Annotated in this window: 84 protein-coding genes, 1 tRNA gene and 1 other RNA gene; 50 read left to right on the top strand and 36 right to left on the bottom strand. The window is 73.8% G+C overall.

Going from position 1 to position 98,306, the window contains the following annotated elements; translation table 11 throughout:
- A partial coding sequence (locus tag B5D80_RS17100; protein ID WP_088644883.1) for a glycoside hydrolase family 3 protein occupies nucleotides 1–1,423 on the top strand: 1,423 nt, incomplete at its 5' end.
- 69 nt (nucleotides 1,424–1,492) lie between these two features.
- On the opposite strand, the gene B5D80_RS17095 is transcribed toward B5D80_RS17100, so the two are convergent.
- Entirely contained in the window at nucleotides 1,493–4,186 is a 2,694-nt protein-coding gene (locus tag B5D80_RS17095; RefSeq protein ID WP_088644866.1) for a sugar-binding protein, read from the bottom strand.
- Between the two features lie 416 nt (nucleotides 4,187–4,602).
- On the opposite strand from B5D80_RS17095, the gene B5D80_RS17090 reads away from it, so the two are divergent.
- The 8 genes from B5D80_RS17090 to B5D80_RS17055 all read left to right on the top strand — a co-directional run bounded on the left by B5D80_RS17090 (nucleotide 4,603) and on the right by B5D80_RS17055 (nucleotide 14,252).
- Nucleotides 4,603–5,766 carry an ROK family protein gene (locus tag B5D80_RS17090; RefSeq protein ID WP_088644865.1) on the top strand — a complete coding sequence of 388 codons (1,164 nt, stop codon included), beginning with the start codon at nucleotides 4,603–4,605 and terminating at the stop codon, nucleotides 5,764–5,766.
- 48 nt (nucleotides 5,767–5,814) lie between these two features.
- Nucleotides 5,815–6,858, top strand: coding sequence for an extracellular solute-binding protein (locus B5D80_RS17085; RefSeq protein WP_088644864.1), 1,044 nt, complete (start codon nucleotides 5,815–5,817; stop codon nucleotides 6,856–6,858).
- A gap of 94 nt (nucleotides 6,859–6,952) precedes the next feature.
- Nucleotides 6,953–8,026: an ABC transporter ATP-binding protein gene (locus B5D80_RS17080; RefSeq protein WP_088644863.1), complete on the top strand. Its 1,074-nt coding sequence runs from the start codon at nucleotides 6,953–6,955 to the stop codon at nucleotides 8,024–8,026.
- Complete coding sequence (locus B5D80_RS17075) at nucleotides 8,023–9,804, top strand: ABC transporter permease (RefSeq protein ID WP_088644862.1); 1,782 nt, start codon at nucleotides 8,023–8,025, stop codon at nucleotides 9,802–9,804. Before B5D80_RS17080 ends, B5D80_RS17075 begins: the two co-directional genes overlap by 4 nt.
- Complete coding sequence (locus B5D80_RS17070; RefSeq protein ID WP_245854665.1) at nucleotides 9,801–10,763, top strand: creatininase family protein; 963 nt, start codon at nucleotides 9,801–9,803, stop codon at nucleotides 10,761–10,763. Before B5D80_RS17075 ends, B5D80_RS17070 begins: the two co-directional genes overlap by 4 nt.
- Nucleotides 10,760–11,770, top strand: a complete 1,011-nt coding sequence (locus B5D80_RS17065; RefSeq protein ID WP_211291539.1) for an amidohydrolase family protein — start codon at nucleotides 10,760–10,762, stop codon at nucleotides 11,768–11,770. Before B5D80_RS17070 ends, B5D80_RS17065 begins: the two co-directional genes overlap by 4 nt.
- A 9-nt stretch (nucleotides 11,771–11,779) precedes the next feature.
- Nucleotides 11,780–13,231, top strand: coding sequence for a lyase family protein (locus B5D80_RS17060; RefSeq protein WP_088644860.1), 1,452 nt, complete (start codon nucleotides 11,780–11,782; stop codon nucleotides 13,229–13,231).
- A 106-nt stretch (nucleotides 13,232–13,337) separates the two neighbouring features.
- Complete coding sequence (locus tag B5D80_RS17055; protein WP_088644881.1) at nucleotides 13,338–14,252, top strand: ROK family protein; 915 nt, start codon at nucleotides 13,338–13,340, stop codon at nucleotides 14,250–14,252.
- A gap of 97 nt (nucleotides 14,253–14,349) precedes the next feature.
- Here B5D80_RS17055 and B5D80_RS17050 read toward each other — a convergent pair whose 3' ends face one another.
- The 10 genes from B5D80_RS17050 to B5D80_RS34810 form a co-directional block, all read right to left on the bottom strand.
- Nucleotides 14,350–15,918, bottom strand: coding sequence for an amidohydrolase family protein (locus B5D80_RS17050; protein WP_211291538.1), 1,569 nt, complete (start codon nucleotides 15,916–15,918; stop codon nucleotides 14,350–14,352).
- Nucleotides 15,919–16,171: 253 nt separating this feature from the next.
- Nucleotides 16,172–16,798: a lipoprotein gene (locus B5D80_RS17045; protein WP_088644859.1), complete on the bottom strand. Its 627-nt coding sequence runs from the start codon at nucleotides 16,796–16,798 to the stop codon at nucleotides 16,172–16,174.
- Nucleotides 16,799–16,933: 135 nt separating this feature from the next.
- Nucleotides 16,934–18,160, bottom strand: a complete 1,227-nt coding sequence (gene fabF / locus B5D80_RS17040; RefSeq protein ID WP_088644858.1) for a beta-ketoacyl-ACP synthase II — start codon at nucleotides 18,158–18,160, stop codon at nucleotides 16,934–16,936.
- 1 nt (nucleotide 18,161) lies between these two features.
- The gene (locus tag B5D80_RS17035) at nucleotides 18,162–18,401 is read right to left on the bottom strand and encodes an acyl carrier protein (protein ID WP_067313076.1); all 240 of its coding nucleotides are present in this window, start codon (nucleotides 18,399–18,401) and stop codon (nucleotides 18,162–18,164) included.
- A 75-nt stretch (nucleotides 18,402–18,476) separates the two neighbouring features.
- Complete coding sequence (locus B5D80_RS17030) at nucleotides 18,477–19,421, bottom strand: beta-ketoacyl-ACP synthase III (protein ID WP_088644857.1); 945 nt, start codon at nucleotides 19,419–19,421, stop codon at nucleotides 18,477–18,479.
- Nucleotides 19,418–20,587, bottom strand: coding sequence for an acyltransferase domain-containing protein (locus tag B5D80_RS17025; RefSeq protein WP_088644856.1), 1,170 nt, complete (start codon nucleotides 20,585–20,587; stop codon nucleotides 19,418–19,420). The genes B5D80_RS17030 and B5D80_RS17025 overlap by 4 nt, the downstream gene beginning before the upstream one ends.
- A 135-nt stretch (nucleotides 20,588–20,722) precedes the next feature.
- Nucleotides 20,723–21,913: a PucR family transcriptional regulator gene (locus tag B5D80_RS17020; protein WP_169733071.1), complete on the bottom strand. Its 1,191-nt coding sequence runs from the start codon at nucleotides 21,911–21,913 to the stop codon at nucleotides 20,723–20,725.
- Nucleotides 21,914–22,036: 123 nt separating this feature from the next.
- A complete protein-coding gene (locus tag B5D80_RS17015; RefSeq protein ID WP_088644854.1) occupies nucleotides 22,037–23,116 on the bottom strand; it encodes a cellulose binding domain-containing protein in 1,080 nt (359 codons plus the stop codon).
- Between the two features lie 134 nt (nucleotides 23,117–23,250).
- The gene (locus tag B5D80_RS17010; protein WP_088644853.1) at nucleotides 23,251–23,916 is read right to left on the bottom strand and encodes a response regulator; all 666 of its coding nucleotides are present in this window, start codon (nucleotides 23,914–23,916) and stop codon (nucleotides 23,251–23,253) included.
- Complete coding sequence (locus tag B5D80_RS34810; RefSeq protein WP_211291537.1) at nucleotides 23,913–25,097, bottom strand: sensor histidine kinase; 1,185 nt, start codon at nucleotides 25,095–25,097, stop codon at nucleotides 23,913–23,915. The genes B5D80_RS17010 and B5D80_RS34810 overlap by 4 nt, the downstream gene beginning before the upstream one ends.
- Nucleotides 25,098–25,285: 188 nt before the next feature.
- Here B5D80_RS34810 and B5D80_RS17000 point away from each other — a divergent pair, with 188 nt between their 5' ends.
- The 3 genes from B5D80_RS17000 to B5D80_RS16990 all read left to right on the top strand — a co-directional run bounded on the left by B5D80_RS17000 (nucleotide 25,286) and on the right by B5D80_RS16990 (nucleotide 27,279).
- Nucleotides 25,286–25,825: a hypothetical protein gene (locus tag B5D80_RS17000; RefSeq protein WP_088644878.1), complete on the top strand. Its 540-nt coding sequence runs from the start codon at nucleotides 25,286–25,288 to the stop codon at nucleotides 25,823–25,825.
- 104 nt (nucleotides 25,826–25,929) lie between these two features.
- A complete protein-coding gene (locus B5D80_RS16995) occupies nucleotides 25,930–26,280 on the top strand; it encodes a hypothetical protein (RefSeq protein WP_088644852.1) in 351 nt (116 codons plus the stop codon).
- Between the two features lie 36 nt (nucleotides 26,281–26,316).
- The gene (locus B5D80_RS16990; RefSeq protein WP_088644877.1) at nucleotides 26,317–27,279 is read left to right on the top strand and encodes an NADP-dependent oxidoreductase; all 963 of its coding nucleotides are present in this window, start codon (nucleotides 26,317–26,319) and stop codon (nucleotides 27,277–27,279) included.
- Nucleotides 27,280–27,360: 81 nt separating this feature from the next.
- Here the strand turns inward: B5D80_RS16990 and B5D80_RS16985 are convergent, their stop codons facing one another.
- Complete coding sequence (locus B5D80_RS16985; protein ID WP_088644851.1) at nucleotides 27,361–28,026, bottom strand: hypothetical protein; 666 nt, start codon at nucleotides 28,024–28,026, stop codon at nucleotides 27,361–27,363.
- A gap of 223 nt (nucleotides 28,027–28,249) precedes the next feature.
- Here B5D80_RS16985 and B5D80_RS16980 point away from each other — a divergent pair, with 223 nt between their 5' ends.
- On the top strand, nucleotides 28,250–28,852 hold the full coding sequence (locus B5D80_RS16980) for a copper resistance CopC family protein (protein WP_088644850.1): 603 nt from the start codon (nucleotides 28,250–28,252) through the stop codon (nucleotides 28,850–28,852).
- A 57-nt stretch (nucleotides 28,853–28,909) separates the two neighbouring features.
- Here the strand turns inward: B5D80_RS16980 and gltX are convergent, their stop codons facing one another.
- The 3 genes from gltX to B5D80_RS16965 form a co-directional block, all read right to left on the bottom strand.
- Nucleotides 28,910–30,319, bottom strand: coding sequence for a glutamate--tRNA ligase (gene gltX, locus B5D80_RS16975; protein ID WP_088644849.1), 1,410 nt, complete (start codon nucleotides 30,317–30,319; stop codon nucleotides 28,910–28,912).
- A gap of 63 nt (nucleotides 30,320–30,382) precedes the next feature.
- Nucleotides 30,383–31,660 carry an MFS transporter gene (locus B5D80_RS16970; protein ID WP_088644848.1) on the bottom strand — a complete coding sequence of 426 codons (1,278 nt, stop codon included), beginning with the start codon at nucleotides 31,658–31,660 and terminating at the stop codon, nucleotides 30,383–30,385.
- Nucleotides 31,657–32,982, bottom strand: a complete 1,326-nt coding sequence (locus tag B5D80_RS16965; RefSeq protein WP_088644847.1) for a GH1 family beta-glucosidase — start codon at nucleotides 32,980–32,982, stop codon at nucleotides 31,657–31,659. The genes B5D80_RS16970 and B5D80_RS16965 overlap by 4 nt, the downstream gene beginning before the upstream one ends.
- A 182-nt stretch (nucleotides 32,983–33,164) precedes the next feature.
- Here B5D80_RS16965 and B5D80_RS16960 point away from each other — a divergent pair, with 182 nt between their 5' ends.
- On the top strand, nucleotides 33,165–33,611 hold the full coding sequence (locus B5D80_RS16960; protein ID WP_088644846.1) for an SRPBCC family protein: 447 nt from the start codon (nucleotides 33,165–33,167) through the stop codon (nucleotides 33,609–33,611).
- 63 nt (nucleotides 33,612–33,674) lie between these two features.
- Here B5D80_RS16960 and aceE read toward each other — a convergent pair whose 3' ends face one another.
- Nucleotides 33,675–36,413, bottom strand: a complete 2,739-nt coding sequence (aceE, locus tag B5D80_RS16955) for a pyruvate dehydrogenase (acetyl-transferring), homodimeric type (protein ID WP_088644845.1) — start codon at nucleotides 36,411–36,413, stop codon at nucleotides 33,675–33,677.
- A gap of 265 nt (nucleotides 36,414–36,678) precedes the next feature.
- Between aceE and B5D80_RS16950 the strand changes: the two genes are divergently transcribed.
- Entirely contained in the window at nucleotides 36,679–37,083 is a 405-nt protein-coding gene (locus B5D80_RS16950) for a YjbQ family protein (protein WP_168222548.1), read from the top strand.
- 70 nt (nucleotides 37,084–37,153) lie between these two features.
- On the opposite strand, the gene B5D80_RS16945 is transcribed toward B5D80_RS16950, so the two are convergent.
- The gene (locus B5D80_RS16945) at nucleotides 37,154–38,812 is read right to left on the bottom strand and encodes an alkaline phosphatase D family protein (protein WP_088644843.1); all 1,659 of its coding nucleotides are present in this window, start codon (nucleotides 38,810–38,812) and stop codon (nucleotides 37,154–37,156) included.
- A 266-nt stretch (nucleotides 38,813–39,078) separates the two neighbouring features.
- Between B5D80_RS16945 and B5D80_RS16940 the strand changes: the two genes are divergently transcribed.
- The 5 genes from B5D80_RS16940 to B5D80_RS16920 all read left to right on the top strand — a co-directional run bounded on the left by B5D80_RS16940 (nucleotide 39,079) and on the right by B5D80_RS16920 (nucleotide 44,340).
- The gene (locus tag B5D80_RS16940; RefSeq protein WP_088644842.1) at nucleotides 39,079–42,144 is read left to right on the top strand and encodes a thiamine pyrophosphate-dependent enzyme; all 3,066 of its coding nucleotides are present in this window, start codon (nucleotides 39,079–39,081) and stop codon (nucleotides 42,142–42,144) included.
- Nucleotides 42,145–42,257: 113 nt separating this feature from the next.
- A complete protein-coding gene (locus B5D80_RS16935; protein WP_067315614.1) occupies nucleotides 42,258–42,695 on the top strand; it encodes a DUF3052 domain-containing protein in 438 nt (145 codons plus the stop codon).
- Nucleotides 42,696–42,785: 90 nt separating this feature from the next.
- Nucleotides 42,786–43,253, top strand: a complete 468-nt coding sequence (locus B5D80_RS16930) for a peroxiredoxin (protein WP_088644841.1) — start codon at nucleotides 42,786–42,788, stop codon at nucleotides 43,251–43,253.
- An 83-nt stretch (nucleotides 43,254–43,336) separates the two neighbouring features.
- Nucleotides 43,337–43,408 (top strand) — tRNA-Val (locus B5D80_RS16925).
- A 143-nt stretch (nucleotides 43,409–43,551) separates the two neighbouring features.
- On the top strand, nucleotides 43,552–44,340 hold the full coding sequence (locus B5D80_RS16920) for an alpha/beta fold hydrolase (RefSeq protein WP_088644840.1): 789 nt from the start codon (nucleotides 43,552–43,554) through the stop codon (nucleotides 44,338–44,340).
- 87 nt (nucleotides 44,341–44,427) lie between these two features.
- On the opposite strand, the gene B5D80_RS16915 is transcribed toward B5D80_RS16920, so the two are convergent.
- On the bottom strand, nucleotides 44,428–45,387 hold the full coding sequence (locus B5D80_RS16915) for a phosphotransferase family protein (protein WP_088644839.1): 960 nt from the start codon (nucleotides 45,385–45,387) through the stop codon (nucleotides 44,428–44,430).
- Between the two features lie 474 nt (nucleotides 45,388–45,861).
- On the opposite strand from B5D80_RS16915, the gene B5D80_RS16910 reads away from it, so the two are divergent.
- Nucleotides 45,862–47,010 (top strand): polysaccharide pyruvyl transferase family protein, encoded by a 1,149-nt coding sequence (locus B5D80_RS16910; protein ID WP_088644838.1) that lies wholly within the window; start codon nucleotides 45,862–45,864, stop codon nucleotides 47,008–47,010.
- A 14-nt stretch (nucleotides 47,011–47,024) separates the two neighbouring features.
- Here B5D80_RS16910 and B5D80_RS16905 read toward each other — a convergent pair whose 3' ends face one another.
- Entirely contained in the window at nucleotides 47,025–47,222 is a 198-nt protein-coding gene (locus B5D80_RS16905; RefSeq protein WP_088644837.1) for a hypothetical protein, read from the bottom strand.
- A 102-nt stretch (nucleotides 47,223–47,324) separates the two neighbouring features.
- Here B5D80_RS16905 and B5D80_RS16900 point away from each other — a divergent pair, with 102 nt between their 5' ends.
- From B5D80_RS16900 to B5D80_RS16890, 3 genes are read left to right on the top strand one after another with little or no spacing between them, the layout of a single operon-like run.
- The gene (locus tag B5D80_RS16900) at nucleotides 47,325–47,846 is read left to right on the top strand and encodes a DinB family protein (RefSeq protein WP_088644836.1); all 522 of its coding nucleotides are present in this window, start codon (nucleotides 47,325–47,327) and stop codon (nucleotides 47,844–47,846) included.
- A gap of 59 nt (nucleotides 47,847–47,905) precedes the next feature.
- Nucleotides 47,906–51,175: a DEAD/DEAH box helicase gene (locus B5D80_RS16895; RefSeq protein WP_088644835.1), complete on the top strand. Its 3,270-nt coding sequence runs from the start codon at nucleotides 47,906–47,908 to the stop codon at nucleotides 51,173–51,175.
- A complete protein-coding gene (locus B5D80_RS16890; RefSeq protein ID WP_088644834.1) occupies nucleotides 51,172–52,179 on the top strand; it encodes an SWIM zinc finger family protein in 1,008 nt (335 codons plus the stop codon). Before B5D80_RS16895 ends, B5D80_RS16890 begins: the two co-directional genes overlap by 4 nt.
- A 105-nt stretch (nucleotides 52,180–52,284) precedes the next feature.
- Here B5D80_RS16890 and B5D80_RS16885 read toward each other — a convergent pair whose 3' ends face one another.
- The gene (locus B5D80_RS16885) at nucleotides 52,285–52,542 is read right to left on the bottom strand and encodes a DUF3040 domain-containing protein (RefSeq protein ID WP_088644833.1); all 258 of its coding nucleotides are present in this window, start codon (nucleotides 52,540–52,542) and stop codon (nucleotides 52,285–52,287) included.
- Nucleotides 52,543–53,040: 498 nt separating this feature from the next.
- On the opposite strand from B5D80_RS16885, the gene B5D80_RS16880 reads away from it, so the two are divergent.
- Genes B5D80_RS16880 through B5D80_RS16860 form a run of 5 tightly spaced genes read left to right on the top strand, consistent with a single transcriptional unit; the run spans nucleotide 53,041 to nucleotide 59,222 of the window.
- Complete coding sequence (locus B5D80_RS16880) at nucleotides 53,041–55,017, top strand: DUF1800 domain-containing protein (RefSeq protein WP_088644832.1); 1,977 nt, start codon at nucleotides 53,041–53,043, stop codon at nucleotides 55,015–55,017.
- 20 nt (nucleotides 55,018–55,037) lie between these two features.
- On the top strand, nucleotides 55,038–56,429 hold the full coding sequence (locus tag B5D80_RS16875; RefSeq protein ID WP_245854663.1) for a DUF1501 domain-containing protein: 1,392 nt from the start codon (nucleotides 55,038–55,040) through the stop codon (nucleotides 56,427–56,429).
- Nucleotides 56,426–57,847: a ferredoxin reductase family protein gene (locus B5D80_RS16870; protein ID WP_088644831.1), complete on the top strand. Its 1,422-nt coding sequence runs from the start codon at nucleotides 56,426–56,428 to the stop codon at nucleotides 57,845–57,847. Before B5D80_RS16875 ends, B5D80_RS16870 begins: the two co-directional genes overlap by 4 nt.
- A 13-nt stretch (nucleotides 57,848–57,860) precedes the next feature.
- Nucleotides 57,861–58,451 carry an FMN-binding protein gene (locus B5D80_RS16865; RefSeq protein WP_088644830.1) on the top strand — a complete coding sequence of 197 codons (591 nt, stop codon included), beginning with the start codon at nucleotides 57,861–57,863 and terminating at the stop codon, nucleotides 58,449–58,451.
- A 48-nt stretch (nucleotides 58,452–58,499) separates the two neighbouring features.
- Nucleotides 58,500–59,222 (top strand): FAD:protein FMN transferase, encoded by a 723-nt coding sequence (locus B5D80_RS16860; protein ID WP_088644875.1) that lies wholly within the window; start codon nucleotides 58,500–58,502, stop codon nucleotides 59,220–59,222.
- A 346-nt stretch (nucleotides 59,223–59,568) separates the two neighbouring features.
- Here the strand turns inward: B5D80_RS16860 and B5D80_RS16855 are convergent, their stop codons facing one another.
- Nucleotides 59,569–60,240: a bifunctional DNA primase/polymerase gene (locus tag B5D80_RS16855; RefSeq protein ID WP_088644829.1), complete on the bottom strand. Its 672-nt coding sequence runs from the start codon at nucleotides 60,238–60,240 to the stop codon at nucleotides 59,569–59,571.
- Between the two features lie 251 nt (nucleotides 60,241–60,491).
- Here B5D80_RS16855 and B5D80_RS16850 point away from each other — a divergent pair, with 251 nt between their 5' ends.
- The 7 genes from B5D80_RS16850 (at nucleotide 60,492) to mctP (ending at nucleotide 67,284) form a co-directional block, all read left to right on the top strand.
- A complete protein-coding gene (locus B5D80_RS16850; RefSeq protein WP_088644874.1) occupies nucleotides 60,492–61,718 on the top strand; it encodes a helix-turn-helix domain-containing protein in 1,227 nt (408 codons plus the stop codon).
- 16 nt (nucleotides 61,719–61,734) lie between these two features.
- Nucleotides 61,735–62,316: a flavoprotein gene (locus B5D80_RS16845; RefSeq protein ID WP_088644828.1), complete on the top strand. Its 582-nt coding sequence runs from the start codon at nucleotides 61,735–61,737 to the stop codon at nucleotides 62,314–62,316.
- A 90-nt stretch (nucleotides 62,317–62,406) separates the two neighbouring features.
- Nucleotides 62,407–63,237: a Nif3-like dinuclear metal center hexameric protein gene (locus tag B5D80_RS16840; RefSeq protein ID WP_211291541.1), complete on the top strand. Its 831-nt coding sequence runs from the start codon at nucleotides 62,407–62,409 to the stop codon at nucleotides 63,235–63,237.
- Nucleotides 63,234–63,971: a zinc ribbon domain-containing protein gene (locus tag B5D80_RS16835; protein ID WP_088644826.1), complete on the top strand. Its 738-nt coding sequence runs from the start codon at nucleotides 63,234–63,236 to the stop codon at nucleotides 63,969–63,971. The genes B5D80_RS16840 and B5D80_RS16835 overlap by 4 nt, the downstream gene beginning before the upstream one ends.
- 4 nt (nucleotides 63,972–63,975) lie before the next feature.
- On the top strand, nucleotides 63,976–65,187 hold the full coding sequence (locus B5D80_RS16830; RefSeq protein ID WP_088644825.1) for a bifunctional RNase H/acid phosphatase: 1,212 nt from the start codon (nucleotides 63,976–63,978) through the stop codon (nucleotides 65,185–65,187).
- A gap of 199 nt (nucleotides 65,188–65,386) precedes the next feature.
- On the top strand, nucleotides 65,387–65,629 hold the full coding sequence (locus B5D80_RS16825) for a DUF3311 domain-containing protein (RefSeq protein WP_088644873.1): 243 nt from the start codon (nucleotides 65,387–65,389) through the stop codon (nucleotides 65,627–65,629).
- A complete protein-coding gene (gene mctP / locus B5D80_RS16820) occupies nucleotides 65,629–67,284 on the top strand; it encodes a monocarboxylate uptake permease MctP (RefSeq protein ID WP_088644824.1) in 1,656 nt (551 codons plus the stop codon). The genes B5D80_RS16825 and mctP overlap by 1 nt, the downstream gene beginning before the upstream one ends.
- A 326-nt stretch (nucleotides 67,285–67,610) precedes the next feature.
- Here mctP and B5D80_RS16815 read toward each other — a convergent pair whose 3' ends face one another.
- On the bottom strand, nucleotides 67,611–68,090 hold the full coding sequence (locus B5D80_RS16815) for a MarR family winged helix-turn-helix transcriptional regulator (protein WP_088644823.1): 480 nt from the start codon (nucleotides 68,088–68,090) through the stop codon (nucleotides 67,611–67,613).
- Between the two features lie 69 nt (nucleotides 68,091–68,159).
- Between B5D80_RS16815 and B5D80_RS16810 the strand changes: the two genes are divergently transcribed.
- A complete protein-coding gene (locus tag B5D80_RS16810; RefSeq protein ID WP_088644822.1) occupies nucleotides 68,160–69,392 on the top strand; it encodes an MFS transporter in 1,233 nt (410 codons plus the stop codon).
- A gap of 16 nt (nucleotides 69,393–69,408) precedes the next feature.
- On the opposite strand, the gene B5D80_RS16805 is transcribed toward B5D80_RS16810, so the two are convergent.
- Nucleotides 69,409–70,170, bottom strand: coding sequence for a sulfite exporter TauE/SafE family protein (locus tag B5D80_RS16805; protein WP_088644821.1), 762 nt, complete (start codon nucleotides 70,168–70,170; stop codon nucleotides 69,409–69,411).
- A gap of 136 nt (nucleotides 70,171–70,306) precedes the next feature.
- Between B5D80_RS16805 and rnpB the strand changes: the two genes are divergently transcribed.
- Both rnpB and B5D80_RS16795 read left to right on the top strand, forming a co-directional pair.
- An RNA gene (gene rnpB / locus B5D80_RS16800) (RNase P RNA component class A) lies at nucleotides 70,307–70,725 on the top strand.
- 239 nt (nucleotides 70,726–70,964) lie between these two features.
- Nucleotides 70,965–71,750, top strand: a complete 786-nt coding sequence (locus tag B5D80_RS16795) for a maleylpyruvate isomerase family mycothiol-dependent enzyme (protein ID WP_088644820.1) — start codon at nucleotides 70,965–70,967, stop codon at nucleotides 71,748–71,750.
- Between the two features lie 100 nt (nucleotides 71,751–71,850).
- Here the strand turns inward: B5D80_RS16795 and B5D80_RS16790 are convergent, their stop codons facing one another.
- The 5 genes from B5D80_RS16790 to B5D80_RS16765 form a co-directional block, all read right to left on the bottom strand.
- Nucleotides 71,851–72,306 carry a hypothetical protein gene (locus B5D80_RS16790; RefSeq protein ID WP_211291536.1) on the bottom strand — a complete coding sequence of 152 codons (456 nt, stop codon included), beginning with the start codon at nucleotides 72,304–72,306 and terminating at the stop codon, nucleotides 71,851–71,853.
- A gap of 377 nt (nucleotides 72,307–72,683) precedes the next feature.
- A complete protein-coding gene (locus B5D80_RS34805) occupies nucleotides 72,684–74,228 on the bottom strand; it encodes a hypothetical protein (RefSeq protein ID WP_281253468.1) in 1,545 nt (514 codons plus the stop codon).
- 330 nt (nucleotides 74,229–74,558) lie between these two features.
- Nucleotides 74,559–75,056 (bottom strand): roadblock/LC7 domain-containing protein, encoded by a 498-nt coding sequence (locus B5D80_RS16775; protein WP_211291535.1) that lies wholly within the window; start codon nucleotides 75,054–75,056, stop codon nucleotides 74,559–74,561.
- Complete coding sequence (locus tag B5D80_RS16770) at nucleotides 75,053–75,424, bottom strand: hypothetical protein (protein ID WP_088644871.1); 372 nt, start codon at nucleotides 75,422–75,424, stop codon at nucleotides 75,053–75,055. Before B5D80_RS16770 ends, B5D80_RS16775 begins: the two co-directional genes overlap by 4 nt.
- A gap of 330 nt (nucleotides 75,425–75,754) precedes the next feature.
- On the bottom strand, nucleotides 75,755–77,011 hold the full coding sequence (locus tag B5D80_RS16765) for a M48 family metallopeptidase (RefSeq protein WP_088644870.1): 1,257 nt from the start codon (nucleotides 77,009–77,011) through the stop codon (nucleotides 75,755–75,757).
- Between B5D80_RS16765 and B5D80_RS34370 the strand changes: the two genes are divergently transcribed.
- The 4 genes from B5D80_RS34370 (at nucleotide 77,010) to npdG (ending at nucleotide 80,857) form a co-directional block, all read left to right on the top strand.
- Entirely contained in the window at nucleotides 77,010–77,474 is a 465-nt protein-coding gene (locus B5D80_RS34370) for a hypothetical protein (protein WP_245854661.1), read from the top strand. The genes B5D80_RS16765 and B5D80_RS34370 overlap by 2 nt on opposite strands.
- Before the next feature lie 82 nt (nucleotides 77,475–77,556).
- Complete coding sequence (locus B5D80_RS33920) at nucleotides 77,557–78,549, top strand: histone (protein ID WP_211291534.1); 993 nt, start codon at nucleotides 77,557–77,559, stop codon at nucleotides 78,547–78,549.
- Between the two features lie 65 nt (nucleotides 78,550–78,614).
- Nucleotides 78,615–80,045, top strand: a complete 1,431-nt coding sequence (locus B5D80_RS16750; RefSeq protein WP_088644818.1) for an RNB domain-containing ribonuclease — start codon at nucleotides 78,615–78,617, stop codon at nucleotides 80,043–80,045.
- A 113-nt stretch (nucleotides 80,046–80,158) separates the two neighbouring features.
- Nucleotides 80,159–80,857, top strand: a complete 699-nt coding sequence (npdG, locus tag B5D80_RS16745) for an NADPH-dependent F420 reductase (protein WP_088644817.1) — start codon at nucleotides 80,159–80,161, stop codon at nucleotides 80,855–80,857.
- Between the two features lie 82 nt (nucleotides 80,858–80,939).
- Here the strand turns inward: npdG and B5D80_RS16740 are convergent, their stop codons facing one another.
- The 3 genes from B5D80_RS16740 to B5D80_RS16730 all read right to left on the bottom strand — a co-directional run bounded on the left by B5D80_RS16740 (nucleotide 80,940) and on the right by B5D80_RS16730 (nucleotide 84,372).
- On the bottom strand, nucleotides 80,940–81,440 hold the full coding sequence (locus B5D80_RS16740) for a hypothetical protein (RefSeq protein ID WP_144081694.1): 501 nt from the start codon (nucleotides 81,438–81,440) through the stop codon (nucleotides 80,940–80,942).
- Nucleotides 81,441–81,552: 112 nt separating this feature from the next.
- Nucleotides 81,553–82,398 carry a 3-methyl-2-oxobutanoate hydroxymethyltransferase gene (panB, locus tag B5D80_RS16735; protein ID WP_088644815.1) on the bottom strand — a complete coding sequence of 282 codons (846 nt, stop codon included), beginning with the start codon at nucleotides 82,396–82,398 and terminating at the stop codon, nucleotides 81,553–81,555.
- Between the two features lie 213 nt (nucleotides 82,399–82,611).
- Nucleotides 82,612–84,372, bottom strand: coding sequence for an NAD+ synthase (locus B5D80_RS16730; protein ID WP_088644814.1), 1,761 nt, complete (start codon nucleotides 84,370–84,372; stop codon nucleotides 82,612–82,614).
- 245 nt (nucleotides 84,373–84,617) lie between these two features.
- Here B5D80_RS16730 and glnA point away from each other — a divergent pair, with 245 nt between their 5' ends.
- From glnA to B5D80_RS16710, 4 genes are all read left to right on the top strand, one after another.
- Nucleotides 84,618–85,967 (top strand): type I glutamate--ammonia ligase, encoded by a 1,350-nt coding sequence (glnA, locus tag B5D80_RS16725; protein ID WP_088644813.1) that lies wholly within the window; start codon nucleotides 84,618–84,620, stop codon nucleotides 85,965–85,967.
- Nucleotides 85,968–86,135: 168 nt separating this feature from the next.
- A complete protein-coding gene (locus B5D80_RS16720) occupies nucleotides 86,136–86,561 on the top strand; it encodes a DUF350 domain-containing protein (protein ID WP_088644812.1) in 426 nt (141 codons plus the stop codon).
- A gap of 40 nt (nucleotides 86,562–86,601) precedes the next feature.
- Nucleotides 86,602–87,294 carry a helix-turn-helix transcriptional regulator gene (locus tag B5D80_RS16715; RefSeq protein ID WP_088644811.1) on the top strand — a complete coding sequence of 231 codons (693 nt, stop codon included), beginning with the start codon at nucleotides 86,602–86,604 and terminating at the stop codon, nucleotides 87,292–87,294.
- 165 nt (nucleotides 87,295–87,459) lie between these two features.
- Nucleotides 87,460–87,834: a VOC family protein gene (locus tag B5D80_RS16710; RefSeq protein ID WP_088644810.1), complete on the top strand. Its 375-nt coding sequence runs from the start codon at nucleotides 87,460–87,462 to the stop codon at nucleotides 87,832–87,834.
- A 103-nt stretch (nucleotides 87,835–87,937) separates the two neighbouring features.
- On the opposite strand, the gene B5D80_RS16705 is transcribed toward B5D80_RS16710, so the two are convergent.
- Together B5D80_RS16705 and B5D80_RS16700 are read right to left on the bottom strand one after the other, a co-directional pair.
- Complete coding sequence (locus tag B5D80_RS16705) at nucleotides 87,938–88,408, bottom strand: hypothetical protein (protein WP_088644809.1); 471 nt, start codon at nucleotides 88,406–88,408, stop codon at nucleotides 87,938–87,940.
- A gap of 210 nt (nucleotides 88,409–88,618) precedes the next feature.
- Nucleotides 88,619–89,554, bottom strand: coding sequence for a S66 peptidase family protein (locus B5D80_RS16700; RefSeq protein WP_088644808.1), 936 nt, complete (start codon nucleotides 89,552–89,554; stop codon nucleotides 88,619–88,621).
- Nucleotides 89,555–89,633: 79 nt separating this feature from the next.
- On the opposite strand from B5D80_RS16700, the gene B5D80_RS16695 reads away from it, so the two are divergent.
- Both B5D80_RS16695 and B5D80_RS16690 read left to right on the top strand, forming a co-directional pair.
- Nucleotides 89,634–90,398 (top strand): type 1 glutamine amidotransferase, encoded by a 765-nt coding sequence (locus B5D80_RS16695; RefSeq protein ID WP_088644807.1) that lies wholly within the window; start codon nucleotides 89,634–89,636, stop codon nucleotides 90,396–90,398.
- Nucleotide 90,399: 1 nt separating this feature from the next.
- Nucleotides 90,400–93,423 (top strand): bifunctional [glutamine synthetase] adenylyltransferase/[glutamine synthetase]-adenylyl-L-tyrosine phosphorylase, encoded by a 3,024-nt coding sequence (locus B5D80_RS16690; protein WP_088644806.1) that lies wholly within the window; start codon nucleotides 90,400–90,402, stop codon nucleotides 93,421–93,423.
- A gap of 137 nt (nucleotides 93,424–93,560) precedes the next feature.
- On the opposite strand, the gene B5D80_RS16685 is transcribed toward B5D80_RS16690, so the two are convergent.
- Nucleotides 93,561–93,950, bottom strand: a complete 390-nt coding sequence (locus B5D80_RS16685) for a peptidase inhibitor family I36 protein (RefSeq protein WP_088644805.1) — start codon at nucleotides 93,948–93,950, stop codon at nucleotides 93,561–93,563.
- 315 nt (nucleotides 93,951–94,265) lie between these two features.
- Nucleotides 94,266–96,056: an SAM-dependent methyltransferase gene (locus B5D80_RS16680; RefSeq protein ID WP_088644868.1), complete on the bottom strand. Its 1,791-nt coding sequence runs from the start codon at nucleotides 96,054–96,056 to the stop codon at nucleotides 94,266–94,268.
- 104 nt (nucleotides 96,057–96,160) lie between these two features.
- On the opposite strand from B5D80_RS16680, the gene B5D80_RS16675 reads away from it, so the two are divergent.
- Nucleotides 96,161–96,781, top strand: a complete 621-nt coding sequence (locus B5D80_RS16675; protein WP_245854659.1) for a helix-turn-helix domain-containing protein — start codon at nucleotides 96,161–96,163, stop codon at nucleotides 96,779–96,781.
- A gap of 272 nt (nucleotides 96,782–97,053) precedes the next feature.
- Here the strand turns inward: B5D80_RS16675 and B5D80_RS33915 are convergent.
- Nucleotides 97,054–98,306 (bottom strand): hypothetical protein (locus B5D80_RS33915; RefSeq protein ID WP_088644804.1); only part of this gene is annotated, 1,253 nt, incomplete at its 5' end.

Raw genomic sequence — 98,306 nt, 5'->3', positions numbered from 1 at the left:
CGACACCCCGGCCGAGATGATCGCGAAGTACCGGCTCGGCGGGCTGATCCTGGTCGGGTTCAGCGCCGACGACCCCACCTCGGGCAACCAGTCGACCACCAACGTCGACAACCCGGCCCAGGTGAAGAAGCTGACCGCCGGGCTGCGCGAGGCCGCCGGGAAGTTGGCGGCCGGCCCGGCGCCGTTCCTGGTCGGCACCGACCAGGAGTACGGCGTGGTCACCCGGATCACCGACGGGGTGACCACGTTGCCCAGCGCGCTGGCCGCCGGGGCGGCCGACGACCCGGCCCGGACCGAGGCCGCCTGGAAGGCCGCCGGCACCGAACTGGCCGCGATGGGGGTGAACCTGGACTTCGCTCCGGTCGCCGACGTCCTGGCCACCCGCAGCACGGTCATCGGCTCGCGGTCCTTCGGCGCGGACCCGAAGCGGGCCGCCGCGCAGGTCGCGGGCGCGGTCCAGGGGTTGCAGAGCGCCGGGGTGGCGGCCAGCGTCAAGCACTTCCCCGGGCACGGGCTCAGCGCCGCCGACTCGCACCAGGAGGTCCCGGTGGTCGGCCAGCCCCGGGCCGAGCTGGACGCCACCGCCTTCCCGCCGTTCCGGGCCGGTATCGACGCCGGGGCGATGGCGGTGATGTCGGCGCACCTCGACGTCACCGCCGTGGACCCGGGCACCCCGGCCACCTTCTCCCACAGGCTGCTCACCGACGTGCTGCGGGGTGAGCTGGGCTTCCAGGGGGTGGTGATCACCGACGGGATGAACATGCCGCCGGCCAAGCGCTACCCGCCGGGCGAGGCGGCGGTGAAGGCCCTGCTCGCCGGCAACGACCTGATCCTGATGACCCCGAACGTCGGCCAGGCGTACGACGGGTTGCTGGCCGCGCTGCGCGACGGCACGCTGCCCCGGGACCGGCTGGTGGCGGCGGTCACCCGGGTGTTGACCATGAAGTTCCGGCTCGCCGACCGGCCGACGCCGGCGATGTCCACGCTCGACAGCGCCCCGCACCGGGCGGCCGCCACCGCGCTGGCCGCGGCGGCGGTCACCCAACTGCGCGGCAAGTGCGGCGTGGCGGTGTCCGGCCCGGTCACCGTCACCACCTCCGAGGGACGGGACCGGACCCGGGCGGCGCTCACCGAGGCGTTGACCGACGCGGGCGTGCGGGTGGTGGCCAAGGGCGGCACCCGGGTGCACCTGGTCGGTTACGGCGACGGCCCGAAGGATCTCGCCGCCGACGCGGCGGTCACCGTGGCGATGGACACCCCGTACGTGTTGGAGAAGGCGACCTCGCCGACCCTGCTGGCGACGTACTCGTCCAGCCGGGCCTCGATGACGGCGCTCGCCGGGGTGCTGGCCGGCAAGGCCCGCCCGACCGGGCGTTCCCCGGTGCCGCTGACCGGGCTGCCCGCCACGAGCTGCCCGGGCTGACCCCCTGACACGGGTGTGGCCGGCCGCCGACGACAGTCGACGACCGGCCACTGGTGCCGCGGTGGTGGATCAGTTCAGCGGGACCTGCTGGGCCACTGCCGCGCCACCGGACTCGAAGGCGGCCAGCAGCGACGTCGGGGTGCCCCCGCTGACCGGGACCGTCACGGTGACCCGGTCACCGGCGGCCAGCCGGACGGTGTGCTCGCCCCGGGCCGTGTCACCGTCCCAGGCGTACAGGTAGGCGGTTCCGGCCCGGTCGGCACGCAGGGTGACCTGCACGCCGTCGGTGACCCGCTGGGCCGAGGTCAGCCGCAGCGCCGAGTTCTTCAGCCTCGGCACGGCGGCCGGGGCCACCCCGTCCACTGCCGACTGGGCGATGGTCTGCGGGCTGTGCACGCTGCGCGCCGAGGTGTCCGGGAACACCGGCGTGCTGGGCTGCCGGGCCGCCGGCTGGTAGCCGGGCAGGGTGGCCAGACCGTAGCGGTACGGGTCGGCCCGGACACCGGTGAAGGTGGACCAGCCCAGCCGGGACTGCGAGCTGAGGTCCTGGGTGTCCGAGTCGTAGACCAGCACGTTGAAGCCCATCCGGGCCGGGTCCACCGCGTCGGGCAGCACCGCGAACGGGATCATCGTCTCGATGGTGTACCCGGTGTACGGGGAGCTGACCTTGCTGACCACGGTCATCCCGGGCGCGGTGGTCGCCCCCGGGCCCTGCCGGTTGTCGGCGTCGCGCTGCCAGCAGGGCGGGTTGCCGTTGGCCGGGTCGTCGGTGATCGGGAAGATGCCGGCCTTGAACACGGTGGAGGTGTCCGTCGAGTTCCCCTTCGGGTCGACGATGATCTCCACGCTGTCGGTGCGGCGCTGCCGCTTGCAGTCCTGCGGGACCACCTTCTTGCCCAGCACGTCGTCGGTGACCTGGACGATCACCTTCAGCCCCTCGGTGGTCCAGGCGATCCGGCCGGTCGCCGAGGCGTCCTGCGGGGTCGTGGCCTGCCCCTCCCAGATGCGGGAGAAGTCCAGCTCCGGGCCGGGGTACTCGCCGGGCGAGGCCACCCCGTCGACGGTGCCGTCACCGGCGCGCGGAACCTCGGTGGTGGGCACGATCTCCAGCGCGCCGGTCTCCACGGTGCTGCCGGCGGCGCTGGTGGTGGTGATGGTGATGCCGTAGTCCCCGTCCGTGCCGCCCTCGTTGGCGGTCGGCAGGGTGGCGTCGGTGTTGGTGACGGTGAAGGTGACCGCACCGGTCGCGCCGGGCGCCAGCGCGGGGTAGTTCTTGGTGGCCGCGTCGGCGGTGAAGCCGGCCGGCAGGCCGAGGGTGACGGTGCCGCTGCGGCTGACCCGGCCGTGGTTGCGCAGGTCGATCCGGACCGACCGCTGCTTGCCGGAGCCGATGGTGAGCACCGGCTTGATCAGGGTGTCCAGCTGCGGGTATCCGCCCTCACCGGCCCAGGTGCGGAACGTGCCGACCTCGGGCAGCGGCTCCAGGGTGCCGCGTACGTCGGCGACCACCCGGACGGCCCGGTCGGTGCGCCCGACACCCTGGCGGGTGGTCAGGGTGGCTCCGATGAGCTGCTGCTGGTTGGTGTCGGCGTCAGCCGGGACGGTGACGGTGAACTTGCGGGTCCGCTCCTTGCCCGACGGCACGTCGTTGTTGAGCACGCCGGAGCCCTTGGCCTTCCAGCCCGCCGGCAGTCGCAGGTCGATCCGCGGCTTGACCAGGGCACGGTTGTGCGGGGCGCGCAGGTGCGCGGTGACCTCGACGGTCGCGCCGGGGGCCAGGTCGAACCGGTCGGTGGTGAGGTACAGCTCGGTGCCCTTGGGCAGGCCACCGGTCACCGGCGGCAGCACCGAGCCGCGCAGGATCGCCTCCGGGGAGGAGTCCGCCGGGTCGTACGGGACGCGGCTGTCGATCAGGGTGTAGAAGTCGCACCGGATCTTCGTCGGGTCGGTGGGGGCGGCGGCGGTGCCGGCCCAGCCCTGGGTGACGTACTCCCGACGGGCGTCGACCTCGATCTCGGCCCAGGTCTTCCCGCTGGCGCTCGGCGTGCCCTCCCAGACGCCGAAGACCTGGTCGGTCGGGACGGTCGGGGTGAAGCTGGTCGCGCACTGGGGGCCGGCGGCGGAGCTGCCGGTGCCGCCGCTGCGCAGGAACTTCGCGGCCCGGAACGGGGTGAGGCCCTCGGCGCTGAGCTGCTCGGGGAAGGCGTTCGGGTCGGCGGCGGCGGCGAACGCCTCGGCGGCGAACCGGGCGGCCTGCTGGTGGTTGCCGTGGTTGCCCGGGGTCGGCGACGGGTTCATCGTCATGATGATCTCGGGCCGGGTGGTCCGGATGACCCGGACGATCTGGCCCAGGGTGTCGTCGTGGCCCCAGATCTGCTCGGACAGGGGGGCGGACGCGGTGTACCAGAAGTCGACCCGGTCGAGGTTGTAGAGGTTCTCCACGCCGGCCTTGCCGATCGCGGTGCGTTCCTCGCGCTCGCGGATGATGCCCAGCGGCGGCCCCTCCTCCAGGCCGACGGCGTTGCCGCCGCCCTCACCGCGGGTGATGGTGACGACGCCGGCCTTGGCGCCGTACTTCTCCTTCCACTGGCCCAGGGTGGCGAGGCTGCCGGCCTCGTCGTCGGGGTGGGCGCTGACGAAGAGCACGTCGAGGTCGACGGCCTTGGCGGGGCGCACGTCGGCCGGGGCGGCGACGGCGGTGGCGGGCGCCCCGGCCACGGCCAGGGCGAGTGCGGTGGGTAGCAGGAAACCCTTGATGCGCATGCGGATCCTTCCGGGACCACGGTGTCCGGGCAGCGACCGTCCGCGTCGGACGCGGGGCGTCCGACGCGGGGTCGACGGTGGACGGTGAGGCGGCGGGAACGGGAACGGTGGGCGTCGTCGGACGCGGTGCACCGGGTACGGCAGCGGTACGGGTTCCGTACACACTGGAAGGCCTTCGCCCGGTGACGCTAGGGACCAGCGCAGCGGCACGTCAATGCTTTGCAAGGTATTTCTTCCTTTGCAGAAGAAATAAAGAGGGTGGTGTCCGGGATGTCCTGCGGTGCGCCGAAACGGTGACCCGAACCCGCCCAACGCTGCCAATTGCGGACGTTCTTGCTGCTCCGGTGGCCTGAGGCGGCCCGGCCGAGACGGACTTGTTACTTGACTCTTTAATTCGTTCGCCGTAGGAAGGAAGTGTGACAGACGTGGTGACGCCACCAACGAGCCCGGTGAGCCGGGAGCGGTCGAAGGAGATCAAGCGGCTTTCCGTGATCTCCACCGCCCGCCAGGTCCGGGTGCTCTCCCGGGCCGAGCTGACCGAGCTCACCGGCCTGAGCCCTGCCACGCTCACCCCGCTGGTGCGGGACCTGATCGCCGAGGGATACCTGATCGAACGCGGGCCGGGCACCTCCCGCGCCGGTCGTCCCCGGGCGATGCTGGAGTTCAACCCCCGTGCCGAACTGGTCGCCGCCGTCTCGCTGGAGCCGTCCCGGATCAGCTGCGAGATCGCCGACAGCGACGGCGCGGTGGTCGCCCACCGCACGGTCCGGCTGACCGGCGACATCGTCGACACCATCTGCCGGTCGGTGCCCGAACTGGCCGGCGACGGGCTGCCGGCGCTGCGCGGGGTGGCCATCGCCGCGCCCGGTGTCATCTCCGGCGGCGCGGTCCGGCTCGCCCCCTCGGTCGGCCAGATCGAGGGCCGCCCGATAGGGGAGTCGGTCCAGCGGACGCTCGGCGTACCCGTGGTGGTGGACAACGACGTCAACCTGATGGCCGCCGGTGAACACGCCGCCGGCGCCGGCACCGACGTCGCCGACCTGCTGCTGCTGCACGTCGCCGACGGCATCGGCGCGGGCCTGGTGCTCGACGGCCAGGTCCGCCGGGGGGCCCGGGGCGCGGCCGGCGAGGTCGGTTTCCTGCCGCTGGACCCGGCCGACCGGGGACACGACGGGATCGGCCCGTTCGAGGCGCGCTGGTCGGAGAACGCGATCGCCGAACGGGTGGTCGCGCTGGCCCCCGGCCGCCGCCCCGACTCGCCGGTACGCGCGCTGGTCGAGCTGGCCGCCGACGACCCGCGCGCCGCCGGCTACCTCGACGAACTGCTGCACGCCTGGTCCCGGCTGATCGTCTCCTGCGTCTGCGTGATCGATCCGGGGCGGGTGCTGCTCAGCGGTGCCGCCGCCGAACTCGACGACGCCGCCGTCGGCCGGCTCCAGGACCTGGTCACCGCCGCCGCACCCAGCACCACCGAGGTACGCCGGGCGGTGCTCGGCGACCGGGCGGTGCTGCACGGCGCGGTCAGCTACGCCCTCTCGGCCGCCGCCGCCGGGATGCCCACCCTGTTACCGGCCCCTTGACCTGCTCGAACCGCTGATTCTCCCGCCCACACCCCTCGGAGGTACCCCATGAGACGTCGACTTCTGCTCGCCGGAGCGCTCGCCACCGTCCTCGCCGCCGGCACCGCCTGCGGCGGCGGCTCGGACGACACCGCGGCCGGTGAGACGGAGAAGCTGACGATCTACACCGCCCGCGACAAGAAGGTCTCCACCTTCGTCGTGGACAAGTTCACCGCCAAGTACCCCGAGTACAAGGGGAAGGTGGAGATCCTCAACCTGGGCGCCCAGGAGATCCTGGAGCGGGTCCGGGCCGAGAAGGCCAACCCGCAGGCCGACGTCTGGTGGGGCGGCACCCAGCAGGGGCTGGCCGCCGGCGCCGGTGAGGACCTGCTCGCCGCCTGGCAGCCCGCGTTCGCCGGCAAGATGGACGCCAAGTACAAGGACGCCGAGGGCCGCTGGTTCGGGGAGATCCTGCTGCCCGAGGTCATCATGTACAACAACAAGGCGCTCACCCCGGAGCAGGCCCCGAAGGACTGGGACGACCTGCTGAAGCCGGAGTGGAAAGACAAGATCGTCATCCGTGACGTGGCCGCCTCGGGCACCATGCGGTCGATCTACGCCGCGATGATCATGCGGCAGTCGCCGGACGGCAGCAACCCGCAGCCCGGCTACGACTGGCTCAAGAAGCTCGACGCCAACACCGGCGCGTACGCGGCCAACCCGGCCGACCTCTACCTCAAGCTCTCCCGCCAGCAGGGCACGCTGAGCGCCTGGAACCTGCAGGACATCCTGCTGCAGGCCAACCAGTCCAACATGCCGTTCGGCTACGTGATGCCGGCCTCCGGCGCCCCGGTGCTGGTCGACGGGCTGGCCGCGGTCAAGGGCGGCAACAGCGCCGGCGCGCAGAAGTTCATCGAGTTCCTCTTCGACGACACGCTCCGCGCCGACCTGGCCAAGGACTACTACCAGATCCCGGCCGTGGAGATCGCCCAGCAGCCGGAGTGGCTGGCCCAGCTCAACCTCAAGCCGCTCGACGTCAACTGGGACATCATCGGCAAGAACGAGACCGAGTGGATCAACCACTGGAACAGCCAGATCAAGAACAAGGGCTGACCCGTACGGGTGCCGGGGGCCGTCCCGCCCCCGGCACCGCCCGTCCCGCCACACCGCCCGGCCAGGTCCGGTACCGCATGAAGGAGAAGACATCATGATCGATGTCACGCTGGAGTCGGTGAGCAAGCGCTTCGCGCGTGCCGGCGACACCGCTGCCGTCGACGACGTCGACATCAGCATCGCCGCCGGGGAGTTCTTCACCCTGCTCGGCCCGAGCGGCTGCGGCAAGACCACCACCCTGCGGATGGTGGCCGGGTTCTACTTCCCCACCTCGGGGCGGATCAGGTTCGGCACGGAGGACGTCACCCACCGGCCGCCGAACAAACGCGACACCGGCATGGTGTTCCAGAACTACGCCCTCTTCCCGCACATGTCCGTCGCGCAGAACGTCGCGTACGGGCTGAAGATCCGCAAGGTGGGGCGGGCCGAGTCCGCCCGGCGGATCGAGGAGGCACTCGGCCAGGTGCACCTCGCCGGCTACGGCGACCGCCGGATCGACCAGCTCTCCGGCGGCCAGCAGCAGCGGGTGGCGCTGGCCCGCGCCCTGGTCATCCGGCCGCGTACCCTGCTGCTCGACGAGCCGCTGTCCAACCTCGACGCCAAGCTGCGCGAGGAGACCCGGGTGGAGATCCGGCGCATCCAGCAGGAGGCCGGCACCACCGCCATCTACGTCACCCACGACCAGTCCGAGGCGATGGCGATGTCCGACCGGATCGCCGTGATGGAGTCGGGCCGGGTCCGCCAGATCGGCGCCCCGCAGGAGATCTACCACCGGCCGGCGACCGCCTTCGTGGCCCGGTTCATCGGCCGCAGCAACGTGCTCAGCCTGCCGGTGGTCACCGCCGCCGCCGAGACGGTCACCGTGGGCCTGCCCGACGGCAGCGAGACCGCCGTCGCCGCCCCCGCCGACCACGGCCTGCGCGCCGGGGACACCGCCCTGGTCTCGGTACGCCCCGAGCACCTCGGGCTCACCTCGACCACCGAGGCCGGCGCGCTGCCCGGCCGGGTGACCGAGGTGGAGTTCACCGGCATGGCCACCAACCTCGTGGTCGAGGTGGCCGGCGAGCCGGTGCAGGTCGCCGCGATCGACGTCCCGGACGGCATCACCGTCGGCGACCAGGTCGGCCTGCGGCTCAACCGGGACCGCATGTGGGTGGTGCGCCCATGAGCACCATTCCCGCCACGCCGAGCGCGGCCACCGTGCCGCCGGTGACCCAGGACCCCGCCCCGCCGCCGGCCGCCCGTCCCCGGCGCGGCCTCAACGCCAACTCGCCGTGGTTCCCGTACCTGCTGGTCTTCCCGCTGGCGCTGATCCTCTTCGGCTACGTGGTGCAGCCGATGTTCGCCACCTTCGCCGAGAGCGTCGGGGTGGACGGGGTGGCCAACTACACCGAGTTCGTCACCGGCAGCGGGGTCGCCCGGTCGGCGTTGCTCACCTCGCTGGGGATCTCGGCGGCCAGCGTGCTGCTCTGCGGGATCGTCGGGGTGGCGATGGCCTTCCTGCTCAAGCGGTTCTCGTTCCCCGGCCGGCGGCTGATCGAGGCGATCATCCTGGTGCCGGCGGCGCTGCCGCCGCTGATCGGGGCGATCTCGTTCCAGCTGCTCTACAGCGAGACCGGCATCCTGCCGCGCGGTCTGCAACAGCTCCTCGGCACCGAGAACCCGGTGCTGCCGTTCACCGGCATCGCCGGGGTGCTGGTGGTGCACACCTTCACCATGTACCCGTTCTTCTACCTCGCCGCCTCCGCCGCCCTGGTGGGGATGGACCCGTCGGTGGAGGAGGCGGCCTACAACCTGGGCGCGAGCCGGGTCCGGGTGTGGCGCACCGTGCTGCTGCCGATGCTCACCCCGGCGCTGGTCTCGGCGTCGCTGCTGGTCTTCATGACGTCGCTGGCGTCGTACACCGCGCCGTTGCTGTTCGGGGTGGACCGGACGATGACCATGCAGATCTACATCAACCGCACCAACGGCGACCTGCCGATGGCGTCGACCTACGCGTCGGTGCTGGCCGTGGCGTCGGTGCTGTTCCTGCTCGGGATGCGCTGGTACGAGGGACGGCGCAGCTACCGTTCCCAGTCCAAGGGCGTCGCCTCGCACCGCCGGGAGATCACCAACCCGTTCGGCAAGTGGCTGGCGCTGCTGGCCTCGGTGCTGGCCACCATGGTGCTGCTCGCCCCGGTGGCGACGATCGCCCTGGTCGCCTTCTCCCGGGACGGCTCGTGGACCACCGAGGTGATCCCGTCGGAGTACACCACCGCGAACTTCGTGACGATCTTCTCGGACCCGGGGGCGTACCGGCCGATCCTCAACTCGTTGCAGATGAGCCTGCTCGCGACGGTCGGCTGCGTGGTGGTCGGTGTGCTGATCGCGTACGCGGTGCGCCGGCTCGACTTCCGGGGCCGGGGGCTGCTCGACGTGGCGGTCATGCTGGCCTGGGCGCTGCCCGGCACGGTGGTGGCGATCAACCTGATCTCGGCGTTCAGCACGGGCAACGCGTTCAGCTTCGGCCAGGTGCTGATCGGCACGTTCTGGATCATGCCGTTGGCGTACTTCGTGCGGTTCCTGCCGCTGGTGTTCCGGTCGAGTTCGGCGACGCTGGCGCAGATCGACCCGTCGCTGGAGGAGGCGGCCCGTAACCTCGGCGCGCCCTGGTGGCGGGCGTTCGGCACGGTCACCCTGCGGCTGATGCTGCCCGGTGTGCTGGCCGGCGCGCTGCTCGCGTTCGTCAACGGGGTGGGCGAGTTCGTCGCCTCGGTGCTGATCTACACCTCGGAGACGGCACCCATCTCGGTCGAGATCAACAACCGGATGTACTCGTTCGAGGTCGGCACCGCCGCCGCGTACGGCATGCTCCAGGTGGTGTTGATCTTCGTGGTGATGGTGTTCTCCGGCCGCCTGCAGAACGGCGGCCGGGCCACCCGGGAGGCGGCGAAGTGGACGGCGTGACCTGGCCGGCCGGTGGCGGGCTGCTGCCCGCCACCCGGATTCCCGGCGGTGAGCTGGCCGCCGTCGCGGCGGCGGCCGACTACGCGGTGCTGCCCGTCGGCGCCGTCGAGTGGCACGGCCCGCACCTGCCGCTCGGCACCGACCTGATCCTCGCCGAGGGCTTCGCCGCCGAGGCCGGCGGCATTGCCGGCCGGGTCGCCGAGGCCGGCGGCGCTGCCGGCCCGGTCGCCGAGGCCGGCGGCGCGTCAGACCGGGTCGCCGGGGCCGGCGGCGCTGCCGGGCCGCGCGGGGTGCTCTTCCCGGCGGTGCCGTACGCGGCCTGCCCGGGGCAGACCCGGCCCTGGCCGGGGACGGTGTCGATCCGGCCGGAGATCGCCGTCGGCTACCTCGCCGACGTGATCGAGGGGATCGTCGCCGCCGGTTTCCCCCGGCTGCTGATCGTCAACGGCCACGACGCCAACATGTCCACCGTCCGGGCCGCGATGGAGTGGGTCTCCGGCCGGCGTACCGCCAGCCTGCTGCTGGTCAACTGGTTCCAGCTGGTCACCCCGGCAGAGACCACCGAGCTGTACGGGCCGCTGACCGCCCGGGGGCACGGCGGCGCGTACGAGACCTCCGGGGTGCTCGGGTTCGATCCCGGCGCGGTCCGGCTCGACGCGGTGACCGACCTGCCGCCGAAGCCGAAACTGCCGGTGGGCCACCCGTACGTGCTTGTCGAGTCCCGGCCCGACCCGTGGCAGGGCTGGTCGGGGCACATCTCGCTGGCCTCCGAGGCGGCCGGCCGGCAGGTGCGGGCCACGGCCGGTGCGCGGCTGCGGGAGATCGTCGCGGCCTGGGTGGCCGCCCCGCCGCCCGCCCCGCCCACCGCCGACCCGCTGCCCGACCCGGCGGCCGACAGCCCGACCACGACGGCCGGTGACCCGACGGCGGCGGCCGGGGCGACCGGGGGAGACCGGTGAGCGTGGACCGGGGACTCGACATCGTCGACTTCCACCTGCACTTCCGCATCGGCACCGACGAGACGATCCACGCCTGCGAGGACGCCGCCGGAATGCACCCGGGCGGGGAACACGAGCGGGCCGTCCGGGCCGCCGGCTCCGCCCCGTACGCGAAGGCGTGGCGGCAGGCGTGGAGCTTCCCCGACCCCGAGCCGCCCGCGCCGCGCTGGCAGGACGAGGCCGACCGGTGGGCCGACGAACTGCGTGCGGTACGGGTACGCCGGGCCGTCTTCGTCACCGGCGGCGGCAACGACACCGTCGCCGACGTGGTCGACAGGCACCCGGACCTGCTGCTCGGCTTCGCCCACCACGACCCGTACTCGCCGGGGGCCGCCGCCGAACTGGAGCGCGCGGTGACCGGACGGGGCCTGCGCGGGCTGAAGCTGTTCGCCCCGCTGCTGCGCGGCCCGCTGGACCACGCCGACCTGGACCCGCTGTGGTCCACCGCCCAGCGCCTCGGGGTGCCGGTGCTGATCCACATCGGCCACTACGGCAGCGCCGGTGGCCTGTCCTTCGGCAGGTACGGCGGCCCCGACGAGCTGGCCCGGATGGCCCGCCGGTTCCCCGAGCTGGCCGTGGTGGTGCCGCACTTCGGCGTCCAGCACGTGCAGGACCTGCTCTTCGCCGCCTGGGGCTGCCCCAACATCCACGTCGACACGTCCGGCTCCAACCAGTGGGTGCGCTGGATGCCGTACAAGCTGACGTTGGAGGACCTGTTCCGCCGCTGCTACGAGACGATCGGCCCGCAGCGCATCGTGTACGGCAGCGACTCGTCGTGGTTCCCGCGCGGCTACGTCACCCGCTACCTCGACGACCAGCTGCGGGTCTGCCGCGAGCTGGGGATGCCCGACGACCACCTCCGCGCGATCTTCGCCGGTAACGCCGAACGGCTGCTGGGCCTGACCGACCGACCAGCCGAGAACCCGGGACCCGGCCCCCACACCGCGTCCCGGCCCGGAAGGAAGTAAGGAACCGCCATGAGCGAGCTGACCACCTACCAGCGGCACCACCTGGCCCCGACCTACGAGCACCACGTCGGCCACCTGTACCCGGCGATGGTGCGCGCCAGCCAGGCGCACGTGGTGATGCTGACCGAGCAGGGCCTCATCCCGGCCGAGCGGGGGGCCCGGCTGCTGCGTGGGCTGGCCACGCTGCGCGCCGACGGCAGCCCCGCCCCGGCGTTCGACGGCAGCTTCGAGGACACCTACTACCTGCTGGAGAAGACCCTCGCGCAGGCGTGCGGCCTGCCCGCGTCCGAACTGGACGTGCAGATGGCGCGCAGCCGCAACGACCTGGACGCCGGGGTGTTCCGGATGCTGCTGCGCGACCAGTTGCTCGGGGTGCTGGACCGGGTGCTGGCCACCGGAACGACCGCGTTGGACGTGGCCGACCGGTACGCCGACGTGGTGATCACCGGTTACACCCACCGCCGGCCCGCCCAGCCCACCACCATCGGGCACGCGCTGGCCGGTTACGCCGAGGCGCTGGCCGGTGAGGCCGCCGCGTACGCCGACGTGATCGACCAGCTCAACGTCTCGCCGCTGGGTTCCTGCGCGTTCGCCGGCACCGACCTGGACATCGCCCCGGCCCGGGTGGCCGAGCTGCTCGGCTTCGACGGCCTGGTGACCAACTCGTACGAGGCGGTCGCCGGGGCCGACCACCTGGTCCGGGTGGGCACCCTCAACGCGCAGGCCCTGGCCACCGGCGCCCGGCTCGCCCGCACCCTGATGGACTGGCTGACCTGGCAGTGGGTGGCCACCCCCGGCGACTTCACCCAGGGCAGCAGCATCATGCCGCAGAAGCGCAACCCGGTGGTGCTGGAGCACCTGGTGTCGATGGCCGGCGCGAGCGCCGCCGACGCCGCGTCCGTGCTCAACAACGTCGGGGCGGCCTGGTGGGAGGACTCCAACAACGCCACCACCGACGTGCAGGTCCGGCTCTGGGACAGCAACGACCGGGCGGAACGGTTCTTCGCCCTGGTCGGCGGCTTCCTCGCCGAGCTGGAGCCGCTGCACCCGCCGACCCGGGAGGAGATCGTGGCGTCCGGTGCGACCACCACCGCGGCGGCCGACGCGTTGACCCGGCACGGGGTGCCGTTCCGGGCCGCCCACTCGGTCGTCGGTCGGCTGGTCCGTGCCGGCGCACCGGACACCTGGACCGCCGAGGGGGTCCGGACCGCTGCCGCCGGGTTGGCCGACGGGCTCACCGACGACGCCGTGGCCGACCTGATCGCCGCCGCCGTCGACCCCGAACTGGTGCTCGCCCGGGCGCAGGTGGACGGGCCGGGTGCCGCCGCCGTCCGCGCCCAGGTCGGCACCCTGCGGGTCGCGTTCGACGGGGTCGCCGACCGGCTCGCCGCGACCCGGGACCGGCTGGCCCGCGCCGACGAGGCGCTGGACACGGTCGCCGCCGAGGTGGCCGGCCGGTGAGCGCGCCGATCGGACGACCCGGTGCCGGTCCGGCCCCCCGGCTGTCCGGCGGGGCGTCGCCGCGACCGTGCTCGACGGTGGTGACCGGGCGGTGGACCAGGTGAGCATGCGACTGGCCGGCCGGGCCGTCGCCGGCACCCGCACCGACGGACTGCTGCTCGGCATCGACTTCGGCGGCACGAAGATGGCCGTCGGGGTGGCCGACGGCACGGGCCGGCTGCTGGCCCACCGGCGGATCGCCACGCACGCCGAGCGGGGTGCCCCGCAGGCGTTGGACCGGGCCCTGGAGTTGGCCGCCGCGCTGGTCGCCGAGGTCGGCGGGCCGCTCGTGGCGGCCGGGGTGGCCTCGCCCGGGGTGGTCCGCCCCGACGGCATCGACCTCGCCCCGAACGTGCCCGGCTGGGAACGGTTGCGCCTGGCCGACGCCGTCTCCGACGCCCTCGGGGTGACCCGGGTGGCGGTGGACAACGACCTGAACGCCGCCGCCCTGGCCGAGCTGCGGCTCGGTGCGCTGCGCGACGCCGACCCCGGCCTGGTGGTGGGGATCGGCACCGGCGTGGCGGCGGCGGTCACCGTCGGCGGTCGGGTCCTCGCCGGGCACCGGGGCGCGGCCGGCGAGATCGGGTACGCGGTGGCCGGTGGCCCGTGGCCCGGCACCATGCTGGAGCTGGACTTCTCCGGCCGGGCGCTGGACCGGTTGGCCGACGAGCTGGGGGTGGCCGGGGACGCGGCCGGGCTGGCCGCCGCGGCCGAACTGCCCGGCGCGGCCCGCGACGCCCTCACCGCCCGGGTCGACGAGCTGGCCCGGCACCTGGTCACCTGCTGCCTGCTGCTCGATCCGCAGCGGGTGGTGCTGGTGGGCGGGGTGGCCGGCAGCGCGCTGATCCGGGGGCTGCTGGTCGACCGGCTGGCCGAGGTGCTCCCGCACCGTCCCGACGTGGTGCTGTCCCGGTTCGCCGACGACGCGGCGTTGCTGGGCGCGGTCACCCTCGCCCGGGAAGCGGTGCCGGCCCCCCGCTGACCTGGCGATCCGTGCGTCCGGGCCGTGAGGGGCGGACCGGTCGGACCGCGTGTCCGGCCCGCGAAGGGGGCGGGCCGGACACCCGGTGCGGGGCGGGTCAGAACGTGGGCGGGGTGGGGCTGGTCGGAGTGAGCACGCCACCGGCCCGGGTGCGGACGGCGTGGGCCGCCCCCGCCGCGTTGCGGACCACCTTGGCGGTGTCGTGGCTGACCATGGCCCGGTTCTGCTTCACGATCCGGCCGTCGATGAGCACGGTGTCGATGTTGGCGGGGGTGGCCGAGCGGACCAGGGTCGACTCCAGGTCACCGATGGGGGCGATGTTCAGGTCGTCCGCCCGGATCAGGACGATGTCGGCCCGCTTGCCGGGGGTGATCGACCCGGTCACGTCGGCGAGGCCCAGCGCCTTCGCGCCGTTGATGGTGGCCATCTCGATCGCCTGCCGGAACACCACCGCAGGCAGCGTCGCGGTGTCCGTGCCCACCCACGGGATGCCCAGGTTCCAGGCGACGTTCATCGACTCGAACATGTTGATCGGGGCGAGCGAGCTGGCGTCGAAGGACAGCGAGACGGTGATCCCGGCGGCCAGCATCCGCAGGAGTTGCCCGTGGAAGCCGCCGGCCGTGCCGAGGCGCAGCTCGGAGTGGACCGAGAAGCTGACCGGGGCGTCGGTGCGGACCATCGCCTGCCGGTCCGCCTCGTCGAACGGCAGGGCGTGGCAGAGCAGGAAGTCGGGCCCGAGGAAACCCATCCGTTCCAGGTCGGCGGCGTGCACGGCCGTCGTCGGGCCCTGCCCGGAGTGCACCGAGACCGGCAGCCTGCGCTGTCTGACCTCGGCCATCTCGGTCAGGAAGGTGGGTAGTTGGCCGGGCCCGCGCAGGTTCACCCCGAGGTGTACCAACCCGTCGAACGGCGACTTCTTGCCGAACCAGGTGGCCCTGACCCGGTCGATGTCGGCGAAGTCGATCGGCTGGGTGGCCGGCTGGCCGTCCCGGTGGCCGTACGAGTAGCGGGCCCGCACCAGGCCGTCGGCGTGCGCGTGCAGCTCCGCGTCGGCGTACTCGGGCCCGCGTACGTTGTGCGCCCAGTTGTTGACGGTGGTGATGCCGGCGCTCGCGCACTCGACCAGACCGAGCAGCACGCTGTGGTAGAAGTCGTCAGGTTGGTAGGCGGCGACAGTTGCCGACTTCGCCGCGAAGTACTCGAATCCGGTCGAGACGAAGTTGCGGCCCAGGGCGCTCCACATGTGGTAGTGCGTCTCCACGAAGCCGGGCATCGCGATCATCTTCGAGGCGTTGATGACCTGGGCGCCCCGGGCCCGCAGGTTCGGGCCGACCTGGACGATCCGTCCGTCGAGCACCTCGATGTCGGCCCGGGCCCGGTTGCCGATCACGGGGTCGACGGAGACCAGCGCCGCGTTCCTGATCAGGTAGTGTCCCCGCGCCGGCCGCCAGCCCGGGGCGCGACCCGGCCGGTGCGGCCCGGGGGAGGCGGCGCGGGCCGGCCCGGGGAGCGCGAGCGGTGACACGGCGGCGGCTCCGGCGGCGGCCAGCAGCGCGCGTCGGCCGAGCAGTGGTGCGGGAGCGGGCCTGCCGCACTCGTCGAAGAGGGTCGTTGTGTGGTCGTCGCCGGGCTCCGGCGTCGCGGCTGTGTCCGGGGTGTGAGGCATGCGGGCAAGCTAGGAAGATCCGATTTCCGGGTAATTTCCGACCGGCTAGTATCCGGTGAACGCGCTGGTCCCGGCCGGATGCTGGGAAGATCGTCGACTGCCTGCCACCCGCCGACAGGAGCCGCTCGCCCACCGTGACCCCGACGGTGCCGGCCCGGCGGCGGAACTCCCCGCGATCGGATTGCGGCGGCGGGCCGGTGGTGCCGTGCGAGACGGGTGAAGAGCAGGGCGGGGCGGGCCGGAGACCCGGTGCTCACGCCGGCAGGTTGGCGCTCGCCTTCACCAGCTGGTACGCCGGCAGCATCGCCTCGAACTCCTCGGTGTCCAGCCCGCCGAGGGTGATCATCAGCTTGCCGTACAGGGTGGACACCAGCATCGCCCGCTTGCGCTCGCCGTCCTCGGTCCAGGTGGCCTCGAAGGCGTCCAGCGGGCCGGCCTTGGTCCGCCGGTACTGCTGCTCCTTCGGACCGTCGAACTCGGCGAGGTACCCGTCCACCGTGTCCTGCGGGTTCAGCGGGGTGGCCCCGGTGATCCGCCAGACCCGCAGGAAACCGATGTTCCCGGCCGGCTTCGCGTCGATCTCGCAGACCGCAACGGCCGGGCCGAGGGTGAAGTCGGCCCCACCCTTCACCGCCTTGGCCTTCCACTTCGCCGGCACCGAGAAGGTCATCGACAGGGTGCAGGCGCTGCCCTTCGGGCCGACCGTGGTGGCGGCGGTAGCCGGGGCGACGTCGTCGTACCACGGTGGGCCGGCGACGACAGGCGAGGCGGTGGGGCTCGCCGACGGCGCGGGCGTCGTCGCCGGCTCCGGGGTGGCCCGGTCGCAGCCGGCGGCGAGGGCGAGGGTGAGCGCGGCCAGTGCGGTCGTACGTCGGATCATCGTCGTTTCCCCGTGAGAGTTCCCGCCGTCGATCACGGCGGCCGACGGATGCTAGCCGACAGTCGCGGGGCCGTGCTGCCCGCACCTGACGCACACCGGCCCGGCACCGTGGCGGTGCCGGGCCGGGTGGTGCCGTCAGGGACGGGTGAAGACCAGGGCGACGTTGTGACCGCCGAAGCCGAACGAGTTGTTCAGCGCGGCGGGCACGTCCAGGTGGCGGACCTTGTTCGCGGCCACGTCCATGTCCAGACCGTCGTCCGGGTCGTCCAGGTTGATCGTCGGCGGGATGACCCCGTCGCGGATGGTCAGGATGGTGGCGATCGACTCCAACGCGCCGGCCGCGCCGAGCAGGTGCCCGGTCATCGACTTGGTGGCGGTCAGCACCGGGTGGTCGCCGAGCGCCCGGTGCAGCGCCTTGATCTCGGCGAGGTCACCCACCGGGGTCGAGGTGGCGTGCGCGTTGACGTGCACGATGTCCGCCTTGGCCACGTCGGCGTCCGCGATCGCCTTGGCGATGGCCCGGATCGCGCCGGCCCCCTCGGGGTGCGGCTGCACGATGTCGTACCCGTCGGAGGTGATGCCGGCACCGGCGAGCCGGGCGTAGACGTGCGCACCCCGCGCGGCGGCGTGGTCGGCCCGCTCCAGCACCAGGATGCCCGCGCCCTCGCCGAGGACGAAGCCGTCACGGCCCTTGTCCCACGGGCGGGACGCCTGCTCCGGCTCGTCGTTGCGGGTCGACATGGCCCGCATGGAGCTGAACCCGGCGATCGGCAGCGGGTGGATGACCGCCTCGGTGCCGCCGGCCACCACCACGTCGGCCCGCCCGGACCGGATCATGTCCAGGCCCAGCGCGATCGCCTCCGCGCCGGTGGCACAGGCGCTCGCCACCGAGTGCACCCCGGCCTGCGCGCCCAGCTCCAGCCCCACCCAGGCGGCGGGACCGTTGGGCATCAGCATCGGGATGGTGTGCGGGGAGACCCGGCGCGGGCCGGACGCCTCCAGGATGTCGTCCTGCGCGAGCAGGGTCAGGGCACCGCCGATGCCGGAGCCGACGCTGGCGCCCAACCGCTCCGGGTCCAGCCCGGAGTCGGCGAGCCCCGAGTCCGCCCAGGCCTGCTGGGCGGCGATCAGCGCGATCGCCTCGGAACGGTCCAGCCGGCGTAGCTTGACCCGGTCCAGCACCTCGCTCGGTTCGACCGCGAGCTGGGCGGCGATCCGGACCGGGAGCTGGCCGGCCCACTCCTGGGTGAGCGGACCCACCCCGGAGCGGCCGGCGAGCATGGCGTCCCAGGTCGACGCGACGTCCCCGCCCAGCGGGGTGGTCGCGCCGAGCCCGGTGACGACGACGTCGACGTGACTCATCTCAGGACTGCGCCTCGATGAAGCTGACGGCGTCCCCGACGGTCTTCAGGTTCTGCACCTCGTTGTCCGGGATCTTGACGCCGAACTTCTCCTCGGCGGCGACCACGACCTCCACCATGGAGAGCGAGTCGACGTCGAGGTCGTCGGTGAAGGACTTCCCCTCGGCCACGTCGTCCGGGTTCACCCCGGCAACCTCTTCGAGGATCTCGGCGAGGCCGGAGGTGATCTCGTCACGGGTCATTACGGTGGGTTCCTCTCATCGGGGTTGGTTCTCCGCCGGATGGCGGCGCGCCGCGGTCGCCGACCGCGTCGGGTCTCAGGGGCAGCGGACGACCTGACCGGCGTAGGTCAGCCCACCGCCGAAGCCGAACAGCAGCACCGGCGCGCCCGAGGGCACCTCCCGCCGCTCGACCAGCTTGGACAGGGCCAGCGGAATGCTCGCCGCCGAGGTGTTGCCGGACTCGACGATGTCCTTGGCGATGATCGCCTGCGGGATGTTCAGCCGCTTGGCGATGCCGTCGATGATCCGCGAGTTGGCCTGGTGCGGCACGAACGCGGCCAGCTCGGACGGGTCGACGCCGGCCTTCTCGCACGCCTGCAGCGCCAGCGGGGCCAGCGCGGTGGTGGCCCAGCGGAACACCGACTGCCCCTCCTGCGCGATGTACGGCCGCCAGCCCTCGATGCGTACCGCGTCGCTCTTGTCCGGCGCGGAGCCCCACACCACCGGACCGATCCCGGTCGGCTCGTCGCCGGTGGTGGCGGTGACCACCGCCGCGCCCGCGCCGTCGGCGAAGATGATGCAGGTCGAGCGGTCGGTCCAGTCGGTGACGTCGGAGAGCTTCTCGGCGCCGATGACCAGCGCGTTGCGCGACGCGCCGGCCCGGATGGCGTGGTCGACGGTGCCCAGCGCGTACGCGAAGCCGGAGCAGGCGGTGTTCAGGTCGAACGCGCCCGGTGCGGTGATGCCCAGCTTGGCGGCGACCCGGCAGGCCACGTTCGGGCTGCGGTCGATCGAGGTGCAGGTGGCCACGACCACCAGGTCGATGTCGGCGGCGGTGAGGCCCGAGTTGGCCAGCGCCTTGTCGGCGGCGGCGGTGGCCATGTCGGCGACCGTCTCGCCGTCGGCGATGCGCCGGCTGACGATGCCGACCCGGTCCCTGATCCACTCGTCGTTGGTGTCGACGAACTGGGCGATGTCGTTGTTGGTCACCACCCGGGAGGGTTGGTAGTGCCCGAGGGCGACGATCCGACTGCCGCTCATGCCTGGCCTCCGATGCGGGCGATGGGTCGGCCCGGCGCGACCGGGTCGGCGGGGTGGACGAACCACTCGGTGAGCGGGCCGCTGTCGTGGGCGGTGACCTCGACCGGCCCCTGCCGGGTGGCCACCTGGCCGAGCACCTGGCCGGCGCTCAGCTCGGTGCCCTCGGCGAGGCCCTCGGCGGGCGTGAAGGTGCCGACGGCGGGGGCGACGACCACCCGGGCGCGGGGGGTCGGGCGGTGACCGGGCGGGCCGCCGTGCCGGGCGATGAGGTCCCGGGCTGCGGGCAGGTCGGCGGGGGTGTTCAGGGTGACGATCTCCGGCACGCCGGTGGCCTTGAGTTCCCGCTTGACCAGCCCGGCGAGGGTGCCGGCCGGGGGGAGTTCGAGCACGCCGGTGACCCCCAGCTCGACCAGCGTCCGCATGCACAGGTCCCAGCGCACCGGGGCGGTGACCTGCCGGACCAGCCGGTGCACCAGTTCCCGGCCGTGTGCCACCGCAGCGCCGTCGAGGTCGGAGAGCAGGAGCCGGGCCGGGTGCGACGGGGTGATCCCGGCGGCGACGGCGGCCAGTGCCTGCTCGGCGGGGCCCATGTACGGGGTGTGGAACGCCCCGGCGACCTGGAGCCGGACGATCCGGGCCTTGGCCGGCGGCTCGGCGGCGAGCTTGTCCAGGGCGTCGAGCGTGCCGGCGGCGACCACCTGACCGCCGCCGTTGCGGTTGGCCGGGTGCAGTCCGTGCGTCTCCAGCGCGGCGAGCACCTCGTCGGGGTCGCCGCCGAGCACGGCGGCCATCCCGGTGGGGGTGAGGGCGCAGGCGGCGGCCATCTCCCGGCCGCGTACGCCGGCGAGGGTGACCGCCGTCTCGGCGGAGAACACCCCGGCGAGCGCGGCGGCGGCCAGCTCGCCGACGCTGTGCCCGGCGACCAGGTTCACGTCGTGCAGGGGGAGCTGCTCGGCCGCGAGCAGGGCCGAGGCCACCAGCAGCGGCTGGGTGCGGGCGGTGTCCCTGATCTCGTCGGCGTCCGCCTCGGTGCCGAGCCGGACCAGGTCGACCCCGGCCGGCACCGACCACCAGCGCAGCCGTGACTCGACGCCGCGCAGGGCGAGCCACGGTGTCAGGAAGCCGGGCTTCTGGGAACCCTGGCCGGGAGAGAGGACGGCGAGCACGTCTATGACTCTTCCCGATACCCCGGGGTAAGCGCTGTGCGGGCTGACACCAAACCGCACTAGAACTCTTGGAGGGTTCCTACAAACATCGGCCGTGATCGTCGCCTAGCGGCCCTGCTCACCGGTCACCCGGTGTCATTTCTGGCTCGGGCCGGGCACGCCCGCCGGGACGATCGGGTCCAGCCGGCCCACCGTCAGCGCCACCTGGAGCGCGAACGCGTCCCGGGGGGTCAGCGGGGAGAACCCGGTCACCTCGGCGATCCGACGCAGTCGGTAACGCACCGTGTTGGGATGGACGAACAGGGCGCGGGCCGCGCTCTCCAGCGTCCCACCGGCGGCGAAGAAGGCGTCCAACGTCTCCAGCAGCTCCCCGCCCGCGCGGACCAGGGCGGCGTACACGTCGTGGCGCAGCCGGCGGCGGGCCTCGGCGTCACCGGCGAGGGCCCGCTCGGGCAGCAGGTCGGCCGCCGGCACCGGCCGGGGCGCGGTCGGCCAGGCCGGCGCCGCCCGGTAGCCGGCAAGCGCCGCCCGCGCCGAGTCCGTCGCCTCGTCCAGACTGGGTACGGCGGGACCGACCACCACCGGACCGTCGCCGAACCCGGGGAGCAGCTTCTCGGTGGCGGCCATCGGGTCGGCCGCGCCGCCGAGCACGATGACCAGCCGGTCGCCGTGCACGCCCCCGATCACCTCCACCCCGATCCGGCGGGCGTACCGGTAGACGGTGTGCAGCACGGCGGACACCTCCCCGCCCGGGGAGCGCCCCACCGCCACCGCCACCGGTGGGGCGTCCGCCCAGCCCAGCGCGGCGGCCCGGCTGGCCAGCACGTCGGGGGAGTCCCCGCGCAGCAGGGCGTCGACCAGCAGCGCCTGCAACCGGGCGTCCCAGGAGCCCCGGGACTCGGCGGCACGGGCGTACACCCGGGCGGCGGCGAAGGCGATCTCCCGGGAGAACCGCAGCACCGCCTCGCGGAGCTGCTGCTCCTCGCCGGGCGCGGCCAGGTGCGACACCTGCTCCTCGACCACGTCGATCGTCACCTTGATCAGCGCCACCGTCTGCTGGAGGCTGATCGACCGGGCCAGGGCCAGCGGCGCGGTGGCGAAGACCTCGTCGGACACCTCCTGGGTGCTGTCGGTGGTGCCGCCGCCGGAACCCAGCCACTCGACCAGCGACCGGGCCCCGGCCTGCGCCACCAGCATCACCCAGGAGCGCTGCTCGGCCGGCAGCTCACGGAACCAGGGCAGGCTCTCGTCCATCCGGACCACGCTGGCCGTGGCCAGCGCCCCCGCCGCCCGTTCGATCCGGCGCAGGGTGGCCGTCAGTTCCATCCCGTCCGGCTCGCTCACCGCTCCAGCGTGACATGCCCTGAGCAGGGGCTCGACGTCGGCTCCGGGGCGACCCGCCGGGGGCGGGCCGCCGGGCGTCGGGGCGCAGGTCGGCGGCGTGCCGGGTCAGTTGGTGACGGTGACGTGCACCACCCAGCGCACCTGGGGGGACGGGCAGGGGGTCGGCTGGTGCCGGCAGAGGTTGTCGGTGATGGTGGAGACGTCGACCCGGCCGGGTGCGGTCGCCACGTAGCGGGCGACGAGCGGCTGGCCGCTCGGGTAGCCACCGGTCACCTCGCCCGCCACGACGACCCCGGCGGGGGACAGCGTCGGGGGCAGGTAGTTGCTGGCCAGGCTCACCACGAGCGTGTCACCGACGCGCAGCGTGAGGTCGCGCTGGTTGTCGGGCGCGGAGACGACGACGGTCTGCCCGCCGTCGGTCGGCGGCAGCTCGATGACCGCGACGTGCACCGCCCACAGCACGGTCGGCAGGGCGCACGGCGGGGTGGTGTGCCGGCAGGCGTGGTCGGTGCTGGTGGTCAGCTCGGCGGTGCCCGGGGCCACGGCCCGAAGCGTCGCCACGAGGGGCTGCCCGGTCGGGTAGCCGCCGCTGGTCGACACGGGGGTCAGCGCGCTCCCGGTGGTGGTGACCGGCAGGTAGTCGGCCGCCAGGGTCACGCCCAGCGTCTGCCCGACGAACAGGGTGACGGTGCGCTGGTTGTCGGCCTCGCGGACGGTGACGTCGGCGCCGGTCGGCGGGCTGGCGGTGGTCGGCGGGGCGGCGTCGTTGGTGCAGCTCGGCGTCGGTGCGGTGGTGGGGCCGGCGAGCTGCACGCCGAAGGTGGTCGACGCGCCGGGCGTGAGCACCCCGTTGTACGACGCGTTGGTCGCGGTCGCGGTGCCAGCCGTCGCGCTGATCGAGGTGTTCCAGGACGACACGATCCGCTGGCCGTCGGCGAGCGGCCAGGTGACCGTCCACCGGCTGGCGGTCGCCGACGCGGTGTTGGCGACGGTGAAGGTGACGATCTGGCCGCCGCTCGCGCCGCTGCCCCAGTGGGAGTCGACCCGGACCGTGGCGGTGCAGCCGCCGGCCGGGGTGGCCGTGGCGGGTGCGCCACCGGCGACCGTGGTCATGCCGAGGGCGACGATGGTGGTGGCGGCGAGGATGCCGCCGGCAGTCAGGACGGACCGCCTGGACGCGATCATGACGATTCCTCCGATCCCCGTCGGAGCTCCGGTCGGGGGGCGGCGTCGGACCGGCCGCCGGCCGGGAAGCCCATGGTTCCGCTCGCACCCTACGACCAGCGATGGGTCGCGGTCAATATAGATAGACGCCTATATCATGGTGGCGGCGCGGGCAGCGCCAACTCCTGCGCCAGGATCGCCGCCTGCACCCGGCTGCGCAGCCCCAACTTCGCCAACACCCGGCTCACGTGGGTCTTCGCGGTGCTCTCCGCCACCGCCAGCCGGTCGGCGATCTCCCGGTTGGACAGGCCGACGCCCAGGCAGGCCAGCACGTCACGCTCCCGGGGGGTCAACCCGGCCACGGCGGCGCGGTCCGCCCCGTCGACGCCGGGCGCGGTCGCCGCGAACGCCGCGATCAGCCGCCGGGTCAGGGTCGGGGCGATCACCCCCTCGCCCCGGGCCACCGTCCGCACCGCCGCCACCAGACCGGCCGCGTCGGTGTCCTTGAGCAGGAAACCGGCCGCCCCGGCGCGCAGCGCGCCGAAGACGTACTCGTCGAGGTCGAAGGTGGTCAGCACCAGCACGTCGGCGGTGCCGGCGGCGACGATCTCCCGGGTCGCCGACACCCCGTCCAGCCGGGGCATCCGGATGTCCAGCACCGCCACGTCGGGACGCAACTCCCGGCAGAGCCGCACCGCGGCCTCCCCGTCGGCCGCCTCGCCCACCACCTCGATCTCCGGCGCGCCGGCCAGGATCAGCACCAGACCGGCCCGGACCGCCGCCTGGTCGTCGGCCAGCACGACCCGGACCGGGGCGGTCACGGCCGCTCCCCGGCCGGCAGCGTCGCCCGCACCCGCCAGCAGCCGTCCCGGGGACCGGCGGTGAACCCGCCGTCGAGCAGCGCGGCCCGCTCCCGCATCCCGATCAGGCCCGCACCCCCGGCCGGCAGTCCCGCACCGGCACCGGGCCCGCCGGAGCGGACCGGATTCTCCACCGTCACCACCACCTCCGTCGGCAGGTACGCCACGGTCAGCTCCGCCGTGCCCGTACCGTGGCGCAGCGCGTTGGTCAACGACTCCTGCACGATCCGGTACGCCGCCAGGTCGACCCCGACCGGCAGCTCCCGGGGCGGCCCCTGCACCGTCGCCCGGACCCGCAGGCCGGCGCCGGCCATCCGGGCCAGCAGCCGGTCCAACTCGTCCAGCCGGACCCGGGTCGCCTCCTCCACCGGGTCCACGGACGGCTCCCGCAGCAGCCCGACGAGCTGCCGCATCTCGGCCATGCCCTGCACACTGCTCTCCCGGATCACCCGCAGCGCCGCGTCGATACGGGGCCGGTCCAGCCCGGGGGCGGCGAGGACGGCGGTGGCGTGCAGGGCCACGGCGCTGAGCTGGTTGGCCACCACGTCGTGCAGCTCCCGGGCCATCCGGGCCCGTTCGGCCAGCACCGCCTGCCGCCGGTCCAGCTCGACCAGCCGGGCGGTCTGCTCGGCGCGGGCCCGTTCGGTCGCCGCCTGGTCCCGGTACTGCCGCACGCTGATCCCGGTGACCACCGGCAGCACCCCGAGCAGCGCGAACGGCATTCCGACGGCGGCACCCCGCCAACCCCAGCAGAGCAGGCCCAGCACCGTGCCGCCGACGCTGAGCCCGACGGTGACCCGCAGCAGCCAGCGCCACCACCGGGGCGGGCCGTACACGCACGTGTCGTACAACACCTGGGTGTAGATCACCGTGCAGCCCACCGACACGCCGAGCGCGGCGTCGGCGAGCACCGCCACCGTGCCCACCGCCAGGCCGGTCCGGGTGGCCACCCGCCGCAGCCCGACCGCCACGCTCACCGCCAGCAGCGGCAGCAGGAAGGACACCCGTGGCACGTCCGGCGCCCAGCCGAACTGGGGTTGCAGGCCGACGCCGTAGGCCGCCAGGCCGCCGACCAGGGACACCCCGGCCAGGGCCAGGTCGCGTCCCGGCCGGCCGGAGCCGACCCAGCCCGGCATCCGCATGGTCCCGATCCCACCACATCCCGGGTCGGCACCCCTCCCACCTGCGGAGGAGGCCGCCCGGTCGGCCGTCCGCCGAAGGTGGTACGCCGGGCCGCCGCTCCGCCGAAGGATGGACCCGCAACTCGTCCCCGCCGGTGAGGTGACCACCTCCCCGCCCCGGCACGCTGGACCGGGACGGGGAGGTGGACATGCTGCTGGCGGTCATCGTCGGGTGTGAGATCGGGTTCTGGGTGCTGCTCGTGGCCGGGCTGGTCGCCCGGTACCCGCTGCGCCGGCCCCGGCTGGGGGCGGCGCTGCTGGTCTGCGTACCGCTTGTCGACCTGGTGCTGCTGGGCGCGGCGGCGGTGGACCTGCGCCGGGGGGCCACCGCGGACGCCACCCACGGGCTGGCCGCCGTCTACCTCGGGTTCTCGGTGGCGTTCGGGCACTCCCTGGTCCGGTGGGCCGACCAGCGCTTCGCCCACCGTTTCGCGGGCGGTCCGCCACCGGTGAAACCACCCAGGTACGGCTGGGCGCGGGCCCGCCACGAGTGGCGGGAGTGGGGTAAGGCACTGCTCGGCTGGGCGGTCGCCTGCGCCCTGCTGGCCGCCGCGATCGTCGTCGTCGGTGACGCCGAGCGCACCCGGGAACTGGCGAACTGGATCCGCAGCCTCACCGTCGCGCTGCTGATCTGGCTGGTCGCGTTCCCGGTCTGGGAGACGATCTTCCCGCGTCGCCCGAAGTCCTGACACCGGGGGTACGCGCTGCACGGCGCGTCGGTGCCGGCCAGTACGGTGGCACTGCCGCGCCGGGGTGTCGTCCCGGCGGGCGACGCGAGTGTGAGGAGACCGGGATGGCGCACGGGGAGGCCGACCACGGCTGCGCCCAGGGCGAACCCTGCCGGCCGGGCCACCACGACCAGCCCGGGGCGGCCCGACCGCACCGCCGGCTGGCGACGGATTGCCGGTCGGTCGACCGGGCCGACGACGAGCTGGCGCTGCCCCGCCAACGGGGCGTCGAGACGGTCGACGGCGCGACATCCCGACCGGCGGCGGTGGAACCCGGTCCGACCGGCCAGCCTGACCCGCCGGCCCGCGCCTGCCGCAGCGACCTGGCCGGGTGGGCCGGCGCGCACCGGCACGGCCCGGTCCGCCCCGGCCGGCGTCGGCAGCGCGTCCAACGCCCGCCACACCGTTGGTGCTGATCACCTGACGGCCCGTCGGCCGTTAGCGTGGGTGACGTGCAGGCGATCGCGATCGACGGGTGGGGCACGGCCGACCGGCTGGCCCTGCGGGAACTGCCCGACCCACCGGTGGGGCCGGACACGGTGCTGGTGCGGGTACGCGCCGCCGGGGTGAACCCGGTCGACGCGAAGATCCGCGAGGGGCACCTGGCCGGCGCGATCCCCGCGCACTTCCCCCTGGTGCCCGGCTGGGACGCGGCCGGCGTGGTGGTGGCGGCCGGCCCGGCGGTGACCGGGTTCGCCGTCGGCGACGAGGTGATCGGGTACGTCCGCCGCGACCACCTCCAGTACGGCAGCTACGCCGAACTGGTCCCCGCCCCGCAACGCTGCCTGGCGATCCGGCCGTCGCAGGCGTCCTGGGTGGAGGCGGCCGGCCTGCCGTTGGCCGGGTTGACCGCCTACCAGGCGTTGCGGCGGGCCGGCACCGGCGCGGGGGACACCGTGCTGGTGCACGGCGCGTCGGGCGGGGTGGGGCACCTGGCGGTGCAGGTGGCGCGGGCGCTGGGGGCGACCCGGGTGATCGGCACGGCGGGTCCGGCCAACCACGACTTCGTCAGGTCGTTGGGTGCCGAACCGGTCGCCCACGGCGACGGCCTGGCCGACCGGCTCCGCACGCTCGCGCCCGACGGGGTGGACGTGGCGCTCGACCTGTTCGGCGGCGCGGCGCTGGACGTCTCGGCGGTGCTGCTGTCCCGCCCGGCCCGGCTGGTCTCCGTCGCCGACCCGGAGCACGTCACCCGGCTCGGCGGCAGCTACCTGTTCGTGGAGCCGTCCACGGCGGACCTGGGGCTGCTGGCCGCGCTGGTCGACGCGGGCCGGCTCACCGTCCACATCGAGCGGGTGCTCCCGCTGGCCCAGGCCGCGGACGCGCACCGGCTGGTCGAGGCCGGGCACGTGCGGGGCAAGGTGGTGCTGGCGGTGTGGTCGGCGGCGGGTACGGCGGCCGACCGGCCGGCCTGACCGGCACCGGGGCGGACCGGCAGCGGTGCGGACCGGCAGCGGTGCGGACCGGCGGGGCCGGTACCGGCGGCCGGCCGGTGGTCAGCGGGTGCGGCGGCGGACCAGCAGGGCGATGCCCGCCAGGCCGAGCGTGATCACCAGCATCACGCCCACGTTGAGCAGCAGCAACCGCTGGAGTTCGGCGATCGCGTCGTCGATGTCCCGGCCCGGGTTGAGGACGTCGTCCGAGAGGGTCCGCTCGCCGCCACCCACGCCGCCGGTGACCGTGTCGAGTTGCCGCTCCAGCGGCACCCCGGCGGCGCGCAGCGTCTCGGACATGGTGAGCCGGCCGAGGAACCAGCCGGCGGTGGTCTTGTGCTGGTCGGGCTGCTTGGCCGGCCGGAAGGCCCGGGGGCCGCCCTTGGCCAGCGGGTAGAGGTCGAACGTCTGCTTGGCGACGTCGCCGGCGAGCACCACGATGGTGTACTTCGGACCGAGGTCGGCGGCCTTGGGGCCCTTGGCCTCACCGGTGCGGCCGAACCAGCTGACCTGGTCGATGACCGCGACCACGTGGGTCGGTGCGGTGTCGGCGCGCAGCCGCAGCGGCTCGGTCAGCCCGACCCCGGTGATGTCCACCCCGGCGGGTGGCGTCTTCGGTGCCGCCCGGTGCGCCCCGGCCGCCTGCGCCGCCGGACCGGTGGTGACCACCAGCGCCGCCGTCACGACCATGGCGACCGCTGCCAGCAGCCGCCTCACCCTGTCGACCATCGCCGCCTCCTCGCCCCGTTCGATGGATGGCTGTGCTGCGGGTCACGCGCGGGTCGGTCGGCATCGGTGCGTGACCGGGCAGCGCCGGCCCCACCGCACAGACTTCCTGGAACATCGCTCGGATGCAGCTCTGGGAACAATATGTGGAACTATCTGCGATCCTGGAACGACCAATTCTCAGCCGCGTGATCAGCGGGCGGATCGTACCTTTGCGGAGGGCTTCATGGGGGGCAGGGTCCCACGGCTGGTGCGGGCGGTGCCAGTGCTCGTCGGCGTGGCGCTCGGCGTGGCGTTGCTGCCGGCGTCGCCGGCGCTGGCACACAACTCGCTGACCGGGAGCAATCCGGCCAACGGGGCCAAGGTCGCCACCGCGCCGGCCGCGGTCGAGCTGCGTTTCCTGGCCAAACTCGATCCGGGCAGGACGAAGATCACAGTGACCGGGCCGGACAACATCCCGGCCGCCGGTGGCGAGCCGACCTTCTCCGGCAGCCGGGTCAGGGTGCCGTTCGCCCCGGGCGCGGCCGGTCTCTACATCGTGGACTATCAATTGCCCTCCAGCGACGGGCACCCGGTCAAGGGGGAGGTGCGGTTCACCCTCACCACCGGCACCGCCGCCGCGCCCCCGTCGGTCAGCCCGTCGGCCAGCCCCACCCCGTCGCCCACGCCGACCAGCGCGGCCCCCGAGTCCCCGTCGGCCACCCCGGTCGCCGCCGGCACCGACGACGCCGGCCGGGGCTGGCTCTGGGCGGCGGCCGGCGGCCTGGTGCTGCTCGCCGCGCTCGCCGCCGGCCTGTTCCTGCGCCGACGCCGCTCCACCCGCCCCTGACCGGACACGACGCGGGGCCCGCCGGTCACCGGCGGGCCCCGCGTCGTGTCGTGGTGGTCAGACCAGGCGGAGCCGGGCGGCGCGCAGCCGGGTCAGGGTGCGCTCCCGACCGAGCACCTCCAGCGACTCGAACAGCGGCAGACCGACGGTACGGCCGGTGACCGCCACCCGGACCGGGGCCTGCGCCTTGCCCAGCTTGAGGCCGCGCTCCGCGCCGACCGCCTCCAGCGTCGACTTCAGCGACTCCGCGTCCCAGGACTCCAGCGCCGTGTAGCCGGCGACGGCCGCGTCGAGCAGGTCGGCCGCCCCCTCCTTCATCGCCTTGGCCCAGGCCGCCTCGTCGATTGACGGTTCGGCGAGGAAGAGGAAGTCGACATTGGGCACGATCTCGCTGAGCACCGCGATCCGGGTCTGTGCCAGCGGCGCCACCGCGGCGAACGCGTCGGCGTCGAACTCCTCCGGCAGCCACGGCGGCGGCGCGATGGTGCCGGTGCCGGTCAGCCACGGCTGGCAGGCGGCCACGAACTCGTCGACCGGCAGGGCCCGGATGTACTCGCCGTTGAACGCGCGCAGCTTCTTCTCGTCGAAGAAGGCGGGGGAGGGGTTGACCTCGGTCAACCGGAACTCCTCCTCGATCACCGACCAGGGCACGATCTCCCGGTCGCCCGAGGGCGCCCAGCCGAGCAGCATCAGGTAGTTTCGCATCGCGGCGGCGAGGTAGCCTTCGTCCCGGTACGCCTCCAGGGCCACCTTGTCGCGGCGCTTGGAGAGCTTCTGCCGCTTCTCGTTGACCACCACCGGCACGTGCGCCCAGACCGGCGGCTTGACCCCCAGGGCGTCCCAGAGGAGCTGCTGCTTCGGGGTGTTCGGCAGGTGCTCCTCGGCCCGGATCACGTGGGTGATGCCCATCGTCATGTCGTCCACGACGTTGGCGAGCAGGAACACCGGGGAGCCGTCGCCCCGGGCGATGACGAAGTCCTCGATCAGCTTGTTCTCGAACGTCGGCTCGCCCCGGATCAGGTCGACCACCACGGTCGCGCCCTCGTCGGGGGTACGGAAGCGCAGCGCCCGCCCCTCGCCCGGCGGCAGGCCCCGGTCCCGGCAGAAGCCGTCGTAGCCCTGGTACTGCGAGCCGGTACGGGCCTGCACCGCCTCCCGGGTGCAGTCGCAGTAGTAGGCCCGGCCGGCGTCGTACAGCCGCCCGGCGGCGGCCCGGTGCTCACCGGCGTACGCCGACTGGAAGTAGGGGCCCTCGTAGGTGTCGCGGGCGATGCCGATCCAGTCCAGCGCGGACAGGATGCCCTCGGTCCACTCGGGCTTGTTACGGGCGGCGTCGGTGTCCTCGACGCGCAGCACGAACACCCCGCCCTGCTGCTTGGCGAAGATCCAGTTCTGCAGCGCCGAGCGGGCGCCGCCGACGTGGAACATACCGGTCGGGGAAGGGGCGAAGCGCACACGTACCGTCACGCCGTCCAGCCTACGGCCGGGTGCGACCCGGTTTCCCCAGGGGGCCGGGTCGCCGCCGCACCGTCAACGCACGCCCCGGATCTTGAGGACCAGGGCGCTGCCGAGCAGGGTCACCACGGCGGTCACCGCGTAGAGCGTCGGGTAGCCGCCCAGGTGGACCACGATCGGGGCGGACAGCGCCGGACCGAGCACCTGGGGTGCCGAGTTCGCGATGTTGATCACGCCGAGGTCCTTGGCCCGGTCGGTGGCGCGCGGCAGCACCTCGGTGATCAGCGCCGCGTCGACCGACAGGTACACGCCGTAGCCGGCACCGAGCAGCACGGCCGCGACCAGCGCCGTCGGCCAGGTCGGCGCGACCGCCAGCAGCAGCGCGGCCACCGCCATCACCACCCCGGAGACGATCACGTAGACCTTGCGCCGGCCGGACCGGTCGGACAGCATCCCGGCGACCACGGCGGTGAGCATCATGCCCAGGGTGTAGAGCAGGATCAGCACCAGCAGCCCGCCCTCGGGGTCGGGGTAGCGCACCCCGTCGGTGAGGAAGTACAGCAGGTAGAGGGTGCCCAGGGCGTTGCCGATCTGCACCAGGAACCGGGTGATCCAGGCCCAGGCGAAGTCCGGGTGCCGGCGCGGGTCGATCCACATCGAGGCGACCAGCGCGCGCAGCCGCAGCGGTGGGCGGTGCTGCCGGGGCAGCGGGTCGTCGGGGGTGAGGAACGCGAACGGCAGCGACAGCAGCAGCACCGCCAGCGCCATCGCCGTGTAGCCGGGCACGGTGCCGCTGACCAGGGCGGTGACCAGCACCGCGCCGAGCACCAGGCCGAGCGCCTGCGGGATGCCCACCCAGCCGGAGACCCCGCCGCGCTGCACGACCGGCACCCGGTCCGGGATGCCGGCGGTGAGGCTGGCCAGCATCGCGTTGAAGCAGACCTGGGCGGCGACCCAGCCCAGCGCGACCCCGGCGATGGTCTGCTGCCGGGCCAGCAGCACCAGCGCCAGCGCGCCGAGCACCGCGCCGCCGGCCGTCCAGACGTGCCGGCGGCCGAACTCCCGCCCGCCGACGCGCAGGCAGGTGCGGTCCGACAGCGCCCCGGCGAGCGGGTTGGCCAGCACCGCCGCGAGCGCGCCCAGCCCGGTGACGACGGCCAGCATCGCCTCCTTGTGGTCCGGCGAGATCCGTTCCACCTGCTGCGGCAGCAGCACCTGGATCGGGGTGAAGAAGGCCATCCACACGCCGAGGTTGGCCGCGAAGATCAAGGCGATCCAGCTCCGCCGGACCGGGACGACCGGGTCGGCGAGCGCCGCCGGCAGCGAGGCCGGCGTCGGGTCGACGGTGGTCACCCCCGGCCGACCTGGGCCCGGTACCAGGCGTACGAGGACTTGGGCGTGCGGGTTCCGGTGGCGAAGTCGACGTGCACCAGGCCGAACCGCTTGGTGAAGCCCTCCGCCCACTCCCAGTTGTCCAGCAGCGACCAGACGAAGTACCCGGTCACGTCGACGCCCTCGTCGATGGCGGCCCGCACGGCGCGCAGGTGCCCGTCGAGGTAGGCGATCCGGTCCGGGTCGGGCACCAGGCCGTCGGCGTCCGGGACGTCGTCGTAGGCGCAGCCGCCCTCGGTGACCTGGATCGGCGGCAGCGCGTCGCCGTACCTGTCGCGCAGGCCGACGAGCAGGGTACGCAGTCCGTCCGGGACCACCGGCCAGTCGAACGCGGTACGCGGGTAGCCCTCCAGCGGGACCAGCTCGAACGGCAGCGGGGAGCCCTCCCCGGGGGCGCGTACCCCGGTCGGGTTGTAGTAGTTGACGCCGAGCACGTCCAGCGGCGCGGCGATCACCGCCAGGTCGCCGTCGCGGACCACGCCCGGGTCGAAACCGTCGGGGTAGCCCCGGCCCAGCAGCGGGTCGGTGAACAGGTGGTTGTGCAGGGCATCGTACGCCGCCGCGGCAGCCTGGTCGGCGTCGGTGTCGCCGTGGCGGACGACAGGCGAGTAGTTGTTGGCGATGGCCACCGGGGAGCTGCTGCGGGCGCGCAGCGCGGTCACCGCCAGCCCGTGCCCGAGCAGTTGGTGGTGGGCGGCCGGGAAGGAGTCGAAGAGCAGCGTCTGGCCGGGGGCGTGCTCCCCGGTGCCGTGGCCGAGGCTCAGGTGGATGAACGGCTCGTTGAGGGTGATCCACAGCTTCACCCGGTCGCCGAGGCGGGCGGCGGTCACGTCGGCGTACTCGGCGAAGTGGGCGGCGGTGTCCCGGTTCAGCCAGCCGCCGGCGTCCTGGAGCGGCTGCGGCAGGTCCCAGTGGAACAGGGTGGCGACCGGGTCGATGCCGGCGGCCAGCAGGTCGTCGACGAGCCGGTCGTAGAAGTCCAGGCCGGCGGCGTTGACCGGGCCGGTGCCGCCGGGTCGCACCCGGGGCCAGGCGATCGAGAACCGGTACGCCGACACCCCGAGGCCGGCCAGCAGCGCGACGTCCTCCCGGTGCCGATGGTAGTGGTCGCAGGCCACGTCGCCGGTGCTGCCGTCGACGATCCGGCCGGGGGTGTGCGCGAAGGTGTCCCAGATGGACGGTCCCCGGCCGTCGGCGGTGGCGCCCCCCTCGATCTGGTACGCCGAGGTGGACACCCCCCAACGGAAGCCGGCGGGGAAACCGGGGATCGGTGCGGTCGTCATCCACCCTCCCAGAACGCGAAACGTGTTCGCACTCTAGGGCGCGAAGTCCCCGAGCGCCATAGGCGCGAAGCAATGCGGGCGCAAGGGTTTTCGGCGTGTCTTCACCAAACACGTCCCGGTAAGTCCGATTTAGCGCATAGAGTGCGGAATATCGCGGATGTCCTCAGTGGGGGAAGAACAGAATGATCCTCGTCGAACGCAGTGCGCACGTGACGGCGCCGGTGGAAGCGGTCTGGGAAGTCGTACAGCGGGCCGAGCAGTTGCCCGCCTGGCTGGCCGGGGTCCGGGCCGCCGAGGTCCTCTCGGGGGAGGGCTTCGGTCGTCGACAACTCGTCCAGGCCGGGCGCGGCTCGGCGCACGAGGCCGAGGTGATCGCCTACCAGGAGCCCACCCTGATCGGCTGGCGGGAACGCGCCCGGGGCGCCGGGGCCCGCGCCGAGGCGCGCACCGAGATCTACGTGCAGCTCACCGCCGACGAGGAGGAGGGCGGCACCATCGTCCGGCTGATCGTGGTGCGCTGGCCGGCCGGCCCGGTCAAGGGCGCCCTGCTGCGCCTCGGACTGCGCCGGGTCGGTGCCGACCTGGAGGAGTCGCTGGCCCGGCTCACCGATCTGGCCGCCGTCGGCTGACCCGACCCGGCGACGCGAAAGGGCCCGGCGCACCGCGCCGGGCCCTGCGTCGTACCCCGGGGACTAGCTGTCCCCGCCCGTCTCGCCGACCGGGGCGGCGTTGACGTCGTCGATCGCGTACTTCTTGGCGGCCTCGGCCGGGACGCCGGCCGGCACCGTGCCGCGCAGGGCGAGCTGCCGCAGCGTCGCCACCGCCACCGACTCGGCGTCGACGTGGAAGTGCCGCCGCAGCGCGTGCCGGGTGTCCGACATGCCGAAACCGTCGGTGCCGAGCGAGGTGTAGTCGCCGGGTACCCAGCGGGCGATCAGGTCCGGTACCGCGCGCATCCAGTCGCTGACCGCGACCTTCGGCCCGTCGGCGTCGGCCAGCTTCTGCTGGATGTACGGCACCCGCTGCTCCGCGCCCGGGTTGAGCAGGTTGTGCTCCTCGCAGAGCACCGCGTCGCGGCGCAGCTCCGTCCAGGACGTCACCGACCAGACGTCGGCGGCCACCCCCCAGTCCTGGGCGAGGAGCTGCTGCGCCTTGAGCGCCCACTGCATGCCGGTGCCGGAGGCCAGGATGTTCGCCTTCGGGCCGTCGACCTTGGGGGCCGGCGCGTAGCGGTAGATGCCCTTGAGTAGCCCGTCGACGTCCACGTCGGCCGGCTCCACCGGCTGGTGGATCGGCTCGTTGTAGATGGTGAGGTAGTAGAAGACGTTCTCCTGCTCCTCGCCGTACATCCGGTGCAGGCCGTTCTCCACGATGTGCGCCAGCTCGAAGGCGAACGCCGCGTCGTAGGCGACCACCGCCGGGTTGGTGGCGGCCAGCAGCAGCGAGTGGCCGTCCTCGTGCTGGAGGCCCTCACCGTTGAGCGTGGTCCGCCCGGCGGTCGCGCCGAGGACGAAGCCCCGCGCCATCTGGTCGGCCGCCGCCCAGAAGCCGTCACCGGTGCGCTGGAACCCGAACATCGAGTAGAAGATGTACATCGGGATCATCGGCTCGTCGTGGGTGGCGTACGAGGTGCCGGCGGCGGTGAACGAGGCGACCGAACCGGCCTCGTTGATCCCCTCGTGCAGGATCTGCCCGGTGGTCGACTCCTTGTAGGACAGGAACAGGTCCCGGTCGACCGAGGTGTACCGCTGGCCGTGCGGCGAGTAGATCTTCGCGGTCGGGAAGATCGAGTCGAGGCCGAAGGTGCGCGCCTCGTCCGGGATGATCGGCACCCAGCGCTTGCCGAACTCCTTGTCCTTCATGATGTCCTTGAGCAGGCGGACGAAGGCCATCGTGGTGGCCACCTTCTGCTTGCCCGAGCCGCGCTTGACGTCGGCGAACCGCTCCGACCCCGGGATCGCCAGCTTCTTGTGGCTGGTCCGCCGGGACGGCAGGTAACCGCCGAGCTGCTCGCGCCGCTCCCGCAGGTACGCCAGCTCGTCCGAGGACTCACCCGGGGTGTAGTACGGCGGCAGGTAGGGGTTGTCCTCCAGCGCCTTATCCGGGATGTCCAGGTAGAGCCGGTCGCGGAACAGCTTGAGGTCGTCAAGCGTCAGCTTCTTCATCTGGTGCGTGGCGTTGCGGCCCTCGAAGTGCGAGCCCAGCGTCCAGCCCTTGATGGTCTTGGCCAGGATGACTGTCGGCTGCCCGGTGTGCTCGGTGGCCGCCTTGTAGGCCGCGTAGAGCTTGCGGTAGTCGTGCCCGCCCCGCTTGAGGTTCCAGATCTCGTCGTCCGACAGGTGCTCGACCATCTTGCGGGTCCGCTGGTCGCGGCCGAAGAAGTGCTCCCGCACGTACGCCCCGGACTCCGCCTTGTAGGTCTGGTAGTCGCCGTCGGGGGTGGTGTTCATCAGGTTGACCAGCGCGCCGTCGGTGTCCGCGGCGAGCAGCGGGTCCCACTCCCGGCCCCAGACCACCTTGATCACGTTCCAGCCGGCGCCCCGGAAGAACGCCTCCAGCTCCTGCATCACCTTGCCGTTGCCCCGGACCGGGCCGTCCAGCCGCTGGAGGTTGCAGTTGATCACGAAGGTGAGGTTGTCCAGCTCCTCGCGGGCGGCCACGCCGATCGCGCCGAGCGACTCGACCTCGTCCATCTCGCCGTCGCCGAGGAACGCCCAGACGTGCTGCTGGGAGGTGTCCTTGATGCCGCGGTGGTGCAGGTAGCGATTGAACCGGGCCTGGTAGATCGCGTTCAGCGGACCCAGACCCATCGAGACCGTGGGGAACTCCCAGAAGTCCGGCATCAGCCGCGGGTGCGGGTACGACGGCAGCCCGCCGCCCGGGTGCGACAGCTCCTGCCGGAACCCGTCGAGCTGGTCCTCCGAGAGCCGACCCTCCAGGAACGCCCGCCCGTACATGCCCGGGGAGGCGTGGCCCTGGTAGAAGATGTGGTCGCCACCGCCCGGGTGGTTCTTGCCCCGGAAGAAGTGGTTGAAGCCCACCTCGTAGAGGGACGCGGAGCTGGCGAAGGTGGAGATGTGCCCGCCGACGCCGATCTCCGGCCGCTGCGCCCGGTGCACCAGCATCGCCGCGTTCCACCTGACGTACGCCCGGATCCGCCGCTCGATGTGCTCGTCACCCGGGAACCAGGGTTCCTGCTCCGGGGCGATGGTGTTGATGTAGTCGGTGGTGGTCAGGGACGGAACCCCGACCTGCCGCTCGCGGGCCCGCTCCAGCAGGCTCAGCATGACGTACCGGGCGCGCTTGGTTCCGCGCTCGTCGATGACACCGTCGAGCGACTCGACCCATTCGCCGGTCTCTTCGGGGTCGATGTCCGGAAGCTGGCTCGGCAGACCAGCGGTGATCACCGGGCGCTTGCGTTCCGTAGCCACAGGCGTTCCCTCGGTTGTGTGTGGGATAGGTCTCTAGCGCCATCCTGCCCTCTGGTGGCACCCGTCGTCACGTCTTGCTCCCCCAGACGCGACGCTGAACACAGGTACCCGCCGGTAACTTTGCGTGGGCCGACCGGCCGGCCGCGCCCTCGGGCCGCCCGGACGCCGACACCGCCCGACTGCCCCGACCGTGCCCGGCACCCCGGCCGGCCGTCCCGCCCCGGGCCGGCGGCGGTCGCGCGACGGATGCGGCAGAATGCGCCGTATGCGCAGTGAGGTGATCACCGTCCGGACCGGTTCCCGTCCCACCGTCGCCGACATCACGGCCGAGGCGGAACGGTTCGTCGCCGGGCAGGGCGACGGCCTGCTGCACGTCTTCGTGCCGCACGCCACCGCCGGGGTGGCGATCATCGAGACCGGCGCCGGCTCCGACGACGACCTGCTGCGGGCCCTCGACGACCTGCTGCCCACCGACGACCGCTGGCGGCACCGGCACGGCTCGCCCGGCCACGGCCGCGACCACGTGCTGCCCGCCTTCGTCCCGCCGTACGCGACGCTGCCGGTGCTCGGCGGCCGGCTCCAGCTCGGCACCTGGCAGTCGGTCTGCCTGGTCGACCCCAACGGCGACAACCCGTCGCGTCAGGTCCGCTTCTCCTTCCTCCCCGGCTGACCCGCACCTCCCGGCTGACCCGCACCCGGCTGAACCCCCCCGGCCCCCGGCCGACCCGGACGCGGGCCGCTCAGCGCAGTCCGGTCTCCGTCTCGACCGTGTACCGGTCCCGGTCCACCGGCCGGGCGCGGCTGGTGGACGGCGGCCGGTCGTACGTCTGGTGCAGGCCGGGCACCCGGTCCTCGACCACGAACGACGCCCGGGGATACGCCGGCGCGCCCGCCCGGGTCACGTACGGCAGCACCATGAAGTCGGCGCTGAGCTGCGCCGGGGTGATCGTGGTCCGGACGAAACCGCGCAGGTCGTTCTGGAACCGCAGGTGCGGGTTGGTACGCAGCCAGGGGTGCGAGCCGCTGGCCGAGTCGAAACCGTCCCCGCCCGAGGTGACCGAGGAACAGACCAGCTCGGTACCGACCGTCCGCGCCGCCGGGTCGAGGTAGTCCAGCTTCAGGTCGGCCGCCCAGTGCGCGTGCACGTCGCCGGTGAGCACCACCGGGTTGCGGACCCCGGCGGCCACCCAGCCCCGGGTGATCCGGTCCCGGGAGGCCAGGTAGCCGTCCCAGGCGTCCATGCTGGTCAGCCGGGTCGGCCCCGGGTCACGGTCGCGGGCGGCGAAGAACACCTGCTGGGCGAGCAGGTCCCAGCGGGTGTCGGAGCGGCGGAACCCGTCCAGCAGCCACTGCTCCTGCGCCGTCCCGGTGATGGTGCGCCCCGGGTCGGCCGCCGCCGGGCAGTCCCGGTAGCCGTCCCCGCACGCCTGGTCGTCGCGGAACTGCCTGGTGTCGAGCAGGTGGAAGGTGGCCAGCCGACCCCAGCGCAACCGCCGGTACAGCGCGATGTCCGGACCGCGCGGCACCGACGCCCGCCGCAACGGCATGTTCTCGTGGTACGCCTGGAAGGCGGCGGCCCGCCGGGCCAGGAAGTCCGGGTCTGGCTCCTCCGGCACCGCGCCGGCCCAGTTGTTCTCCACCTCGTGGTCGTCGAAGACCACCGCCCAGGGGGCCACCGCGTGCGCCGCCTGCAGATCCGGGTCGGTCTTGTATTGGGCGTGCCGTTGCCGGTAGTTGGCAAGCGTCCGGGTCTCCGGCCCCTCGTGCCCGCGCGGCCGGTCCGGGCCGTACTCCCGGGCGTACTCGTACTGGTAGTCGCCGAGGTGCAGGATCAGCTCCGGCGCGCTCTCGGCCAGCCGCCGGTAGGCGGTGAAGTACCCCTGCTCGTAGTGGGAGCAGGAGACGAAACCCATCGCCAGCGCGGCGGGCAGGGACGCCGGGTCGGGCGCGGTCCGGGTGCGCGCGGTGGGGGAGAGGTGTCCCTCGGCCCGGAACCGGTAGAAGTACTCCCGTCCCGGCAGCAGCCCGGTCAGCTCGACGTGCACGCTGTGCGCCGACTCGGGTCGGGCGGTCTGCGTACCCCGCTGGACGACGTGCCGGAACAGTTCGTCGGCGGCCACCTCCCACTGCACCTCGACCGTCCGTCCGGGCATCCCGCCCAGACCGTCCCCGGCCAACGGCTGCGGCGCCAGCCGGGTCCACAGCACCACCCCCTGGTGGTCGGGGTCGCCGGAGGCCACCCCCAGGGTGAACGGCCAGACCAGCGGCCGGTTCCGGGCGGGGGCCACCGGCCGGGCGGGACGCCCGTCGGCGTCGGCGGGCGTGGACCGGCCGGCGGTCGCGCCGGCCGCACCGAGCGCCGCGCCGGAGATCAGGACGGTACGTCGGGACAGTGCCATGGGAGCCTCCCCGGGGTCCGGTGCGTTCCTGACCCCGGCAGCGTCGCGACCCACGGTGGCCGTCAGGTGACGACCGGAGACCGTCGCCGCCTCCGGCAGCCGAACAGCGCCCGGCGAACGGGTGCCCGGCAGCCGTCGTCGTCGCGGGAACGGGTCGGGTCGGTGTCCTGCGGGGACGGTCCACAGCGGGGTGCGGCGGACCGCCGTACCCCGGTCGGGTCGTGTCTGAGTGGGCGAGCGTGGCCTCCGTCGGTAATGCTGATCGCGTGACCACCCCGCAAGATCTCGACGACCGGTTCCGGGAGACCCTGGGCGCGTTGCCCGAGCCCGAGCGGCGGCGTGACCCCGGGCGACCCGTCCGGCCCGGTGCCGCGCTGACCGGGCACCAGCTACTCGCCCTGTTCGACGCGCAGGTGACCAGCCGCCAGCTCGACCTGGCCGCGCGGTGGCTGCGCAGCTTCGACGAGGGCTTCTACACGATCGGCTCGGCCGGGCACGAGGCCAACGCGGCGGTGGCCGCCGCGCTGCGCCCCACCGACCCGGCCCTGCTGCACTACCGCTCCGGCGCGTTCTACTGCCTGCGCGCCGCCCAGGCGGCCGACGCCTTCCCCGGCGGCGACGCCGGGGAAGGCGGGGACCTCGCGGCGGTGACCGGAGACCCGGACCCCGACGGGGACGACCACCCGCCGGCCGGCGGCCCCGACGGCATCCGCCCGCCGGAGGACGCCCCGGACGACGGGCACCCGGCGGTCGACGACGTCCCCGCGCCTGCCGGAGCGCAGCACACCGGCCCACCCGCCGCGGGTCCGGACACCGATGCCCCCGACGCCGCCGGCCCGCCGGACGCCGTGACCGCGCCGCCGGGAACCCCGGGAACCGGCGGCCCGCCGACCGGGCTGCCGGACGCCCCGGCTGCGCCGCCCGGAACGCCGGACGCCGTCGACCTGTCACCCGGGACTCCGGCTGCCACCGGCTTGCCGGACGGGACCGTCCAGGCCGGTCCGCCGGCCGGGTCGGACGCCGGTGCCGGGTGGGGCGGGGAGACCGGCCCCGGCTCCCCGGTCCACGACCCGCACCCCGCGGCGGTGCGCCCGGCGGACGCGGTCGACGGCGTCGCCGTGCCACCGCCCCCGGCCGGACCGGTCGCCTACCGGGTGGGTTCCGACGGCACCGCCGAGCCGGTGCCCCGTCACCAGCCCGCCACCGCGCCGGCCGCCGCCACCGACACCGCCGCCGGTCAGGCCGTCGCGTCCGCCGCCGGTGGGCCCGGCCCGGCGGGAGGCCCGGCCGACACCGGACCCGTCGTACCCGCCGGCCCCCGCCCGGAGCCGGCGGTGGCCGATCCGGCGGGCGGCCCGGACCCGGACGGGTGGCAGCAGGCGTACGCCGAGGCGGCCCGGGACGTGCTGCGGGGCATGGTCGCCTCGACCCTCGACCCGATCGCCGGGGGCCGGCACAAGGTCTTCGGCCGCGCCGACCTGGCCGTGGTGCCGACCACCTCCACCATCGCCTCGCACCTGCCCCGGGCGGTCGGGCTGGGGCTGGCCGTGGAGCGGCTGCGCCGGATGGACACCGCCGCCCGGCGCGACGACCCGGACGGCCCGCCGCGCTCGCCGTGGCCCCGGGACGCCATCGTGGTCTGCTCGTTCGGCGACGCCTCGGTCAACCACGCCAGCGCCACCGCCGCGTTCAACACCGCCGGCTGGTACGACCACACCGGTCTGCGGATCCCGGTGCTGTTCGTCTGCGAGGACAACGGCCTGGGGATCAGCGTCCGGTCGCCGGAGGGCTGGGTGGAGCGGACCCTGCGGGCCCGGCCGGGGGTGCGGTACTTCACCGCCGACGGCACCGATCCGGTGGCCGTGCACGCGGTGACCGCCGAGGCCGCCGGCTGGGTGCGCCGGCACCGCCGCCCGGCGGTGCTGCACCTGCGTACCGTGCGGCTGCTGGGGCACGCCGGTGCCGACGCCGAGCAGGCGTACCGCAGCACCGCCGAGATCGCCGCCGACGAAGCACGCGACCCGGTGCTGGCCACCGCCCGACTGCTCGTCGAGGCCGGGGTGGCCACCGGGGAGGAGTTGCTGGCCCGCTACGACGAGCGGGGCTGGCAGGTGCGGCGGACCGCCGAGGAGGTGCTCGACGAGCCGAAGCTGTCGGCCGTGGCCGAGGTGGTGGCCCCGCTGTCGCCCCGCCGGCCCTCGCGGGTCGCCGCCGCCGTGGCGCAGGCCGCCCAGCGGGCCGCCGGCCCGGACGCGGCCGGCCGGGCGGAGGCGTTCGGCGGCAAGCCGCCGGAGCTGGCCGGCCCGCTGACCCTCGCGCAGAGCATCAACGCGGCCCTCGCCGACGGGATGCTCAGCCACCCGCAGTTGGCGGTGTTCGGCGAGGACGTCGCCGCCAAGGGCGGGGTGTACGGGGTGACCAAGGGGCTGCGGGAGCGGTTCGGGGCGGCCCGGGTCTTCGACACCCTGCTGGACGAGACGTCGGTGCTGGGGTTGGGGCTGGGCGCGGGGCTGGCCGGGATGCTGCCGGTGCCGGAGATCCAGTACCTGGCGTACCTGCACAACGCCGAGGACCAGTTGCGCGGCGAGGCGGCCACCCTGCAGTTCTTCTCCCAGGGGGCGTTCCGCAACCCGATGGTGGTGCGGGTGCCGGGGCTGGCGTACCAGGAGGGGTTCGGGGGGCACTTCCACAACGACAACTCGGTGGCCGTACTGCGGGACGTGCCCGGTCTGGTGGTCGCGGTGCCGGCGCGGCCGGACGACGCCGGCCCGCTGCTGCGGACCTGCCTGGCCGCCGCGGTCGTGGACGGCACGGTCTCGGTCTTCCTGGAGCCGATCGCGCTCTACCACACCCGGGACCTGTACGAGCCTGGTGACGGTGAGTGGCTGGGGGCCTACGCCGAGCCGTCCGCCTGGGCCGCCGGCCACGCGCCGATCGGCCGGGCCCGGGTGTACGGCGTCGGCTCCGCCGAGGACGTCACGATCGTCACGTTCGGTAACGGGGTGCGGATGTCGCTGCGGGCGGCGTCGACCCTGGCCGACGAGGGGATCGGCTGCCGGGTGGTGGACCTGCGGTGGCTGGCCCCGCTGCCGGTGGCGGACCTGATCCGGGAGGCGTCGGCGACCGGGCGGGTGCTGGTGGTCGACGAGACGCGGCGCTCCGGCGGGGTGGGCGAGGGGATTCTCGCGGCGCTGGTCGACGCCGGATACGTGGGGGCGGCGCGGCGGGTGGCGGCAGTTGACTCGTTTGTACCATTAGGTCCGGCTGCCCGTCAGGTGCTGGTCTCCGAGGATGCCATTACCCAGGGTGCCCGTACGCTGCTGGCACGGTAAATTCCGTTCCACCCGGTGCGCCACTTGCGCGACGGACCACAACTGTGTGGACTCTGCCTGACGGCGTCACCGCGACGCCGCCGGGCAGGGACGAGATGAGGAGGCACGCGACAGTGAGCGCGACCGCTGGTCAGGCCGCCGACGGGGTACGTCTCCTGGCGGACCGGTTCGGGATCGAACCGGGCATGGTCGTCATGGAGATGGGGTACGACGAGGACGTCGACCAGGATCTCCGGGACGCCCTGACCGACCGCTGTGGAGAACTGGTCGACGAGGACACCGACGAGGTGGTCGACGCGGTGCTCGTCTGGTACCGCGACGGTGACGGTGACCTCTTCGAGCTCCTCGTCGACGCCCTCGGTCCGCTGGCCGACGCCGGAGTCGTGTGGCTGTTGACCCCGAAGGCCGGCCGCGACGGCCACGTCGAGCCGAGCGAGGTCGCCGAGTCGGCGCAGACCGCCGGGCTCCAGCAGACCTCGACCCTCAACGCCGGCAAGGACTGGAGCGGCGCCCGGCTGGTGCTGCGCCGCGGGTCCAAGGGCCGCAAGTAGGCCGTACGCGACTGAGCAGTCCCGCACCCGGAGCGTCGTCCCCGGGTGTGGCAGGCTGAACCCACCTCAGACTCGACCCAAGGAGTTCGCATGCCGATCGAGGTTGGTGCCGAGGCACCCGACTTCCTGCTGAAGGACCAGAACAACCAGGAGGTACGGCTCTCGGACTACCGGGGCAACCGCACCGTGCTGCTGGTGTTCTACCCGCTCGCCTTCACCGGCATCTGCCAGGGTGAGCTGTGCGAGGTGCGGGACAACCTCAACGACTACGTCAACGACGACGTGCAGGTGCTCACCGTCAGCGTCGACTCGGTCTACGCCCACAAGATCTGGGCCGAGAAGGAGGGCTACCAGTTCCCGCTGCTGTCCGACTTTTGGCCGCACGGGGCGGTCGCCCAGGCGTACGGCGTCTTCAACGACCTCGCCGGCATCGCCAACCGGGGCACCTTCGTCATCGACAAGGCCGGCGTCGTCCGGTTCGCCGAGATGAACATGCCGGGTGAGGCGCGCGACCAGCAGGGCTGGCGCAAGGCCCTCGCCGACACGGTCGCCGCCTGACCGGTCACCTGGCACACCGTTGCGACGGGCCGGCGGCCGGCAGGTAAGCTTGCCAGCCACCGGCCCGCTCGTACGGGCGTTCCGGGCGCGTAGCTCAGTGGGAGAGCACTCGCCTTACAAGCGAGGGGTCGCAGGTTCGAAACCTGCCGCGCCCACCCTCCGACCAGCAACGACAACGGCCGTCGACCATCGGCGGCCGGATCGTTGAGCCGATGGGACGCCGCCGGCAGGTCCGCCGGAGGCGTCGCCGTGGCGGCTCCCGGCGGCCCGCGTCCCGACGTCGGCCGGAGGTGACATCGTGAGCTACGCGGACGTCAACGGGCTGCGGCTCTGGTACGAGGAACACGGCGACGGCCCACCGCTGGTGCTGCTGCACGGCGGCTACGGCGCGGCGGAGATGTTCGCCCCGATCGTGCCGGCGCTGGCCCACCGCCGTCGGGTGATCGCGGTCGACCTCCAGGGCCACGGCCGCACCGCCGACGTGGCTCGTCCACTGCGCTACGAGTCGATGGCCGACGACGTCGCCGCGCTGCTGCGGTACCTCGACCTGCCCGGGGCGCAGCTGTTGGGGTACTCCCTCGGCGGCGGGGTGGCGCTGCGGACCGCCATCCAGCATCCGGACCTGGTACGCCGGCTGGTGCTGGTCTCCACCCCGTTCCGGCGGCAGGGTTGGTATCCCGAGGTGCTGGCCGCCATGTCCGGTCAGGACGAGCGGGCCGGCGAGCGGATGCGCGGCACGCCCCCGCACCAGCTCTACACGCGGATCGCCCCCCGTCCGCAGGACTGGCCGGTGCTCTGGGCCAAGACCGGTGACCTGCTGCGCCGCGAGTACGACTGGACGCCGCAGGTGGCCGCGCTCGCCGTACCGACCCTGCTGGTCTTCGCCGACGCGGACGCGATCCCGGTGGCCCACATGGCCGAGTTCTACGGGCTGCTCGGCGGCGGCCACCACGACCCGGGCGGCGACGGCACCGCCCGCCCGGCCTCCCGCCTGGCGGTCCTCCCCGGCCTCACCCACCAGGACATCCCCACCACCCCCCTGCTACCCCACGTAGCCCTGCCCTTCCTCACCCACCAACTCCACTGACCCGTACCCCCCGCCGGCCCCCGCCCGTCCGCGTTGATCAAGAGGTTCGCGTCACGGAATCGGCTGCCGGTGACGCGAACCTCTTGGTCAACCAGCGGTCCGCGGGTGGTCGAGGCGGTGGCGCAGCCAGGGCAGCAGGGCGTCGGCCTGGGCCTGCTGGAAGGCGCGCACGGTGGGAATGTTGGGCGGCGGCGGGCGACGCGCGCTGTCGGTGAAGAAACCGGCCAGCCCGGCGTAGAAGCCGGTCAGCGCGGCCGGGTCGGCCCCGGCGGTGAGCGGCAGCCGGCGCAGCAACGCCTCGGTGTCGTGCCCGCCGTGCAACCGTACGTTGACCAGCAGCAGCGCCGTGTCCAACCAGGCGGGGCCCCGGCAGGCCCACGGCCAGTCCACCACGGTGACCGTGCCGTCCCGGCCGATCAGCAGGTTGTCGGCCCGCACGTCCAGATGGCACAGGGTGTCCCCGGCCAGCCCGGTCAACCCCCGGTCGGCCGCCGCGCACAGCTCGTCCAGGTGCCCGGCGACCCACGGGTCGAGCCGGGACGGCGGGTCGGCGGCGATCCGCCGCCAGCCGCCGAAATCGTGGGCCAACCGTTCGGCGGCGGTCGGCGTGCCCGGCACCGGGTTCGGCGTGAGCGTCCCGGCCAGGGCTTCCAGCGTACGCAGCGTCGCGTCGAGTTCGGCGTCCCGCCAGGGGGTGTACGGGTGCCGTCCGTCGACATCGGTCAGCACGAGCGCCACCCAGTCGCCGTCGTCGTGGCAACCGAGCAGCCGGGGCGTCGGCGCGGACGGGGGCAGCGCGGCGGTGTGCCGGGCCTCGGCGCGGTGCATCCGGGGACTGTCCGGGTTCTGCGCCGGGCTGACCGCCTTGACGAACGCCCGTCGACCACCGGCGGTCCGCACCCGGTCGGCGGTGCCCGGGGAGTACCCGCCGGGCTGGGACACCGCTTCGACCACCCGGTCACCGATGATCCGCTCCACCGCCTGCCGCACATGCCCGGGCAGCTCGTCCCACCCGATCCTGCCCCCGCCCGCACGCACACCCACCATCCCCCCACCCTGGCGAGCCCCCTCACCCCGGGCAACCCGATTACCCCACCCACCCCACGCCCGCGCCCCCGTCCCCTCCTGCCCCGCGCGTCCCGCCCCGGTGATCAAGAGGTTTACGTCAACGGTCCGCCCCGCCCCGACGTAAACCTCTTGATCAACCCCTCACCCCCGTCGATGTCCCCGTTGACCAAGAGGTTTGGGTCAGCCAGACGGGGTGGTCTGACCCAAACCTCTTGATCAACCCCTCGCCCCCGTCGATGTCTCGGTGACCAAGAGGTTTGAGTCAGGAGGGGCGGGTGGGTTGACGCGAACCTCTTGATCACCGGGGACGGCGGTGAGGGCCGGGGCGGGTGGGGAGCGGCGGCGGGTCGGGGTGGAAGCGGAGGTAGCGGGAGGGGACGGGCGAGCGGGGCAGGGCATGGGTGGGGTGGGAGGGGGAATGCGGGCCGGGACGGTCCTGGGGAGGAGTGACGGATGAGGGGTCCCACCGGATTGACCATCGGTGTCCTCGGCTCGTACGGCGGTCGGAACCTGGGGGACGAGGCGATCCTCACCGGTCTGCTGGCCGACCTGCGGGAGCAGGAGCCGAACGCGCGGATCATCGTGTTCTCCCGCAACCCGGCGCACACCGCGCTGGCCCATCCCGACGTCGAGGCGGTGCCCTGGGAGGGCGTCAGCCGGGTCGACTCGGCCGAGGTGCTCGGCCAGCTCGACCTGCTCATCCTCGGCGGCGGCGGCATCCTGTACGACAAGGAGGCCCGCCGTTACCTGCGGGTCGTCCGGGTCGCCCAGGAACGTGGCCTGCCCCTGCTGACGTACGCGGTGGGTGTCGGCCCACTCAGCGACGGGGTGGACACCGGCATGGTCCGGGAGACGTTGGCCGGGGCGACCGAGGTGACCGTCCGCGACCAGGAGTCCCGGATGGTGCTGGAGGAGGCCGGGCTGCTCAATCCGATCACCGTCACCGCCGATCCGGCGTTCCTGCTGGAACCGGAGGACTTCCCCGCCCGGCTGCTGCGCGAGGAGGGGGTGCCCGCCGGCAAGCGACTGGTCGGGCTGAGCGTCCGGGAGCCGGGGCGGGCGGCCGAACGGCTCGACGTCGACGGGTACCACCGGTTGCTCGCCCAGATCGGTGACTTCCTGGTGCAGCGGATCGACGCGCACGTGCTGTTCGTGCCGATGGAACGCGACGACATCCGGCACTCACACGGGGTGTTGTCCCACATGATCGCCGCCGACCGGGGGCGCATCCTGCACGGCGACTACTCGCCCCGGCAGGTGCTCGGCCTGATGAAGCACTTCGACCTGGCGGTCGGCATGCGGCTGCACTTCCTGATCTTCGCGGCGATGGTCGGCACCCCGTTCCTGCCCCTGCCGTACGCCGGGAAGGTCTTCGACCTGGCCCAGCGGCTCGGGGTGCCGGCGCTGCGCGGCGTGGAACGCGAGGTGGAGGGCCCGCTGCTGGCGGAGGTCGACCGGCTCTGGGACGAACGGGAGTCCCGCCGCGAGGCCACCGCCCGCCGGGTCGCCGAGGTGTGCGACCAGGCCCGGGGCACCTCCCAGGTCACCCGTGCCGTGCTGGACGGCCTGCGTTCGCGCACCCTGGCCCGGATGGCCGCCTGACCGGGCCGGCCGGGTCAGACGGCCGGGCCGCGCCAGCGGTAGCGCCACTGGTCGCCGGCGGACTCCAGCTCGTAGATCTGGGCGTCGACCAGGCCCTGCGGGCCCAGGTGGTGGTGGGTCAGCGGAGGACGCTCGTTGCTGTCCAGCTCGACGTCGACCGCCTCGCCGTCAGCCGGGCCGTCCGCCAGGGGAATCCGTACCGTCGCAGCCATGCGCCCATCCTGCCAAGCCGGCCGCCGGACCGCAGGGTTTGCCGGGGACGGCGGGTTCGCCGGGGGACAGCGGGACGGCACGGCCACCGCTATCGTCCGCTGATGGCGGAAATCCGGATCGATCCGACGCTCGCCCCGGTGCTGGCCCGCACCGGCGACGAGCGGGCGGTGCTCGACGCGTTCCTCGACTTCCACCGGGCCACCGTGCTGCGCAAGGCGCGGGGCCTGAGCGACGCCGAGGCGGCCCGCCGGCTGGTGCCGTCGGCCACCACCCTGGCCGGCATCCTGCGGCATCTCGCCCTGGTCGAGCGGAACTGGTTCCCCTTCCTGCTCGATCCGACCCCCGGTGACGTCTTCCCGACCTCCGAGGAGGACGCGGCGGCCAGTTTCGCCCTGACCGAGGGGGAGACCCTCGACCAGCTCGCCGACGCCTACGAGCGGGCCTGTGCCCGTTCCCGTGCGGTGGCGGCCCGCTTCCCGCTGGACCATGTCGTGGCGCAGCCGCAGCTCGGCGAGGTGTCGCTGCGCTGGATCATGGTGCACATGATCGAGGAGACCGCCCGCCACGCCGGACACGCCGACATCCTCCGTGAGCTGACCGACGGCAGCACCGGCGCGGTCTGAGCGGCAGGGCCCGGCCCTCGCCGCCTATCCTGACCCCGGGCGTCGACGAGGGGGAACGAGTGCTGGTCGTCCACGGGGTGTGGCTGGTCGGGGCCGGTCTGGCGGTGTGGGCGGAGGATTCGACCCGGCCGACGCAGGTGCCGCGCCGCCCCGGCCGCGCCCCGCGCGAACGCCCCCACCCCTTCGCCGCCGACCCGGGCGCCCTGGCCGCGCTGCTCGGTGACCGCCCGGCCGGCACCGTGCCGCTCACCCTCCCCACCCGGGCGGGCGCGCCGCTGCACTCGCCGGAGCTGGTCCCGGCCACCGTCGCGGAACCGGCCCGTGGCCCGGTCACCCTCGCCACCTGGCGGGCCCCCGTCCTCCGGTACGCCCCGGACGACGCGTTCGACCTGCTGCGTACCCTCGACGGGCTCGACGCCGTGGTGGGGGCCGGCCTGCGGCACCTCGCCGAGCTGGCGGGTTTCGCGGTCGACCTGGTGGCCCGGGGCCGGCTGCTGCCCGGCGTGGCCGACCACCCGCCCGGGGACGGGCCGGGGGAGCGGAGGCAGCCCGGGGACGGGCCGCCGGACCGGCGCTTAAACGCCCGGTCTCCGGGGAAGGCGGTCGGGTGGGCGGTGTGGCGGCCCCTGCTCACCGGCGCGGACGCCGCCTGGGCCCGGTCGCTGGCCCTCGCCCTGCCCCCGGCGGTCCGGGCCGCCGTCGACCCCGCGTCGCCCCCCGCCCGCCCGCGTCCCGGGGCCAGCCGGACGGCCGGGGAGCGGCCCGGTCCCGAGGAGGCGACCGCCCCGGCGCAGCGCGAAGGAGACGCACCACCCGCCGGTTCCGGCCCGGACGGTCCGCGCGACGGGGTCGGCGGGCTGGTCGCGGACGTGCTGGACCTGCTCACCGATGCCGCCGCCCGCCGGGCGCTGGCCGACGTCGACCTGCTCCGGGGCGGTCGGCGCGACGGGGTGACCGCCGGGTGGCTGGCGGCGCTGACCGGCCCGCAGCGGCGGTTCACCGCCGAACCCGAGGGCCTGGCCACCCTCCGCGCCGAACTGGCCGACTGGCAGCGCGACGCCGTCGGCGGGCCGGTCCGGGCGAGTTTCCGGCTGGTGGAGCCGGCCGACGACGAGATCGTCGACACCCTGACCGTGGTGCCGGCCGACCCGTCGACCGTCGTCGGGCAGGGTGGACGGTGGCGCGTCGAGTTCGGTCTCCAGGCCGCCGACGAGCCGGGCCTGCACGTCGCCGCCGGTGACGTCTGGCGGCACCCGGAGCTGCTGCCCGCGCTCGCCGGCCGCTGCGGCGACCCGCAGGAGACCCTGCTGGCCGAGCTGGGCCGGGCCGGGCGGCTCTGGCCGGAGCTGGACGGGGCGCTGCGCACGCCCGCCCCGGAGCAGTTGGAGCTGGACGTCGAGGGGGCGCACCGGTTCCTGCGCGAGGGTGCGCCGGTGCTGCACGCCGCCGGGTTCGGGGTGCTGCTGCCGTCCTGGTGGCGGCGGCCGGCGGCGCGGCTCGGCGCCCGGTTGCAGGCCCGCAGCCGGACCGCCCCGGGCACGGTCGCCGCGACCGGGGCGCTCGGGCTGGACGCGCTCGTCGACTACCGCTGGGAGGTGGCGCTCGGCGACGAGACGGTCGACGCCGACGAGTTGGCCGCCCTGGCCGCGTTGAAGACCCCGCTGGTGCGGTTGCGCGGCCGGTGGGTGGAGTTGGACCCGAAACGGCTGGCCGCCGGCCTGCGGCTGCTGCGCTCCTCCGGCGAGCTGACCGTCGCCGACCTGCTGCGGATGGGGCTGGCCGGGGCGGAGACCCCGGCCGCCCTGCCGGTGCTCGCGGTGACCGCCGACGGCCCGCTCGGTGACCTGCTGGCCGGGCAGGCCGAACGGCGGCTCGTCCCGCTGGACCCGCCGCCGGCCTTCAAGGGCACCCTGCGGCCCTACCAGCGGCGCGGCCTGGCCTGGCTGGTGTTCCTCCAGTCGCTCGGGCTCGGCGGGGTGCTCGCCGACGACATGGGGCTGGGCAAGACCGTGCAGTTGCTGGCCCTGTTCGCCGGGGACCCGCCGGACGCCGGGCCGACCCTGCTGGTCTGTCCGATGTCGCTGGTCGGCAACTGGCAGCGGGAGGCGGCCCGGTTCACCCCCGGCCTGCGGGTGCACGTGCACCACGGCGCGGACCGGGCCCGGGACGACACGTTCGAACAGGCCGTGCACGCCGCCGACCTGGTGCTCACCACGTACGCGGTGGCCGCGCGGGACGCGGTCGCGCTGGCGTCGGTCGGCTGGCACCGGGTGGTGGTCGACGAGGCCCAGGCGATCAAGAACGCGGCCACCCGGCAGGCCGAGGCGGTCCGGGCGCTGCCCGCCCGGCACCGGATCGCGGTCACCGGCACGCCTGTGGAGAACCGGCTGGCCGACCTGTGGTCGATCATGCAGTTCGCCAATCCCGGCCTGCTCGGCCCGGCCAGCAGTTTCCGGCAGTCGTACGCGGTGCCGATCGAGCGGCACGGCGACGCCGAGGCGGCGGCCCGGTTGCGCCGGGTCACCGGCCCGTTCGTGCTGCGGCGGCTCAAGACCGACTCCTCGATCATCAGCGACCTGCCGGAGAAGCTGGAGATGGAGGTGGTCTGCAACCTCACCGCCGAGCAGGCGTCGCTCTACCGGGCGATCGTGGACGAGATGCTGGCGAGGATCGAGGCGAGCGACGGGATGGAACGCCGGGGCCTGGTGCTGGCCACGATGACCCGGCTCAAGCAGGTCTGCAACCATCCCGCCCAACTGCTGCACGACGGTTCCCCGCTGGCCGGCCGTTCCGGCAAGCTGCAACGGCTGGAGGAGATCGTCGACGAGGTGCTCGCGGCCGGCGAGAAGGCCCTGCTGTTCACCCAGTACGCCGAGTTCGGCGCGCTGCTGCGCGGCCACCTGTCGGCGCGCTTCGGCCGGGAGGTGCTCTACCTGCACGGCGGGGTCGGCAAGTCCGACCGGGACGACCTGGTCACCCGGTTCCAGTCCCCGGACGGCCCGGCCCTGTTCGTGCTCTCCCTCAAGGCGGGCGGCACCGGGCTGACCCTGACCGCCGCCAACCACGTGGTGCACGTCGACAGGTGGTGGAACCCGGCGGTGGAGGACCAGGCCACCGACCGGGCGTTCCGGATCGGCCAGCGGCGGCGGGTGCAGGTCCGCAAGTTCGTCTGCGCCGGCACCGTCGAGGAGAAGGTGGCCGCGATGATCGCCGACAAGCGGGGGTTGGCCGCGTCCGTGGTGGGCAGCGGCGAGCAGTGGGTGACCGAGCTGTCCACCGGACAGCTACGGGAGCTGTTCTCCCTGGACGCCGGGGCGGTGGTCGAGTGAGCCCCCGGGGTGCCGGGGCGGAGGGCCCGTTCGCCGGGTTCGGGCCGCCGCGCCGGGTCGACGGCGGGTTGAAGGCGCGCAGTACCCGGGGCGCGATCGGGGTCTCCTGGTGGTCCCGGCGGTTCCTGGAGGTGCTGGAGTCGTTCGCGCTGGGCACCCGGCTCACCCGGGGCCGGGCGTACGCGCGCCGGGGTCAGGTGCTCCGGCTCGACGTGTCACCCGGGCGGGTCGAGGCGAGCGTGCAGGGTTCCCGGCCCCGGCCCTACCCGGTGACCATCGCCCTGCCGCCGTTTCCGGACGTGCTCTGGGACCGTGTCGAACGGGAGCTGGCCGGGCAGGCGTTCTTCAGCGCCCGACTGCTCGCCGGTGACCTGCCGGCCGAGTTGGAGGAGCTGTTCGCCGCCGCGGGCGCGCCCCTGTTCCCCCGGTCGGTGGGGGAGCTGACCCAGCGCTGCGGCTGCCCCGACGTCGCGGTGCCGTGCAAGCACCTCGCGGCGACGTTCTACCTGCTCGCCGAGGCGTTCGACGCCGACCCGTTCCAGTTGCTGCACTGGCGGGGCCGCAGCCGTGACGCGTTGCTCGGCCGGTTGCGCGCGCTCCGCGCCGACGCGGTCGGGTCGCCCCACGGCACCGACGGCACGCCGGTCGGCGGGTCCGCCGACGCCGGGCGGGCCACCGGACCGTCCGACCGGACGCCCTCCGACGTCGGGCAGGTTGCCGGCACGTCCGACCGGACGCCGGCCCGCGTGCCGTCGGTCGTGGACGGTGCGCGGGCCGCCGCGGCGGGGTCGGCCCGGGTGCTCGCCGACCTGCCCGACGTGCCGCTCACCGGGACGGTGGACCGGTTCTGGGTGTCGCCGGTGCCGCTGCCGGACCGGCCGCCCGTCCTGGCCACCGGCCCGGAGCTGCTGCTGCGGCAGCTCGGCTCACCCGCGGCGGCGATCGGCGGCCCCGGCCTGCTGGAACGCCTGCGCCGGGCCTACCGGGCGTTCGACCCGGGCTGACCCGGCGCGCGGGTCATGATCGACACCAGCGGGGCGATGCCGGGGTGCCCCGTCGCTGCGGTGCCGCAGCATCGCGACCCCTGGTGCCGGTCATGGCCACGCGGGTCAGCGCCAGCGGTGCCGGAAGTGCCACATCAGGCCGGTGTTGGCCGCGAGGACGACGACGCACGCCGCGCCCGCCGTCCGTCCGGCCAGGACGGTCATCGCGGGCAGCGACGCCCACAGGATGACCGTCAGCAGCATCAACCAGCGCCCGCGTCGGGCCCGGATCCGATGGTCGAGTCGTGCGAAGAACTTCGGATCGCTCTCCCGGAGCTGCCGGGTGATCTGTTCGAACCTGCGCTGATCCTCTTTGCTGAGCATGGCGGTGCCTTCCCCTCAGGCTTCAGCGGTTCGGCGGCTTACCCGCTGCGGCGGCCGGTCACGCCCTGCTCCTGCTGCTACTTTCGGCCCCGGGCGGCGTCGGCGGGCAGGGCCGGGAACAGCCGGGGACGGGCCGCCCGAAACCGGGCCGGGTGGGCGCGGACCACCTCAGCGCCGGCTTACCGGGGGCTTAAGTTTCGCTGTGCCGGTGAACGCCACGCCCCGTGACACGTACCGCCAAAACGTTACGGCGGGGGCGCGGCCGGACACGTCGTCCCTGCTGGGGACGGTGCGGCCCGGCCGGGGCGCAACCACCCGGCCGGCACCGTCGCACAGCGGCACCTTAAGTGCCCCCGCCGACGGCCGTGACCAGCCTTGTCGGCAGCTCAGCCCTTGGCTACCTTCCCGTGGCAACTCCTCCGGCAGCCGCCGCCGCACCCTCCGCCCCGCCCCCCGGTCGCAGCGGTACGGCGCATCGAAAGAAAACGGGACCGGTACATGGCCGACCAGAATGTGCCACCGCATCGACCGCACACCCCCGGCGGGCACACCCCGGGGTACGAGGTCCCGGCCGCGCCGTACGGGCCGCCGCCGGTGTCCCGGGGCCCGCAGTGGGTGGGGCCCGAGGGGCTGGGTCGGCAGGCGTTCCACCAGCCGGCCGGCACCGGACTGCCCCACCTGGACGACGACGGCGACGGCCGGGACCGGGTCGGCCGGCGGCGCGCCCTGGTCGCGCTGGGCGGCACCGCCGCCGTGGTGGCCGGCGGCGCGGCGCTGGCGATGAGCCCCCAGGTGCGCGGCCTGTTCGGCGACGCCGCCGCCGGGGACGCCACCGGCGCGACCGTCACCGACGGCACGCCGGCCCGCCCCAGCGGCCAGCAGCCCAGCACGGTACGCACCTACACCGAGCAGAACGAGAGCTACATGGGCTCCCGGGCCGGTGCGGCGCTGAAGAAGAACTCGCCCAGTGGTGGGCGTACCTTCTCCGGCCCGGCCGACGCGGCCGCGCGCACCCCGGTGACGGTGAAGACCGTGCTGGCCAAGGACCCCGTCCGGCACCTGGCCAGCCGGGCCACCTTCGGGGCCACCCCGAAGGTGCTCGCCGACATCAGGCGGATGGGCATCGACGCCTGGGTGCGCCGGCAGCTCGACCCGGAGAAGATCGCGCCGAGCCCCGCCGAGCTGAAGCTCGCCGAGCTGCCCACCCTCGCCCTGAGCAGCCAGCAGGTACGCGACCAGCGGGAGCAGCTCAACGAGCGGGGCGCGCAGCCGGAGAAGGAGATGGTCGACGGCACGCTGGCCCGGCAGATCTGGTCGGAGCGGCAGCTCTACGAGGTGATGGTCGACTTCTGGAACGACTTCCTGCACGTCGCGGCGGACTTCGACGGGGGTGAGGCGTACCGGAACTCGTTCGACCGGGACGTGGTCCGCAAGCACGCCATGGGCAGCTACCCGGACATGCTGGTGGCGGCGAACAAGCACCCGGCGCTGCTGCTCTACCTCAACCAGAACGACTCCCGGGCCGACGCGGTCAACGAGAACCTGGCCCGGGAGAACCTGGAGCTGTACTCGGTCGGGGTCGACGGCGGCTACACCGAGAAGGACGTCCGGCAGGCCGCCCTGCTCCAGACCGGCCGGGGCGTCGACGACGGCAGGTACGTCTTCCGCCACGACCGGCACTACCGGGGCAAGGTGAAGATCCTCGGCTTCAGCCACCCCAACGACTCGACCGACCCGAAGAAGGCCGACCAGGTCATCGACGCGTACATCACCTACATCGCGCTGCACCCGTCGACCGCCAGGTACGTGGCCCGCAGCCTGGCCACCCGGTTCGTCTCGGACACCCCGCCGAAGTCCCTGGTGGACCGGCTCGCCCAGATCTACACGGTCAACAAGGGCTCGGTGAAGCCGCTGCTGATGTCGCTGTTCAGCTCCTCGGAGTTCTGGGCGGCGGTCGGGCAGAAGGTGCGCCGGCCGATGGAGTACCTGGTCGCCACGTACCGGACGCTCGGCGTCGGGCCGCAGGCCGGGCCGGGCTTCCGGCAGGGCGACAGCAAACGCACCGCGTTCGCCCAGGGGCTGCGCCAGATCCACGACAAGCTGCGCGAGCTGGGCCAGTACCCGATGGGCCAGCCCACCCCCGACGGCTACCCCGACGTCTACGTTGCCTGGACGTCGGCCGGCACGATGGTCAACGGCTGGAACGAGGCCGCCGACCTGATCGCCGGCAACCGCACCCAGTTCACCTACACCAGGCCGGAGAAGCTGGTGGCCAGGCCGCCGGCCACCGCCGGGGCGTACGTGGACGCGTTGGCCCAGCGGCTGGTGCACCAGAAGCTGTCGACGCGGGAGCGGAACCTGATCCTCGGCGTGGCCGGCGTGTCCGCCACCGCCAGGGTCGACGCCACGTTCGACGGGGCGATCGCCGCCGTCGCGCGGGCGATCCTCGCGTCCCCCCAGCACCACCTGCGGTGAGGCAGACGATGGAGAAGCCGGTGACGCACCCGATGGAGAAGACCGTGCCCGCGTTCCCCCTGCACCCCGAGTGCCCCGACCTGCGCCGGCTCGCCGACGACCCGGCGCAGGCGCTGCTGCGCGCCGAGGCCGACATCGTCGCCGCCGAGAACGCCGCCGAGGCCGACCGCTACCGCCGGCTGGAGGACCTGGAGGAGGCGCAGCAGGACGGACGCGGGGTGACCCGGCGGACGTTCGTCGCCGGTGCCGCCGCCACCGCCACCGCCCTGGCCACCGCCCAGTTCGTCACCACCTCCGCGTCGTTCGCGGCGACGAAGACCGGCACCCTGATCCACGTCTTCCTCTACGGCGGGCTGGACGGGCTGAGCCTGGTCGCCCCCGCCGACGACCCGGTGCTCGCCAAGGCCCGCCCCGACCTGCTGCTCGGCGGCGACTCGCTGGCCCTGGGCCGGGGCTTCAAGCTGACCAGCGCGTTCGCCCCGCTGGAGAAGTGGCTGAAGGCCGGTCAGCTCGGGTTCGTCCCGGCGGTCTCCGACGAGCGGCTGTCCCGCAGCCACTTCCAGGCCGCCGACGCCTGCAACCTCGGTGGCCTGCCCAGCGAGACCGGTGGCCGGGGCTGGCTGGACAGCCTCGTCGACTCCCTCGGCAAGGGCACCGCGTTCCGCAGCGTCGGCATCGGCAGCACCCTGCCCCGCTCGCTGGTCGGCACCAACGGCGCGTTGTCGCTCAACAGCGTCGGCTCGCTGCGGCTCAACGGCGACGACCGCTACCGGGCGGCCACCGAGAAGGCGATCCGGGGCCTGTTCACCGGCATCAACCACCCGGTCGAGGAGGCGGTGATCGAGGGGATGGGTGCGCTGTCCACCGCCCAGCAGCTCGCCGCCAAGCCGTACCAGCCGGCGCAGGGCGTCACGTACGAGGGCGTCGGGTACGCCTTCGGGCAGCTCGCCCAGCTCATCAAGGGCGGGGCGAACGTCCGGGTCGCCACGGTCGGGATGGGCGGCTACGACACCCACGAGAACCAGGGCACCCGCTCCGGCGGCCAGCTCCACCGCCGCCTCGGTGAGCTGGCGAAGGCGATGGCGGCGTTCCTCACCGACCTGGGTGACCGGGCCGCCGACGTCACCATCATGGTGTCCAGCGAGTTCGGCCGCCGGGTCGCCTCCAACGGCGGCGGCACCGACCACGGCCACGGCGGGGTGGTCACCATCCTGTCCGGGCGTAAGCTCGCCGGCTCGCTGCTGGGCCGCTGGGACGGGCTGGGCGACCTGGACTCGGGGGACGTACCCGAGTACAACAATATGTTCGACGTCTACGGCGCGGTGGCGCAGGGCCGGTTCGGGCTGACCACCGCCCAGATCGACAAGATCTTCCCGCGGCGCAAGTACACCCCGATGAAGCTCTACGCGTGACCTACCAGGACATGCACGCCGCCGGTCGTCGTACCCGGGACCCGTCCGGGTACGGCGGCCGGCCGGCTGCGCCCGTACCCCCGCCGCCGGCCCGGCCCCGCCGCGGGTCCGCCGGCCGGCGGGCGCTGTCCGCGCTGTTCTGGGCCGGTCTGGTGGCCGCGGTGCTGCCGTGGTGGCTCGACACCCCGGCCGGCTCGCTGACCGGCACCGCCGACGTGCTCACCGCCGCCGGTCGGGTCACCGGCCTGGTCGCCGGCTACCTGCTGCTGGTGCAGGTGCTGATGATGAGCCGCCTCGGCGTGCTGGAACGCGGGGTCGGCGGCGAGCGGCTGTCCCGGGTGCACCGGGACCTCGGCGCGACCCTGCTGGTGGCGGTGCTGGCGCACCTGTCGCTGCTGGTGGTCGGCTACGCGCGGACCCTGGGCAACCCGGTCACCGCCCAGGTGGGGGTGCTGCTGCGCGACTTCGACGACATGGTGTCCGCGTTCGCCGCGGCCGGCATCCTGGTGCTCGTCGGCGGCACCGGCATCCGGGCGGTCCGCCGGGCGATGCCCTACGAACTCTGGTACCACCTGCACCTGACCAGCTACCTGGCGCTGCTGCTCGGCTTCGGCCACCAGTTCAGCAACGGTGCGCAACTCTTCCCGCCCGGCCCGGTCCGCACCGGCTGGATTGCCGCATATCTGCTGGTCGCCGCCGCCCTGGTGTGGGGCCGGCTGGTCGCGCCGGTGCTGCTCAACCTGCGGCACCGGCTGCGGGTGGCCGACGTGGTGGCCGAGAGCCCGGACACCGTGTCGATCTACCTGACCGGCCGCCGGCTGCACCAGCTCGACCCGCTCGGCGGGCAGTACCTGCGCTGGCGGTTCCTGGCCCGGGGCTGCTGGTGGCAGTCGCACCCGTTCTCGCTCTCCGCCGCCGCGAACGGCCGGTGGCTGCGGCTGACCGTGAAGGTGGTCGGCGGGCACACCCGGGACCTGCGTGACCTCGACCCGGGCACCCGGGTCTGGGTGGAGGGGCCGTCCGGCACGTTCACCGCCGCGCACCGCACCCGGGAGCGGGCCCTGCTGATCGCCGGTGGCAGCGGCATCGGCCCGCTGCGGGCGATGCTTGAGGAACTGCCCGCCGGCGCGGCCCTGATCTACCGGGCCCGCACCCCGGCCGACGTGCTGTTGCAGCACGAGCTGGACTGGCTGGCCCAGGCCCGGCAGACCTCCGTCTGGTACGTCGTCGGCTCCCGCGACGACGCCGGCCCCCGCCAGGTGATGAGCCCGGACGGACTGCGCCGGCTGGTGCCCGACCTGACCCGCCGCGACGTCTACCTGTGCGGCCCGCAGGGGCTGGTCGACTCCTCGGTGCGGGCGCTCCGGCAGGCAGGCGTGCCCCGCCGGCAGATCCACCTCGCCCCGTTCGAGCTGTAGGAGGGCACCTGACATGCGTCGCGCGCTGCTCGCGATCACCGGGCTGGCCGCCGGCACCACCGCCCTGGTGGTGCTCAAGGGCGCACCCGAGGACCGCCAGGTCGCCCGGGAGCTGCCCGTCGGCGTACCGGTCGGCACGCCGGACCGCACCGGGCCGGCCACCCCCGGCGCGACGCCGCAGCGGACCGCCGCGACGCCCCGGCCGACCGGCCAACCCAGCTCCACCGCCGGCCGCACCCCGGCGGCGCGGCGGACCACCCCCGGCGGGGACGCCGGCACCCGCCGCACCCCGGCCGCCGGCCGGACCACCGCGCCGAAGCCCACCACCCGCACGGTCACCGGCCCGGTGGTCTCCACCGAGTTCGGCAACGTGCAGGTGCGGATCACCGTCGCCGGCACGCGGATCGTCGACGCGGTGGCCCTGGAACTGCCCCAGGGCGGCCAGTCCGACCTGCGCAGCGACCGGGTCGACGCCGCCTACAGCGGCACCAGCGGCGACGTGGTGCGCCAGCAGGGCGCCAACCTGGACACGGTCTCCCAGGCGACCGCCACCAGCGACGGCTACCGCCGGTCGTTGCAGGCCGCGCTCGACCAGGCCCGCTAGGTGGGTGCGCCGTCGACCCGGCCCGGCCTGCGCCGGGTCGAGCAGGTCATGGGTACGGCGATCAGCCTGGACCTCGCCACCGACCTGCCCGCCGCCGTCCTGCGTACGCTGGCCGACGACACGTTCCGCTGGCTGCGGGAGGTCGACGCCCGGTTCACCACCTACCGCGAGGACAGCGAGGTGCGCCGCCTCGACCGGGGGGAGCTGCCGCCGGCCGGGGCGTCGGCGGACCTGCGCGCGGTGCTGGCCCGCTGCGCCGACCTGTGGGCCGACACCGACGGCTTCTTCGACGCGTACGCCACCGGCCGGTTGGACCCCTCCGGCTACGTGAAGGGCTGGGCCGCCCAGGTCGCCTCGGACCGGCTGGTGGCGGCCGGGGCGGTCGACCACTGCCTCAACGCCGGCGGCGACGTGCGCGTACGCGGGCACTCGTCGTCGGGGCGGCCGTGGCGGATCGGCGTGCGGCACCCGTGGGACGCGGACGCCACCTGCCTGGTGCTCACCGGCACCGACCTGGCCGTCGCCACCTCGGGCGTGTACGAACGGGGGCACCACGTGCTCGACCCGCGCCGGGGCGTACCGGCCCGGGGGTTGCGCTCGGTCACCGTGGTCGGCCCCGACCTGGGCGTTGCCGACGCGTACGCCACGGCGGCGGTGGCGATGGGCGTGGCCGGCGTCGGTTGGCTGGACCGGCTCCCCGGCCACCTGCACGCGGTGGTCACCGACGACGGTCGGCTGCTGCGTTCCACCGCCCTGCCGCTGGCCGACTGAGACGGCGACGTGGTGGCGGGGTCACCTGCCGGTGGGGGCGTTCACCGGGCCGTGCGGTGGGTGCCGGCCGGGCGGGAGCCGGTCGGCCGGGGGCGACCCGGGCGGGAGCCGGCCGGTCGGGTGTCCGACCAGTGGCGGGGCCGTCGCCGGTACGGCGGTTCGGTGCCGCCGGTGTGCCGCATCTCGTCCCTGGCCATGTCGTACCCCCGCTCCGGTGGCGCGTGCGCGCCGTCGTGGTGTGCAACGAGTCCGGCGTCGGCGGGGACGCTGGCGGGAACCCGACCCGGCCGTGTCCCGCCCCCCTGCGACCGGCCGGTCGGTGGCCGGCTGTCCGGTGACCGGCCGGTCAGTGGCCGCGCCGGGGCAGCGGGAGCTGGCCGGGCAGCAGCTCCGGGGTCAGCGTCACCCCGTCGGCCCGCAACGTCTCGATCAGGGTGTTCTGCACCAGGTACGAGTCGGGCAGCCGCCAGCGGGCCTGCTCCGGGGCGACCGCCCAGCGCACCGGGCCCTCGGGCAGCCGGGTGGGGGGTGCCGGGATCCACGAGCCGGTGCCGTGCCGGACGACGTGGAAGCAGTGTTCCAGCTCGGGGCGCAGCGGGTCGCCGGGGCGGACCAGGAACATCCAGCGTCCGGTCGGGGTCACCACCACCGGGCCCCGGACGCCCGGACCGGCGGGGTGCCCGGGTACCGCGTCGAGCAGTCGCCGGCCCAGGTGCGCCGACACCTCCAGCACGTCGAAGGCGCGACCGGTGGGCAGCAGCACCCCGTGCGGGCGGCTGCGCCACCAGGTGGCCACCCGGGCCGGGTCGGTGCTCGCCCCCCGCTCCCAGTTCTCCAGCGCGGGATGGCAGCCGACGGTGGGACAACCGGCCCGGCCGCACACGAACCGGCTGCGCGCCAGGCAGGCGCCGGGGGTCACCTCCCAGCCGTGCACCGCGTACCGCACGGCGATCCGGCGCAGCCGGACCCGTTCGATCGGGGCCAGCTGGGCGACCCGTGGCCCGACGTTCCCCCACATGTCCCGTGCTCTCCTCTGGCCTCGACCGGTCACCGCCACCCCTCACGTCGAGCGCCGTCACTGTCGTGATCCGGGATCGTTGACACCTGACGAACGGCTCATGCAACTTGCACGAAGCTATGAGAACTGGCTGTACGTGTGACGTACACGCTGTGCGACCAGCGGCAACCTGGGCGGACGGATCGGAGACGCCCGGCGTGGGTCGTCCGGAGCCCGACCGGACGACCCACGAGGGGGAGGAACAGGAGAAGATGGACGAGCTTCCGATCGGGCGACGGGTGGCCTACTGGCGCGGGCGACGCAAGATGTCCCAGCAGGTCTTCGCCGACCGACTCGGCAAGTCCAAGAGCTGGGTCGACAAGGTCGAACGCGGGGTCCGCCGGCTGGACAAGTTCTCCGTGCTGTACGAGATCGCCGTGATCCTGCGGATCGACGTGCAACTGCTGCTCGGCAAGGACCCGGAACGGCGTACCGACGCGTTGAGCTGCATCGACCAGTTCGAGGTGCAGGAGATCCGGGCCGCCCTGGAGCAGTACTCCTCAATGACCGCGTACTTCGACGGGGTGTCGTACCCGCCGCCCCTGGGCGACCTGCGCAAGGCCGTCACCCACGCCTGGCTCACCTACCAGTACGGCCGCTACGCGATGCTCACCCGGGCGCTGCCGAAACTGCTGCGCGACGCCCAGGCCGCCGACGCCGGCTACGGCGGCGAGTCGGGCCGGGAGGCCGCCCACCTGCTCGGGCAGGTCTACCAGATCGCCTCCTCGGTGCTGCGCAAGCTGGGCGAGTGCGAGCTGGCCTGGCTGGCCGCCGACCGGTCGATGGCGGTCGCCCAGCGGGCCGACGACCAACTCCTGGCCGGTGTCGCCACGGCCCGGGTCTGCAACGCGCTGGTGGCGATGGGCCGGGCCCGGCCCGCCCTGGAACTGAACCTCAGCATCGCCAACCAGCTCGCCCCCGGCGGCCTGAACGACAGCGCGCCCGACCGGCTCTCCGTCTACGGCATGCTGCTGTTGCAGGGCGCGATGGCCGCCGCCCGGTTCGGCGACTCCGACGCCGTCGAGGACCTGCTGTACGGGGCGAACGAGGCGGCGCTGATGCTCGGCAGCGACCAGAACCACTACTGGACCTCGTTCGGCCCGACCAACCTGGAGCTGCACCGGGCCGCCGCCGCAGTGGAACTGGGCGACGGCGGGCGGGCGGTGGAGATCCACCAGCGCATCCCCGAGCCGAGCTTCAACGGGCTGCTGCCCGAACGGCGGGCCCACCACCTGCTCGATCTGGCCCGGGGCTACAGCCAGCTCGGTGACGTCGCGATGGCGGGGGAGATGCTGCTGCGCGGCGACCGGCTCGCCCCGTCCGAGATCCGCTGCCGACCCATCGCCCACGAAGTGATGAGCGACGTGCTGCGTCGCACACGGGGTGCGTTGCCCGCGCCGATTGCGGAGTTGGCTGAGCAGATGGGAGTCGGAGTATGAACACGGCGGCCGCCGGATGAGCGGCAGCCCCCACCAGAGCAGTGAGCACCGCGGAGTGCTCTACGTCATCGCCTGCGGTTCGCCGCTGGCCCGTCACCTCGATCGACTCGTCGGCCTGGCCCAGGACGACGGCTGGGAGGTCTGCGTCGTCACCACCCCCGACGGGGCGAAGTTCGTCGACCGGGCCGCCCTGGCCCGGCAGACCGGGCACCCGGTGCGCACCCACTACAAGAACCCGGGCGACCCGGACCTGCTGCCCGCCGCCGACGCGATGCTGGTCTGCCCGGCCACCGTCAACACGGTCAACAAGTGGGCGGCCGGGATCACCGACACGCTGGCGCTGGGCCTGCTCGTCGAGGGGCAGGGCCGGGGCGTGCCGGTGGTGGTGGTGCCGTTCACCAACGTGGCGATGGCCGCGCACCCGGCGTTCCAGACCGGCCTGCGACGGCTGGGCGAGTGGGGCGCCACGGTGCTCTTCGGCGACGACGTCTACCCGCTGCACCCACCCGGTACGGGGGAACGGCACCTGCACGCCTTCCCCTGGGAGGCGGCGGTCGCGGCCCTGCCGGGCCGCTCCCGGGCCACCTCGGCGGCCTGACCCGTCGACGGGCGTGGGCGTGGCCGCCACCGTGCGCCGGTAAGCTGACCGGCCGTGAGCACAACCGCGTCCCCGCCGTCCGTCGCCGATGTGGTTGCCGAGCTGGATCGGTGTTACCCGCCCGCCTGGGCCGAGGAGTGGGACCGGGTCGGTCTGGTGCTCGGTGAGCCCACCGACCCGGTCCGCCGCGTCTACGGCACGGTCGACGTCGTCCCCGAGACGGTCGCCGAGGCGCTGGCCGCCGGTGCCGACCTGATCGTCGCGCACCACCCGCTGCTGCTGCGCGGCGTCTCCTCGGTCGCCCCGACCACCTGGAAGGGGCGGATCGTGCACGACCTGATCCGCGCCGGGGTGGCGCTGTACGTGGCGCACACCAACGCCGACATCGCCGCGCCGGGCGTCTCCGACGCGCTGGCCGCCCGGTTCGGGTTGACCGGCCTGCGCCCGCTGCAACCCTCCGCGGCGGGCTCGGCGGCGGCCGGCGGCGGCCGGGGCATCGGCCGGGTCGGTGAGCTGCCCGCCCCGCTGACGCTCGCCGAGTTGACCGAGCGTGCCGCCGCCGTCCTGCCCGCCACCGTCTGGGGGGTTCGCGCCGGGGGCGATCCCGCGCGTATCGTGCGTACCCTCGCGGTCAGCGGCGGTTCCGGCGACGGCTTCCTGGCCGCGGCGACCGCCGCCGGTGCGGACGCGTTCCTCACCTCCGACCTGCGGCACCATCCCGCCGGTGAGCACCTCGCCGCCGGCGGGCCCGCCCTGCTGGACGCCGCACACTGGGCGACCGAACGACCCTGGCTGGACGACGTGGCCGCCCACCTGCGGGCCGGCTTCGGCGTCGAGACCGTGGTGTCCGACCTGGACACCGACCCGTGGACCGTGCACGCCGCCGCACCCGCGATGGACGACAAGGAGCCCCGACCGTGAAGGCTGAACCCCAGGTCCAGCGCCGCCTGCTCGACCTCCAGGCGATCGACACCACCCTCGCCCAGCTCGCCCACCGCCGCCGGTCGCTGCCCGAGCGGGCCGAGCTGGAGGGCCTGGCCCGGGAGCTGTCCGCCCTGGAGGACGAGCGGGTCCGCGCCCAGGTCGCCGTGGACGACCTGGACCGGGACATCGCCCGGCTGGAGAAGGACATCGACCAGGTACGGGCCCGCAAGAGCAAGGACGAGGCCCGGCTGGCCAGCGGCAGCGGGCCGGCCCGGGAACTGGAGGCGCTCCAGCACGAGCTGGTCTCGCTCAACCGCCGCCAGGGTGACCTGGAGGACGCCGAGCTGGAACTGATGGAGCAGCGGGAGACGGCACAGGCCACCCTCGACGGGATCGAGGCCCGCATCGCCGAGGCCCGGGACCGGCGGGCCGCCGTCGAGCAGCGCCGCGACGAGAGCCTGGCCGCGATCGCCAAGGAGGAGGAGTTCAAGCAGGGCGCCCGCAAGCCGCTCGCCGCCGACCTCCCCGCCGACCTGGTCACCCTCTACGACAAGATCCGCGAGGACACCGGCCTCGGCGCGGCGCTGCTCACCGCGGGCCGCTGCGGCGGCTGCCGGCTGGAGCTGTCCGGCGCGGACCTGGCCCGGATCCGCCGGTCGGACCCGGACGAGGTGGTCCGCTGCGAGGACTGCCGCCGGATCATGGTGCGTACCAACGAGTCGGGGCTGTAGCCCGGTGGCGGTGCGCGCGGTCGTCATCGAGGCCGACGGCGGGTCCCGGGGCAACCCCGGGCCGGCCGGTTACGGTGCCGTGGTCCGGGACCCGTCCACCGGCGAGGTGCTGGCCGAACGGGCCGAGTCGATCGGGACGGCCACCAACAACGTCGCCGAGTACCGGGGTCTGATCGCCGGGCTGGAGGCCGCCGCCGAGCTGGGCGCGGCCGAGGTCGACGCCCGGATGGACTCGAAGCTGGTGGTCGAGCAGATGTGCGGCCGGTGGCAGATCAAACACCCGGGGCTGCGTCCGCTCGCCGCGCGGGCCGCCGCGCTTGTCGACCGCTTCGAGTCGGTCCGGTTCAGTTGGATCCCCCGGGAACGCAACCGGCACGCCGACGCCCTCGCCAACGCCGCGATGGACACCGCCGCCGGTAGGCCCTCCCGGTCGGCGGCGGGTTCGGCCGGCGGTGAGCCGCCCCGGGCGGTGGCGGGAGCCGACTCGCCGGGCCGGGCGCAGGCCCGCGAGGTGGCCGCCCGGGCCGCCACCAGGTCCACCGGCACCGACCCGGCGACCGCCAAGGCGTCCTGGGAGCCGAGGCCGAGCTTCACCGCCACCCGGCTGATCCTGGTCCGGCACGGGGAGACCGAGTGGACCGTGCAGCACCGCTACGCCGGCCGCGCCGACGTGCCGCTGTCGGAGTCCGGTCAGGCCCAGGCGCGGGCCACCGCCACCCGGGTGGCCGCGCTGGCCCCGTCCGTCGCGGCCGTGCTCAGCTCCCCGCTGTCCCGGTGTACGGCCACCGCCGAGGCGATCGCCGCAGCACTCGGTGACCTGCCGGTACGCCCGCAGGACGACTGGATCGAGTGCGACTTCGGCGACTGGGACGGGCACACCTTCGCCGAGGTCCGCGACCGGTGGCCCGGCGAACTGGACGCCTGGCTCGCCTCGACCCGGGTCGCCCCGCCGGGCGGTGAATCGTTCACCGAGGTCGGGCAGCGGGTCGACCGGGCGATGGTGGCGCTGCGGGAGGCGTACCCCGGGGAGACCGTGGTGGTCGTCTCGCACGTCTCGCCGATCAAGCTGGCCCTGCGCGACGCCCTCGCGGCCGGCGACGCCCTCCTGCACCGGCTCTACCTGGACGCGGCCGGCATCTCGGTGCTCGACATGTGGCCCGACGGGGGCGTCGCGGTCCGCTCCGTCAACGACACCGCCCACCTACCGGTCCGCTGATTGCGGATCGTCCCCCGAACCGGCCCGGGAATCCCGGGCCGGTTCGTCGTCGGTCGATGCCTCCCGCCGTTCGTCGTGCCGTTCGGCGCAGCCGGAACACCGTTGGGCGCATCGTCAAGCGCCAATTGATCGTGCTTGGCCGCACCGGGTCGTAGCGTCCGGCCGTTACTGGCCGGAACGACGACCGGAGGTGGGTCAGATGACCGCTGGCGAACCGGAGACGCCGCGTGCGGCGTCGTCCAGGGCGAAGGACCACAGCCCCTGGAACTGGTTGCTCTTCATACCGATCGTGGTGCCGCTGATCCCGGCGCTGTTCAACGCGGACTCGCCCCGGATCTTCGGCTTCCCGCGCTTCTACTGGCTGCAACTGGTGTGGATCCTGCTCGGGGTGGCCACCACCACGCTGGTCTACCAGATGACCAAGAAGCGGGGAACCCACTGATGTGGCGTGATCACTTGACCGAGATCATCGTATTCTCGGCGCTCTTTCTGCTGGTCAGCGCGATGGGTTTCGTGGCGGCCCGGTGGCGGGCGCCGAAGGACATGGCGCACCTCGACGAGTGGGGGCTCGGCGGGCGCAGCTTCGGCGGCTGGATCACCTGGTTCCTGGTCGGCGGTGACCTCTACACGGCGTACACGTTCGTGGCGGTGCCGGCGCTGATGTTCGGGGCGGGCGCGGCCGGGTTCTTCGCCGTGCCGTACACGATCGTCATCTACCCGCTGGTGTTCCTGGTGCTCTGCCGGCTGTGGTCGGTGTCGCACCGGCACGGGTTCGTCACCCCGGCCGACTTCGTCCGCCGCCGGTTCGACTCGCCGGTGCTGGCCCTGCTGATCGCGATCACCGGCATCGTCGCGACCATGCCGTACATCGCGTTGCAGTTGGTGGGCATCGAGGCGGTGCTCAAGACGATGGGGGTCACCGGGGACAGCGCCCTGGCGCGGCACCTGCCGATCATCATCGCCTTCGCGATCCTGGCCGCCTACACCTACCAGTCCGGGTTGCGCGCCCCGGCGCTGATCGCGTTCGTCAAGGACAGCCTGATCTACGTCGTGATCCTGGTGGCGGTGATCTACCTGCCGTACAAGCTGGGGGGTTGGGGTTCGATCTTCGACGCGGCGGACGCGAAGTTCGCCGCCTCGCCGAACCCGAACGACGGCATCCTGCTCAACGCCAACAACCAGCTCCAGTACGTCACCCTGGCGTTCGGCTCGGCGCTGGCGCTGTTCCTCTACCCGCACAGCATCACCGGCGTACTGGCCAGCCGGAACCGGGACGTGATCAAGCGGAACATGTCGGCGCTGCCGGCGTACAGCCTGCTGCTCGGCCTGATCGCCCTGCTCGGCTTCATGGCGATCGCGGCCGGGGTGAAGCCGCTGCCCGGGGCGAAGGAGGGCACCGTCGACAGCAACACGGTGGTGCCGGTGCTGTTCGACCAGCAGTTCCCGGACTGGTTCGCCGGGGTGGCGTACGCGGCGATCGGCATCGGCGCGCTGGTGCCGGCGGCGATCATGTCGATCGCGGCGGCGAACCTGTTCACCCGCAACATCTACAAGGAGTACCTGAAGCGGGACGCCAGCCCGGCGCAGGAGGCGAACGTCTCGAAGATCACCTCGCTGGTGGTCAAGGTCGGCGCGGTGGCCTGCATCGTCTTCCTCGACCCGCAGTTCTCCATCGACCTCCAGCTCATCGGCGGCGTGATCATCCTCCAGACGCTGCCGGCGGTGGCGCTGGGCCTCTACACCCGCTGGTTCCACCGGGGTGCGCTGATCGCCGGCTGGGTGGCCGGCATGGGGCTGGGCATGTGGATGCTCTACCAGATCCCCAACCCGGCGTCGAAGCGTGCGCACTTCGGCGGGTCGGCGTTCCCGCTGTCCGACTTCGGCTTCGACACCAAGAAGACGATCTACGTGGGCATCGTCGCCGTGCTGGTGAACCTGGTGGTGGCGGCGCTGGTCACGTTGGCGCTGCGGGCGGCGAAGGTGGCCGACGGCGTGGACGGCACCACTCCCGACGACTACTTCGCCGACGAGGGCGACCCCCGCGTCACCCCCGGCCCCGACCGCGACGCCGACTCGGCCCGCGAACCGGTCGCCTGACCCACCGCACCTCCCCGCTCCCACCCTCCCCCTCCCGCCTTCCCTTGCCCTGCCCCGCCCTCGTCCGACCCCGGTGATCAAGAGCTTTGCGTCAACATTCCGCCGGAAACTGACGCGAACCTCTTGATCACGCGGTCGACCCGGCCGTCAGGCCGCCCGCCGGCCGGTGGGAGTCGGTGATCAAGAGGTTTGCGTCACCCATCGCGTGTGCAGGTGACGCAAACCTCTTGATCACCGGGGCGGGCGGGGCGGGGCGGGGAGCCGGAGCGGGGCGGGGAGCCCGGGGCGGGTGGGAGGGGGCCGTGGCGAAGGGGGAGAGGGCGGGGTCAGCGGCGGCGGGTGCGGGAGTCGAGGGCCTGGTTGAGCCGGCCCAGCAGGGTGGCCAGGGTGTCCCGGTCGGTGGGGGACCAGTCGGCCAGGATGTCGCCGTAGAGCCGGGTCCGGGCGGCCTGGACGGCGGCCATCCGGTGCAGGCCGGCGGGGGTGGGGGAGATCACCGTGCCCCGGCCGTCCGCCGGGTCGGGGGCGCGGGCGATCAGGCCGTCGCGTTGCAGCGCCGAGACCTGCCGGGTGACCGTGGAGCCGTCCAGGTTGAGCCGGGCGGCCAGTGCCGAGACGTTCTGCGGGCCGGTGGCGTCGAGGTGGCGCAGGATCACGTACGCCGCCCGGTCGAGGACCCGGTGCTCGGCGCTGCCGGTGGCCCGGCGGGTGGCCTCGCCCAGCCGCATCAACAGGGCGACCTCGGTCTCGATCCGGCCGAGGGTGACCTCGTCCGACTCCGTTCGCTTCGCCTGGTCGTCGCTCATAGCTGTATGATACAACAGAATTACCTGTACGATACAGCTATATGCGGCTTCGGCCCGACAGGAGGCGGAGTGGACCGGCGAACCGAGCCCCACCGCAGTGCCATCTACGCCACCACGCTGGTGGCCTTCCTCGCCATCGCCGGCATCGCCGTGGTGGACCCCATCCTGCCCGCCATCGGCACCGCCATCGGCGTCACCGCCTGGCAGGTCGAACTGCTGTTCACCGCGTACATCGCGGTGATGGCCGTCGGGATGATCCCGGCGACCCTGGCCAGCGGACGCTTCGGCTTCAAGCCGGTGCTCGTCGCCGGCGTCTCGGTCGTCGGCCTCGCCGCCATCGCCGCCTCGTTCAGCAACGACATCGTGCAACTGTCGGTGCTGCGCGGCGTGTGGGGGCTGGGCAACGCGATGTTCTTCGCCACCGCCATGGTGGTCCTGGTCAACCTCGCCAACGACCGGGAATGGGTGGTCGGCCTCTTCGAGACCGCGCTCGGGCTCGGCTTCGCCGTCGGACCGCTGATCGGTGGCCTGCTCGGCGAGATCAGCTGGCGACTGCCGTTCTTCGTCTGCGGCATGTTCATGGTGCTCGCCCTGCTGGTGGCCGCCCGCAAACTCCGTGAGCCGACCCACCGGCAGCCGCCCGTACGGCTGGGGCAGATCTTCGCCACCTACCGCCGGCCGGCGTTCATCATCCTCTGCGTGGTCACCGCCGCCTACAACTTCGTCTTCTTCGTGGTGCTCGGCTACACGCCGCTCTTCCTCGGCCTCGACGTCATCCCCCTCGGCCTCGCGTTCACCGGCTGGGGTCTCGGCCTGGCCGCCGGCATCCTGCTCGTCGGCCACCGGCTCGCCCACCGGATCGGCGCGGTGCAGACCGTCGGGGTGGCGCTGGTCGGCCTGCTGGCCTGCATGGTCCTCTTCGCCACCTCGACCGGCACCGTCGAGTCGCTGGTGGTGCTCGTCGTCGCCGGGCTGTGCATGGGACTGGCCAACGCCAACCTCACCGACCTGGCCCTCGGCCTCGGCTCCACCGACCGGCGGGTCGCCACCGGCGCGTTCAACCTGGTCCGCTGGGGGGCCGCCGCCCCCGCCCCGATCCTCGCCGGCAAGCTCGCCGAACACGGGCTGGCGCTGCCGTTCTGGGTCGGCGCCGCGGTGCTCGCCGTCGGCCTGCTGGTCTACCTGACCTGCGCGCACCTGATGGCCGCCGGCTACGGCGAACGGCTGCTCTGGTCCCGCTGGAACCGGGCCGCCCGGCAGGCCGAGCACTCCGCCGAGGAACCCGTCGGGGAGGCGTACTGAACGGCCCCGGGGCCGCTCAGCCCAGCGCCCGCCAGAGCAGGTAGAGGCCGATCACCGTACCGAAGCAGACGATCAGCGTCCGGAGCACCACCGGGGGCAGTCGGCGGGTCACCCGCGCCCCCACGTACCCGCCGAGCATGGTGGCCGGCGCGACCACCGCGACCGCCGCCCAGTTGACCGGCCCGAACAGGGCGAACACCACAAGCGTGGTCAGCCCCACCACGGCCGACAGCAGGTTCTTCACCGCCGACACCCGGGCCAGCGTCGCGTCCAGCACCAGGGCCAGGCCGGCCACCAGCATCACCCCGAGCGCCGCGCCGAAGTAGCCGCCGTACACCGTGCCGACCGCGACCATCGCCTGCACCGTGAGGGTACGGCGGCGCGGGCCCAGCTCGGCCGGATGCCCGACCAGCCGGCGCAGCGGCCCCTGGAACGCCAGCACCGCCGTGGCCCCGAGCACCAGGAACGGCACCACCAGGTCGAACGCCCGCGCCGGGGTGGCCAGCAGGAGCAGACAGCCGACCCCCGTGCCGAGCACCGCCGTCGGCAGCAACGGCCACAGCGTCCGGCGGGGCGGCAGGTCCATCCGGCTGCCCGCCACACTCGCCGCGTAGCCCGGGAAGACCGACACCGAGTTGCTGACGTTCGCCGCCACCGGCGGGATGCCCACCGCGATCATCGCCGGGAAGGTGATCAGCGAACCGCCGCCGGCCGCCGCGTTCACCGTGCCCGCCGCGAGACCGGCGACGACCAGCAGTACGGCATCGGAGAGCTCCATGGTGCCCAGAGGCTAGTAGGCCCTGATCAGAGCACCTGCACCGGATCAGCCGCGTACCATTTTCGGCTTCGGTGCGGCCCGGCCCGGGGTGGGATGGGTCCGGGACGCCGCGCCGTTAGGATGGGAACGCGACGGACGAGTCGACCGGGCGGTCGCGTCGGCGGGCTGCGGCCCGCCGCCGAGGAACGTCCGGACTCCACAGGGCAGGGTGGTTGCTAACGGCAACCCGGGGCGACCCGCGGGACAGTGCCACAGAAAACAGACCGCCGACCCCACTCGGGGACGGTAAGGGTGAAACGGTGGGGTAAGAGCCCACCAGCACCCCGGGTGACCGGGGTGGCTCGGCAAACCCCACCCGGAGCAAGGCCAAGCAAGGGCCGTCACCGCAAGCTGACGACCCGGCGCAGACGCTTGAGGGCTGCCCGCCCGATGTCTGCGGGTAGGCCGCAGGAGCCTGTCGGCGACGGCAGGCCGAGATGGATGGCCGCCGCCGGTGCGGACCCCGCGAGGGGTACGCGCCGCGCACAGAATCCGGCGTACAGGTCGACTCGTCCGTCGCCCACCAGCTCAGAGCCGCGATCAAGGCTCTGAGCTGGCTCTGTGTTCGGGCGTCGATGGTCTACCCCCGGCCTCCCCCTTCGGGCCTACACCACCTGCTGCCCGCCAGCGAGGAACGCACCCGTGCGATCGATGATCCTTTCCAAGAGCCCCGGCTGACGACCTGACGTCCGACCCGTTGCGATCGGGAGCGAAATTCGCTGTTCGGTCGACGGAACCCGGTGATACAAAGCCCGGTGCATAAACTTCTCACGTTCTCTGACCATCTGCGGCTGATCGACGAACGGTCGACCGCCTTCCGCGCTGCGGTCGCCGCAGCACCCAGGCTCGACATGCAGGTGCCGACCCATCCCGAGCGGACGCTGTTCGATCTCGTGCAGCACGTGGGCATGAGCCGCCGCAAGTCAGCCGCCGTCGTCGCCGCCGGGCCCGCGGACGCGCCCCCGGAGAAGTCGGCCTGGGACGACGGCACGGGTGCGCCGCGGAAACGCGATGCACTGCTGGCCTGGTGGACGGAGTCCGTCGGGTTGCTGACGAGCGTGCTACGTGAGGCTGGCCCGGACCGCAGGTGTTGGACGTGGTGGGATGACTCGCCGTCACCGCAGACCTCTGGTGCGTGGGCGCGGCGTCAGGTGCCGGAGATCGCGGTGCACACCTACGACGTCCAGCTCACCCTGGGTGCTCCGCAGCCGCTACCGGAGGAGGTCGCCCTCGACGGTTTCGACGACTGCCAGTTCACCCTCTGCGCGACGACGGTCGCCTGGCCGCATGCCGCAGCCGTCGTCGACTACCACGCCACCGAGGGCCACTCCTGGCGTCTTCGGCTTTCCCGGGCAGGCGCGCAGGTCGCCCGCCTCACGCCCGGGGCCGGAGGGGACATCGGTACCCCCGACGCCTCCGCCCAGGGCAAGGCCAGTGACCTGGTCCTGTTCTTCTACGGCCGTATGCCGCTGGAGTCGCTGAAGTTCGAAGGCGACAGTCGTATCTTCGACCAGCTCGCGGCCTGGGATCCATCCGTGTGACAACCAATGACATGGATGAGGATCTTGGTCCGGCATCCGGGTCGCCTCGTCCGTCGCTCACCGGATGCGGATCGGCTCCGCTCAGCGGAGGACGGCCCGTTCATCGATGCTGTGATGTGGTTCCGTCAGGAAGACATCGGGGGGAAACGGGGCCGTGGGCGATGTTCCACGTGTCCAGGCGGTAGAGCCAGTCTCCCGTGCAGTGACTGGTGAACCGGTAGTTGATCTGCCAGCGTAGCCATCGTCCCCGGGCGAGGCGTACGGCCGGTGGGCGGCGGTGTCGGCGGGGCATGCCCCGGGCCGATGGGACCAACCCGACGCGGATGTGGTCCCCGTCGTGGCGAAGCTGGACGACATCGCTTGCCGGTACACCGTTGCGCAGGCAGGAGTCCGGTCGGAACCCGTCCTGCTCGTGCATGGTCACTTCGTGGGTGTGGCCGGCATGGATCTGCGGTAGCGCGAACGCCGCAGGCGCGGCGTTGCGGCGGGCGGCGTGCTGGCCTCCGCGCGACTGCTTGGTCCAGGAGACGCGGACCCGCTGAGCGACGATCTCCACCCGGCCGATGCTCCAGGGTTTCCCGACGGCCGGACAATTCGCTACCGCTCCTCCATCCCGGCCTGCCGCCTACCCGGAATTGACCGGGCAGGCCGTCCGGGTGGCGGACGCCGTGCGGCGCGTCGGCGACGGGCTGCCGGTGGAGGAGGGGACGGCGGTGCCGCACGCGGCCAGTGCCGCCAGCAGAGCGAGGGGTACGAGAGCGCGCAGGTCGGTCAGGGACGTCGTTCCTGCACATCGGACGTCAACGGCTCTCCGTGGAGTAACACCCCTGGGCGGGTGGTGCAGGGTTTACCGCTGTCGGGCATCCGATCGGGCGTGTGCAACGACAGGAGTGTCCGGGCGTCGTCGACGCCCGGACGACCCGTCTGCTCAACTCAGGCGGTGCACACGCGACCCCCGTCAGCGGCCAGGCTGGCCAGGGAGCACACCTTCAGCAGCGGATAGTGCGGCCCCATCACGGTGGCGGCGGTCTCCGCCGAGCTGTCCACCGGCACGTTCTGGGTGGCGTGCGGGAATCCCGCCACCGGCAGCAGGTTCCGCAGCAGCACCATGTGCGGGGCCACCGGGTAGGAGACGGAGAACGGCAGGAAGGTCGCGTCGGCCACCGCCTCGATGGCCGCCCGCTGCTGCTCCCGACCGAGCACGTACGTGTAGTAGCCGTGCCGGTCGAGGCGGGTGTCGTCGTCGTAGCGGCAGCCGAGGCTCGCCGGCGCGTCGGTGAACCGGTTGATCACGACGGGCTTGACCTGGCCGCCGAGGTTGGTGCACATCGAGAAGTAGCGCAGGTCTGCGTGCCGGCGCGGCCAGACGCCCGGATGGTTGCCGGTGACCGCCCTCGGTGCCCGACCCCGGATCACCAGTACCTGGTCCGCGGCGGGCGGGCTGACCCAGGTCCCGAGGTAGGCGTTGTCCGGATTGGGGGCGAGGTTCTCCACCTCCGACGTCCGGGTGAAGAGCTTCTGCCCGGTCTCCTCCGGATGCCCAGGCCCACCGGGCCCACCGGGCCCACCGGGCCCACCGGGCCCACCAGGCCCACCGGGCCCACCAGGCCCACCGGGCCCAACAGGCCCACCGGGCCCACCAGGCCCACCGGGCCCACCAGGTCCACCAGGTCCTCCGGGCCCACCGGGCCCACCGGGCCCGCCCGGTCCACCCGGTCCACCAGGTCCACCGGGATGGCCGGGGCCGTCGGGGCCAGGTCCACCTGGGTGGCCGGGCCCGCCCGGTCCGCCGGGGTGGTGTCCGGGTACGCCCGGTCCGCCGGGATGCCCCGGCCCGTCACCGTGACCGCCCGCGCCGGACGGCCCCGCCTCCCGGGCGTTCGCGGTCGCCGGGGTGGTGGGGGTGGTGGGGGTGCCGCCGCCTCCCGGGGGGCAGGGCGGCAGGGTCTGCGACACCCCGTCGAGGGTGAGGGTCATGGTGGGCAGGACGACGGTCGCGTCACCACCGGCCGGCAGGTAGACCCGGAAGATGACCGACGCCTTCGCGCCGGGCAGGGCGTCCTCCCGGGCCAGGGGCAGCCGGTTGGCCTGTCCGAAGGCCACCTCGGGGGTGATGGTGAGGGTGAACCGCCCACCCGGCGCGGCACCGGTCTGCCACGGATTCTGGCTGCCCGCGTCGGGTGTGATGAGGTAATCCGGCATGCTGGAACTGACGCCGTTGCGGGTGAAGTACGTGGGCTTGTCGTCGTACACGTTGAATGATGCGTACCTGGCGTCGGGAAAGACCCCGGAAAGGGTGATTTCCAGGCCCGGCGTGACCGGATAGATGGTCGACCAGTAGGTGGCGGCGGTGTCCGGCCAGTAGGCGTTCAGGCTCGTCGCCCCGTACTTCGACGACCAGGCGCAGGTGGGCATGGTGACGCCGGAGCCGACGGCACGCTCTGCCTCGGCGGGGGTGGCTACCAGGGGGGCGGCCATCGCGAGCAGCCCTGACAGCAGCAGAAATCGCCGACGCGTGGCCCGCGTCGCAGGTGCGGATACGGAGAGTCGCATGCGTCGACTTGATCAGAAATATGTGTCGACGTAGTTACTTTCGCGGTCAAGTATCGTTGCCGTGTCGCGCGTTTTCGGCCTGTCTGGGATTACTATTTCCCGCAGTGGAGACTATTTCGGAAAAGCCAGTTCCAGGGGGTCTGGTCGGCTGGTGCGGTGGAGTGTGGACAGAGGTCGGGATTCGCCCGTTAGATCGGGTCCCCGTCCCGTACGGCGGGGGGCACGGCGTGCTCGGCCGTGCCCCCGCCGCGCGGGTCAGGCCTCGGTCGGAACCCGGGTCAGCAGCGCCGCGATGCGGCCGGCCACCCCCGGGGCGTGCAGGTGCAGCCGGGCGACGTTGACGGAGTCCGTGCCGATCACGGCGAGCAGGGCCTGCTCGCTGACCGCGTAGACGCTCAGGTAGCCGCCCTGGTTGCGGACCGTCGACTGTTGGAAGTCGCCCTGGCCGAGCCGCATGCCGACCTGCCGGCCCAGGCCGAAGGTGGTCGCGGCGAGCGCGGCCAGGTCGTTCGGGTCCACCTCGTTCTGCAGGTTGTGCGTGATGAGCAGGCCGTCGACGCCACCCAGGACACAGCCGTGCACCCCGGGGATCTCGTGCCGCAACTCCGCCAGCTCACGACTGATCGCCGGGTACGGCAGCGAGCGGTCCCCGGCCAGCGACGGCGGAAGCGGCCGGGCGGCGGGTGGGGTGGCGGCGCGGGCGGCGCGGGCCGAGCGCCGGGGCAGGATGGTCTCGGTCTTGTCTGCGGTCACAGTTCCAGGCTCTCCTCGATGGTGCGCAACTGGTGCCGGGCCATCGCCAGGTTGGCCCGGCTCTTGCTCACCATCAGGTAGAGGAAGAGGCCCTTGCCGGTGCGGCCGGTCAGCGGGCGGATCAGGTGGTACTGGCTGCCGAGGGTGATCAGGATGTCCTCGATCTCGTCCTCGATCTTGAGCATCTCCAGGGTGCGCATCTTGGCGCGGACGACGTCGGTGTTGCCGGCGGCGGCGACGGTCAGATCGATCTCGCCGGTGCCACCGGCCACGCCGAGGGTCATGCCGCTGCTGTAGTCGACGAGCGCCACCCCGATCGCTCCGTCGATGTTCATCGCGTTCTTCAGGGCGACGTCCAGGCTAGCCACGGTGGTGTTCTCCCGGTTCGGCAGGGCGGCGCCGTCGACATCGTCGTCGTCCCACCCAGGTGGCGGGTGATGGCAGCGCCGCAAGAGGTCTGACGAGGCTCGCACACACCCCGGGTCGGTCGCACTCGGGGCCGCCGCATCGGGGCTGTCCGGCCGACCCGCAGCGGCCGGCGGTCCCGTCAAGAGGGCCAGGCCGAGGGATGGTCCATCCGGGCGTGAGCTGATACCAAGTACCTGGTTCGGGCGGTAGGGCCGGAAGTCCCTGATCCGCCAGCCCCCGCGGGTCCCGGCCCGACGACCGTCCCGACCGTCGACACCGCGGACGACGGCTCAGCCGGACCAGACCACGGTCCGGGCCGTCCGGTCGAAGTGCCGGGTCAGCTCCACGTCGAGCCGCTCCATCCGCCTCCCGTCCAGCGTCACCGTCGGCTCCTGCGGGGTGCGGGCGGTGAGCATCCGGTGGCGCAGCCCGGCCGGCGGGTGCGCGGCGAACAGCGACGCCTCGTCGCGGACCGACAGTTGGCGGACCAGCGGCATGCGCGCGGCCGCCGCCGTCCGGGCCAGCGCCACCCCCGACCGCCACGCCGCCGGCCCCTCCCCGGCCCGGGACGCCTGCCGCACCACCCTGTCCACCGCGTCCCCGCTGAGCAGGACGTCGAGCAGGTCGCGTACGCCGTCGGTGCCCGCCGCCCGGGCGGCCAACTCGTCGGCCAGGTACTCGGCTCGCTGGCTGTCCCGCAACGCCGTCCAGACCAGCAGCAGGTGGACGCCGAAGAGCAGCCGGGACAACACCCACGACATCGCCCGGCCCACCGCCTCGCCGACCATCTCCAGCAACCCGTCGGCGCGGCGGGCGGGGGACGGCCGGAGCAGGTCGGCGGCGTCACCGAGCATCGTCAGTGCGGGCTGGGTGACCAGCAGCCGGCGTACGTCACCGTTGACGAAGTGCGCCAGTTCGTGACCGATCAGCGCGACCCGCTGCGCCCCGTCGAGGGCACCCCACAGCGGTAGCCCGAGACAGAGCACCCGCCGCCGCCGCAACCCCACCGCCGTCGAGTACGCGTTGAAGCTGCCGTCCACCCCGACCACCTGCGGCACGGGCGCGCCGATCGCCGCCGCGACCTGCGCGACCAGCGCGTGCAGTTCCGGCGCCTGCGAACGGTCGAGCACCTCCAGCTCGGCATCGAGCCGCCCGAACCGGGGCCGCAGCACCACCGCCAGCGCGATCAGCGCCACCCCGAGGAGGACCGCGACATTCGGAAAGGGGTACGCGAAGAGCAGCCAGCAACCGAGTCCGGCCAGTGCCAGCACCCCGACCGTCAGCAGCAGCGAGACGACCGCCGTCACCGCTCCCGCCGTCCCCGGCCCGGTCGACTCCAGCGGGCGGTCCACGAGCACGGCGTACTGCCGACGGTTCAGCCGGGCGGCGATCCGATGGGTACGCCTGTCGACCCGTCCCCAGCCGAACTCGGGTGCCTGCCGTCCCGGGTCGTAGCCGTCCAGGTTCCACTCGCAGTCCGGGCACCAGGGCATCGCCGTACGGATGGACACCGTCGCCGTGGCGCAGTGCGGACACGTCCCCGTCATGATCACGAAGCTCGATTCTGCCGGGGGTGTCCGGCGTCGTACCACCGGCTTTCCGGCCCATCCCGCGCGGCGTCGCGGAGGCCCCGCAACCCGGGCCGACGCGGTGTCGCCGGGGGTGGTTCCGGTGACGTCCGGGCAGGTCGGGACGGATTTCGCGGTTTCGCCCCCGGGGCCGGCGAGCACGTCTACTGTGGATGTGGTCGCGACCAATTGCGGCGATCCGGTGGCGGTCGGGCTGCGCCCGGTGCACAGTGATCTCATGAACGACAGCGGAAGTGGTGGGCACTACTACTGGTGCACCCGACACCACCGGGTCGAGACCGATGCCGACGTGTGCCCTGCCAAGCACGTTCTCGGACCGTATCCCTCGGCTGCCGACGCGGAGAACGCCCTGCAGAAGGTGCAGGAGCGTAACGAGGCGTGGGAGGCCGAAGACGCCCGCTGGGCCGGGGAGGGCAACTGAACGGCGCGGGACGGCCCGCGTCGAGGACTCCGTGCCTCCGTGGGGAGGCACGCGGGAGCATGTCCCCAAGGAGGGAACCGAGATGGCCGAAGCAGCAAAGGCCACCACCCGCCCGGCCGCGACGAAGACCGCCGCCGCGCAACGGACCGCAGGCGCGACCCGGAGCACCGCGGCCCGCCGCTCGACCACGACCACGGCCGCAGCCCGCAAGGCGTCGGCCGGCCGGGCCACGGCGAGCGCGGCGGGCGCTGGCTCGGGCCGGACCCCGTCCACCGGCACCGCCAGGAAGACGGCGACCCGCACGGCGACGAAGGCCCCGGCCGCCAGGAGCACCGCGTCGAAGGCTCCCGCCTCGAAGTCGACGGCGAAGAAGGCGCCGGCGGCCCGCAGCGCCGCGTCGAAGGCACCCGCGTCGAGGTCCACGGCGACGAAGGCCCCGGCGAAGAAGGCCGCCAGCAAGACCACCACCGCCGCCCGTAAGACCGCCGGGGCGGCGAAGAAGACCACGGCCGCCGCCCGGAGCACGGCGGCGAAGAAGACCACCACGGCGAAGCGGACGACCGCGGCGGCGGCGAAGAAGACCACCGCGACCGCCCGGACGGCAGCCAAGAAGGCCACGGCCGTGAAGAAGACGTCACCCGGCAGGAAGACGACACCCGCCGCGAAGAGCACGGCCGCCAGGAAGACCACGGCCGTGAAGAAGACGACGCCCGCGAAGACGACGGCGGCCCGCAAGAGCACGCCCGCGAAGAGGGCCACGCCCGCGAAGAAGACCACGGTGGCGAAGAGGACCACGGCGGCGAAGAAGGCCACGCCCGCGAAGAAGACCGCCGCCACGAAGGCCCCGGCCCGCAAGTCGACCGCCAGGACCGCCCCCGCGTCGAAGTCGACCGCGAAGGCGGCGCCGGCCCGGAAGACGAGCGCGACGACCGCCCGCAAGACGGCGGCGACGAAGACCACGGGCACGACCGCCCGCAAGGCCACCGCCCGCAAGGCAACCGCCCGTAAGGCACCCGCGCGGACGGCGGCGGCGCGGGCCACCGCACCGGCGCGCGCCCGCAAGGCCACCGGCTGACCGTACGGAGCCCGCGGCCCGCCCGCCGGAGAGCGGATCACGCGGCACGCTGCCAGGATTGACCCGTGGTCATCCGACGTGTGCTCGCGCCCCGCATCGACTTCGGCGCGCTGCGCCGTGAGCTGGGACTGCCTGACAGTTTCCCGGCCGCGGCGCAGCGCGAGGCGGACGAGGCGGCCGACGCCCCACCGCCCGCCGTGGCCGACCGTACCGACGTCCCGTTCGTCACGGTCGACCCCGCCACCTCCCGCGACCTGGACCAGGCGATGCACCTCAGCCGTCGGCCCGGCGGCTACCGGGTGCGGTACGCCATCGCCGACGTCGCCACCCACGTACGTCCCGGCGGGCCGCTGGAGGAGGAGACCTGGCGGCGCGGGCAGACCGTCTACCTGCCCGACGGCAACGTGCCGCTGCATCCGCACACCCTCAGCGAGGGTGCCGCCAGCCTGCTGCCCGACGTCGACCGGGCGGCCGTGCTGTGGACCATCGACCTCGACGCCGACGGGGCCACCGTCGCCGTCGGGCTGGAACGTGCCCTGGTACGCAGCCGCGCCAAGCTGGACTACCCGGGCGTGCAGGTGGCCGCCGACGCCGGCCTGCTGCCCGACCCGATCGCGCTGCTGCCCGAGATCGGCGCCCTGCTCACCGCCCGTGGCCTGCGCCGGGGCGCGGTCAACCTGCCGCTGCCCGAGCAGGACGTCGAACCCGACGGGGACGGGTGGCGGCTGGTGCTGCGCGGTCCCGGCCCGATGGAGGACCACAACGCCCAGATCTCCCTGCTCACCGGGATGGCGGCGGCGGACATCATGCTGGCCGGCCGGATCGGGCTGCTGCGCACCATGCCGGCCCCGAAACCGGAGGCGGTGGCCCGGCTGCGCGCGGCGGCGGCCCCGCTGGGCGTGCACTGGCCGGACGGGGTACGGGTCGGCGAGGTGCTGGCCGGGTTGGACGCCTCCCGACCCCGGGCCGCCGCCTTCGTCGACCAGGCGGCCGAGCTGATGCGCGGCGCGGCGTACACGGCGTTCGACGGTGAGCTGCCGGAGCAGCCGGAACACGGCGGGGTGGCCGCCGCGTACGCCCACGTCACCGCCCCGCTGCGCCGGCTGGCCGACCGGTACGCCACGGAGGTGTGCCTGGCCCTGCACGAGGGCCGCGACGTGCCGGAGTGGGCCCGGTCGGCGCTGCCCCGGCTGCCGGAGGTGATGGCCTCGACCGACCGGACGGCGGGTGCGGCCACCCGGGGCGCGATCGACCTGGCCGAGGCGGTGCTGCTGGAGCACCGGGTGGGGGAGACGTTCTCGGCGGCGGTGCTGGACGCCGACGCGCCCCCGAACGGCCCGGCGAAGCCCGGCCGGGTCCCCGGCGGGACGGTGGCGTTGGACGATCCGCCGGTACGGGCCCGCTGCACCGGGGAGCTGCCGCGGGGTGAGCGGGTCACCGTACGCCTGGTCACCGCCGACCCGGTCGGCCGCAAGGTGCTCTTCGAGCGGGCCTGAACCCGGCCCCGGCGGGTCCCGCCGTCCGGCCCGGGGCGGTGCCGCACGGCGGGGCGGTCAGCGTCACAGCGCCTTGCGCCGCTGGTGGCGTGGCGGTTTGCGAGGATGACGCCATGGCATACGACGCGAGCACCCTCCCCGACGTGTCCGGGCTGACCGTCGGCATCATCGGCGGCACCGGCGACCAGGGACGGGGGCTGGCCTACCGGTTCGCCCGTGCCGGCCAGCGGGTGCTGATCGGGTCCCGGTCCGCCGACCGGGCGGCCGAGGCGGCGGCGGAGATCGCCGCGCTGCCCCGGCTGCCCGCCGGGGTCGACGTGACCGGCGCGGACAACGACGAGGTGGCCCGCCGTAGCGACGTGGTGGTCGTCGCGGTGCCGTGGGACGGGCACGCGGCCACTGTGGGCGCGCTGGCCGGACCACTGGCCGGCAAGATCGTCGTGGACTGCGTGAACCCGCTCGGTTTCGACAGGCAGGGCCCGTACGCGCTGCCGGTCGCCGAGGGCAGCGCGGTGCAGCAGGCGGCGGCCCTGCTGCCCGACTCCCGGGTCTGTGCGGCGTTCAACCACGTCAGCGCGCCGCTGCTGGCCGACCCGGAGATCGACCGGATCGACCTCGACGTGCTGATCTGCACCGAGGATCGGGAACTGGTCGACATCGTCGGCGCGTTGGCCGCCCGTATCCCCGGTATGCGTGGCATCTACGCCGGCCGGCTGCGCAACGCCCACCAGATCGAGGCGTTCACCGCCAACCTGATCGCCATCAACAAGCGCTACCGGGCGCACGCCGGCATCCGGGTCACCGACCTCTGACCCACGCCGTTTCTGCCTTCCACCGTGATCTTGGAGGGAAGTGCCCCTGGGCCGGTTCCCTCCAAGATCCTCGGCGGGGTGGTCAGAAGTTGGTGTCGACGCCGGCCTTCTTGCAGGCGGCGTTCGCCATCGCGCTGGTCTTCTGGAACTCGGGGGCGTCGGCGGCGGTGTCCAGGTTCGGCGCGGTCGCCGCCCGGCCGGACGCGGCCCCGAACGCGGCCAGCGCGGTGACCGCCTCGCTGGTGGGGACGCCGGTGGTGGCCTTCGCCAACTCCTGCGCCATCTCCGTGTAGGCCTTGCGGATGGTCGGCGTGGGGTCGCCACCGGACGTCGCGGCCTTCACCACGTCGGCCTTCGTCGTGTCGGCGATCTTCTTGGCCGCCGTGCAGAGCTTCTTGTCGGCCGCCGGGTCGGCGGCGGCGGTCGGGCCGCCGGTGCCCGGGTCGATGGTGGTCGGGTCGGTGGCGGCCGACGGGGCCGCAGCGGTGGCCGACGCCGACGGTGCGGCAGTGGTCGACGGTTCCGCCTCGCTGCACGCCGCGAGGGCCAGCACGGAGACACAGGTCAGGACGACAGTTGACAAGCGAACATGATCCACGGGCGGAACCCTAGCCGCTCCCGCCGCACCACGGTCACCCCCGGTCGGTGGGTCGTTCCGTGACGGTGGGGCGGCGGCACCGCCCCACCGCCCGTACTCAGAAGGTGTGCTCGGTGGCGGGGAACCCGCCGCCGCGTACCTCGTCGGCGAACCGGCGGGTCGCCTCGGTCAGCGTCCCGGCCAGGTCGGCGTAGCGCTTGACGAAGCGGGGGGCCTTCCCGGTCCGCAGCCCGGCCATATCCTGCCAGACCAGCACCTGGGCGTCGGTGTCGGGGCCCGCGCCGATGCCGACGGTGGGGATCGCCAGTTCGGCGGTGACCCGCTTGGCGACCTCGCCCGGCACCATCTCCAGCACCACCGCGAACGCGCCCGCCCCGGCCACCGCCCGCGCGTCGGCGAGCACCTCGTCGGCGGTGTCGCCGCGCCCCTGCACCCGGTAGCCGCCCAGGGTGTGTTCGCTCTGCGGGGTGAAACCGATGTGCGCCATCACCGGGATGCCCGCCCCGGTGATCGCCGCGATCTGGTCGGCGCAGCGCCGGCCGCCCTCCAGTTTCACCGCGTGGCAGCCGCCCTCCTTCATGAACCGCACCGCCGTGCGCAACGCCTGCGTCGGCCCCTCCTCGTACGAGCCGAAGGGCAGGTCGCCGACGACCAGGGTGTGCCGGGTCGCCCGGACCACGGCACGCACCAGCGGCAGCAGCTCGTCGACCGTCACCGGCAGGGTGGTCTCGTAGCCGAACACGTTGTTCGCCGCCGAGTCGCCGACCAGCAGCGCCGGAATCCCCGCCTGGTCGAAGATCCCGGCGGTGTACTGGTCGTACGAGGTGAGCATGGCCCACCGGTCGCCGCGCTCCTTGGCGGCGATCAGGTCGCGGGTGCGGACCCGGCGGGTGGCCGGCCCGCCGTACAGGGCGGTCACCTCGGTCGGGGTGGACTCCACCATGACTGTCTCCTTTCCTCGAGGCCGCTGTCGCGGTCCCCGGGTTCTGCCGCGATCGTCGCACCGCGCGACCTGTCGACGGCAGGGAACAGTGCAGGATTTCACTCCGCCGGGGTGACGCCGACCGACCGGGGCCGGCCGGCGTCGGGTGCCCAGCCGACCGGAGGGCGGCCGGCCCGGGACTGCTCGACCGGCCGGCGGCCGGCCCGAGGTCGTTCAGCCGTCCTCGCGCCAGCGGTTGGTGATCGGCAGCCGACGGTCGCGGCCGAACGCCTTCATCGAGATCTTCGTACCCGGCGCGGACTGCCGACGCTTGTACTCGGCGGTGTCCACCAGCCGCAGCACCCGGTCGACGACCGCCGGGTCGTGGCCGGACTCGACCAGGCCGGCCCGGCCCAGGTCGCCGTCGACGTAGCCGATCAGGATCGGGTCCAGCACGTCGTAGTCGGGCAGGCTGTCGCTGTCGAGCTGGCCGGGGCTCAGCTCGGCCGACGGGGGCTTGCCGATGGAGTTCTCCGGGATCGGCGGGGTCTCGCCCCGGCGGGCCGCGTCGGCGTTGCGCCACTTCGCCAGCCGCCAGATCAGCGTCTTCCAGACGTCCTTGACCGGGTTGAACCCGCCGACCGAGTCGCCGTAGAGGGTCGAGTAGCCGACCGCCAGCTCGCTCTTGTTGCCGGTGGTGAGGACCAGGTGGCCCTCCTGGTTCGACAGTGCCATCAGGATCACCCCGCGCACCCGGGCCTGGAGGTTCTCCACCGCCACGCCGGACAGCGAGATGTTCGCCAGGAAGGTGTCCACCATCGGCTGGATCGGCTCGACCCGGTAGTCCAGGCCGGTGCGCTTGGCGAGGTCCTCCGCGTCGGCCCGGGAGTGCTCCGAGGAGTGCTGGCTGGGCAGTGACACGCCGACCACCCGCTGCGGCCCGAGCGCGTCGACGGCCAGCGCGGCCACCACCGCCGAGTCGATGCCGCCGGACAGGCCCAGCACCACCGAGGGGAACCGGTTCTTGTTGACGTAGTCGCGCAGGCCCAGCACCAGCGCCTGCCACACCTCGGCCTCGTCGGCCACCGGGGCCATCAGGCCGCCGTCGGCCGCCGGCCCGCTCGGGGCCGCCGGCACCCCCTCGACGGTACGGCGTACCACCCGCATCCCGTCGGCGAGATCCTCGGTGTCGGCGGCGTGCGGGCCCGCCCCGGCCAGCGCCACGTCGTGCACGAGCAGGTGCTCGACGAACTGCGGCGCGCGGGTGAGCAGGTCGCCGTCGGGCGTGACGATCATGGAGTCGCCCTCGAAGACCAGCTCGTCCTGGCCGCCGACCATGTTGACGTACGCGACAGGTGCACCGGCCTCGGCGGCCCGGCGGCGCACCAGCGGCAGCCGGACGTCGTCCTTGTTCAGCTCGTACGGCGAGCCGTTGATGTTGACCACCAGGCCGACGCCGGCCTGCCGGGCCACCGCGAACGGGCCGCCGGCCTGCCACAGGTCCTCGCAGATGGTCAACGCCACGTCCACCCCGCCCACCCGGACCACGGTCAGGGTGTCGCCGGGCACGAAGTAGCGGTCCTCGTCGAAGACGCCGTAGTTGGGCAGGTGGTGCTTGAAGTAGTGGGCCACCACCCCGCCCCGGTGCAGCAGCGCGGCGGCGTTGCGGGCCCCCCGGCCCGGTTGGGCGTCCCCGCTGACCTGCGGCGGACCGTCGGCGTCCAGGTAGCCGACCACGACCGGCAGGTCGCCCAGGCCGTCGGCGGCCAGGTCGGCGGCGAGCTGCCGCAGCGCGGCCTGCGAGGCGGCGACGAAGGAACGACGGAAGACCAGGTCCTCGACCGGGTAGCCGGTGAGCACCATCTCCGGGAAGGCGACCAGTTGGGCGCCGGCGTCGGCGGCCCGACGGGTCCAGGCGCGGATCAGCTCGGCGTTGCCGGCCGTGTCGCCGACGGTCGGGTTGACCTGGCACAGGGCCAGACGCAGGGTGGGCATGCCCTCATCTTGCCCCAGCGACAGCCGGTCAATCCGGTGGCTCCGACGAGACACCGGCCACCCTTTCGCCGCGCCCGCCCGGCCCGCCGCTGGTGGCGGGGCCGCCCGACGATCCGGCCGTCGGGACACCGCAGGACGAGCGACGGCAGGTCGCGTAACGTCTGCTTAACCAGGCCGGTGAAGACTGGGCGGTCAGGACGGACCGGCCGACCGGTGCCGGACGTACGTGGCGAGGGGTTGGGGAAGTGGACCGTCAGCAGGAGTTCGTCCTCCGTACGCTGGAAGAGCGGGACATCCGGTTCGTCCGGCTGTGGTTCACCGATGTGCTGGGCACGCTCAAGAGCGTCTCAGTGGCCCCGGCGGAGCTGGAGGCGGCCTTCGAGGAGGGCATCGGGTTCGACGGCTCGGCCATCGAGGGTTTCGCCCGGGTCTTCGAGTCCGACATGGTCGCCATGCCGGACCCGACGACCTTCCAGGTGTTCCCGTTCGAGGGCGGGGTCAGCGGCGAGAGCGCCCGGATGTTCTGCGACATCCTGCTGCCCGACGGCGGCCCGTCCTGGGCCGACCCGCGGCACGTGCTGCGCCGGATGCTGTCCAAGGCGGCCGAGAAGGGCTTCACCTTCTACACCCACCCGGAGATCGAGTTCTTCCTGCTGGAGAACGGCCCGCAGGACGGCTCGGTGCCCACCGCCGTGGACACCGGCGGCTACTTCGAGCACACCACGCACGCCGTGGCGCGGGACTTCCGCCGCCAGGCCGTGCTGGCGCTGGAGCGGATCGGCATCTCGGTGGAGTTCAGCCACCACGAGGTCGCCCCCGGCCAGCAGGAGATCGACCTGCGGTACGCCGACGCGCTGACCACCGCCGACAACATCATGACCTTCCGGCATGTGGTCAAGGAGGTGGCGCTCTCCACCGGCGTGCAGGCCAGCTTCATGCCGAAGCCGTTCACCGACCAGCCGGGCAGCGGCATGCACACCCACCTGTCGCTGTTCGAGGGGGAGCGCAACGCGTTCCACGACTCCGGCGACCCGATGAAACTGTCGAAGGTGGCGAAGTCGTTCATCGCCGGCCTGCTGATGCACGCCCGGGAGTACACCGCCGTCACCAACCAGTGGGTCAACTCGTACAAGCGGCTGTTCCCGCAGGCGTTGCCGGACCGGATCACCGAGAGCCCGGCGTACGTCTGCTGGGGGCACCTGAACCGGTCCGCGCTGGTCCGGGTGCCCGCGTACGGCAAGCCGAACTCGGCCCGGGTGGAGGTCCGGTCGCTGGACTCGGCGACCAACCCGTACCTGGCGTTCGCCGTCATGCTCGGCGCCGGCCTCAAGGGCATCGAGGAGGGCTACGAGCTGCCGCCGGGCGCGGAGGACGACGTGTGGTCGTTGAGCAGCGCCGAACGGCGGGCGATGGGCTACGAGGCGCTGCCGGAGAACCTGTCCGAGGCGATCGACGTGATGGCCGGCTCCGAGCTGGTCGCCGAGGTGCTCGGCGAGCACGTCTTCGACTTCTTCCTGCGCAACAAGCGGGCCGAGTGGGAGCAGTACCGCCGCGAGGTCACCCCGTACGAGCGGCAGCGTTACCTGTCGCTGTAGCGCGTACCGCCGCCGGCCGGGTCGTCCGCGCCCGGCCGGGGCGGCCCGGCTGCACCGGCGTCCCGCGTATCCGCCGCTGCGGAGGGTGTCGGGGGTTGCGCGGTGCCGCTATCGTCTCGATCACCGTGCCGGCACCTCCGCCGGGCGCAGGAGGTCGGGAGGCCGTCGGTGCTGGAAGATCTGCTCACCGGAGCATGGCAGAGCGTCGTGTTCGGTGTCGTCGGGGTGGCGCTGATGGCGGCCGGCTTCGTGCTGGTCGACGTGCTCACCCCGGGCAAGCTGCGCGAGCTGATCTGGGTGCAGCGCAACGGCAACGCCGGGCTGCTGCTGGCCGCCAACCAGCTCGGTGTCGCCGGCATCGTCTTCACCGCGATCGTCACCAGCTACGACGACTTCGCCAAGGGGCTCGCCTCGACGGTGCTCTTCGGCCTGATCGGGTTGGCCGTCATGGCGCTCGCCTTCGGTGTGCTGGACCTGCTCACCCCGGGCAAGCTCGGTGAGGTCATCTGCTCGGACCAGCCGCACCCGGCGGCCCGGGTCAGCGCCGCCACCCACTTCGGCGCGGCCCTGATCGTCTGCGCCTGCATCGCCTGAACCGGGGGCAGGTGTCGTACCCCCGTCGTAGCGTGCGGGGGTGAACCGGACGGATCGTCTCTATGCCCTGGTGGAGGAACTGCGGGCGGTGTCGCCCCGGCCGCGCAGCGCCCGCTGGCTGGCCGACCGGTTCGAGGTGAGCACCCGCACCGTCGAACGCGACATCGTCGCCCTCCAGGGTTCCGGCGTGCCGATCTGGGCCGAGCCCGGCCGCACCGGCGGTTACGTGGTCGACCGGTCGCACACCCTGCCGCCGGTCAACCTGACCGCCACCGAGGCGGTGGCGATGGCGGTGGCCCTGCACCGGCTCGCCGGCACCCCGTTCGCCATGGCCGGCGGCACGGCGCTGCGCAAACTGCTCGCGGTGCTGCCGGCCGCCGACGCCGCCGACGCGCGCCTGCTCGCCGGCCGGGTGCTGCTGGTCGGTTCCGGGCCGGCCACCTCCGTCCCGGCCGTCGTCGCCGACGCGGTCGCCGCCCGCCGGGTGCTGCGCCTGCGGTACGCCGACCGCTGCGGGGTGTCCTCGGCGCGCGAGGTCGAGCCGCTGGGCTACCTCGGCAACGACCGCCACTGGTACCTGCTCGCCTGGTGCCGGCTGCGCGCCGGCCTGCGCTGCTTCCGTACCGACCGGATCGTCGCGGTCGAGGCGTCGCCGGAGCGGGTGACCCGGGAGTTCTCCCCGGCCGACCTGGACGTCCCGGCCGAGCGGGTGCGCCGGCTGACCCTGGTCTGACTGTGAGCCCGGCGCGGGCCGCCCGACCGGTCGGCGCGCGGGCCGTCTGACGGATCGGTGTCCGGACCGGTCGGTAAACACCGACAGGACGGTGTCGCGGACACCCGGGAGGCTGGCTGCCGAGCCCGCCGGCCACCCGGTCGGCGGGGGAACAGGAGGCAACGCGTGACCAGCACACCCGTCACCTGGTTCGAGATCGGCACCGACCGGCCGGACGAGGCGCAGGGCTTCTACGCGGAGTTGTTCGGCTGGACCTTCACCGAGGAGGGAACGGCCGAGGGCGGCTCCTACCGGACGACCACGGCGGGGGAGCCGACCGGCATCGGCGGCGGCATCCGGGCTCTCGCCGAGGGCGCACCCGGCTACGCGATCCTCTACGCCGAGGTGGCCGACGTGGCGCAGGCGTGCGGGCGGGCCGAGGCGGCGGGCGGCACGGTGCTGACCCCGCCCCGGACCACGCCGGGCGGCCTGACCCTCGCCCTGCTGCGCGACCCGGTGGGCACCCACCTCGGCCTCTTCTCCTCAGGGGCCACCGCCTGAGACGAGGGGGCCGAAGTTGTGGTGTCCCAGTGCGTCGGACACCGCAACTTCGGCCCTGCTGCGTCGATCTTCGGCCCGCCGGGTCGGGTGGGCCGCAGGTGGGTCACTTGCCGGGCGTACCCTCCGGGCCGCCGTGGTGGCCGCGCCCGGCCGGGCCCGGGAAGACCCCGGCCTCGACGGCCTTGGTGATCGCGTCGGCCTGCTCCTGGGTGAGCTTGCCGTCCTTGACCGCCTGGGCCAGCCGCTCCGCCAGCTTCTCCTGCCGGTCCTGCGGCGACGGGCGCTCCGGCCGGTCACCCTTGGGGCGGTGCTGCTCACGCACCTTCTCCAGGGCGGCGGTCACCTTGTCGGTGTCGACCCCCAGCTCCTTGGCGAGCGCCTCGGCGAACTCGTTCTGCCGGTCGGCGCGCTGCTGCTGCCGGTCGGCGCCCGGCTCGGCCTCGCTGCTGACGCCGGCGGTCGGGGTCGCCGACTCCTCGGCGAAGGCCACCGTCGGAGCGGCGATCCCCACCCCGAGCACGCCGGCGGCAGCGAGGCCGACCAGCAGCTGCTTCTTCGACATCGTGCGGGACATCAGTCCTCCATGGGTCGGTGCTGTTGACGTCACCGACAGTGACCGCCGAACCTGGAAAACCCCCGTCCCGACCCTGTCCGCCAGCTGAAAATTCCACCCCTGGCCTCGGTGATCAAGAGGTTTCGGTCAGGAATGCGCTTTCCTTGAACGCGAACCTCTTGATCACCGGACCGAGGCGATGCCTGCGGCGCGAGGGCGGCGGGGCGGGGGTTACCGGACGGCGGGGGTGACGGTGAGGGTGCCGGCGGTGGCGTCCAGGGTGGCGCCGGTGCCGACGGGGACGGTGAGCTGCCCGGGACCGTGGCCGATCGGCAGGCCGCCGAGGACCGGCACGCCGAGGTCGCCCAGCCGGTCGGTGAGCACGTCCACGACTGTGGTGTCCCAGCCGTCCGCGCAGTCGGTGAACTGGCCCACCGCGACCCCGGCCAGGCCGTCGAGCACCCCGGCCCGGCGCAGGTGGGTGAGCATCCGGTCGACCTTGTACGGCGGCTCCTGCACCTCCTCGACCAGCAGCACCGCCCCGGTCAGGTCCGGCATGTCCGGGGTGCCGAGGGTGGCGGTGATCAGGCAGAGGTTCCCGCCGAGCAGCCGGCCCACCGCCCGGCCGGGAACCCGCACCGGATACGTCTCCTCCCCGGGCACCGCCTCGACGGTGACCGGCGCGGTGGTCATCAGCGCGGTGTGCAGCGACTCGGCGGACAGCAGCGGGGTCCGCTCGTCGACCCAGGCCGCCCCGGGGCCGTGCACCCCGGCCAGCCGGGCACCCCGCCAGAGCGCGAACTGCAGGGCGGTGATGTCGGAGAACCCGGCCACCACCTTCGGGTCCCGCCGCACGGCGGCCATGTCGATCAGGTCCACCACCCGCTGCGCGCCGTACCCGCCCCGGGTGCAGATCACCCCGCGCACCTTCGGGTCGGCGAAGGCGGCGTTCAGGTCCGCGGCGCGCAGCGCGTCGTCACCGGCGAGGTAACCCCGTCGGGCGTACGCGTTCGGTGCCACCTGCGGGCGCAGCCCCCAGCCGGTCAGCAGTTCGATGCCCCGGGCCACCCGCTCCGGCCGGGTCGGCCCGGACGGGGAGACCAGCAGCACCGTGTCCCCTTCCCGCAGCACGGGCGGACGCAGGACGGACGGGTCGTCGGCGGTCACAGCGGCCGAGCATAGCCGCCCCGCCGGGCGGACCGAGGCGTTCCCGGCGGCGGTCGACGCACCCGCTAGCCTCGACGGCGTGGGAACCGCACTGGTGATCGAGAACGACCCGACCGACGACCCCCGACGGCTGGGGGAGTGGCTGGTGGAGGGGGGCCTTGAGCTGCGGGTACTGCGTCCGCACGCCGGTGACGGGATCCCCGACGACCTCGACGGGTACGTGGCGCTGGTGGTGCTCGGCGGTGACCAGCACGCCTACCCGGCCCCCGACGGCACCCCGGGCGCACCCTGGTTCCCGAAGCTCGAAGGGTTGCTGCGCAAGGCGGTCCGGCACCGGGTGCCGACCCTCGGCGTCTGCCTCGGCGCGCAACTGCTCGCCACCGCGCACGCCGGCCTGGTCGAGCGCAGCCCGTCCGGCCCCGAGGTGGGCCCGGGGGTGGTCGGCCGGCGCGACGCCGCCGAGAGCGACCTGCTGTTCCGGTACGTGCCGCTGATCCCGGACGTGCTCCAGTGGCACACCGACGAGATCACCGAGCTGCCCCGGGCCGCCACCCTGCTGGCCGCCTCGACCCGCTACCCGCACCAGGCGTTCCGGCTCGGCGACCGGGCCTGGGGCCTGCAGTTCCACATCGAGTGCGACACCGCGATGATCGCCGAATGGGCGCACGGCTCCGCGCTGCTCGCCGAGTTGGGCTACGACGAGGACCTGGTGGTGGCCGCCTGCGACCGGGTGATGGCCGACGTCGAGGAGGTATGGCAGCCGTTCGCCGTCCGGTTCGCCGCCCTCGCCCTCGGTGAACTGGACGACGACACCCGCCGCAGCCTGCCCCTGCTCGGGCACTGAGATGAGCAGACCGACGAGGGGACGGTTGGCCCGCTACGGGTTCGCCGAGGGCGACGGTGGCGTCCGCGCCGCCGACCTGCTCGGGGCGGACGGCCTCGGGCTGTGGCAGGCCGACGAGCAGGAACCCACCGACAGGTCGGCGGCCGACCTGCTGGCCGCGCTCTCCCGGGCCGCCGACCCGGACCTGGCGCTGCGCCAACTGCACCGGATGGTGGAGACCGAACGCCGCACCGCCGCCGCCGACGCGACCGGATCGGAGCTGCTGGCCGCGCTCGCCGCCGACCCGGGACTGCGCCGCCGGCTGGTCGCCGTGCTCGGCGCCTCCGCCGCCCTCGGTGACCACCTGGTCGCCAACCCCGGTCAGTGGACGGTGCTCCGCACCGCCCCGGACGGGCTGGCCCCCACCGCCGACGGGCGGCTCGACCTGGCGCTCGCCGGGCGGCTGACCACCGCCACCGCGCCGGTGGCGGTGCTGCGGCAGGCGTACCGGCTGGCGTTGCTGCGGATCGCGGCGGCCGACCTGACCGGCGGACGCGGCCTGGAGCAGGTGATGGCGGCGCTGTCCGCGCTGGCCGACGCCACCCTCGCGGCGGCGTACGAGATCGCGGTGGGTGAGCTGCCGGCGGGCACGTCCCGGCCCCGGCTGGCCGTGGTGGCGATGGGCAAGTGCGGCGGCGACGAACTGAACTACGTCTCCGACGTCGACGTGATCTTCGTGGCCGCGACCGACGAGGACCTGCCCGCCGCGACCACCGTCGCCGCCCGGCTGATCCACGTCTGCGGGCTGGTCGCCTGGCCGGTGGACGCCGCGCTGCGCCCCGAGGGCAACCGGGGGCCGCTGGTGCGCACCCTCGCCAGTCACCTCGCCTACTACCAGCGGTGGGCCCGCACCTGGGAGTTCCAGGCGCTGCTGAAGGCCCGGCCGGCCGCCGGTGACCTGGCGTTGGCCGGCGAGTGGATCGACGCGCTCGCCCCGCTGGTCTGGCGGGCGTCCGAGCGTCCCGAGGCGGTCTCCGACGTGCGCGCCATGCGCCGTCGGATCATCGACAACATCCCGCCGAAGGAGCTGGACCGCGAGATCAAGCGGGGTCCGGGCGGGCTGCGGGACATCGAGTTCGCCGTCCAACTGCTGCAACTGGTGCACGGCCGGGGCGACGAGTCGCTGCGGGTGCCGGGCACCGTGCCGGCGCTGCGCGCGCTGGTGGCCGGCGGCTACGTCGGGCGGGCCGACGGTGAGGCGCTGCTGCGCGGATACCGCTTCCTGCGCGGTGTCGAGCACCGGCTCCAGCTCCAGGCGCTGCGGCGGACCCACACCGTGCCGACCGAACCGGCCGCGCTGCGCTGGCTGGCCGCCGGGCTCGGCTACGCCGCCACCCCGGGCCGCAGCGCCGTGGAGAGCTTCCGCGCCGACTGGGTCGCCCACGCCACAGAGGTACGCCGGCTGCACGCCAAGCTGCTCTACCGGCCGCTGCTGGAGTCGGTTGCCCGGGTGCCCGCCGACGGCCTGCGGCTCACCCCGGAGGCGGCCCGGCACCGGCTGGAGATCCTCGGCTTCGCCGACCCGGCCGGGGCGCTGCGGCACCTCCAGGCCCTCACCGGCGGGGTGAGCCGGACGGCGGCCATCCAGCGCACCCTGCTGCCGGTGCTGCTCAGCGAGTTCGCCGACGCGCCCGAACCGGACCGGGGGCTGCTCAACTACCGCCAGGTCTCCGACAAGCTCGGCAGCACCCCGTGGTACCTGCGGCTGCTGCGCGACTCCGGCCCGGTGGCCCGCCGGCTGGCCCGGGTGCTGTCCTCGTCCCGGTACGCGGCCGACCTGCTGGCCCGGGAACCCGAGGCGCTGCGGCTGCTGGCCGAGGAGAACGAACTGACGCCCCGGCCCCGGGAGGTGCTCTGCGACGGGTTCGCCGCCGCCGCGGCCCGGCACGCCGACCCGGTCGAGGCGACCCGGGCGGTACGCGCGCTGCGCCGCCGGGAACTCGTCCGGATCGCCTGCGCCGACGTGCTCAGCCGGGCCGGCGGGTTGGCCCCGCGACCCGAGCGCGGCGCGCCTGCCGGCCCGCTGGCCGACGTCACCCGGGTCGGCACCGGCCTGTCGTACGTCACCGACGCCACCCTGTCCGCCGCGCTGCGCGCCGTCCGGGCCGCCCAGCCGGAGCTGCCCGGCCTGCGGTTCGCGGTGATCGGCCTCGGTCGCCTCGGCGGGTACGAGTCGAACTACCTCTCCGACGCCGACGTGCTGTTCGTCTACGACCCGCCGGCCGGTACGGCGGAGAGCACGGCCAGCGCCGCCGCGCACGCGATCGCCGAGGAACTGCGCCGCCTGCTCGGGGCCCCCGCCCCCGACCCGGCGCTCGGGGTCGACGCCGACCTGCGCCCCGAGGGACGGCAGGGGCCGCTGGTGCGCAGTCTCGCCGCGTACGCCCAGTACTACGCCCGCTGGTCGCGGGTGTGGGAGGCGCAGGCGCTGCTGCGGGCCCGGTTCGTCTGCGGCGACGCCGACCTGGGCACCGAGTTCGAGCAGATGGTCGACCCGGTCCGCTACCCGGCCGACGGGTTGACCCGGGAACAGGTGGTCGAGATCCGCCGGATCAAGGCCCGGGTGGAGAACGAACGGCTGCCCCGGGGCGCCGACCCGGCCACCCACACCAAGCTCGGCCGGGGTGGCCTCGCCGACGTCGAGTGGGCGGTGCAACTGCTCCAGCTCCGGCACGCCGGGGCGTACCCGCAGCTGCGCGGCACGCGTACCCTCGACGCGCTCGCGGCGGCCCGGGACGCCAAGCTGGTCGACCCGGCGGACGCCGTCGCGATGACCGCCGGGTGGACCCTCGCCGCCCAGGTCCGTAACGCGTTGATGCTGGTCCGGGGGCGCGCCGGGGACCAGTTGCCACGGCACGGGGTGGAGTTGGCCGGCGTGGTGCGGCTGCTCGGCGCGGACGACCCGGGTGAGTTCCTCGACCACTACCTGCGCACCGCCAGGCGGTCCCGGGCGGCGATGCAACGCGTCCTCGACGCCGGGGGTTGAGCCCCGGCGTCGAGGACGGCTGAGGGTACGCCGAATGAGCGCGTCACCCGATGGCGACGGCCTGGTAAATGGTCGCAGAACGCTTTTCCCGCACTATTTTCCAGGCTCCGGAAAATGGTGTTCCGAATGGTGCGGGGTCAGCACCAGATTTGCGCGTAGCTGATGGAGTCGTTCCACTGCAGGCCCCAGAACGTCCCGAGGTTGGAGATCTCGGTGCGTGGGCCGACGGTGATGGGGCTGTCGGAACGGTCGCCGTTGCGGTAGAGCTTGTAGGCGCAGGTGCCCCGGTTGCGGACCGAGGTGACCGCGTTGTCGGCGTTGGTGTTGACCAGGCTGGCGCTGCCGTTGAGCACGTCCAGGATGTTGAGGAAGCCGGCGTCCTTGTAGAGGCAGAGCGCGCCGGTGGAGGGGCAGCTCAGGGCCAGTGCGTCCGTCGTGGCGGGCGCTGCGGCCTGGGCCGGGGCGCCGGCGAGGACGGTGGTGCCGACGAGGGCGAGGCCCGCGAGTGTGGTCCCGATGTGTCGCATGGTTTCCTCCCGTGAAGTGGTGGCGGGGGGCATGGCGCGACGCGGCACATGGCCGGCCAGCGAGCGACCTTCGACCGAGACGTCGACTGTCAATGCTGAGAATTGCGGATACCCGCATGTACGGCGGCAGGACGTGCCTGCGCCGTCGTCCAACAGTTCTCCCAGAGGCCCCCGTGGCCTGTTGTCGGTCCTTAACCTACGTGAAGGAAAATGGGGCGTCAATACTTCTCGATTTCTTTGGTAGTTCGGCGATTTCCGCGACCGTGAGGATCTCCGGTCGGATCCCCCCATCGTGGACGGAGATCGGGGCCCGCCCTACCGGCGGCGAACCAGCACCAGATGGTCGACCAGGGTGCCGGTCTGGCCGTCGGGGCCGGTCGCCTGCCGCTGCGGCGCGTCCAGCCGTTCGACGTCCCAGCCGTCCGGGTCGAGGTCGAGGTCGGCCAGGGTCTCCTGCGGGGTGGGGAACCGGATGTGGTGGTGCGCGGCGTTGCCCCACGGCGGCACCGCCCCGTGCTCGACCACGAGCAGCCGGCCGCCCGGGGCGACCGCCCGCGCCGCCGCCCGCAGCACCTCGGCCCGGGGGAACTCCAGCGGCGACTGGAGGAACTGCGCGGAGACCAGGTCGAACTCCCCGGCCGGGAAGGTCCGGGCCAGGTCGTGCCGCTGGAAGTCGACCAGGGCCGCCACCCCGGCGGCGGTCACCGCGGCGGCCGACCGTTGCAGGGCTGCGGTGGAGACGTCGACGGCCGTCACCCGCCAGCCCTGCCGGGCCAACCACACCGCGTCGCCGCCCTCGCCGCATCCCAGGTCCAGCGCGGTGCCCGGCGGCAGCGCCCCGGCCACGTCCACCAGGTGCGGATTGGGCCGCCCGCTCCAGTACCGCTCCCGACCCCGGTACAGCTCGTCCCAGTGCCGGGCGGTCGCCTCGTCCACCGCTGCGGCCTGCCCGCCGTCGCGGTCGTCGGCCCCGGTCCGCTCGACCACGTTCCCGGTTCGCTCGACCCCGGCCGCGGCGCGGTCGTCCACCGCCCCGGTCCGCTCGTACGCGGGCGCGGCCTGCCCGGGTACTGTCGCGCGTCGCGCGGCGACGGCCCGGTCGGTGTCCTCGGCGATCAGGTCGGCGTTGAGGGCGGCGGCGGCCTTCAGCCCCGCCGCCGCGGCGGCGATGACGGTGGCCTGCGGATCGGTGACGTTGCCGGCCACCCAGACCCCGGGCACCCCGGCCGCGCCGGAGGCGTCGGCGGCGATCCGGTCACCGAAGGCGTGCCCGCCGACGACGAAGTCCTCCGGGGTCAACCCGAGCCCGGCGAGGAAGGCGGCCCGTGCGGCGAACCGGGGCGCGACCACCAGCGCCTCCCGGGGGACCACCCGCCCGGACCGCAGCCGTACGCCGGTGAGCCGGTCGGCGGTGACCTCCAGCTCCGCCACCTCGCCGTCGACCACGGTGACCCCCCGGGCGGCCAGCCGTTCCGCCTCGTCGGCGGACAACGGCCCGGCGGTGTGGGTGAAGACCACCACGTCGTCGGTGAGCTGCCGGAACAGCAGCGCCTGGTGGGCAGCCATCGGGCCGGTGGCGAGCACCCCGACGGCCTGGTCGCGCACCTCCCACCCGTGGCAGTACGGGCAGTGCAGCACGTCGCGGCCCCACCGCCCGGCCAGCCCCGGCACGTCGGGCAACTCGTCGACCAGGCCGGTGGTGACCAGCAGCCGCCGGGCGTGCAGCACCCGACCGTCGGCCAGCGTCACCGCGAACCGCGCCGGTCCGCCGCCGCCGGCCGGGCGGGTGCTCTCTCCGGTGCCGGCGGTCGGGCCCGCGCCGGTGGCACCGGGTACGCCGTCGAGCGGGTGGGCGGCGGTGACGGTGGCGTCGAGCAGGGTCACGCCGTACCGGGCCACCTCGGCCCGGCCCGTCGCGTACAGGGTGTCGGGTGGGACACCCTCGTTGGTCAGGAAGTTGTGCACGTGGTCGGCCGGGGCGTTGCGCGGGGTGCCGCCGTCGACCACCACCACGTCGCGGCGGAACCGGCCCAGGGCGAGCGCGCCGCTGAGCCCGGCCGCGCCGCCGCCGACCACCACCACGTCGTGCACCACCGGGTACGTCATGACCACTGCCTCCCTCCGCGCGGGTCCGTCCCGCCGATGCTCCGGATCGTCCGCCCGGATCGCCGCACTGCCAAAAATCGTTGCCGGAATGGCAAACTGGTGCGGTGACCGGCGAACCCAGCGACATCACCTCGGACGAGGTGCTCACCACGGTCGGGCCGCGGCTGCGGGCGCTACGGCAGCAGCGCGGCGTGACACTGAGTCAGCTCGGCGCGGCGACCGGCATCTCGGTCAGCACCCTGTCCCGGCTGGAGTCGGGCGGCCGCCGGCCCACCCTGGAACTCCTGCTCGCCCTGGCCCGCTTCCACCGGGTGCCGCTGGACGACCTGGTCGGCACGCCGATGATCGGGGATCCCCGGGTCCACCGCCGGCCGGTCGTCCGGCACGGCGTCACCATCGTGCCGTTGACCCGCCGCCCGGGTGGCGTCCAGGCGTACAAGATGGTGTACCCGCCGCGGGTGCCGGCGGGGGAGCCGACCCCGCAGGTGCACGAGGGGTACGAGTGGCTCTACGTGCTCTCCGGCCGGATCCGGCTGCTGCTCGGCGGGCACGACCTCACCCTCGACGCCGGTGAGGTCGCCGAGTTCGACACCCGCACGCCGCACTGGTTCGGCAACCCGTTCGAGCTGCCGGCCGAGATCCTCAGCCTCTTCGGCCCCCAGGGCGAACGCCTACACGTCCGCGCCCGCCCCACCCGCCCCACCGCCCCCGCCCAGTCGAGTTGATCAAGAGGTTGGCGTCACCCTGCCGCGAATCCGTGACGCCAACCTCTTGATCACGGGGCAACGGCGTGGTGATCAAGAGGTTGGCGTCGAAAATCCGGGGCAGGGCTGACGCCAACCTCTTGATCGCCCGGCCCGGACGGGGGTGGTCTGCGGTGATCAAGAGGTTTACGTCAGGAACGGCGACCAGGCTGACGCCAACCTCTTGATCAACACGAGCGGGCGCGAGCAGACGCGGGGTGAGTAGGCGCGGGGTGGGGGCGGGGGCCGGCGGGTCAGGAGTGGAGGGTCCAGGTGCCGGCGCGGGGGACGGTGACCAGGGTCCATGGGCCGTCGGCGGTGACGGTGGCGTCGGGTGAGACGGTCAGCCAGGGGGAGTGGTGGACCCGGACCGGGACCTGACCGGCGGCGGTGGTCCGGAACGTCAGCGTGGCGGCGTCCTGCCGGACCAGCACCCCGGGCGCGGCGACCAGGGGCGTCGGGTCGGTCACCGCGTACAACCGCCAGTGCCGGTCCGACCAGACCTCGGTCAGGTACGGCAACCCCGCCCCGACCAGTTCCGCCTCGGCCCGGCCCACCCAGGACAGCGGCGCGTCGGCGACGGCGACGTACTGCACGGCGTACTCGTCCAGCCAGGCCCGGTAGCTGTCGGCGGTCAACGGCACACCGGTGCCACCGGCCCCCGGGACGGTGGTGAAGAACAGCGGGTTGCGGCCGATGTCGACCTGACGCAGCCAGCCCCGAGCCAGCGGCACCTCGCCGAGCTGCGCGGCCTCCCAGTAGTTGCGGGTCGGCGGCACCTCCACCCGCCCGGTGAGCCCACGCCGGCCCAACTCGGCGGCGAGCGGGGCGAAGTAGCCCCGGTCGGCGGTCGGATCGTCGGCGCTGCGGACGTCGGCGGCGACCACCGGCGGCAGCCACCAGCACACTGCCGCCAGCAGCACGGCCAACGCCACCGCGCCGGTCCCGGCGGACAGACCGACAGGCGGGACCGGTCGGGTGGCCCCGCCGGACCCCGGGGCGGCCCGGCGGCGGGGCAGCCACGCGGTGAGCCGGGCGGGTGGCCGGGCGGCGGCGGCCAGCACCGGCAGCGCGAACATCGTCACCAGGCGGGTCGCGTTCAGGCCGACCGGGGTGTGCACCAGCGCCGCCGCCAGCACCCCGCCCGCCGACAGCAACGCCCCCACCCGCACCGGCCGGTACGCCACCAACGCCGCCACCAGCAGGCTGGCCGTGACTGACCGCAGGGTGTCGGTGCCGCTGATGTTCATCCAGCCGCCCTCGCCGAACAGCAGCCCGGTGACCGCCAGCGGCACCGCCGCCGCGACCCCGAGCAGCAGGCCGTCGGCCCACCGGCGGGTGACCAGCAGCGCCACCCCGGCCAGGCCGACGAACAGGCCCGCCACCGGGCTGCTCGCCGACGCGAGCACCGCGCCGGCCACCGCCAGGACCGGCCGGCCCCAGCGCCCGCCCCGTGCCCAGCGCCCGCCCCGGCCGGCCGGCCGCCAGGCCTCGCCCCGGCTGCCCG

It is taken from the genome of Micromonospora wenchangensis, from assembly GCF_002210435.1.
GTDB lineage: Bacteria > Actinomycetota > Actinomycetes > Mycobacteriales > Micromonosporaceae > Micromonospora > Micromonospora wenchangensis.
Note: the sequence above shows the minus strand (reverse complement) of the source record. Positions and strands in the feature narration are given on the sequence as shown.

Excerpts from the sequence above, each read along its gene's own strand:
- B5D80_RS16855 (WP_088644829.1), bottom strand. The coding sequence starts at position 60,240 with ATGTGGGGGAACGTCGGGCCACGGGTCGCCCAGCTGGCCCCGATCGAA.
- B5D80_RS16680 (WP_088644868.1), bottom strand. The coding sequence starts at position 96,056 with ATGACGTACCCGGTGGTGCACGACGTGGTGGTGGTCGGCGGCGGCGCG.
- B5D80_RS34370 (WP_245854661.1), top strand. The coding sequence starts at position 77,010 with ATGATCACGAAGCTCGATTCTGCCGGGGGTGTCCGGCGTCGTACCACC.
- B5D80_RS16865 (WP_088644830.1), top strand. The coding sequence starts at position 57,861 with ATGCGTCGCGCGCTGCTCGCGATCACCGGGCTGGCCGCCGGCACCACC.
- B5D80_RS17030 (WP_088644857.1), bottom strand. The coding sequence starts at position 19,421 with ATGAGCGGCAGTCGGATCGTCGCCCTCGGGCACTACCAACCCTCCCGG.
- B5D80_RS17085 (WP_088644864.1), top strand. The coding sequence starts at position 5,815 with ATGAGACGTCGACTTCTGCTCGCCGGAGCGCTCGCCACCGTCCTCGCC.
- B5D80_RS16685 (WP_088644805.1), bottom strand. The coding sequence starts at position 93,950 with ATGCGACACATCGGGACCACACTCGCGGGCCTCGCCCTCGTCGGCACC.
- B5D80_RS17055 (WP_088644881.1), top strand. The coding sequence starts at position 13,338 with ATGCGACTGGCCGGCCGGGCCGTCGCCGGCACCCGCACCGACGGACTG.
- B5D80_RS16880 (WP_088644832.1), top strand. The coding sequence starts at position 53,041 with ATGGCCGACCAGAATGTGCCACCGCATCGACCGCACACCCCCGGCGGG.
- mctP (WP_088644824.1), top strand. The coding sequence starts at position 65,629 with ATGTGGCGTGATCACTTGACCGAGATCATCGTATTCTCGGCGCTCTTT.
- B5D80_RS17015 (WP_088644854.1), bottom strand. The coding sequence starts at position 23,116 with ATGATCGCGTCCAGGCGGTCCGTCCTGACTGCCGGCGGCATCCTCGCC.
- B5D80_RS16860 (WP_088644875.1), top strand. The coding sequence starts at position 58,500 with ATGGGTACGGCGATCAGCCTGGACCTCGCCACCGACCTGCCCGCCGCC.
- B5D80_RS16825 (WP_088644873.1), top strand. The coding sequence starts at position 65,387 with ATGACCGCTGGCGAACCGGAGACGCCGCGTGCGGCGTCGTCCAGGGCG.
- B5D80_RS16960 (WP_088644846.1), top strand. The coding sequence starts at position 33,165 with ATGATCCTCGTCGAACGCAGTGCGCACGTGACGGCGCCGGTGGAAGCG.
- B5D80_RS17000 (WP_088644878.1), top strand. The coding sequence starts at position 25,286 with ATGCTGCTGGCGGTCATCGTCGGGTGTGAGATCGGGTTCTGGGTGCTG.
- B5D80_RS16905 (WP_088644837.1), bottom strand. The coding sequence starts at position 47,222 with ATGGCTGCGACGGTACGGATTCCCCTGGCGGACGGCCCGGCTGACGGC.
- B5D80_RS17060 (WP_088644860.1), top strand. The coding sequence starts at position 11,780 with ATGAGCGAGCTGACCACCTACCAGCGGCACCACCTGGCCCCGACCTAC.
- B5D80_RS16995 (WP_088644852.1), top strand. The coding sequence starts at position 25,930 with ATGGCGCACGGGGAGGCCGACCACGGCTGCGCCCAGGGCGAACCCTGC.
- npdG (WP_088644817.1), top strand. The coding sequence starts at position 80,159 with ATGGCATACGACGCGAGCACCCTCCCCGACGTGTCCGGGCTGACCGTC.
- B5D80_RS17045 (WP_088644859.1), bottom strand. The coding sequence starts at position 16,798 with ATGATCCGACGTACGACCGCACTGGCCGCGCTCACCCTCGCCCTCGCC.
- B5D80_RS16805 (WP_088644821.1), bottom strand. The coding sequence starts at position 70,170 with ATGGAGCTCTCCGATGCCGTACTGCTGGTCGTCGCCGGTCTCGCGGCG.
- B5D80_RS16980 (WP_088644850.1), top strand. The coding sequence starts at position 28,250 with ATGGGGGGCAGGGTCCCACGGCTGGTGCGGGCGGTGCCAGTGCTCGTC.
- B5D80_RS17020 (WP_169733071.1), bottom strand. The coding sequence starts at position 21,913 with ATGGAACTGACGGCCACCCTGCGCCGGATCGAACGGGCGGCGGGGGCG.
- B5D80_RS16915 (WP_088644839.1), bottom strand. The coding sequence starts at position 45,387 with ATGGTGGGTGTGCGTGCGGGCGGGGGCAGGATCGGGTGGGACGAGCTG.
- B5D80_RS16965 (WP_088644847.1), bottom strand. The coding sequence starts at position 32,982 with ATGACGACCGCACCGATCCCCGGTTTCCCCGCCGGCTTCCGTTGGGGG.
- B5D80_RS17050 (WP_211291538.1), bottom strand. The coding sequence starts at position 15,918 with ATGCCTCACACCCCGGACACAGCCGCGACGCCGGAGCCCGGCGACGAC.
- B5D80_RS33920 (WP_211291534.1), top strand. The coding sequence starts at position 77,557 with ATGGCCGAAGCAGCAAAGGCCACCACCCGCCCGGCCGCGACGAAGACC.
- B5D80_RS16900 (WP_088644836.1), top strand. The coding sequence starts at position 47,325 with ATGGCGGAAATCCGGATCGATCCGACGCTCGCCCCGGTGCTGGCCCGC.
- B5D80_RS17035 (WP_067313076.1), bottom strand. The coding sequence starts at position 18,401 with ATGACCCGTGACGAGATCACCTCCGGCCTCGCCGAGATCCTCGAAGAG.
- B5D80_RS17095 (WP_088644866.1), bottom strand. The coding sequence starts at position 4,186 with ATGCGCATCAAGGGTTTCCTGCTACCCACCGCACTCGCCCTGGCCGTG.
- B5D80_RS16705 (WP_088644809.1), bottom strand. The coding sequence starts at position 88,408 with ATGTCCCGCACGATGTCGAAGAAGCAGCTGCTGGTCGGCCTCGCTGCC.
- B5D80_RS16930 (WP_088644841.1), top strand. The coding sequence starts at position 42,786 with ATGCCGATCGAGGTTGGTGCCGAGGCACCCGACTTCCTGCTGAAGGAC.
- B5D80_RS16845 (WP_088644828.1), top strand. The coding sequence starts at position 61,735 with ATGAGCGGCAGCCCCCACCAGAGCAGTGAGCACCGCGGAGTGCTCTAC.
- B5D80_RS16950 (WP_168222548.1), top strand. The coding sequence starts at position 36,679 with ATGCGCAGTGAGGTGATCACCGTCCGGACCGGTTCCCGTCCCACCGTC.
- B5D80_RS34805 (WP_281253468.1), bottom strand. The coding sequence starts at position 74,228 with ATGGCCGCCCCCCTGGTAGCCACCCCCGCCGAGGCAGAGCGTGCCGTC.
- B5D80_RS17080 (WP_088644863.1), top strand. The coding sequence starts at position 6,953 with ATGATCGATGTCACGCTGGAGTCGGTGAGCAAGCGCTTCGCGCGTGCC.
- B5D80_RS16850 (WP_088644874.1), top strand. The coding sequence starts at position 60,492 with ATGGACGAGCTTCCGATCGGGCGACGGGTGGCCTACTGGCGCGGGCGA.
- fabF (WP_088644858.1), bottom strand. The coding sequence starts at position 18,160 with ATGAGTCACGTCGACGTCGTCGTCACCGGGCTCGGCGCGACCACCCCG.
- B5D80_RS16690 (WP_088644806.1), top strand. The coding sequence starts at position 90,400 with ATGAGCAGACCGACGAGGGGACGGTTGGCCCGCTACGGGTTCGCCGAG.
- B5D80_RS34810 (WP_211291537.1), bottom strand. The coding sequence starts at position 25,097 with ATGCGGATGCCGGGCTGGGTCGGCTCCGGCCGGCCGGGACGCGACCTG.
- B5D80_RS16730 (WP_088644814.1), bottom strand. The coding sequence starts at position 84,372 with ATGCCCACCCTGCGTCTGGCCCTGTGCCAGGTCAACCCGACCGTCGGC.
- panB (WP_088644815.1), bottom strand. The coding sequence starts at position 82,398 with ATGGTGGAGTCCACCCCGACCGAGGTGACCGCCCTGTACGGCGGGCCG.
- B5D80_RS16815 (WP_088644823.1), bottom strand. The coding sequence starts at position 68,090 with ATGAGCGACGACCAGGCGAAGCGAACGGAGTCGGACGAGGTCACCCTC.
- B5D80_RS16765 (WP_088644870.1), bottom strand. The coding sequence starts at position 77,011 with ATGACGGGGACGTGTCCGCACTGCGCCACGGCGACGGTGTCCATCCGT.
- B5D80_RS16885 (WP_088644833.1), bottom strand. The coding sequence starts at position 52,542 with ATGCTCAGCAAAGAGGATCAGCGCAGGTTCGAACAGATCACCCGGCAG.
- B5D80_RS16945 (WP_088644843.1), bottom strand. The coding sequence starts at position 38,812 with ATGGCACTGTCCCGACGTACCGTCCTGATCTCCGGCGCGGCGCTCGGT.
- B5D80_RS16985 (WP_088644851.1), bottom strand. The coding sequence starts at position 28,026 with ATGGTCGACAGGGTGAGGCGGCTGCTGGCAGCGGTCGCCATGGTCGTG.
- B5D80_RS17075 (WP_088644862.1), top strand. The coding sequence starts at position 8,023 with ATGAGCACCATTCCCGCCACGCCGAGCGCGGCCACCGTGCCGCCGGTG.
- B5D80_RS16910 (WP_088644838.1), top strand. The coding sequence starts at position 45,862 with ATGAGGGGTCCCACCGGATTGACCATCGGTGTCCTCGGCTCGTACGGC.